Here is a 115343-nt window from a genome sequence, read left to right as displayed (position 1 = left end):
TGAACATGTTGTAGAGCTGGCGCAGGAAACGCTCCTGCACCGCCGGATCGGGCAACAGGTCGATCAGGTCTTTCCACTCGTCAAATGCCCGGTCGATGCCATAGTCCGGACGCTTGTCCAACTCGGCCAGCAGGTTGTTCTTGATGATGTCGATGGCCGAGAGCGGGATGCCCCGGTTGTTGATCGACTCGAACAACATGAAGGCGTCGGAATGGCTGCGCACCTCGATCTTGACCAGCATGGCCGCTTTGAGCTTTTCCAGCAGCGCCAATACGCAGTCCTGGCTCAGCCCTTCCAGTCGCTCGCAGAAATAACGGTAGGCGCGTGCAATGCGGCGGTTGCCGAAATTGCTCAAACCCTTCGGTGCTTTCACCTGCTTGGGGAACAGATCGCTCAGCACCTTTTGGAAATCAGTCTTGTTCTGTGCTTGCTCACTGGGTTCCAGACGCCACTGGCCAGAGGCGCGGACGAAGATGCGACTTTCCAGGTTGTCCAGCTCCACCAGCAGACGGCGATCCGGATTCGGAATGGCATTCAGCTTGTCGTAGAACGCACAGAACAACAGGCTGATCGTAGTGAACCGCTGCTGGCCGTCGATCAGCTCCAGTCGGCCACCGGCCATGCCGTCTTGCTGGGTGTTCACGCAGATGATGGAGCCCAGAAAGTGCCCACTGGGCGACTCCTCCAGGTCATTGAATAGCGCGTCCCAGTTCTTGCCGCCCCACACGTACTCGCGCTGGTACTTGGGAATGAAGAACGACGTGGTCCCGTCGGGGCTGAAGTAGAAGCTGACCGGCAGCGCTTTGACGTCCTGAATCATTCAGTGCCTCCGGCCTTCTTTCTGCCGCGCGTTTTCTTCGGCGCTGCCTCCGGCTCGACGTAGAGATGCTCCAGCCCATGCGCGATAGCCAGCGATTTGTCGGCCTTGCACTTCTCTCGCACGCGTTCTGGCCAATAGTTCATGGCGAGCATCGCCCAGTCGTAGTCACCTTTTTCCAGCTTGGCCCAGGTGTCTTTTAGCACCTTCTGCCAAGGTTTTTGGCGGAACAGCGGCCACAGCGGCGCAGCGCTGATCTGCACGCCGTCGTCGTGGTTGGGCTTGTAGGTGGGCGCGAGCTTGAGCAGGGTGTCTCGCAGCTCGATCAACTCCAGCTCGAAGGCTTGCAGCGCCTCGAACTGCTTCTCATCGTCACGCGTGCGGGCAGCAGCCTTGTTGCGCAGCGCCATCACGTCATCGCCGACCTGCTTGAGTTTGGGTTCGACAAAGTCGTTGATCGCGGTGTAGAGCGTCTGGCTGGTGAGGCTGGGGTAATAGACCCACAGCGTGTAGCTGCCGGAGACGGTCGATAGCGGCCAGTAGATCGGCGCTTTGCGGCGGCTTTTGGAATAGCGCTGCAAGTGGAGGGGGAAAAACTCGCGCTGCAGCCAGCGGCGCACGTCGGGCGGCACGGGAGCCTCGATGCGCACGAGAACCTCCTCCATCAAGCGCGGCAGGTCGTGCGGATGGCCGGGGTCATTGACCAGAATGCCCGCATGAGTGTGGAATGGGGCGTCACCGTCAGGCAACATCCCGGGACTCTTGGTGGATAGAGGGGCGAAAGGATCGAAGTCCCCAGGCAGTGCTCTCTCTCCAGTGACCATGCTAAGGTCAAAACGACCAAAGGCAACACCCAGCGCCCAAGAAAGCACGTGCTCGAAAGACCCTTGGTCAATGTGATCTTCGGATTCCTCCTCTCCTTCTTCGAGCCCTTCCACTATGAGATTTTCTTGAGCACTCCTAAGTGTATTGGCGATCAAATCAGCATCCGACTTGGAGAACCCATACACCAATTCAGCAACTAAATCGATCTCACCCAAAATAGCTTCTAATTCACGATCAGCCTCAGAGCATGCATCCCGTTTCATACCGGGCAGTCTTGGCATGCAGAAGTGATGCGATGTTTCATCGCAGGCGAGCCCTGCGATCTTGATGCTGCATGCCCTATAAAAGCTCTCGGTGAGCTTTCGCTTGTCTTCAATTCCCGGCTCGAGAAAAGGCAGTCGAGAAACTATTCCCACCACGTACTTTGGGTGTTCAAATCGCTCCGAACACATACGCAGCAGGAAAGTTGTCGCCTGTGAGTTAAGTAAAGCTATTGTCCAAGGCAGATCTTCGCTGGCTGTGAATGCTTGATATCGGCTGGCACTAAAAATGCAGCCATCTGGAACGGCAGAGGGAGAAAAACGATTCGATCGAAGTGACCAGCTGAACCCTCGACGATAGTAAAGGTCGGTCGATACAATGTTTCTTGACCAGCCGGAGTTGCCGTAAAGACTCGACACCCATGCTTTCAGCTCTCGCCCGTCCGACTGATAATTCAATACCAGATCGAGTTCTGCGACAAAGGCGGATCTGCCGCCCCCTTTCAAAAACGGGTACCAGCGCGCCGGGCCTAGTTTTCTGTCTACAGGCCTTTCGTCTGGCGAGACAATTGACTGCGCCTGAACCTCCCACCAACAGCGCACAAAACGAAAATCATCTGCAGTAGAAAGTCCCTGCCTCGCGATTCGCCCATCACTTTCGAACGGTTTTAGACTTGTGAACAGTCCACGAATTGAGGATGTTGCCCAGTATGCAAAGGGTGCTCCCGGCACCATTTTGAACTCTTCAGGATCGACGGAAAAAATGTCAGGGTCCGCGGCTCCTTGGTTGAATCTCCTAACCTTTTCGAGAAGGTCAATTGTCTTTTCACTGGACGGCACTGATCTAATGAATACTGTCACTTGAGTTTCTCCAGCGTGTACGCCGCGGCTTCGACCATCGCATCATCCATGATGCCCATTCCTAGGTCACAAACTGCTTCCGGCTTTGATTGCGCAAGCATCACCTCCTCTCTCCATGACTGGAAGCTTGACAAAAAGAAGCAGGTACGCGAGGTGATCGCGCCAATTCGTCCGCCAGAACGTAGCAAGTCCAGTCCGCGCTCAACCATAATGGCCAATAGATCGTTCTTGCTTCGAGGGTAGGCTTTTGTGAGTTGCTCTTTGGTATTCGCGGTCAGCGCACCGAAGGGCGGATTCATAACCACCACATCAAACACTTCACGGCACAGATCGATCAGACGCAGCCCCTGCAAGGCATCCTGCGCAAACAGGCGCCCCTGGTACGTTGACTTCGCAGCCTGGGCAAACTCAGTGAGTGCCGTGCGCAGACGCGCCTCCGCCTGCTGCCAGTTCTCTTGCTCCTGCTCGGCAAACAGGCCCGTGCCTTTGCCCACATAGACCTGGCGGATCAAATGCGGCAGCTCGCGTTCGACCTGGAGCAGTACCCCCAGCTCCGGCAGGCCCTTGAGCAATTGCAGGGTCTTCTCGAATAGCTCGGCGTCGCGTTGGTCGAGGTTGGCGGCAAACTGCTCGCGCAGCTCACGCTCTGCCGGCGGCGCAATCGCGGCGACCACATGGCCGCTCCCGATCAGCGGGCGGTCTTTCGCTTTGACGCCAGCATCATGCCAGGCACGCTGCGCCCGCAGCCACAACGCCAACGAGGCGATCTGTGCGGCACGCGGGTCGATGTCCACGCCGTAGATGTTGTGTTCGATGATCAGGCGTGGCACATCGCGCAGAAATGCCGCCTCTTCCCCGTAGGTCTGGCTCAATGGCTTGAGCGCAGCCTGGGGCTGGGTGGAAACGTCCAGCGAGCCGGGACCGTTCTGTTGCTCCCAGGCCCAGGCTTCACGGTAAATCTCGGCGAAAAGATCGAAGGCATAAAGACCGAAGTGCATGGAGCCACAGGCCGGGTCGAGCAGCTTGAGTGTGCGCGGGTCACGCAGCTTGGTAGCGGCTTGGGGCGTTTCGTCGGGTTTCACCAGCAAGTATTGGCAGCGCTCCCTCAGGCCTGTGGCACCGCCGGTGGCGTTGAACCAGAGACGGCCCAAGGTGTTGTCCACCAAGAACTCGACCACGTAGCGCGGCGTGAAGAACTGGTTGCGCACAGCCAGTTCGCGGCTGTTGCGCGGCGCCTGCGACGCATCGCGCATGGCCTTGCGCTCTTCTTTGGAGTTGAAGTACTGGTAGATCCAGCCGATGGTTTCATCCTCGCGCCACAGCGGGGCGATATCGGCATCGTTGATCAGATTCAGCACTTGCAACAGCGCCGCTTCGCGCGGGAACAGGCGGCCCTGCGGTGAGTAGCGGTCGAACAAGCCCGGCAGGTCTTGGGCGAGCTCATCGAACACGCTGAACAAGTACACGCGGTAGGCATCGCCGGTTTCGCCCAGGCCGGTGCCAGCCAGCCGCGCGTAGAGCTGAAAGCCCTTGGCCTGGAAACCGTTGCCCACCGATTCGACCAGCAGTCCGCGCGCCTCGGCCATGCGCAGTGCCGCCAGGCGGTTGAGCACGGTAAAGGACTGCTCGCGCACGATACGGTCCAGCCCCTGGGTAGCATTCATGTCGCCGCTGGCGGTGTAGTGCGCCAGGGTATCGCGCAGGATGCGGGCGGTTTCGCGCTGGGCGTCGTTGATATGACGCAGGCTAGCCAGCTCCGCTACGGCACCCGAGTTCGGGTCCATACCGTAGTCGTTCTGCAGCTGGCGGGTGAACTCCTCCTCCAGCACACGGCGCGCGTCGTTAACGAAGCGCTGCAGACGGTTTCTGGTTGTTTGGTCGAAAGCCATGTATGCCTATCTCTTAGAAGTCAGCGGAGAGCTGCTGCTCTTTTTTCTCGATGAATTTCACAGCACGCCAGCCGGTCTTACCTTGCTTGTTGGTACGCCGGATGGCCTGGCAGGTGACGTCGTATTGCACCCCAGGAGTGAAGGTCTCAGCCATCTCTGGGGCAACGAAGACGTCATCTCGGCCGGTACGGATGAATGCAAATGTCTTTCCCTCCTGCCTATTCAAGGTGCCGCTAAACATTTCGAACAGGCCAGGAATGGTTTGAGCCTCCGACATTCGCCAATCCAGAGGGTGACCCTCAGACTCGGAGCGACCAATCTCCACCATGGTACCGGGCAACAAGCTTGCCACCGTGGGAAATTTTTTATGCAATAGCCCGAAGCCGGTAGCGGCGCCGGTCGCTATATAGCTGAGTCCCTTTTCTGCATTGATGTGGTCAATGACACCGCGAGTGTAGGTAAGGTTTTCTCGGTCCAGTTGTTTAAGCAATGCAAGTGCACTGGACTCAGCTTTCGGTAGCGGCTGTAGAGAGTTATTGGCGAGTGCGTCTTGATACCAGTCACTGGTAAGCAGTTGATGCAGTTCCTGTGGCACTTTATAGGCATTCTTTTCCCTGTACTGCAGCGCCAAATTCGCCTGGAGTGCTGCCTCATTGAAACGGCCCGTGAGCGCGAGGCGCTGTGCCAAATGAATGCGAACCTTTGCGACTTCCTGCTCCTCCCGAGCCAGCTGGGTTGCATGGGCATAACAGGTCAGCGCATCCTGTGGGTGCTCAATTTCCAGGATTTCGCCTAGTAGCGACCATGGCCAAGCCGCGCGCGACTGGCGGCGCAACACTGGTGTCAATCGCTTGATCGCAAGGGCTGGCTCGCCGTTGGCCAAGTGCAGTTTGCTCTGGTAGTAGTTGAGCCATTGATCGTTTGGCTCATCCTTTAGCGCTTGCTCCAAAACGCCAAGGCCCCACTCGTTTAGCGCCTTATCCGACTGTGGATCGACGGCTTTAGTCGCTGTCTCACGGCAGACTGCGCGTATGAATCGTTTATGCAAACTATCTACAGTCTTTCCTGCCTCATTGACGAAAGGCTTCTTATCCTCTTCTGAAAAACTCTTGTTTCCCACCCAGCGGGCAAAACGCAGGAATTCAGACCAATCCTTGGATGCCTTCCCGGCAAGGCGAAGGAATTGTGAAAAAGCAGTATCGCCACGCAGCGCGTCAGCCATCTGCGAAAACTCGCGCATGTACGGTGATAACTGGACAGATAACGTAGCAGGAGACAGTTGCTTTGCCTCGTAACGATCGACGATTTCTTTTGCATGGTCATACAGTGCCCAGGCGTAGGCCCGAAGAAACCATACGTCAGCCGTGTTTTGGGGATACTCAGACCTAGCCAATTCCAGGGCTTCTGCATGCCTTTTTTGCTTGCGAAGTGCAAATATTTCACCGGAACTCACGGGCTTTCCTCTTTTTGCACTGTCATCAAGCTCTGTACTTCCTCATAGATGCCGTGGCTGCCGCCTGGCCCGCCGACTTCCTGAGCCGCCGTCCAAGTAAAAGCGCCGTCGTAGGTGAAATCGATCTCGCCTTTGCGCAAAGCATCTGAAAAACTTACTCGCAGCCGATACGGCATAGCCCTATGACCGATACGTTGAATCTCCGAGCTGGCAATGGCTGCATCCAGACCATCCAGAAATTCCTGTATGAACTGATTTGGCTGCTCCGTGCCTGATTTAGCAGACAGCGCACCAAGCGATGTCAGCGCGTCTTCTGCCAATTGACTATCGGATAAGGCGCCAGAAACAGATCCAGAACGACCAACCTCCAACTTGCCGTTGTAATAGTACTGAACTATGGCCCGTTTTCCATTGCGCAAGAGTGTGTAGCGCTCGCAATATTGCAAGTGCTGCAGCTGTTCAATTTCGATGCCCTGAGCCGCCCATACGAGGCGTAGCTGCTGATGGATTTTCATCAAGGGGGCAATTGCGGGTGTAAACGAAAGCCTTTGCCAGTCTGGATCAGCAGTGATTTCCTGAAGGTCCGCCTTGACAGGTTTTGTAGATACGCATGATGAACCCCTCCAAGCGATTTCACCGGCTGGTGTGAAGTCAGGCGGATTCACGATGATCAGTTTCTTTGTTGCACGGGTAATGGCCGTGTAGGCCCAACGAAAGAACGATGCATTGCGCGAGCCTGCCTTGGAATCGAAATCAACGATGACCGTATTCCATTCCCCGCCCTGCGCCTTGTGACAGGTCATGGCATAGCCGTACTTAACCTGGAGCGCATTAAAGTACGGGTCGTTGCGGATGGCACGACGGAATTCATCCGACTTTGGGTGCAGGCCAGGGTGGCGCTTTCGAAAATCCACCAGAAGCGCCCGCTGCTCCAATGGGTTCAATTCTCGGCCAGGTGAATCCAGGAGGTTCTCTAATACCAAACAGTTTGTCTGGATGACGCTGCCATCAGCATCACGAAAAGCCACTGTGGCATTGCGGAACCACAGCTCAACATGGTGACCTCCCCTGAGATTTACTGGTATGCATTGCGCGTCTTCTCCCACCTCCATGACCTTAACCAGATCGCCATTGCTGAGTAGGTTCGTTGTTGAGTTTTTGTTGATCAATAGCGTTTCGCCTGCCTGGATAGGCAGGCTGGCATCACCCCAACGACGATCTCTGATACTACGGTTGTAATCCAGCGCAGTGGCGTTGGAGTGCACCACGGCGACGTTGGATGCTTCTGTCTGCAACCCTTGAGCGATCAGATCGACGGCTCTTCGGGAATCGACCTGTTCAATATCTAGTCCGTTGGGCTGAAGTGAAAATTTATTGAATCGCTCAGCCATTATGGCGTCGCGCAACTCCGTGGCGCGGTCGAGAATGGCACTGTCCTGCGTCTGACGCATGACTGTTTTCAGATCGAACGAGTCCACCTTCAACTCGAAATGCTCACTCAGATACGCATCTGACAAGGCCGGTGACGCTTTTTCTCCAACCGGAGGTAGCTGCGCAGGATCGCCGATGAAAAGCAGCTTGGTAAGGTGATCCTTTGTGCGACCTGATCTGCTCATTCGAGCAAAGGTCACGATATCCATGAGTAGTCGACCGGAACCGAACTGCATGAAATCACCGTGATTCTCCTTATCTCCGACCATTGACGATTCGTCGATCACGAACAAGGAAACAACCGATTCCTCCTCCTTCAATGGAAAGATCATCCGCACTCCCGGGTCGTTGGCCGTCTCGGCCCCTTCATTCACCTCCAAATGGGTCAGCGTGTAGATCGCCCGATGGATAGTCGAACCTTCGTATCCATGGTTTCCAGTGATTTGCTTAATCTTGTTGCCAAGAATGCGGGCGGCCCGACCTGTCGGCGCCAGGAGACTACAGGAAAGGTTCATCTCCTCTAGCGTTTCGACCAGTTTGCCTATAAGTGTGGTCTTACCAGTGCCTGCACTGCCACGCAGTACAAATGCATCTCGGGAGTCATCAAGAAGAAAAGTTTTAATGGCGTCAAGCGCGGCGGATTGCTCTCCGGTCAGTTGTACTGCCATGCTACTCAGCCCCCCCGCCATTCATTACAAAGTTGACTTCCGCCTCTGCATAAAGGCCAAGCTGTGCCTTGATTTCCTGTAGCTGTTGGATCAACGCCTCAATGTCTGCAGCCGACGTCATCTTCACTGGAATCGCGATCGACTTGGTCAGCTTGGCTGGGCCTTTTTCTCCGTTCTTGGCGCGCTCTTGCTCTATGCGCTGGCGAAGCCTCTCCTGGCCTTGGCTCTGAATGAACCGCTTCAGGTCGTCGAGGGTGCTGTTGATGTCGTAGTCGCGGGCCAACAGCTTCTTGAGTCCAGCCAGATCCTGCGTTGCTGCCAGGGCGAGTCCGTCCAGCCGGTTCACGGCGTTGCCGCGCTCCTCCTGGGTGAGTTCTTCCCACTCGGGGATGCGCTGCAGATCCTCGACGCCTTCCTTCAAACGCAGCTTTTGCTGGTCGGAGAGCGTGATGACGGCATCGCGTACGCGGCCCTTCAGATGGGTGAGCTGCGAATTGAAGTCGGCGGCGTGCTTGTAGAAGTCTTCTTTGCCAAGGCGCTCTGACAGTGTTCCCAGGTCTTCGGCGAGTTCGCGGCGCAACTCTCCTGGCACGCCAGTGTCCGGCAAGGCCTCGATGTCGCGGCGATGGGCTTGCAAGTCGCGCAAGGTGGCGTCGAGCCCGTTGTCGAGCGCCCGCTTCACTTCGAGGGCCCACTTGAGGTTGTCGTAGATGGCTGAAATTTCGGCACCCAGGCGCTGCGGAGCGTCTGAGGCATCGGTGAACAGGACGTCGGCAATGTCCTGGTTCAAGGTGCGAATGCGGTCACTGCCTGCCAACCCAAGGCCGCTGAGCTTTTCGGCCAAGGAGCCGTAGTCGTGCTGGAAGCGCGGAAAGTGCTTCGCCGCCGCCTTGCTGATCTCTTGCTCCAGCGGGATCACCATGTCTCCCACCAGTTCAGTGAGCCGCTCAGCGGCGCGGCCGAGCGTTTCGATGGACGGGCGTTCGTCGCGCAGTGCGACGCCGATCTGTTTGAAGGAGTTGTTGGTCTTCAGGGCATCGATCGCCTGTTGTCCAGCAGCTGTGACTTCACGGCCCGAGACCTTAAGCTTGATTTCGCCCGCCATGAGCATGGCGGCCACGATGTAGCGCGTGGTATCAGGTGACCAGCCAAACGGGTCGCTGCTGAAGTCGTCGAGCAGGCGCTTGCCATCGACCGTGCCACGCTTGTCGATGTAGTCGCGGATGCTGATCATCGCCTTATGGTCGGTCTTGAACGAGGCACGACCGGCCACGGTTTGCACCAGACCGAGCGGATCCAGCGCACTGCTGATGGCTGCGGGGTTGGCGACCTTGAGAAATTTCTCGGCGGTGTCAGTTCCCGCACGCACCGGAGCTTCTACGTACCGGTCGAACACTTGGTCGGCCACGTCAGAGAGCAGTTTTTTAGCGGCTTCCAGTAGGTCGGCGTCCAGTGCCGATACCGCCGTGGCCTGCCCACGGAACACAAATGAACCTGCCTGCAGGGTTTGCTTGATCTTGCTCTGGAGCTGGGTAGCCAGCTTGGCAGCACGGTCGAGCTGGCCGGTGCAGTAGTCCTTGACCTCTTGGTCAGGCTCGTTGCGATGTAGTTCGGCGATGCGCTGGCAGCGATAGATTTCGTTTGCCAGATCGTCGAGTTCGGAATTGGTGCGAGCCAGGAGCCCGATGACATTTCGACCCGCCCGGCTGCGGGAGTCATCCAGCATCCGGTTCTTGGCGGTGTCGTAGTCGCTGGCGGGCACCAACTCGACAACGGTCTGGATGGTGCTCTGATCACCGGCTAGGCTGGTGATGGCGCTGCCGGACTGGACTTTCAGGCCCGTTGCAACGGCCATCGTGCCATGGAGACTGACACGGGGTAGCGGATCGAAGGACTCGCGCAACGCATCGTTGAAGATGCGCTTCACGTCCACGGTGCGCAGTGCAATGGCACCGCGCTCCTGCTCGATATCTCGCAGCTTCTCGCTGAGGAACACGAGATTACCATCCTTTTCGCCGAGCGGCACATGCACATCGTTCAGCATCTCTTCGACGGCTTTCTTGACCGTGTCGAGCTGCGAAGGTGCCGTGACGGAGGGATGCATCAGGCTGGCGACGTTCTGCACCGAGACTGGCAAGTTGCCGAGGATCTGCAACACGGCGACGGACTTAGCGATGTCCTGATGGAGCTGCGAGTCCGGGAAGCGAATCTGCACCTTGCCGACCGCCTGGTGGATCGACGTGAAGGCACGGCGAATGTCCTTTTCCAGTTCGTCGTACAGCGTCACCGTGGTGGCCAGCCAGCCCACAGGCTGATCGGCCATTGCCTTAGAGCCGCCTTCGCCTTTCAGGACATCCTGGATCACCTTGATCGCGGAGCGCAGGCCAATGCCGCCAGTGGACTTGGCGAGCGCGCCCAACAGGTGCAGCAGGATGTCGAAATGCGCCGGCAGGAACGGGTAGAGATTGGTGAAACTCTCTTTGCTGAAGTCCGCGTCGTAGTACTTGGCGTCTTGCAGCTTGGTGTTGTGTCGCAGTGCCTGGCCGTGGGCGTCGAACAGCTTGCCGAGTTCGGTTTCACCCGCTGGTGATTTGCCGAGCAGACGGCGATAGCAGATCTCTTTGATGTCGCTCGATTCGAGGTCGATCTGGATCGGGAAGCGGTCCTTGAGCTTGTAGAGCTTGTCGGAGTTCAGTGCGGCGCGTGGGTCGTCTTCCGTCAGCGTCTGCTGCGCGGTAGAGATAATCCATGCCTTGCCGTCGCCCAGGCGCTTGAGGTTCTTGGCCAGGCCATCGAGGTTGAGGATCAGGTTGTCGCGAGAGGCCACGTACTGACCGACCTCGTCGACAATGAAAATGATGTTCTGCTTGCCGCTTTTTTCGCGGACGATGTCGATCATCTCCTGCACGCGCTGGTCTTCGAACTGGAAGAAGCCCTCGGTGCTGGAAGAGAAGGACTTGGCCTCGGGGAAGAGTGCTGGGTACATCTCATGGGCGATCTTGGGGATCAGTCCATCGATTGCCAGTGGGTTGTTCTGTACTCGGGCCCAGGTTGCGCCCGGCAGTGCGTTGGAGATCCGTTCATGGAGCTCATGTGTGCGGCCATCCTTTTCGACCATGCGCTCGAAGGCCGCGACCTTGAGGTTGCGCGAGTAGCCGGCCCACTGCAGCACTTTGAAATATAGGACTGTGGAAACATCTTCCATCGTGGCGCCGGCGAGCATTTCGCTGGCGAGGTCGAGCATGACCACAGCGGCAGGGAAGCGCTTCGCCACAGTGCTGAGGAGGGCCTTGGTTTGTGGCTTGTGCAGGCGGTCCTGCAGGTAATTGATGAACGGCGTGCCGTCGATGGTGCGCTGATCGTCAAACGCCAGGCCGAGATATTTGGTGAACGAGCTCTTACCGGAGCCGTAGAAGCCTGAGACCCAGACGCCCACCTCGTTTTCACCACCGGACTCCATCGCGAGCTGTATGCGATCGAGGAGCTTGCGAAACTGCTCCTCAATGCTTTCGGTGACCACGTATTCGGAGATCTCAGCCTTGAGGCGGCCTTCTTGCGAGGCGCCATAGGTGATGACCTTCTCAATGGTCCGGTAGATGTCCTTGCTTGGGTCGAAGAGTGAGCGAATGGTCATAGGTTTATCCCAGGGTTCTTTTGTCTGTTCAGCCGCCGACGTGGACGGAGCGGTAATTGCCGTCTTCCGGGTAGAAGCCGAGAAACTTCAGGCGCGTCTTGCCGGTTCGCACGCCGGGGTACAGAAAAATCGTCGGCACATGAAACTTGCCCTGGAGCTGGCTCTCGATGGCGCCGATGCGCATAAACGGATGCAGTGCCTCAAGGTCCGTTACCAAGAGCAGCGCGTTCTGCTGGCCTTCGAGCGGCTGCAGGGCATCCTCAAGTCGCTTCAGCAGGCCGTTATCCGCCGTCAGAATGTCCGCCAGCGCCTTGTTGGTACGCGGCCAATCCAGCGGAGCGGACTTGTCCTCCATCACGCACAGCGACCAAAACGGGTCGTCTTTGAGCAGGGCCCAGATCTGTTCAGCGATGGAGAACGTGTGCACGTCCCAGCCTTCCTGATGCAGCTTGGCCACCCAAGCGGGCGTTTGCCGCTTCACCTCGAGGATCTGCTCTGGTGGGAAGACTAGGTAGTAAATCGGCTCGAAGCTCGCATGACCGAGCTCACGCCCGTGGCGGATGCGCTCGCGCAATTCGTCGAAATCAGCTTTGAGTGAGGACATCGCAGAGCGCCTCCATGTCTTGTTGTTTCCAGCTGATGCGGATCACGTCGCCAGCAGCCTGGACGATGAGCAACCCCTTCAGCGAGAGTCGTTTGATTTCCTCCAGCACGTCTTCCCGTGCCAGGCCAAACAGCTGCCAGTCTTCGTGGGTCAGCAGCGCGTTATCACCCACGCCGGAAAAGTGCAGCTCATAGGCTAGATATGCAGCCGCAGACGGCGAGATGCGGAACGGCAGGATGCGGCGGCTCGAACGCAAACCGCGCTCAAGCATTCCGTAGTCGGCGCAGCACCCGGTCAGGTAGGCGGAAACGCGCCGCACTGTCGTCTCAGACCAGCGTTTAACTGTCTTGCCATCATCGATGCCTCGCTCGACAAAGGCACGGGCGTCTTCATTGGTGATCTGTGTGTATCCACCGGCGTATCGAGCCCAGTAAACGTGGCGCACGAAGTCACCAAGAATGGGATTGGCGCGGCTCGTGAAAACCAGCATGAGCTGCGTCAGATCAACAGTGGAAATTGTTGTCGACAGGCGCTTGAGGTGAGCAGCCGGTGTACCGCCATTGACCAGATAGCGCGGGGCAAAGCATTCGACGACGATATTGCGGAGTCGGCGCGCGGTAACTGTGGGGAATCGACCAGACTCCAGCGCGACTTGATGCAACTGATTCGCCGACATGCCTGGCGACCACAGCTCGAGCAGCGTCTTGGTCTCGTTGACGAGCCCAAGGCCTGCTTGTAACTGTGTCGTGTAGGGCTTGTTGTCGGCCACGATCAACCCACCAGATACGGATATGTTTTGGCGTCCTGCGTGAACGCCGATAGATAGGCTGCCGCGATGGCCTTCAGGGTGTCGGTGGAATCGATTTCCTTGATGCTTCCGACCGCCGTTGGCCCCACGCTGGACGTGGCGCTCGTCGATGCCAAGCGCTTCAACGCATCCAGCGCAGCCTCTTTACTGGGTGGTACCTGGCTGGCAAGCTCTTCCCCCGCGCTGCTTTGCACGATCGTATGCAGGTCTTGTTCGACTTCTTCAGGCAGCCGGAACAGGTGGTAGCTACCCACGCTCAAATGCTCGTCGTGCAATCGTCTGGCTGCTTCCAGCACACCGTGGTACTGAGCAAGGCGAGGTGTTTTCGAGAAGACCGGCTCCAGGAAGAGCCGGCTTGATGCCTCATAGAACGCCGTTGGCCACCAGGCGCACTGCGCACGCTCGCCAAGGAAGCCAACAAGCATCCTCATTTGCAGCAACGTGGGTAGGTAGGATTCTTTCATCTCAACTCTCGTCATTCGTTTGTTCTGTCGACGCAACTGGCGTAGGCAGTTGTATCCATTGCTCAGTCACATTCCGCTCCCGAGCGAGCCGCATCCAAGGGCGCATACCCCGGCGCCAGCACAGCGTTCTTAACGCCATACAAAGCCAAGTGGTCCTTAAGCCAAAGTCTGTACTCAGGCCCACGAAGGCTATGGTCTGCGGAGCAGTCGACGCTCCATTTGCGCAAGATGTAGCCGGCAGTCGCTGCCCGGAGCTTCATCTTCACCATGCCGCCGGTCATGCCGTAATCCATCTCCGCGATCTCGGGTCGCGGTTGATCGGGGTGTGGCACCAGCTCCAGCTCCACAATCCGTGTCCATTGAATGTCCTGGTCACTTTTTTCATGGGGCAGGACTTCGCTCTCTTTCAGCATCATGGATCGCTGCATGCGCGTGATGACGAAGTCTCGGAAATCTTTGCTGTGACGATCGAAGGCGCGCACATGCCAGCACAGACCGTTGTCGATTAACGCAAACGGTACGATCTCGCGCTCGATGTCGCAGCTCGACAGGGAGTGGTAGGAGACTTTTAGCGGGCGCTCCTGATGGATTGCCCGGGTCACACAAGCGAGTGTGTCGAGTCCTGGCTTCGTGAACCTGGAAGGAATTTCACAAGTGATCCAGGACTTGAGGGCCGAAGGCTCGCCATCACCAAAACCCTGTGAGAGCCACGCCAAGACCCGCTCTGCCGGGAAATCAAAGACAGGCGTGAATCCATCCGCGTAGCAGTACACCTTGCTCTTGGTGTCGTAATCCAGGTTGCCAGGGGCGAGATCCTTGTAGATTCCGATGTCCCGGGTTGCCGCTGCCGCCTGGATGCCAAAGCGTGACACCAGGTCTTGGCGGCGAATATCTCCGATGAAGCGCAGGCGCAACTCAATGAACGCAAGTCGGTCGCGCTGGGGCTGGGTCAAGTCTGCAAGCTGTTCGTTGGACATCCTGGCTGCCGTTTCGGGTTAATGATCGCTAGTTGGTGCTCTTGCGGGTAGTATATGCCTCGCACGATAACATGTCGATGAGTTGATGCTGCGTATCAGTCCATCGCATTTTATTACTGACAAGAGACCAGGATGAGGTAGTCGTTCACCGGGACAGTATTGGCCACCTTGCAATCTCGAAGTTTGAGGTGTGGGATAGGGACACATCGGTAGGGTTAATGTGTGGACCCGTGAGTGGTGGCACCTTGTGACCCCGTTTAGGAATGTGATCAAATCCGAGTCCCCGTCCGGCACTATCTGTGATGGAGGGGTATTAATGAAAAAGCACAACGCTGAGCACGGTTTACCGATCATTCATGCACGCGCCGTTGGCATCGATATCGGCGCGCGGTTCCATGTGGTCGCGGTGCCCACCGCTCTCACCGAAGAGCCAGTCCAAACCTTTCAGGCCTTCACGACTGATCTGGAACGCATGACGGCCTGGCTGGTCGAGCTCTGGATCACCACCGTGGCGATGGAGTCGACAGGCGTGTATTGGATATCCGTTTACGAGATCCTGGAGACCCATGGCTTGCAGGTCGTGTTGGCCAATGCCCGGGATGCTCGGGCAGTCCCTGGGCGCAAAACCGACGTCAATGATGCGCAGTGGATCCAGCGATTGCATGCCTGTGGCTTGCTGCGTGCCAGCTTCCCGGACGAGATTACAGCGCTGATTCTTGAGCTTTAATTCACTCTTGCACTTTCAGTCATCCTTTATCACATTGCCGTCTTGTCCCTGTTGGGGGGATACACGAACGTGATGGTCGATTTCACCTTTTCGCTCCCGCTGTTGGCGCAAGAGTTTTCTTGCCGCACCCCGTCACCGTACTTCTTGGGGGCCAGCTTCGATGCCAGCCATTTACGGGCATCTATCTGCAGGCGGGAGCGTGCAATCGCATCATGGTTAACTTTGACGTTGCCCCTGGCATCGAGGTAGGTGTCATTGCTACCGTCATCGGCAATCTGGAGGATCTCCTCGGCCAATTTATCGGCCTGATCCTCGCGCGCGCACGCGTACTGGTCCCTAAATTCTATGTAGCGCTCATCAGCCAGCCAGCGCATCACCATGGATTTGGACGGCATGCCCGGACGTGCAAGCACTGCACGTAAACTCATCCCATCAGCAATGGCGCTGCATATAGCCTCACCCAACTCGTTCGTGAATGCGCTTCGACGGCCTCTAGGTAGCGGCTTGGAGTCCGACGTATTGGTTTCCATAGTGGAAACCTGAGAAGTGAAAACTGGGATCAAAACCTTAGTTGTTGAATTTACATGTTCGGCTCCAAGTATAGGGGCCTTTGGCATATCTGAAGATGAGGAAACGTTACCTAGTGTTGCGACTCTGAACCAATTGCGCGTCTTGGCCCGCTTGTTGATGGCGGTATGTGAGACGCCGTGCTCTATCGCTATCTGGCGCACACTCTGGCAGCCAGCACAGAACGCCAGTTCGATACTGTGCCAGTTTGGGGAGTCTGTTGTTGATATAGGGGTGTTGGTCATAGGCGACCAGTATTTGCTAGGGGGCAAGTTGGTATCCAGCCCCACAGGGGGAGGCCGGTAACCGCCGCCCGGATGTGCGGCGATAAACCAATTCACCTTTCCCCTATCAGCTTCTCCCTCTTGAGCATATGTGCTGACTCTATGGTGCTATCGCTGTAGTGGAGCCGCGCCCCACCTACAATGGTGTGTCTGGCAATGCCACTTTTTGATGACATGGTCGTCCATCCAGATGGTCTGTGGCCCACTTTGCACCTTCCCTAGCAGGGTCAGCGGATTACGCATCCGGCGCTAAGCTACTCAGGGCAAGGCATTACGGCCAGCAGCGGGAAAAAACGTGTGCAAAAACGAAAAAAGGCCCTGGGGGACCTTTGACCATGATACTTTTAGCGGGCTTTGCCTGCTTCCGGATCTCCTTCTCGAATTTTTCCTAGGACAGCGCCTTGTCGCGAAATAGCTGCCACTTCGCCATCACTAGGTCATCACTTTTACTCGCCATCACTACCACCTGAAAAAATAGACCCAGTGATGGCCGCCTTATCCCAGTAACCGCGCGGTTTTCAGGTCAATTTATCCCCTTCACCATCACTTTATTCGTATAAGCAAGAAAAGTGATGGTGGCTGGTTATTTGCAGTGATGGCCATCATCGGCCATCACCTCACCATCACTTTTAGTCCTCGGCGCTCCCCATTACCCAGACTGTCTTTTTTTGGGAGTCGAAACCGATAACCCCCTCATCTATCAGCTTCTTGAACCAGCGGGAGCCGTTGGCTTTGTGCCAAGTGCCCGCCGCCTTCATCTGCTCGATGATGGTTGCCCGCTTGGCGGGCCCTCCCTGCTTTTCGCAAGCCTCCCGGATGACGTGGAACAGCGCCTTGTGGTTCACGGTCACGTTGCCAGCATCCTCCAGTTCGTCAGGGTCTGCCGGGTCGCGACTATCAGCGATAACCACCAAGCTCGTTACCTCGTCGTTGTCGTCGTCATAACAAACGACACGGGTACGCAGGTCGTATGCGCGGCGGCCGGGCTCGTCGCCGTCCTTCATTTTGGTGCAGAGCAAGGTGAACGCTTGGGCGTCTGTCACTTCACGCTTGAGAAGAAATTCAGCATCCAGGGCAGCACGGAACGCGCTGGAGCCGCGAGCGCCGTTGTCCTCGTTCTTACCGGTGTGGTGAACCAGAAGAATAACGGCCTTGGTCAGCGCCTTGATTGTGTCGCAACCGTTGATGAAGGCCCCCATATCCGCAGCCCTATTCTCATCGGCACCACCAAAGCAGCGAGCCACCGTATCAACCACAATGAGCCGCACGGGCTGACCGGTAGCCTCCTTCACCTGATTAACGGCAGCATTCAGGCGGGCGATCTGGGCACCATCAGCCATGAATACCGGCATATCAATGCGGTAGAAGTTGAACACATCCTGACCACGGTTGTACTGGTCGCACCAAGCGCGGATGCGCCGTGACACACCTGGGCCACCCTCACCAGCGATATAGAGCACAGCGCCCTCCTCCACACGGCGACCATCCCACTCCTTGCCGGTCGCAACATGGCAAGCCAGCGACACGGCAGCAAACGACTTGTACGAGCCGGACGGGCCGTAGATGGAACACATGCTCTCAGCAGGCAGCAGCCCCTTGATCAAATACGCCGATTGCCGATCAAACCCGGCATAACCAGCAACCAACGGGAATGACTCGGGTTGATGGGCCTCATCATTAGCAGCCAGCACGGCATTCACCAAATTGTCCCAGGGTTCGGCTGTGTCACCATTGCGCCCGCGATAGATGGCGGCATTGGGTGCCTGCTTGCGCAGCTCGGAGGCCAGCCGTTGCAGCTTCTGGACTGGGAGGGAACCGCGAACATGAATGATTAACTTGGTCGTCATGTCACCATCAGCCATCTGATACAGCTTGCCGCCTTCCTCCAATTGCTTATTGCTCACGTAGAGGCTCTGGACTGGCTCCTGCTCTCCGGTGATGGGGTCGGCGGATTGGATGGAGACATTGTTGGTACGCTGCCAGATTTCGCGGTTCTCGGCGTTCGGGTCTGCTTGGTGCCCAGTATGGATAACGATGGTGCCCAAACTCTTCAGGTCCGAAAACTTGGTGAAGGGCGCCATTTGCACGACATTCTGCACGTCATTGGCACGGGGGCCGCGCTGTGCTTGAGTTTCAGTGGGTTTGGTCATCCGTCACCTACTGCTGCTCAGGCAATTGACCGGCCAGCCACAGGCCGAACATCGGCACGTTGATATACAGCTTCTTGCCTACCAGGCGAGAGCAACGCTCCAAGCCAGGACGTTCAGCCCGCTTCCAGAACAAGTGTTTCAGCGATGCTTTGGAAAACTGCGGATACGCCTTCGGCAGCTCTACCATGGCAACCCAGTTATTCAGGTCTTGCGACATCGAAATAAGACTCATTTCATTCATTGTATTTTCTCCTGAATAATGTCTCTAAACTGCGGTTGAACCCGGCCTAGTCAGGACCGGCGAGGACATGTTTACCCGAACCTCATGGGCGAAACCGGAAGCAAACAAAAAATAGTTTTCTTCCGAATAGATGATCGCTGTAGGAATAGAGATCTCAGATGAAGGTTGTGAGATGGTAAGGCGCCGAGCCCAGCACCAGAGTGATGTCATGAGTCTGCTTTGTACCCCAAAAGGCGGGACGTTAAATTGCTGCAAGTTGCCGAAACAGGGGGGCTGGGGCTCTTCGTGCCCATCAAGCAGGCCCTGCAGTCTCTCGGCAATAGCAAATGGCTAGGCAGTCTGTCCAGCCGGGGGGAGGGCGCGGGGCGCTGCACGCCCTGAAACTGACCGGGATGGCCGAGGCACTGCAACAACACTAGGAGCAGGCTGGCACCTATGAGGGGCTGGCGTTTAGCAAGCGGCTGAGCCTGCTGGTTGAACATGAGCAACTGAGCCGGGAGCAGCGTAAGCAGATCCGGTTGGTGAAGCAGGCCAGGCTCAAGATCCAGGCCGCGGTGCAGGAGGTGGACGACCATTGTGCGCGTAACCTTGACCGGCCAGCCTGGCACAAAGGGAGTGACTGGTGCGCGGGCAGAACCTGCTGTTCACCGGTCCCTGTGGTAGTGGCAAGACCTATCTCACCTGCGCGCTGGGCGCTCAGGTGTGTCTGCAAGGGTGCAGCACCCGCTACTACCGGCTGTCACTGCTGCTGTTGGAACTGGGTCAGGCCAGGGTGGATGGCAGTGACCCCCGGATGCTGAACCATTTGGCCCGGCTTGAGTTGTTGATCCTGGATGACTGGGGACTGGGGACTGGAGGCGATGGTGAATGCAGAGCAGCGCACGGTCTGCTGGAAGTCATGGATGATCAGTACGGGAAATCGTCGACGGTAGTGGTGAGCCAACTGCCGATGGAAGGGTGGCACTCGAGTCTGACCATGACAGGCTAATCCCGTCCAAATGCCTTCTTGTTCAAATCGTTCAATTTGTCCAAACTTAACTCACCCGTTTCGGCGCAATAGAGCGACCCGACATTGTCCTCGATTTGCTTTATAGCCTCCTTTGCCCTTTTGTCGACCTTGTCAACGTCAGGGAGGTCGCTAAGAAGTAAGTATTCACCGGAACAGTATTGACACAGGAAAAATGAGACGATCGTCTCTTGATCCCACTTTCCTGCTTGCTTGATCCTGCTCCTTAGATACGCTCCCCCCATGAGCAAAAACACCATGCATTCCGCGGGAATGCCCACCACTCTGGAGCAGGCCAACGAGCTGATTTATAAGCTCCTCGACCGCATCGCCGAGCTGGAGGACCGCCTCAATCAGCACAGCGGCAACTCCTCCAAGCCGCCTTCCAGCGACGGCCCCGGTGCACCGCCGCCGGCCCGCAAGCGTCCGGCGTCCGGCAAGCAACGGGGGGCGCAGCCCGGTCACAAGGGACATCGCCGCGAGCGGCATCCGCTTGATGCCCGCCTGACCCTGGTCCCGCATTACCCTGCCGCCGATTGCGCTTGCTGTGGCGGGGACATGGTGGCCCATGCCAAACCCTATCAGGTTCATCAGGTGTTCGAGCTGCCCGAGGTGAGCTATCTCGTCACCGAACACCAACTGTATCGTGCGACCTGCTCACGGTGTATCGGCACGACCCAGGCCGCACTGCCAGACAACGTCAGCAGCAGCCAGATGGGGGCCAATCTGCTCAGCTACATCGCGCTGCAAAGCGGCCAGTTTCACCAGAGCGTCAGCCAGATACAGCAGCAGCTCAAACAGCATTTCGGCCTGAGTTTTAGCCGGGGCGCCATCAGTGAGGCGCAGGGGCGGGTGAGTGCCATGCTCACCCCGACCTACCAGGCCATCAAGCAGCAGGTGCAGACGGCCACCCACGTTCATGCCGATGAGACCCGGCATCAGCGGGGTGGAGAGCGCCGCTGGATGTGGCTGGCGCTGAGCAAGATAGCCGTCTGCTTCATGACGGCCTATGGCCGTGGTCAGGAGGCGGCCAAGCGGCTGCTGGGCGCCGAGTTTGACGGGGTGCTGGTGACCGACCAGTACGCCGGCTACCGGTTTATCGACGCCGACCAGCGGCAACTGTGCTGGGCCCACGTGGCCCGCAATCTCGTGGCCATCGCCGAGAGTAGCGAGCAGTGCAACCAGCCCATCGGTGCCCGGTTGGTCTTGCTGGCGGATGCGGTGTTTCGTACCCGGCACCGTTGGGAAAGCGGTGCGTTGAGCAAGCAGAAATACCTGCGCAGGCTCGCGCGTTACCGGCAAAGCTGGCGAAGCCAGTTGGAGCGCGGCGCCCTGTTGTGCAGCAAACGCTACCGTGGACGATGCCAGTTGCTGCTGCGGGATGACGAGATGCTGTGGCGGTTTATGACTGACGACGAAATAGCGCTGACCAACAACGAGGCGGAGCGGGCGCTGCGTGGCTATGTGCTCTGGCGCAAGGGTAGCTACGGCGTGTGGTCTCACCGGGGCGAGCTGTTTCGCCAGCGCATCCTGTCGTTGGTGGAGACCGGCAAGCGATTGGGCCGCTGCCCACAGGAGTGGTTGAGGGCCGTGGTCAGGGCGTGCATCGAGAAGACAGATTATCCCATCCCGGCAGAACTGATGCCGTCAACCCCGTCCTGGTGAATAGATACGCTAAGAAGACCATCGAGGTCTTTATTTTTCAAGCGGTCCCGGAGTACATTCAGCGCATAGCTGATCCTATCACTTCGAGCGCTAAGGAGTGTGTATACCGTCCGATCCGTAACACCGAGATGCTTTGCGATGTTGCTCTGGTTGCGAGGATATCGCTCATTGATGTATTGGACGAATGCTGGGAGCCCACAACTCTCCCCCCCTCTTGAGACAGTAGACCATAGAGGTTTGTTCTTAAGGTGACGCGCTAGGCCCTCAGCAACAAACTTCATCACCCAGCGCGCTGGGATTCCATCCTGGTTGACGACGCTGTTGTAGTGGGCTACCACCATGTGAACTACGTGCTTGTTTTTGGCATAGACTTTCCAATCAGTCAGATTGGTTCCACCGTGATGTGCTTTGGCAATGTTTTTGGCAAGCAGTTTACAGAAATCCTCGAAGCTATCGACTTCGTCGAAGTAGTTCATCAGAGATGTGTCCCATACGGAATCGGCTGCTCGCTCACCTTGTTGAGCTGCAGCCTTGGTGAATATGCTTGAAGTGTTCATCTTGGAACTCGTCTTCAAGTGTGCTCAATAGCCCTCGAACCACTGGCGCAATTGCGAAGGCTTTTTACATGGCTGACATCTGCTATTTAGAAAAGGCTATCTGTTGTTGCCCCTCCCTTTTCCTCACCCCCTTTCAGGGGATAGCGTGTGCAGATAGTTGACAGCCTATCTATTGCTATGGAACCGAAAACGCGCTCAGTCAGGGCTGCTTTGTGTGCCACACACAGGTGGGCGTACCGCATAACCATCGCAAGGGTCTTGTGCCCCAAGTGGTTGGCGATCTCCAACAGAGTCGCACCATTCATGGCAAGCAAAGAGGCGCAGGTATGGCGCAAATCGTGGAACCGGAAGTCGGTGATTGCGGCCTCGATAAGGCAAACTTTCCAGTGATGATCGAAGTGTTCAAACGGCCCATGCAATGCCGAAGTGTGGGGGAACAGATAGGCATCTCCCACCTGGCGGAACGGCATTAGCTCTTGAATGACGGCTGCTGTCAGCGTCAAAACACGCTGCGAGCCATTCTTAGTGCGCGGCAGGTGCGCAGTCTTACTCTGAAAATCGAGATTTGACCATTTCAGGTTGATCAGCTCACTCCTACGGGCTCCGGTTGCAATAGCCATGTGGATGAGCAGATGCAAACGCTCCCACTTGCTGGTACTTGCAGCTTTCAAGAGGCGGGAGAGCTCATCATCAGATAAGAAGCGGGTGCGGCCATTATCCTCAGCCTTCTGGCGAACTTCGCGGGCAGGATTGTGCTTGGTGTTGTGCTGCTCGTTAAACCACTCGAACAAGCTGGAGATAGCCGCCTTGTAGCGATTAAGGGTGGCCGGGGACTTCTTGCCCTTTGTCAGCACATCCAGGGCAGCCTTGATATGTTGACGCGTGACCTTACCGACAGGCCTCCCCTTGAGGTGCTCAGCCCACCAACCAAGACGCTGGATGATCGAGCGATCACGGCCTTTATACTGGTCGAGAAATGTCGTTATTGCGGAATCAATGAGGATTGTGGAAAGGCTGGAATGCGTCAAAGCATTGGCCATGTCATCGTAAACAATGAGCTGTGCCATAAAGGCTTCAGCGGCTTTTTTGGTGTTGAAGGTTTGACCAATTCGACGGCCATTCTTCATGAACTGAACGCGATAGCTAGTGCCACGCTTTCCGGTGATTTTTTGAATGTTTGCCATGGTTGAAATCCTCTTGCACGAAATTGCACGAAGTTTTGGTTTTCAACCGCAGTACTCAGGAGACATAACGCCGCATCTGCCGCGCTAACCTGTTGACCAAACAGGGTTTGAATGAATGGTGCCCGGGGTCGGACTCGAACCGACACGTATTGCTACGGCGGATTTTGAATCCGCTGCGTCTACCGATTTCGCCACCCGGGCAGCTGCGAGGGATTATACGAATGGCGCTTGGCCATGCAAGGTGTTTTTCTTGCGCCCACCGTTGTTTGCTCATTTATTCAACGCCTTGCCGATGCCAGGCCAGTTACATAGAATGCCCGCATCATATTAATGGAATAATCATCATGGCCAAGCGCAAGACCCCCTCCCCTCTCCAGCCTGCTCCCCGGCATCCGTCCGCCGGTCTGCTGCGCCGTCTCGGCGCCCTGCTCTATGACTATCTGGTGGTGATTGCCCTGCTGATCATCGCCGGCTTCATCGGCATGGGGGTGGCCCACCTGCTGCTGGCCACCGGCATGGCGAGCGTCCCCGAGGGCAAGGATGCCGCCTGGCTGCTCACCAGCCCCCTCTACAGCGCCTGGCTGGCCTTCGTCATCTGCGGTTTCTACACCTGGTTCTGGGTCCGCGCCGGCCAGACCATCGGCATGCGGGCCTGGCGCCTGCGCATCCAGAACCTGGACGGCAGCAATATTCGCGTCACCCAGGCCCTGATCCGGCTCGCCACCTCGGCCTTTGGCCTGGGCAACCTGCTGTGTGTGTTCAATCGCGCCCGCCCCCGCGCCTTCCAGGACATCTGGGCCGAGTGCGAGGTGGTGGTGCTCGGCAAGACGGAAAACCTGGAGCAACTCAATCGCTGATCCCAAGACGGCAACGAAAAAGGGCACCCCGAGGTGCCCTTTTTGTTGACCAGAACTGACTGCTTGCAGCCCAGAACCTTGACGGAAACGGTGCATCGAGAGCAATGGCCGCCTTTTGTCAGCAGCCCTCGCCCTTCAGGCTGCTACTGCTTGCGGCTCAGGATATAGAAGGAGATGCCGCCAAACAGCAGGCTGGGTGCGATGGCCGCGAGGATGGGCGGGACCGCATAGACCAGGCTGACCGGGCCGAACACCCTGTCGCTCACATAGACCGCGAAGCCGGTCATGATCCCCATCAGCATCCGCGCCCCCATGCTCACCGAGCGCAGCGGGCCGAAGATGAAGGAGGAGGCGAGCAGTATCATGGCCACCACGGAGAGCGGTGAGAGCAGCTTGCGCCACATCTCCAGCTTGTAGCGTCCGGCATCCTGCTTGTTGGCATCCAGATAACCGATGTAGTCCCGCAGCCCCGAGATGGGCAGGTTCTCGGGATCGATGCTGACCACCCCGAGCTGCTTGGGGGTCAGCTCGGATTGCCAGGCCATCTGGGCATGCTCTTCGTCCTGGATCCGGGTGGGATCGTCAAACCGGGTGATGTGCACCTGTTTCAGCAGCCAGTGGTGATCCTCGAACCCCCCCTCCTTCGCCTGCACCACGTCGATCAGGTTGCGGGACGGAGTAAAGCGGTAGAGGGTGATGCCGGTCAGGGCGCCATCGTTGCGCACCCCGTTGATGTTGACGAAGTTGTTGCCATCCCGTGCCCAGACCCCGTAGGCCGAGACCGTGAGCCGCCCTTCCGACATGGCCCCCGCCTTGATGTCATCCGCCATCCGCTTGGCGGCCGGTGCGACGTACTCGCCCATCAGCCCCACCAGCAGCATCAGGGGAATGGCGGTCTTGAGCGCCGCCATGACGATGCTGATCTTGGAGCGACCCGCCGCCTGCATCACCACCAGCTCGGAGCTGGTCGCGAGCTGGCCCAGACCGATGAGGCCACCGAGCAGGGCCGCCAGGGGGAAGAAGAGCACCGCCTCCTTGGGCATGGAGAGCAGCACGTAGTAGAGGGCGTTGAGCATGTCGTAGTTGCCTTCCCCGACCGCCTTCAACTGCTCCACGTACTTGATGAGCGCGGCCAGCCCGACCAGGGTCAGCTCGCACAGCAGGATCGACATGAAGATGACCCTGCCTATGTATCTATCGAGAATGCCGAACATCAGCAGAGACTCCCAGGTTGCAGCATCACGCTGACTTTCTCTTGAACAATTGCCCTTTGACCCCGTTCCACCAGCTGGTGCCCTGCAGGTTGAGAGGCAACCCTATCAGCAGCAGATAGACCAGGGGCACCAGGAACATCCCGGGCCAGTGGGGCAGACGCCCGCTGTCGATGGCCGACCGGGCGGCACTGAGCAGCAGGAAATAGGAGAGATAGAGCAGGATGGCCGGCAGCAGCTTGGCGTAACGCCCCTGACGGGGATTGACCCGCGCCATCGGCACCACCAGGAAGGTGAGCACCAGGATGGAGAGGGGCAGCGACAGGCGCCACTGCAATTCGGCCATCAGCTGGTTGTCCTGGGTGCCGAGCAATGCCAGGGTCGGCTTGGCCGCCGCCTTGCGGTTGGATCGCTCCATCTCCTGCTGGCGGATCACCAGGCTGTATTCACGGAACTCCGATACCTGGAACTGCTTGCCGGTGAAATGCCCCTCGTAGCGCGAGCCATCCTTCAGGGTCAGCCACTGCAAGCCGTTGCTGTCGGCGGTCACCTGCCCCTCGTTGGCCACCACCACTGACGGGGGTGAGCCACCCTCGGCCCGTTGCAGCACGAAGATTTTCTGCAACTCCGACCCCTTGTCGTTCAGATCCTGGATGTAGGCCACCAGGCGCCCCTTGTCGAGCTCCATGAAGCGGCCGGCCTGCAGGAAAGAGATACCGGGATCGGCCTTGAACTCGTCGATCACCTGGTACTCCCGCTCCTTGGCCTGGGGGGCGACCCAGCCGGTATTGAACGCCGCGACGGCGGCGGTCAGCAAGGCCAGCACCAGGGCGCTGCCCATGATGAAACGGTGACTGAAACCCACCGCGTGCATCACCGTCATCTCGCTTTCCGCGTACAAACGGCCGTGAGCAAACAGAATGGCTAAAAACAGACTGATAGGCAGCATCAACAACGCCATATTCGGCAGGTTGAGCAGCAGGAGGGTGGATACCAGGCGCGTCGGCACCTCACCATCGGCGGCATCGCCAATGATCTGGATAAATTGCTGGCTGACGAAGATAAGCAGCAGCACGAACAGCACCGCTAGCTGGGTTTTCAGGGTCTCCCTGAACAAATATCGGAAAACGATCACAGTCATTCCCAAGTAAACTTGTGTTTTTAGTCGAATGCCTGAAAAATAGGGCCCTATATTGGATTTTTACCAGTTTGAACTGCGGAGCCTGTGACTGTTCGCTCCGCCTCTGATACCCCAACAAGCACCGCATTATTCAATAAATGGTGCCTTTTGTCTTTAGGATGTAGGAGATTCCATGGAGTTCAGTGTAAAGAGTGGCAGTCCTGAGAAGCAACGCAGTGCCTGCGTCGTGGTCGGCGTTTTTGAGCCCCGCCGCCTCTCTCCGGTTGCCGAACAGCTGGACAAGATCAGCGACGGCTACCTCAGCTCGCTGCTGCGCCGTGGCGACCTGGAAGGGAAACCGGGCCAGATGCTGCTGCTGCATCAAGTTCCGGGCGTGCTTAGCGAGCGCGTACTGCTGGTCGGGTGCGGCAAGGAGCGCGAACTCGACGAGCGCCAGTACAAGCAGATCATCAACAAGACCATCACCACCCTGAACGAAACCGGCTCCATGGAGGCGGTCTGCTTCCTGACCGAGCTGCACGTCAAGGGTCGGGATACCTACTGGAAGGTGCGTCAGGCGGTGGAAACCACCAAGGCGGGCCTCTACAGCTTCGATCAGTTCAAGACCAACAAGGCCGAACCGCGCCGTCCGCTGCGCAAGCTGGTCTTCAACGTGCCGACGCGTCGGGAACTGACCATAGGCGAGCGCGCCATCAACCACGGCCTGGCCGTGGCGAAAGGGGTGCGCATCTGCCGCGACGTGGCGAACATGCCGCCCAACGTCTGCAACCCCGCCTACCTCGCCTCCCAGGCCCGCCGTCTGGCGGATGCCTATGACAACATCACCACCAGGGTGGTGGGGGAGCAGGAGATGGCCGAGCTCGGCATGAACTCCTACCTCGCAGTGGCCCGCGGCTCCGAGAACGAAGCCATGATGGCCATCATCGAGTACAAGGGCAACTCCGACGCCAAGCCCATCGTGCTGGTGGGCAAGGGGCTGACCTTCGACTCCGGCGGCATCTCCATCAAGCCGGCAGACGGCATGGACGAGATGAAGTACGACATGGGTGGCGCCGCCTCCGTGCTCGGCACCATGCACGCCCTGGCCCAGTTGCAGCTGCCCATCAACGTCATCGGTGTGCTGGCGGGCTGCGAGAACATGCCGGGGGGCAACGCCTACCGCCCCGGTGACATCCTCACTACCATGTCCGGCCAGACCGTCGAGGTACTCAACACCGACGCCGAAGGCCGCCTGGTGCTGTGCGATGCCCTCACCTATGTGGACCGCTACGATCCCGAGACCGTGATCGACGTGGCGACCCTGACCGGTGCCTGCATCATCGCCCTTGGCCACCATACCTCTGGCCTCTTGGCGAACCACAACCCCCTGGCCCACGAGCTGCTCAACGCCTCCGAACAGGCCGGCGATCGCGCCTGGCGTCTGCCTCTGTTCGACGAGTATCAGGAGCAGCTGGAAAGCCCGTTCGCGGACATGGCCAACATCGGTGGCCGTCCGGCCGGTACCATCACCGCCGCCGCCTTCCTGTCGCGCTTCACCAAGAAGTACAACTGGGCCCACCTGGATATCGCAGGGACCGCCTGGAAGAGCGGCAAGGAGAAGGGCTCCACCGGCCGTCCTGTGCCCCTGCTGACCCAGTTCCTGCTCAACCGGGCCGGCGTGGCGGACGTCGAAGACAAGGAGTGATTCCCTTATCCATCGACTCGAAGAGCGATGCGAGAAGGCGTTACCCTGTATCACAAGGAAGAGGCCTGCCTCTTCCTTGTTTCATTGAGAGAATCCGGGAAGTCCGTGCCAGACGCGGCTCCCGAAGACGGCCAATCGCAGTCCGTCACAGCCAAACGGGACCGACCTGATGAGCCAAGTGACCTTTTACCTGATGAGCCAGCCCGATGATGCGGATGCCTCCGCCGTCGAGCGCCTCGCCTGCCAGCTTGCGGCCGATGGCTGGAGCGCAGGCCACCTCTATCTGCTGTGCGAGGACGAGGCCCAGGCCCTGCGTCTGGACGAACTGTTGTGGCAGTTGCCGCCCGATCGCTTCGTGCCGCACCAGTTGCAGGGGGAGAGCGGTCAGGCCCCGGTGGAGATAGGCTATCAGCCGCCACGGCGGCGCTATGCCTGCCTCATCAACCTGGCCCGGCAGACACCTTTGTTTGCAGGACACTTCGCTCAAGTGGTAGATTTTGTCCCCACTGACGAAACGCAAAAGCAGCAAGCCCGCGAGCGCTACAAGCACTATCGCCAGGCGGGCCATACCCTCGAGATGAGGGATCAGCCCGTCCTTGCCGCACCGGATCCGGCGCAGCCCTGACTGTGCCACCCTCGATCCACGACGAATCAACACCAGAATCCATCCATCCAGAATACGGCGAGACCATGGAAAAGACTTTTAATCACAACGCCATCGAACAGGCGCTCTACCAGCACTGGGAAGCCCAGGGTTACTTCAAGCCCCACGGCGACACCAGCAAAGACTCCTTCTGCATCATGATCCCGCCGCCGAACGTCACCGGCAGCCTGCACATGGGCCACGCCTTCCAGCAGACCCTGATGGACACCCTGATCCGCTACAACCGCATGCAGGGCAAGAACACCCTGTGGCAGGCGGGTACCGACCACGCTGGTATCGCCACCCAGATGGTGGTTGAGCGCAAGATCGCCGCCGAAGAGGGCAAGACCCGCCACGATTACGGCCGGGAAGCCTTCATCGACAAGATCTGGCAGTGGAAGGAAGAGTCCGGTGGCACCATCACCCGTCAGATGCGCCGTCTGGGTGACTCCGTGGACTGGGAGCGCGAGCGCTTCACCATGGATGAGGGCCTCTCCGCCGCCGTCCAGGAAGTGTTCGTGCGCCTGTACGAAGACGGCCTGATGTATCGCGGCAAGCGTCTGGTGAACTGGGATCCCAAGCTCAACACCGCCATCTCCGACCTGGAAGTGGAAAACCGCGAGATCAAGGGCCACATGTGGCACCTTCGCTACCCGCTGGCCAACGGTGCCAAGACCGCCGAAGGCAAGGATCACCTGATCGTCGCCACCACCCGTCCGGAAACCATGCTGGGCGATACCGCCGTGGCCGTGAACCCGGAAGACCCCCGCTACAAGGCGCTGATCGGCCAGCACATCCTGCTGCCGCTGGTGAACCGTCTGATCCCCATCGTTGCCGACGAACACGCCGACATGGAGAAGGGCACCGGCTGCGTGAAGATCACCCCGGCCCACGACTTCAACGACAACGAAGTGGGCAAGCGCCACAACCTGCCGATGATCAACATCTTCACCCTGGACGCCCACGTGCGTGCCGAGGCCGAAGTGGTCGATACCAATGGCAACCCGAGCACCGCCTATGACGCCGCCCTGCCGACCGAGTTCGCCGGGATGGAGCGCTTCGCCGCCCGCAAGGCCATCGTCGCCAAGCTGGACGAGCTGGGCCTCCTGGCCGAGATCAAGGATCATGTGCTGCAACAGCCTTACGGCGATCGCGGCGGCGTGCCCATCGAGCCCATGCTGACCGACCAGTGGTACGTGCGCGTGGCCCCCATGGCCAAGACCGCCATCGAGGCGGTGGAAGATGGCCGCATCCAGTTCGTGCCGAAGCAGTACGAAAACATGTACTTCTCCTGGATGCGCGACATTCAGGACTGGTGCGTCTCCCGTCAGCTGTGGTGGGGTCACCGCATCCCGGCCTGGTATGACGATGCCGGCAACGTCTACGTGGGCCGCAACGAAGAGGAAGTGCGCGCCAAGCACAGCATCCCGTCCGTGACCGTGCTGCGTCAGGACGAAGACGTGCTCGACACCTGGTTCAGCTCCGCCCTGTGGACCTTCTCCACCCTGGGCTGGCCGAACAACACCGAGGCGCTCAAGACCTTCCACCCGACCGACGTGTTGATGAGCGGCTTCGACATCATCTTCTTCTGGATTGCCCGGATGATCATGATGACCATGCACTTCATCAAAGACGAAAACGGCCAGCCGCAAGTCCCGTTCAAGACCGTCTACATCACTGGTCTTATCCGTGACGAAGAAGGCCAGAAGATGTCCAAGTCCAAGGGCAACGTGCTGGATCCCCTCGACATGATCGACGGCATCTCGCTGGAAGATCTGCTGGAGAAGCGCACCGGCAACATGATGCAGCCGCAGATGGCCGAGAAGATCGCCAAGCGCACCGCCAAGCAGTTCCCGGAAGGGATCAATGCCCACGGCACCGACGCCCTGCGCTTCACCCTGGCGGCGCTCGCCTCCACCGGTCGTGACATCAACTGGGACATGAAGCGCCTGGATGGCTACAACAACTTCTGCAACAAGCTGTGGAACGCCTCCCGCTATGTGCTGATGAACACCGAAGATCAGGATTGCGGCTTTGCCGGTGGCGAGATGCAGTTCAGCCTGGCGGATCGCTGGATCCAGTCCCAGCTGCAAGTGGCCATCCGTGACTTCCGCACCGCCCTCGATACCTACCGCTTCGACATCGCGGCAGGCGTGTTGTACGAATTTATCTGGAACCAGTTCTGTGACTGGTATCTGGAGCTGACCAAGCCGGTACTGACCAAGGGCTCCGAGGCCGAGCAGCGCGCTGCCCGCCACACCCTCGTCAGCGTCCTCGAGAACCTGTTGCGCCTGGCTCACCCGATCATCCCGTTCATCACCGAGACCATCTGGAAATCGGTCGCCCCGCTGGCTGGCGTACACGCCGACACCATCATGATTCAGGCTTTCCCGGAGTTCGACGCCGCCAAGGTGGACGAAGCCGCGATGGCGGATCAGGAGTGGGTGAAGGAGTTCATCGTCAGCATCCGCAACATCCGCGCCGAGATGAACGTGGCCCCGAGCGTGCCCCTCAACGTGCTGCTCCAGTGCGATGCCAAGGATGCCCAGCGCGCCCAGGGCAACGAGGCCTTCCTCAAGTCGCTGGCCCGTCTGGAATCCATCCGCGTACTGGCGGCCGGTGAAACCGCCCCGCTGTCGGTCAAGAAATTGATCGGTGCCACCGAGCTGATGATCCCGATGGCCGGTCTCATCGACAAGGAAGCCGAGCTGGCCCGTCTGGCCAAAGAGGTGGCCCGTCTGGTGGGCGAGTGCGGCCGCATCGAAGGCAAGCTCGGCAACGAAGCCTTCGTCGCCAAGGCGCCGGAAGCGGTCATCATCAAGGAGCGCGAGAAGCTGGAAGATTACCGTCTCCAGCTGACCAAGCTGGAAGCCCAGCAGGCCGAGATCGCCGCGCTCTAAGCGACAGCGCAACATGACAAGCCCCCGTTTATCGGGGGCTTTTTCATGTCAGGGGTTCAGTTCTCCCTCTCCGGCCCCGCAGTTTTATCCCTCCCGCCGGGACGATATTCAAAAATTCACGAGCCAAATCACCTCCTTTCACAAGCGCAGAGCCCGCAAATTCATTACACTGCCAGCGGTCTTTTCTTATCGGGAGTGCTGCTGCAGTATGGAAATATTGATCCTGTTTGGATTGATTTTGCTCAATGGCGTCTTCGCCATGTCGGAAATCGCCATCGTGACGGCACGCAAGGCACGTCTCGCCAAAATGGCGAGCGAAGGGAGCCGCTCCGCCGCCATCGCCCTCAAGCTCGGGGAAGATCCGACCCATTTCCTCTCCGCCGTGCAGATCGGCATCACCAGCATCGGTCTGCTCAACGGTATCTATGGCGAGTCCCTGCTGGCCCAGCCCTTCGCCCTCTGGCTGCAGGAGTGGGGGCTCTCCCCCAAGAGCAGCAGCCTGCTCGCCACCGTCATCGTGGTCGTGCTGGTCACCTATCTCTCCATCGTGGTAGGGGAGCTCGTGCCCAAACGCCTCGGACAGCTCAGCGCCGAGCGCATCGCCTGTCTGGTAGCCCGCCCCATGCTCTGGCTGGCGACCCTGACCCGTCCCTTCGTCTGGTTGCTCTCCGCCTCCACCAACGCCAGCCTGCGGCTGCTGCGGGTCGATCAGCGCAGCAGCAACAACGTCACTCAGGAGGAGATCCACGCCATGCTGGTGGAGGGCTCCGAAGCGGGGGTGATCGAGGACCATGAGCACACTATGTTGCGCAACGTGTTCCGCCTCGACGAACGCAGCCTGGCCTCCCTGATGGTGCCGCGCAGCGACATCCGCTATCTGGACCTGTCACTGCCGCTGGAAGTGAACCTCCAACGTCTGGTGGAGTATCGCCACAGCTTCTTCCCTGTCTGTGACGGCAGCCTGTCGGATCTCGTCGGCATCCTCAACGTCAGCAAGGTGCTGCACGCCTACATCAAGGGAGAGCCCATCGATCTGGCGGCGCTGACCCAGGACGGCAGCCTGCTGCCGGAGACCCTCAATGGCCTGGAGCTGCTCAACCACTTCCGTACCCACTCCGAGCACATGGTGCTGGTGGTGGACGAATATGGCGAGCTGCAGGGGCTGGTCACCCAGCAGGATCTGCTGGAAACCCTGGCCGGCGACTTCCAGCAGGAAGATGGGGAGGACAACTGGGCCTTCCAGCGCGCCGACGGCAGCTGGCTGCTCGACGGCCTCATTCCGCTGCCAGAATTGAAGGACTGTCTGGAGCTGGTTCGTCTGCCGGAAGAAGAAAAACATCACTATCACACCCTTGGAGGGCTTATCATGCTGCTCCTTGGCCGCCTTCCCCAGACCGGAGACCTGGTCACCCTGGAACAGTGGCAACTGGAAATCGTGGATATGGACGGCCTGCGCATCGACAAGGTACTTGCCCTGCCCTTGACCGACCAACCCAGCTAACCTGCGGAGTTTGCATGTATGGAGCAGTTTTACCACCTGGCTCACGCCTTTATGCATCAGGATCTGGCGACACTCTCTGATCCCAAGATGGTCTTCATGGTCTATGTCGTCCTGCTGACCTTCCTGGTGCTCGAGAATGGCTTTATCCCCACCGCCTTCCTGCCAGGGGATACCCTGCTGATCCTGACCGGCGTGCTGATCTATCAGGGGGTGTTGCCGATGGCGGTGGTCCCGCTGCTGATCATGGCGACCTTCGTCGGTACCTGGCTTGGCTACATGCAGGGGCGTTTCCTCGGCCACACCCGGATGTATCACAGGCTGATGTCCCATCTCGATGACAAGCACAAGGAAAAGGTGCACTACCTGCTCAACAAGTACGGCATCATCACCCTGATCACCGCCCGCTACATCGCCTTCGTGCGTACCGCCTACCCCTATATCGTCGGCGCCAACGAGATCCCCCAGGGGCGCTTCCTGGTGGTCAACCTGATCAGCTCCATCATGTGGATCTGCCCCCTGGTCGGGCTGGGTTACTACCTGAGCCACACCAAGCTGGCCGCGCAGTATGAGTCCCAGTTTCTCAGCGTCATTCTCTACCTGCCGGTCGTGCTGCTGGTGGGCGGCCTCATCGCTCTGGTCTGGCGCTGGTGGAGCAGACGCAAGCCCGGCGTCTCCAGAGAGTGAGACAAACCACAGGGTCGCCCACAGGCGGCCCTTTTTTATGGAAAATAGTGGCGAATTCCCCCAGCTCGCTCTTGTAAAGCAGGGGCAAAAATGAGTGAATCTAGCGCCTTTTTTCGCTGTGGATGGAGTTGGTTGTATGGGGTGTTGGATTCGCGCAATCGCGCTGGTAGGTGGATTGATGGGACTGCTGGGTTCGCAGACAGCCCTGGCGACCCCCGACCCGGCCAAGCTGCAGCTCAAGTCGGGCAGTGCCCTGGTGATGGACGTCAACACCGGCAAGACCCTGTATCAGAAAAACCCCACCCGGGTGCGCCCCATCGCCTCCCTCACCAAGCTGATGACGGCGCTGGTGGTGCTGGATGCCCGCCAGAACCTCAATCAGACCCTGACCATCGATCAGAACGACAGGGACAACATCAAGCACACCTATTCACGGGTGCGCATGGGCACCCAGGTCAGCCGCCGCGACGCCCTGCATCTGGCGCTGATGTCCTCCGAGAACCGCATGGCATCGGCGCTTGCCCGCCACTACCCGGGGGGGCGCCAGGCCTTCATCCGCGCCATGAACAACAAGGCCAGACAGCTCGGCATGCGCAACACCCGCTACTATGACTCCACCGGTCTCTCCACCCGCAACGTCTCCACCGCCCAGGATCTGGCCAAGCTCCTCTCTGCGGCCTATCGACAGCCGCTGATCCGTGAATTCACCCAGGACACCAGCAGGGAGATGCGCTTTCGCAAGCCGGCCTACAGCTTGATGTTCAACAATACCAACCCCCTGGTGAAGAACCCGGACTGGGATGTACGCCTCTCCAAAACAGGCTATACCGACGAAGCGGGCCGCTGCCTGCTGATGCGTGCCAAACCGGATCGTCAGGAGCTCGCCATCGTACTGCTCAACTCGGTGGGCAAACGCACCCCTGTCGGGGATGCCAACCGCATCCGCAAGTGGCTGAAAAGCTGATTCTCTCCACGAAGACATGAAAGGATGCCGCGGCATCCTTTTTTATTGCCAGCCAAACGCCTCAGCAGGCCGCCAGAGGGCGCCAGCCCCGTACAGCATAGATGCGCATGGTTCGGGCCCCCAGGTCGCCACAGGCACGGCCACGGGATGCGTCAGCAGCCTGCCAGGCAAGACACGTGGAGAGTGGTGACCCGGGGGCACGTGCAGCAAGGGGGAACCGTCCCCCGTGGGAGCGTCAGGGAGAAGGACACGAGAAAGGCAACCCCATGATGGGGAGGAGGATATCGCCCATAAAAAAACAGCCCCGACTGACGTCGAGGCTGTCTGTATGGTGCGCCCGAGAGGATTCGAACCTCTGACCACCTGGTTCGTAGCCAGGTACTCTATCCAGCTGAGCTACGGGCGCTCACAACTTGTTGCACTGCTTGAAATATGGTGCGCCCGAGAGGATTCGAACCTCTGACCACCTGGTTCGTAGCCAGGTACTCTATCCAGCTGAGCTACGGGCGCTCATAAATTGTTGCACAGCTTTAAACATGGTGCGCCCGAGAGGATTCGAACCTCTGACCACCTGGTTCGTAGCCAGGTACTCTATCCAGCTGAGCTACGGGCGCTCATAAATCATTGTATTGCTTGAAATGGTGCGCCCGAGAGGATTCGAACCTCTGACCACCTGGTTCGTAGCCAGGTACTCTATCCAGCTGAGCTACGGGCGCCCTGTTTTCAAACGATAAAAAAAGCTTACTCAACAGTAAGCCTTCTTTAGTGCCGACTTGCTGATGGTCAACACATGACTCCAAGAGTCAAATATGGTGCGCCCGAGAGGATTCGAACCTCTGACCACCTGGTTCGTAGCCAGGTACTCTATCCAGCTGAGCTACGGGCGCAAAATGGCGGAGAAGGGGGGATTCGAACCCCCGATGCGGGTATAAGCCGCATACTCCCTTAGCAGGGGAGCGCCTTCAGCCTCTCGGCCACCTCTCCGTTTGCGGGGCTGATAATACTTCACAGGGATTTTTAGTCAAACACTTTTTTGGAGAAAACAGAGCGTTCGCTCAGCATTTGGCCAAAGAGTGGAATATTCAAGCAATATCGACACTTACCCAGTAGTTACGCGCTCTGCAGGCCGATTTGCAGGCCCCTGAAAAACAAAAGGCGACATCCGGGATGTCGCCTTCAGGCAGCCATGAAATGGCTTAGAAATTCGGTTGGCCCGGGACTTTCTCGGCCTGTATCCGCATGTAGATCTCTTCGCGGTGTACGGAAACCTCTTTCGGTGCATTCACACCGATACGAACCTGGTTCCCTTTTACGCCCAGTACGGTAACGGTTACTTCGTCACCAATCATCAGGGTTTCCCCTACACGACGAGTCAAAATAAGCATTCGCTTGCTCCTGTATCCTGTTTTGTATTTATATCGATATGCGCCATTATCTTACAAAGATACCGATATGGTAAATGGTTGAAACTAAATCAATCAGGGATTGTTTCCCAAGGGCTGCTCATGAGGCTCTTGATCCAACCCGAACGCCGAGTGCAACGAACGCACGGCCAGCTCCAGGTACTTCTCGTCAATCACCACGGATATCTTGATTTCAGAGGTGGAGATCAGCTGCATGTTGATCCCTTCCTCACCCAATACCTTGAACATGGTGCGCGCTACACCAGGATGATTCCACATGCCGACCCCGACGATGGAGACCTTGGCGATCTCTCCGTTGCCCTGCACGCAGGCGGCCCCCAGCTCGCTGGCGGTCTCCTCCAGCAAGGCGCGGGCCCGGCGATAATCATCACGATTCACCGTGAAGGTGAAATCGGCGGTGCCATCCCCCATGGTGTTCTGCACTATCATGTCGACATCTATGTTGGCGTCGCTGATCGGATTCAGGATCTGCGCGGCCACGGTCGGCCTGTCCGGCACACCCAGAATGGTCAGGCTGGCCTCGTTGCGATTGAACGCAATGCCGGATACCAGGGGTGCTTCCATCCTCTCACCTCCATATGTGATTAAGGTTCCCTCTCCGTCGACGAAACTCGACAGCACCCTTAGCGGCACGCGGTACTTGCCCGCGAACTCGACCGAACGGATCTGCAACACCTTGGCTCCGAGACTCGCCATCTCGAGCATCTCCTCGAAGGTGATGGTATCGAGGCGACGCGCCTTGGGTTCGATGCGCGGATCCGTGGTATACACCCCGTCCACATCGGTAAAGATCTGGCACTCATCGGCCTTGATGGCCGCAGCCACGGCCACCGCGGTGGTATCCGAACCACCTCGGCCCAGGGTAGTGATGGCATTGTGCTCATCGCGCCCCTGGAAACCGGCAATCACTACCACCTTGCCGGCACCGAGTGCGGCTTCCACCTGCTCGGTGTCGATACGGGTGATGCGCGCCTTGCCATAGGCGGAATCGGTGTGGATGCGGACCTGATCACCGGTCATCGAGACTGCGGGGCAACCGCGCTTGTTGAGCGCAATCGCCAGCAGTGCAATGGTGACCTGCTCACCGGTGGAGATCAGCACATCCATCTCGCGCCGGTTGGCATCCTGGTCCAGCTGCTGGGCCATGCCCAGCAACCGGTTGGTTTCGCCCGACATGGCTGAGACCACCACCACCACGTCATGTCCCTGGGCACGGGTCAGTTGAACCCGCTCAGCAACTGCCTCGATCCGCTCCAGCGTGCCGACCGAGGTGCCACCGTACTTCTGTACATAGAGTGCCACAGATCACCTCGCCCGCTTACAGGCGCTCTTCCAGCCAGGAGTGAACGGATTGCAGCGCCGCTGGCACCGCCTCAGGCTGGGTACCACCCGCCTGTGCCATGTCGGGACGACCGCCGCCCTTGCCACCCACCTGCTGGGCCACCAGATTGACCAGCTCACCGGCCTTGACCTTGCCGGTCAGGTCATTGGTCACGCCCGCGATCAGGTTGACCTTGCCATCACTGCTGGTTGCCAACAGCACGACACCGGATTTCATCTGGTTCTTCAGCTCGTCCAGCATGCCGCGCAGGGATTTGGGGTCGACCCCTTCCAGGGCGGCAACCAGCACCTTCTGGCCATTGATGTCGATGACCTGGCTCAGCAGGTCGTTACCCGCCTGTGCCGCCAGCTTGGCCTTGAGCTGTTCCAGCTCGCGCTCCATCATCTTGGCCTTGTCCAGTACCTGGCGAACCTTGTCGGCGATGGAGAACTGATCGCCCTTCACCAGCGCGGCGGCCTCTTCGATCTGTTCACCCAGCTGGTGCATCAGATCGATGGCGCTCTTGCCGGTGACCGCTTCGATACGGCGCACGCCCGCCGCGATGCCGCTCTCGGCAATGATCTTGAAGAAGCCGATATCACCGGTGCGCTTGGCGTGAGTACCGCCGCACAGCTCGGTGGAGTAGTCGCCCATGCGTACCACGCGCACATCGTCTTCATATTTCTCGCCAAACAGCGCCATGGCACCGGCTGACTTGGCCTCTTCCAGCCCCATCAGCTGGGTGGCCACCTCGTGGTTGGCACGGATCTGGGCGTTGACGAGCTCCTCGATCCGGCGAATGGTCGCCATGGTCAGCCCTTCGAAGTGGGAGAAGTCGAAGCGCATGCGCTCGGCGCCCACCAGGGATCCTTTCTGGGTCACGTGCTCACCCAGCGCCTGGCGCAAGGCCGCGTGCAGCAGGTGAGTCACGGAGTGGTTAAGGGCGATGGCTTGGCGACGGTCGCCATCGACCACGGCCTCGACCTCGGCTCCCTTCTCCAGGGTACCCAGTTCCAGATAGCCCTTGTGGATGATCGCCTTGCCCGCTTTCTGGGTGTCGGTGACGGCGAAGATGCCGTCATCCACCTTGAGGATGCCACTGTCACCCACCTGACCGCCGGACTCCGCATAGAAGGGGGTCTCCGCCAGCACGATCACTGCCTCTTCACCGGCGATGAGGCCATTGACCTCGACACCATCCTTGTAGATACCGACCACCTGGGTGTTCTGGCTCAGTTGCTTGTAACCGGTAAAGGGGGTCTCGAAATCGAGCTTCAGCACGTCGTTGTAGTTCACGCCGAAACTGGAAGCCTCTTTCGCGCGGGCGCGCTGCTTCTCCATCTCGGCCTTGAAGCCCTCTTCGTCGATGCCGATCTCGCGCTCGCGCACCACGTCGGCGGTCAGGTCGGCCGGGAAGCCGTATGTGTCATAGAGCTTGAACACCACTTCACCCGGGATCACCTTGGCATCACCGAGGTTGGCCAGGGCGTCTTCCAGCAGCAGCAGACCTCTGTCCAGCGTGCGGACGAACTGCTCCTCCTCGATGCGCAACACTCGCTCGACCAGCGGCAGCTGGGCGATCAGTTCCGCCGCCACATCCTTCATCTGCACGGCCAGCTCGGCAGCCAGCTTGTAGAAGAAGACGTCGGTAGCACCCAGCTTGCGGCCGTGACGCACGGCGCGGCGGATGATGCGGCGCAGCACGTAGCCGCGACCTTCATTGGAGGGCATGACACCGTCAGCCACCAGGAAGGCGCAGGAACGGATGTGGTCCGCGATGACGCGCAGGGACTGGTTGCTCAGATCCGTGGTGCCGACAATCTCGGCCGCCTTCTTGATCAACGCCTGGAAGATGTCGATCTCATAGTTGGAGTGCACCCCCTGCATGATGGCGGAGATACGCTCCAGACCCATGCCGGTATCCACGGACGGACGGGGCAGCGGCTCCATGGTGCCGTCAGCCTGACGGTTGAACTGCATGAAGACCACGTTCCAGATCTCGATGAAGCGGTCGCCATCCTCTTCCGGTGAACCGGGAGGGCCACCCCAGATGTGATCGCCGTGGTCGTAGAAGATCTCGGTACAGGGACCACATGGGCCGGTATCGCCCATGGCCCAGAAGTTGTCGGATGCATAAGGAGCACCCTTGTTGTCACCGATGCGCACGATGCGATCGGCCGGCACGCCGACCTCTTTTTCCCAGATGTCGAAGGCTTCGTCATCAGTCGCGTAGACGGTCACCAGCAGGCGCTCTTTGGGCAGCTTGAGGGTACCGGTCAGGAATTCCCATGCAAACCGGATGGCGTCCTGTTTGAAGTAGTCACCGAAGCTGAAGTTGCCCAGCATCTCGAAGAAGGTATGGTGACGGGCGGTATAGCCGACGTTTTCCAGGTCATTGTGCTTGCCGCCAGCCCGCACGCAACGCTGGGCCGTGGTGGCACGGTGATAGGCACGCTTGTCGGCGCCAAGGAACACGTCCTTGAACTGGTTCATCCCTGCGTTGGTGAACAGCAGGGTCGGATCGTTGTGCGGTACCAGCGAGCTGGAAGAGACAACCTGGTGTCCCTGGGTGCGGAAATACTCGAGAAACGCAGCGCGAATCTCTGACGTGGACATGTACATGGAAAATCCTGCTTGATTCGAATACGGACTTTTAACCGCATTAATGTAAGTTTTCTGCAGGGTAAAGTAAAACGTGGGGACCCTTGACGGGTGAAATAGCCCGCAAGGGGCCAGCGTTTGACAGCAGCACCCACAAGCACGTCGCAACAGGGGGGCTTCGGGATGCCTCGCTCGACCACAGGGCCGCCATCGACAGACCTGGCGAAGGGCTGATATTCCCCACCAACCGCACCGCACACCAAGGGGAATCCTGCCCATAGGTCCAGCCTCGGCGCGCCACTATTGCTCACCTTGCATGGCTGAGAGGGCGTAACGGGCTTGCTCCTGGGTAAAACCACGCCCCATCAGATATTTGAGCCACTTCATGCGCAGTTTGAAGTCGGCAAAGTCGGTCGCCTTTGCCCGACGCGACAACAACGCAAGCGCCAGTTCGAACCAGTCGAGCTCGGGTTGATCCAGGGCCGCCTCGATCTGGGTGTCATCCAGCCCCTTGCGACGCAGGTCGAAGCGGATCCTGAGCGGACCATGGCCTTTGGCCGCACCGGCCCGCACCGCCATGGCACCGTAACGATCGTCATTGACCCAGCCATAGCCACGGCAATGGTCGAGTACAACGGCGACCACCTCCTCCTCGAATCCCTTCTGACGCAGGCGTCTGGCCAGCTCGGACTCCGCACTTTCGCGGCGGGCAAGACTACGCATGGCATAGGCGCGGGCGGCGACGACCAGCTCTTCAAAGGTCAATTCGACGGGCTCGCCCGGCTCGTTCACTGATTCATCCACCATAAACAACAAGGCCGGGTATCAACCCGGCCTTTCCTCATTCCTTATTCGAACTCTTGTTCGTTTTCGGCTTCAAACTCGGCGTATTCGGCAGCCGTGGCCTTCTCCTCCACCGGCGCGGCGCCGGAGAGCAGCAGCTCGCGCAGCTTCACTTCCACCTCGGCAGCCAGTGCCTTGTTTTCGGAGAAGAGCTTCATCACGTTGGCTTTGCCCTGGCCGATCTTTTCGCCGTTGTAGCTGTACCAGGCCCCCGCCTTGTCGATCAGCTTGTGCTTGACGCCGAGATCCACCAGCTCGCCCTCCTTGGAGATACCGGCACCATAGAAGATCTGGAACTCAGCCTGCTTGAAGGGTGGCGCCACCTTGTTCTTGACGACCTTGACGCGGGTTTCGTTGCCGACCACCTCGTCCCCTTCCTTGATGGCGCCGGTACGACGGATGTCCAGGCGCACGGAGGCGTAAAACTTCAGAGCGTTACCACCGGTGGTGGTCTCCGGGCTGCCGAACATGACGCCAATCTTCATCCGGATCTGGTTGATGAAGATGCACAGGCAGTTGGCGTTCTTGATGTTGGCGGTCAATTTACGCAGCGCCTGGGACATCAGTCGGGCCTGCAGGCCGACGTGGGAGTCACCCATTTCGCCTTCGATTTCCGCTTTCGGGGTCAGGGCCGCCACGGAGTCGACGATGATGACGTCGACGGCATTGGAGCGCACCAGCATGTCGCAAATCTCCAGTGCCTGTTCACCGGTATCCGGCTGGGAGATGAGCAGGTCGTCGACGTTGACGCCCAGCTTGGCGGCATAGATAGGATCCAGTGCGTGCTCCGCATCGACGAAGGCACAGGTTTTGCCCTTCTTCTGGGCTTCGGCGATCACCTGCAGAGTCAGCGTAGTTTTACCGGACGATTCCGGACCGTAGATCTCGACGATACGACCGCACGGCAGACCACCGATCCCCAGCGCCACGTCCAGAGAGAGAGAGCCGGTGGAGATGGCTTCGATATCCATGGTCTTGCTGTCGCCCAGACGCATGATGGAGCCTTTGCCAAACTGCTTTTCGATCTGGCCCAGCGCAGCCGCCAGTGCCTTCTGTTTGTTCTGATCCATGCCAATCTCCGCTGGGAATCGTGAGTAAGAAGTGAAGTTGGGCTAAGTATACTGTTTATGCATACAGTATCAAGCCCAATTTATTTGAGCAGTGCCAGGAGTCCGGACAAGGCCTGTCTGACCGCCTGCTGGCGCACCTGATGGCGATCTCCATCGAAACGAGCGAGCAGGGAGTGGTGACGACCGGTACGATCTGCCCAGGCAAACCAGACAGTGCCGACCGGTTTCTCCTCGCTGCCACCACCAGGCCCGGCGATACCGCTGATGGCCACGCAGATACCCGCATCGGAGCGAGCCAGGCAGCCCCGGGTCATCTCCAACACCACGGGTTCGCTGACGGCGCCGTGGCGCAACAGGCTGTCGATGCTGACGCCGAGCATCTGCTGTTTGGCTTCGTTGGTGTAGGTCACGAAACCGCGATCGAACCAGGCAGAGCTGCCGGCAGTATCCGTGATGGCAGTGGCAACCCCGCCGCCGGTGCAGGATTCCGCCGTGGCGGCCAGCCAGCCTCTGGCCAGCAGTGCCTCGCCCAATTCCCGGGATAAGCGGGAGATCTCTGCTTCAAGTCCCATCATCGCCTCCTCTTCCGGCCTCTTCCAGGCGAAATATGGCGCTCATTATGCAGTTGCCCCGCCCCTCGGGCAACCGACCCCGGGGCCACTGCGTCAGCAAGTTGTCGTCGCTTAAGCTCCAGTACATGGCTGCTCATTATCATGTTCCAACACCGCCATGCATGCGGTTTCCATCCCATCAGACCAAGGAGAAAGCCGGATGAAGCATCCGTTCAACGTCGCCATGACAGCCCTCGCAATGTGTATCGCCACCCATGCCTTTGCCACCGAGGGCACCGCCGAGCTGCAGAGCGAGACCACCCTGGCCCAGGAGCTGAACCTCTCCAGCGCCCAGGTGGAGCAGATCAAGGGGCTGCGCGAGCAGGCCACCAGGGAGCTGGGCTCAATCAAGCTCGACGCAATCGGCCAGGACGTCATCGTCAACATGATCAAGTCCGGCAAATGGGATGAAGTGGCGGCGAGAAAGCAGTTGCAGACCATCAGCGACGTACAGGCCGAGGCCCGCTACCATCGCGCCCACTACCTCTTCGAGGTGAGCCGGGTGCTGACGCCCGAGCAGAAAGCCAAACTGCACGAGATGCTGAGCGGCGGCGAGGCCATGTACTGAGGGCGACACTCTCCCCGTCTCTCCCATCCCCGCATCCGTGCGGGGATGCTATTTCTCCTCCCCCATGCCTCTTTTCGGCCAGGCTCCCCCCAGACCACTCTGGTCAGCATCATCCGGATGCACAGATCCGCGACGGGATGCCGGCTTTGCCTCCAAGACGGAGATTCCTCCTCACCATCTTGCCTCGAGCATGTAGAATGGCCCCCAGATTCAGACCCATGACGGCAGACGTTTGCCCGCAAGAGCACCTTCTGGAATAGCACATGACAGCACAATACCAAGCGCCAGGCGCCAACTTGAGCGCCCACACCCCCATGATGCAGCAGTATCTGACTCTCAAGGCCGAAAACCCGGAGATCCTGCTGTTCTATCGCATGGGCGACTTCTACGAGCTCTTCTACGACGACGCCCGCAAGGCCTCCCAGCTGCTCGACATCTCCCTGACCAAGCGCGGCCAGTCGGCCGGCAGCCCCATCCCGATGGCCGGGGTGCCCTATCACGCCATCGAGGGGTATCTCGCCAAGCTGGTACAGCTCGGCGAATCGGCCGCCATCTGCGAGCAGGTGGGGGACCCCGCCACCAGCAAGGGGCCGGTGGAGCGCAAGGTCATTCGCATCATCACCCCGGGTACCGTCTCCGACGAGGCGCTGCTCAGCGAGCGGCAGGACAACCTGATCGCCGCCGTCTACCACGATGGCCGCCGCTTCGGTTACGGCACCATGGACATCGGCTCCGGACGCTTCTTCATCAACCAGTTCGAGAAAGAAGAGACCCTGCTGGCGGAGCTGCAACGCACCAATCCGGCGGAGCTGCTCTACCCCGAATCGTTCGCCTTCCTGCACCATGTCGAGGGTCGCCGCGGTCTGCGCCGCCGCCCGGAGTGGGAGTTCGAGCTCGGCACCGCCCGCAAGCTCTTGTGCCAGCAGTTCGGCACTCAGGATCTGGTGGGCTTTGGGGTCGAGCAGAGCGAGACCGCCCTGTGCGCCGCCGGCTGCCTGATGCAGTACGTGAAAGACACCCAGCGCACCGCCCTGCCCCACATTCGCAGCGTGCGCCTGGAGCAGCCCGATCATGCGGTCATCATGGATGCCGCCACCCGCCGCAATCTGGAGCTGACCCAGAATCTGGCCGGCGGTCACGACAACACCCTCTCCGCCGTGCTCGATTGCACCGCCACGCCGATGGGCAGCCGGCTGCTCAAGCGCTGGATCCACCAGCCGATCCGCGATCGGGTGATCCTCAAAGGTCGCCAGAGCACCATCAAGGAGCTCATCGAGCAGAACCTCTATGACGAGCTGGGGAGCCTTCTGCGCCAGGTCGGCGATGTGGAGCGGGTGCTGGCGCGCCTTGCCTTGCGCTCGGCCCGTCCGCGCGATCTGACCCGGCTGCGGCAGGCTTTTGCTCAGCTGCCCGAGTTGCAGCGTCTGCTGGCGGAGAGCGAGCACGAGGCGGTGCAGCAGCTGCGCGAGCGGGCAAGTACCTTCCCCGAGCTGTTCGATCTGCTGGAGCGTGCCGTGATGGAGGTGCCGCCGGTGCTCATCCGCGATGGCGGCGTCATCCGTGAAGGGTTCAACACTGATCTGGACGAGCTGCGGGATCTGGCCAATGGCGCCACCGCCAGCCTGGCCCGCATCGAGGAACGGGAGAAGGCGCTCACCGGCATCAACACTCTCAAGGTGGGCTACAACAAGGTGCACGGCTTCTATATCGAGGTGAGCCGTGCCAACAGCCACCTGGTGCCGGCTCACTACATCCGCCGCCAGACGCTGAAAAACAACGAGCGCTACATCATCGATGAGCTGAAGAAGTACGAGGACAAAGTGCTCACCGCCCAGGCCCAGGCGCTGGCGCTGGAAAAACGCCTCTACGAAGAGCTGCTCGACGCCCTGCTGCCCCACCTCGGCGATCTGCAGGAGTCTGCTGCCGCACTGGCGGAGCTGGACGTACTGGCCAACCTGGCGGAGCGGGCAGAGACCCTCGACTATCGCTGCCCCACCCTCATCGACGAAGATCAGATCCTCATCGAGGCGGGCCGCCATCCGGTGGTGGAGCAGGTGATGACCGACCCCTTTATCGCCAACCCCATCCGGCTGGAGCGGGAGCGGCGGATGCTGATCATCACCGGCCCCAACATGGGCGGTAAGTCCACCTACATGCGCCAGACTGCGCTGATCGTGCTGCTGGCCCATATCGGCGCCTTCGTGCCCGCCGACAGCGCCCGCATCGGCCCCATCGACCGCATCTTCACCCGCATCGGGGCGTCGGATGATCTCGCCTCCGGCCGCTCCACCTTTATGGTGGAGATGACCGAGACTGCCAATATCCTCAACAACGCCACCGCCCGCAGTCTGGTGCTGATGGACGAGATTGGCCGCGGCACCAGCACCTACGACGGCCTCTCCCTGGCCTGGGCCTGCGCCGAGCAGCTGGCAAGCAAGATTGGCGCCTACACCCTGTTCGCCACTCACTACTTCGAGCTGACCCGCCTGCCCGAGCTGATGAGCGGGCTGGCCAACGTCCACCTGGATGCGGTGGAGCACGGCGACACCATCGCCTTCATGCACGCGGTGCAGGAAGGTGCGGCCAGCCGATCCTACGGCCTGCAGGTAGCGGCGCTGGCCGGGGTGCCGAAATCGGTGATCCACCAGGCCCGCCACAAGCTGCACGAGCTGGAGAGTGCCACTCCGGTGGCCGCCGGCGAAAGCCGTCCGGCTCCGGTCACTCTCGCCCCGCAACCCCATCCTGTGGTGGAGGAGCTGGCAGCAGTACGTCCGGACGAGCTGACCCCGCGACAGGCCCTTGACCTGCTCTATCGACTCAAGCAGATGCTGTAACTACCGACCGCCGAACAGGCATGAAAAAGGGGAACCGCGAGGTTCCCCTTTTGTTTGACCGAACCTGTCATCAGCCCGGACCGATGCGATCCATCAGGCTCAGATTGACCGACCCCGGATGGCGCTTGAGCTTCTGCCTGTATTCGAACTGGTGCTGGCTCTCCTGTTTGAGCCCCTGCATCAGGGAGTAGCACATGGCCAGCATGATGACCGAGAAGGGCAGCGCGGCGATGATGCTGGCGGCCTGCAGGGCGGCCAGCCCGCCGGAGACCAGCAGAATGGCCGCGACCAGCCCCTGCCCCAGTCCCCAGATGGCGCGGTGCAGCACGGGGGGATCCTGGTCGCCAATGGAGAGCAGCGTCGTAATCACGAGCGTGCCCGAGTCACTGGAGGTGATGAAGTAGGTGCAGATAAGCAGGGTCAGCACCCCTTTGGCAATCCAGCCGAAGGTCTCCCAGTGCAGCAGTTCCACCGTCTTGTAGAGCGCCATGGTGACATCCTGATTGACCGCTTCCACTACGCCGCCGCCACCGAACAGCTCCAGGTTCATGGCAGTCCCGCCAAACACGGTGAGCCAGAGCATGCCGAGCAGGGAGGGCACCAGCAGAACACCGAGCACGAATTCACGGATCGTGCGGCCCTTGGAGATGCGCGCGATGAACATGCCGACAAAGGGGGCCCACGCAATCCACCAGCCCCAGTAGAACGCGGTCCAGCTGGACTGCCAGGCCGAGGTGCCGTTGGCTTCCGTATTGGTCCAGAAGCTCAGCTTGACGATGTTCTGCAGGTAATCACCGATGTTCTGCACATAAGCGTTGAGGATGTAGGTGGTTGGCCCCAGCACCAGGAAGAGGCCCAGCACGAACACGCTCAACCAGATATTGAGTTCGGAGAGGATCTTCACCCCGCGCCCGACACCGGAGATGGCCGACAGGGTGGCAATCAGGCTGATGCCACCGATGAGCCAGAGCTGGTTCGCTTGTGACACGCCCATGCCGAACATCTGGTTGAGGCCGGTGTTCATCTGGGAGACGCCCAGCCCAAGGGAGGTCGCCACCCCGAACACGGTACCGAACACCGCCAGCACGTCGGCGGCATGGCCCCAGAAGCCGTAGATGCGATCGCCAAGAATGGGGTAGAGCACGGAGCGGATGGCCAGCGGCAACTTGCGCCGGTAGCTGAAGAAGGCCAGCGACAGGCCGACGATCACATAGATGGCCCAGGGGTGCAGACCCCAGTGGAAGAAGGTGAGGCGCATGGCGATCTGGGCCGCTTCCGGCGTCATGCCTTCGGTGATGAAGGGGTTGCCCTGCAGGTGATACATGGGCTCGGCGATGCTCCAGAACACCAGGCCTATGCCCATGCCTGCGCTGAACAGCATGGAGAACCAGGCAAAGTAGCCAAACTCCGGTACCTGGTCGTCGTCGCCCAGCCGGATGCTGCCAAAGCGGCTGAACATCAGGTAGACGGCGAAGAACAGGAACAGGGCGACCACCAGGATGTAATACCACTTGAAGCCAGCAATGATGGTGTCCTTGGCCCCGGTAAACCAGGTTCCTGCGGTATCCGGATCAAAGACGCCGAACAGCAGGAAGAGGGTCACGACGGTGAGGGCCGTCATGGCCATGGTGGGATTGAGGCCTTTCAAAAGCCCTTTGGTTGCTCGCATCGGGCCTCCTTAGTCGTTGTTGAAAAAGTCTTCACCCACGTGATCGCCGGCACCGCCGATGGCGCGATAGGCCAGACGACCTGCCACCTGCTCACGGTGATCCACCAGGGTCACCGACGGCTGACCGTTCACTGCGTGGCGTTTGCCGAGGAAGATCGCCATGGGCACCCCCAGATTGGAGACACCGCTGGTGATCCAGAGGCGGTTGAAGTCATAGGAGCCACCGATGAACTCCAGCTGTGCCAGTCCATTGTCCAGACCCGCCAGATAGAAGTTCATGGCACTCTCGTCGGGGAAGAGGTGAACCAGCACATAGGCATAGCGCAACTCATTGACCAACTCCTTTAGGCTGAAAGAACCTGTGTTGCTGCAAGAGAGCGGCAGCTCACCATCGTAGTGGTGTACCTTGAGGTTGTTGGGGTCCTCGTCATAGGCAGGTTGATAACGCACAAATGCCGCGGTATCCGGCAGTTCATAGCGAACTCTGACCACACGCAGGTCGGCAACCAGGGACTTGATATCCAGGTCGTCATGCATGATTTCACTCCTCAAATATCGGGTTGGAATGGGGCAATTGTCCGATAACCTAACACAATATTCATTAGAGCTAAAACCATTACATCAAAAACCATATTGACCTTGTTATGGATTAGGCGGAGAATTTCGCGCCTCTCCACAGCCCTGCGATGACCCAGACCCCATGGAAAAACATGATGAAGTGCTGATCGCCCTGCGCCAGATCATCCGTGCCATCGACATGCACTCCAAGCGCTTGATCAAGGAGGCCGGCCTGACCTCGCCTCAGCTCCTGCTGCTCAAGGGGATCGACGAGCTTGGCCAGATCTCCATGCGCCAGCTGGCGGATCACACCAACATGAGCCAGGCCACCGCCACCACCATCATGGACCGACTGGAGAGCCGCCAGCTGGTGCAGCGCATTCGCAGCGAAACCGACAAACGCAAGGTGCATGCGACGCTCACTGACGCGGGACGTGCCCTGCTTGCCCAGGCTCCGACCCCCTTGCAGGAGAGTTTCATTCAACGCTTTCAGGCGCTGGAGAACTGGGAGCAGGGGTTGTTGCTCTCATCCCTGCAACGCATCTCCGCCATGATGAATGCCGACGGTATCGATGCCGCCCCCGTGCTGAGTGTCAGCCCCCTGACCGAAGAGCGGGCCTGAACTGCAGTGCCTAATCCTGAAGTCCGTTTACATGTTTTCAGTTAACTTCTGGCACTCAGAACCCGATGTACCGCATCGGGGATTCTGCATTGCGAGGCCTAATGCGATCATTCTAGGTTATAACTACCCACCACCTTATGCACCATCTTCCTCGTCTACACTAGGCCCTACGGGCTTTGCTACAGCAACTCTCCTTTCAGTATCCCGTTCACCCGCTCTGCCAGCGCATTCTGATAACAGTCATACCCATCAGTCATCGAGTACTGTACTCCGTACCGTTCATACAGCGTCTGATTCAAGCCTGAGCAATACTGCACCCTGCCGTCCGAGTGATGGATAAACTCCCCGCTGCCACACCGTTGCTTCAGTGCTCTCTTGAGCGCCATCACCACCAACTCAGCATGCATCCCTTCGTGCGTGTGATGCCCCGCTATCTTACGCGAGCAGGTATCCGTCACCAGGCTCAGGTAGAGTGGCCCGCTCTTTGCTGGCAGGTAAGTGATGTCGGCAACCGAGACCTGCCCTGGCGCCACCGCAGTGATTTTCACCGGGCCGGGTTTGAGCAAGTTGGGATGGCGATAGAAACGCTGAAAACTGTGGAGCGTCTTGTGATAGGCCCGTTTGGGCTGCACCAACAGACGGTGCTCGGCCAATATCCTAAACAGTCTGTCCCACCAGACCGTCAGCCCAGCATCGTCTTGGCCCTGCAGCAGATAATGCTACTTGTGGATGCCCACCCGTAGTGAACTTTGCGCACAAAGCTCACCACCTGCTGCCCTTGTGCATGACGCAAGTCGGCGACCCGATTGCGATTGTAGTCAGCCTAACGGTTTATTCCGAGGAACCAGCAAGCACTGAAGATGGTCAGCTTTTCGACATACCGCTGCGAGAGAGCTTACCAGGTCGTTTTTTACGATTGAGGCGCTTTCAAAGAACTGAGCCTCCAGGCTCATCAGCGCCAGCTACTCGAGCTCCTTGATACGCTGTTCAGACATTTGGTTGTCGGGATCAGGCATGATGTGATCCTGCCAGCTCTAATCGATGCTCCCTGGCTCCAACCCTGCAGACCATGCTTATGCAACCATACCAGAATGGTCGAATTGCCCTGAATGCCATATTGGAATTGTGTCTACTGGTAGGTGAGTTCACCTTTTTCAATCTGCTCGACCAGGGACAATTTAAACCTCAGTGAGTAATCGCGCTGTGTGCGTTTCACACCTTGTCCCATCGAGATCTCCATCTATTCGGGGAAGAAGGTATAAGCCATATTCAGGACGGGGACAATGGGAAAAGAAAAAGCCCAGCATTGCTGCTGGGCTTTTTAATTGGCTCCTCCTGCTGGGCTCGAACCAGCGACCTGCGGATTAACAGTCCGTCGCTCTACCGACTGAGCTAAGGAGGAATTATTCGTGGTGCCCAGAGACGGAATCGAACCGCCGACACGGGGATTTTCAATCCCCTGCTCTACCGACTGAGCTATCTGGGCAAATGGTGCCGGCTACCGGAATCGAACTGGTGACCTACTGATTACAAGTCAGTTGCTCTACCTACTGAGCTAAGCCGGCACACTTCAAACCATTGTGCATGAACACGTTTTTATTTCATGGCACCAAAATATGGTGCCCAGAGACGGAATCGAACCGCCGACACGGGGATTTTCAATCCCCTGCTCTACCGACTGAGCTATCTGGGCGTGGGCGCTATTAAACGGATTTTAGGGCAGGTGGTCAACGGGAAATTTCACTTTTCGTCTCGTTCGTCTCTTTTTTGCGCAGCATCATCCATTTTCATCACTTCTGCTGGCGGGACCGCTCCCCGGCGCCCCCAGAGGCGGGACTCCTCCCCCTTGAGCAGGCGGGTAATGTTCTCGTGATGACGGATCAGGATGAGACAGGAGAGCAGGGAGACCGGCAACGTGTATTCCGGTTTGAGCAGATAGGTAAATAGCGGGGTCAGCAACACGGTCACGATGGACGCCAGTGACGAATAGCCGCTCACCAGCAGCACCAGCAGCCAGGTGGTGATGACGGCGCCCCCCATGGCAAAGCCGATGGGAAGCATGGTACCGAGGGCGGTGGCGACGCCCTTGCCGCCACGGAAGTGGAAGAAGAGGGGGTACATGTGGCCCAGACAGGCGGCCACCCCGATAAAGCCGAGGTAGACGGGCTTGATCTGCAGATACCAGGCGAGGTAGACGGGGGCCATCCCCTTGAGCACGTCGAGAAGCAGTACGATCAGCGCCGCCATCCGGCCGCCGAGGCGCAACACATTGGTCGCCCCCGGGTTGTGGGAACCATGGTCACGGGGATCCGGCAGACCCGTGATGCGGGAAACCAGCACGGCACTGGACAGCGAGCCGCCCAGATAGGCCAGAATAATCATCAAAATCGTCAGGGCCGTCATCTTGGTCGTTTTTACCACGATATGAATGGGGTATGATGCGGGCCACATTCCCAGGCCCGGGCTTGCCCGAAAGCGTGTCGCCCAAACCGGCCGCCAGCGGCAATCTGCTTGCCGGGCCTGCATCCCTGCGCTGTTTTCACAGCCCATCAAGAGTAAAGAAGAAGTACTGTCATGGACAAGGTGTTTATTCGCGGACTCGAGGTTTTGACCACCATAGGGGTATATGAGTGGGAGAAAGGCATTCGCCAGAAGCTCTGTTTCGACCTCGAGATGGGGTTTGACAACCGCCCAGCCGCCGCAACCGACGATATCAATCTGGCGCTGGATTACGCCACCCTCTCTCGCAAGATCTGTGATCACGCCCAGGGCAAGATAGTGGAGCTGGTCGAGACCATGGCCGAGCAGGTCGCCGCCCTGGTGCTGGAAGACGAGCGGGTACAGTGGGTCAAGGTGACCCTGACCAAACCGGGTGCCGTGCCCAATGCGGCAGGCGTCGGGGTCGAGATCCTGCGCCATCGCACGCCGGCTGCGAGCGCCAACTGATGACCCGCATCTATATCAGTCTGGGATCCAACATCGATCGGGAACGCCATATCCGCGCCGGCCTCGATGCCCTGCACGCCGAATTCGGCGAGTTGCAGGTCTCCCGGGTATTCGAGAGCGAGGCAGTGGGCTTCAACGGCCGCCCCTTCTACAACCTGGTGGTGGGTGCCGATACCGAGCTGCCCCTGGCGACCCTGTGCCGGCGGCTGCGCGCCATGGAGTTCGCTCACGGCCGCGAGCCGGATGCCAAGAAGTTCGCCCCGCGCACCCTGGATCTCGATCTGCTGCTCTACGGCGAGCTGGTCTGCGAGACACCACTGGTGCTGCCGCGCGGCGAGATCCTCACCAACGCCTTCGTGCTCTGGCCGCTGGCGGAGCTGGCTCCCACATTCCGCCATCCCATCGATGGTCGCACCATCGGTGAGCTGTGGGCAGGTTACGACAAAGCCTCCCAGCGCCTTGACCCCATTCCCTTCCACTGGAAAGCGGGCGAATTGCAGCATCACTGAACGACAAGGGCACCCTCGGGTGCCCTTGTTGATGACTCCGCTGATGACGGATAAGAAACGGTGATTGGGCCTGCGCCGGTGCAAGTGGCAGGATGACCGCCATCACAGGAGAACCCCATGCCACTCGATGCCATCCACGACTTCAACCGTCAGTTGCTCACCGACCTGCCCTACCAGCGCTTCGAGCACGAACCCATCCTCGATTACGCCACCGACGAGCAGGTCAAGGCTCGCCTCGGCTGGCAGGCCGAGTTCAGCAAGACCCTTTTCCTCAAATTCAAGGATGGTCGCTTCGCCCTGCTGCTGACCCACAGGGACGGCCGGCTCGACAGCAAGGCGGTCAAGGCGGCGCTCGGTGCCAAACCCTCCATCTGCACCGCCGACGAGATGCAGACCGAGATTGGCTGCCTGCCGGGAGCCGTCTGCCCCTTCCTGCCCCGCGCCGACATCCCCCTGCTGGTGGATCCCGTGCTCATGAATCACCACGCCTTTACCTGGACGCCGGGCCACCCCGAGCAGACTTTCCTGCTGGAGACCACCCACCTGGCCGGACTGCTGGCCCGATTGCCCTGCGACGTGAGCTACCTGCCCGCCCCCTGAGCCTGGGACTCAGCGCTTTTCCCGCGCCAGCTGGGCGAAGATCAGCGCCGCCAGCATGGACATCAGGCCGATGCACAGATAGGTGAGGTGGAACCCCTCCAGCCAGCGGCCACTCTCCTCGGGCTGGCCGATGGAGAAGAGTCCCAGCAGGCTGGCGGCGATGGCCACCCCCAGGCTCATGGAGAGCTGCATCACCACCGACAGCAGACCGTTGCCGCTGCTGGCGTGCTCGCTGCTGAGATCCTGCAGGGTCAGGGTGTTCATGGCGGAAAATTGCAGGGAGTTGATGGCGCCAAAGACCGCCAGCCACACCAGCAGTACGCCGTGGGGCACCTGGTTGTCGATGAAATAGAAGCTCGCGATCATGGCCCCGAGCGCCAGGGTGTTGCCGATCAGGATGCGGCGATAACCGATGCGCGGAATGAGCTTGTTCACCAGCGTCTTGGTCAGCATGGCGCCGATCACCGTGGGGATCATGGTCATCCCCGCCTTGCTCGGGGAGAAGCCGAGCCCCAGTTGCAGGAAGAGCGGGGTGAGAAACGGCATGGCGCCGCTGCCGAGGCGGGCAAACAGATTGCCCCAGATACCGATAGCGAAGGTGGACGTCTTGAACAGCGCCAGACTGAACAGGGGCTGCTCCGCCGTGGCGGCATAGAGCCAGTAGCTCGCCATGGCGGCCAGACCGAACAATACCGCAAACAGGGCCCAGCCGGTTGAGATGCTGTGCTCCCCCAGGCCTTGCAGACCGACGGATACCAGCACCATGCCGACACTGAACAGCACAAACCCCTGCCAGTCAAACCTGGCGGTGTGCTGGCGAAGGTCGGGCATGAAGTGCCAGCTCGCCACGAAGCCGAGCAGGCCCACCGGCAGGTTGATGAGGAAGACCCAGTGCCAGCTCGCCACCTCCACCAGCCAGCCCCCCAGGGCCGGGCCGATGAGGGGGCCGAGCAGACCGGGGATGGTGACGAACGACATCACCCTCAGCAGCTCATGCTTGCTGTAGACCCGCAGCACCGCCAGACGCCCGATGGGCATCAGCAAGGCCCCACCGACCCCTTGCAACACCCGGGCGATCACCAGCATGGGCAGGGTGTTGGCGATGGCACAGGCCAGGGAACCCAGGGTAAACAGCAGGATGGCGACCAGATAGACCCGGCGGGTGCCGAATCTGTCCGCCAGCCAGCCGGAGGCGGGAATGAGCAGGGCCACCGTCAGCATGTAGGCGATGATGACGGACTGCATCTGCAGCGGACTCTCGCCCAGGGCCTCGGCCATGCTGGGCAGGGCGGTGTTGAGAATGGTGCCATCCAGTGTCTGCATGAAAAAACCGACCGCCGTCAGCCAGGGCAGCCATTTGCGCTGGGCGGGCGTCACCATCGGGGAGCTGTCAGGCATGGTTCTGTCTCTCCTCATCACATAAGAAAAGACCCGCACGAGCGCGGGTCATATCAGCATATCAGGCATCCGGCTGGCCGAGCATGGCCTTGAGGTGCTCTTCCAGGCTGGGTTCGGGGGCCTTGAGGGTCGAGAGGAACAACTGCTCTATGCCTACCCTGTCCTGGCTCTTCACGATGAACACCAGCCGGGACTGGGCCTTGCCTTCGGGCCACTCCCCCAGCGCCTGCAACGGATAGAGCTGGCCGTGCACGCCGTGGATCACCACTGGCTGGCTCTCCCCTTCCAGTTGCAATATCCCCTTGAGGCGCAGCAGGGCATCGCCGTATTGCGCCTGCACCGCATCGATGGCGGCCAGCAGGCGGGAAGGTTTGAGCGGCTCGCCGATGCGCAGGGAGAAACTTTCGATATTGCCGTGCTCGAAGCGGGTGGGCGCGGCCGTCCCCACCTTGGCGGCAAACGGCGTCATCTTCGGCTGCATGGGCGAAGCCAGCCCCTGTTTCGGGGATTCGGTACGCAGCCAGGCCAGCAACTGGCGCACGTCGCGCCCCGCTGCCTCGTTGTAGGCGCCGAGTTTCTCCAGCACCGCAGGTGAGAGCACCCCATTGCTGACCCGCTGGATGGGGGCTGCCGGATTGAGGGCCGCCAGTTGGGCTTCCACCCGAGCAAGGGTCTCTTCATCCACCAGATCGCCCTTGCTCACCACCAGCAGATCCGCCAGCGCCACCTGTTTGACCGCCTCATATTGAGCGGCCAGCTGCTGCTCGATATGACCGGCATCCACCACGGTGACGGTGCCGTCGAAGCGGTAGCGCTGGGCGATAAAGCCCTCTTCCCTCAACGTGAACAGCACGGGGGCCGGATCGGCCAGACCCGTGGTTTCGATGATCAGCCGTTTGAAGGGTTTGATTTTGCGCTGGATGGCCTTCATGAAAAGCCCCTGCAGCGCCTCCACCAGGGAGCCCTGCACCGAGCAGCAGATGCAGCCGGAATCGAGCAGCACCACCTGCTCGTCCACCTGCTGTACCAGATGGTGATCCAGCCCCACGGAGCCGAACTCGTTGATGAGCACGGCGCACTCCCCGAGCTCGGGCTGCTTGACCCAGTGATTGAGCAGGGTGGTCTTGCCGCTGCCGAGAAAACCGGTCAGCAGGGTCACGGGGATGCGGGTGTCTTGCATGTCTGTCATCGGGTTGCCCCCCCTCTGATCGGCAGGAGGATGAGTAAGCGAGTGTCTTGCATATCGGTCATGTCAGATCCTTACCGGTTGGCGAACAGGTCGCCGAGCCAGCGGTTTTCGAAACGGCCATGGGGGTCAAGCTCCCGCTTCAGGGCCAGGAAGTCGTGCCAGCGCGGCAACAAGGCAGGGAAGTCGTAGAGGTCCATCGCCAGGTGCTTGCCGAAATGGGGAATGCCGCCGAGCGGCACCAGCAGTTGCTGCAACTCGCGCATCTGCTCCATGGAGCCCCCGACGAAGGTCCCGTCCGCCGCCAGATAGACCAGAAAACCTATCCAGCACACCGACTTGTCATGGGCGGCACTGAGCCAGGCCACGGAGGGACCGGTGCAGCGCAGGATGAAGGGGTAGTGCAGCACGCCGGGGTTCGCCTCCTGCCATGCCTGCAGGATTTCAAGGGCCTCCCCCATGCGTTCGAGGGGCACGGCCACCTCGCAGTTGATCTGGGGCGCCGGGATCCCCTTGCAGAGGATCTGGTAGACGTTGCCCACCAGATCCGAGGCGTCCTTGAAGCGGCGCACCGTCTCGAAGTGCTCGCCTGCCCTGGCCTCGTCCTTGGTGTCTCTGGCCATCTTCTGCAGGGTCGCGTCTATGGTGGCATTGAGCGCCAGGTTCATGCGCTCGTCCATGTCTCCCTCCAGCACCAGCGGCTCGCTGCCCCCGGCCCGGTAGCGGGCCACCTCGTCATCGGAGGCGGGATCCACCAGCCAGATGTGGCTCTCGCCGGTCCAGGCGAACCACCAGCTCTTCACGAAGGCGTGCTCCCGGTTGAGGCGCTCGTTGCGTTCCAGCAGGAAGGGGTAGTCGGTGGTGAACTTGGTGCAGCGCATGATGCGGTTGGGCACGGTGTTGAGGGTCACATCCAGCAGGATGCCGAGCATCCCCATGCCCATCACGAAGGCGCCGAAGCGCGGATCGGTGCGATCCACACGGATGATGTCGCCGCTCGCCAGCATCACGGTCAGGGCAGCCACCGCATCGCACAGGGCGGACTGGTGCAATCCCTGCCCATGGGTGCCGGTGCTGAGCGCACCGCCCAGGGTCTGGATGCCGATGACGCCGGGGGATGCCGGCAGCATGCGATCCATGGCGATGAGGTCGGCATAGACGGTATCAAGCGGCGTCCCCGCCAGGTAGGTCACCGTATCGGCAGTCTTGTCCAGCTGGCCGCGCAGGTGGTGCAGGTCCACCAGCAGCGCCTGGCTGCCTTCCGCGTAGACGCTGTGGATGGGTTCGAAAGAGAGGCCGGAGCCGATGAGCCGCAGCTTGCGCTCGGGGTATTCCCGCAGCAATTGCTGCAGCTCGTCACGGGTCGTCGGGCGCCACACCTGATCAAGGGCGCCGAGGGGGTTGGTTCTGGACCAGTTGAACAGCACCTCCCGATTGCCAATCGCCTTGATGCTGTGAAATGCCTGGAACCTGACCGTCATACTGCGCCTCATCTGACTTCAAAATGAGCGCCAATTCTACCGAAAAGTGGCTGCCAAGGCATGAAAAACAAGACCCTACAGTCGGGGGTGGATAGGGGGAGCGCCCCTCCCCGCCTCAGCGCGTCTGCTGGGTCAATGCCAGCAACATGCCGAATCCCACCAGCAGCCCCCCGAACACCCGATCGATCCAGTGGCGTACCGCCAGCAGTCGGTCCCGCACCGCAGGGGTGGAGAAGAAGAGCGCCACCGCACCAAACCAGAGGGCGTGCGCCAGCGCGATGAAGGCGCCATAGCCGATCTGGACCGCCAGCGGCGTCTGCGGCTGCACCACCTGCATGAAGAGGCTGACGATGAAGATGGTCGTCTTGGGATTGAGTACATTGGTCAGAAATCCGGTGCGCAGCGCACCCAGACTGGAGAGGGCAGGCTGACAGATGCTCTCTTCATCGGCAGCCGGTTTGGCCCGCAGCATCTTGATGCCGAGGAAGATGAGATAGGCGGCCCCTGCCAGCTTGATGAGGTTGAACAGCCAGAGGGATTGCTGGATCAGCAGGCCCACCCCCAGCAGGGTGTAGGTCACGTGCACGCAGACCCCGGCCGCGATGCCGATCGCCGTCAACACGCCGGTGCGGCGCGAGAGCAGCAGGCTGTTGCGCGACACCATGGCAAAGTCGGGCCCGGGGCTGATGACGGCAAAGAGAGTAATGGCGACAACGGCTAACAGTTCGGTCATGAAAAGAGTCCTGATTAGAGGGGATATCGGCTATTTTATTTGCCAATAACACCAATAACGAACGATGATTTCTGACATGAATGGTGAAAAAAAATCACAAAAAGCCCTCTCGCTTCCCTCCCTCACCGCCCTGCGCTGTTTCGAGGTGGCTGCCCGCACCGAGCATTTCGGCCGCGCCGCCGACGAACTGCATCTCACCCATGGCGCCATCAGCCGGGCGGTGCGCCTGCTCGAGGAGGATCTGGGGGTCATGCTGTTCGAGCGGCGCCAGCGCCGGGTCTTTCTGACCGACGCGGGTGAACGGTTCTATCAGGCGGTCAGGGAGGGGCTGGGCAGCATCCGCCAGACGGCGCAGGCCCTGCGCCAGCAGAGCACTCCCCAGTCGCTGGTGCTCTCCTGCGAACCCACCCTCCTGATGCGCTGGCTGATCCCGCGCTGGCCCGCCTTCCAGGCCCTGCACCCGGAGCTGGACGTACACCTGATGGCGGGCGGCGGCGCCCTCAGCTTTGGCAGCGGCATCGATCTCGCCATCCGGCGCAACGACTTTCACTGGCCTGCCGAGCTCTACAACCAGTTGCTGTTCGAGGAGCGGACCGGCCCTGTCTGCCCGCCGGGCAAGGTAGCGCACTTTTTTGAACCCAGGGGGGATGTGCAGGCCCTCAGGCCAACTGCCCCCCGTCTGCACACCAAGACCCGTCCGGGCGCCTGGTTGGAGTGGCAGCAGCACGCAGGCATGTCCGCCGACGAGGAGGTGCCGGGTCAGACCTTCGAGCACTTCTATTTCAGCCTGCAGGCGGCAGTCGCCGGGCTGGGAGTCGCCATCGGCCCCTACCGCCAGGTGTGCGACGATATCGAGGCCGGTCTGCTGGTGGCACCGCTCGGCTTCGTCCCCGACGGCACCGGCTATCACCTGCTCGCCCCCGCCCCTCCCGAACCCGGCAGCCCCCACGACATCCTGGTGAACTGGCTGCACAGCCTGGTGGGCGCGGCCTAGCCCTGGGCGGTGCGCCCGGCGGCGACCTGTATCTCTCCCGCCGTCAGCTCCCGGCAGAACTGGCGTATCGGCATGGGGCGGGCAAACAGGTATCCCTGCAGATACTGGACCCCCTTGCCTCTCAGATAGGCGGCCTGCTGCTCCGTCTCCACCCCTTCGGCCACCAGGGACAACCCCAGCCGTCCCCCGAGGTCGATGACGTTGTCCACGATGTGCTCGGAGAGGGACTCCGTCCCGATACGGCCGATGAAGGAGCGGTCGATCTTGAGATAGTCCACGTGGAATTGCTGCAGATAGATGAGGCTGGAGTGGCCGGTGCCAAAGTCATCGATGGCGAGCTGCACCCCCATCTCGTCGAGCTGGCGAAACAGGGAGAGGGTCTGCGGGCTGGTCACCAGCAGCTCCCGCTCCGTGAGCTCCAGCACCAGCACCACCCGTCCCGGAACGAAATGGCCGAGGAAGTCGCGGCACTCCGCCACCAGGGAGAGGTCCCGGCAGTGGATGGCACTGATGTTGAAGCTGATGTGAAATGCCTCGGGCAGCTGCTCCTGTACCGGGTGGAGTGTCTTGGCCACCGTCTTCATCAGGTTGACCGTCATGGGCACGATCAGGCCAGACTCTTCCGCCTGGGGGATGAAGAGATCGGGGCGGATCAGCCCCTCGGTGGCATGTTGCCAGCGCATCAGTACCTCGGCTCCCACCATCTTGCCGCCCTTGCTGGCGATCAGCGGTTGCAGATAGGGGACAAATTCCCTGGCTCGCAGCCCGCGCCTCAGCTCGTCCGTCAGGGCCCCCGGCCGCCCAAGCAGCCACCACACCAGCAGTGAGAGCACCAGCGAACTGGCTCCCAGCCAGATCAGCTGCAGATGGCGAGCCTCCCACAGGGCACGCCAGTAGATCGGCATGGCATAACCGGCGTGGATGGTGAAGGGGTAACGCTGGGAGGCGAGTATCAGGGCAAACTTGCTGTGCAGTTTCGGCGGATCGCTTTGGAAGTGGCCGGACTCATCGAGCCAGGCGGACCCCACCTGCAAGAACAGCTCGCTGGGATCGCTGCTCAGGGTGAGCATGAAACTGAGCTGGCTGCTGTCAATGGCGCTCAGTGCCGCATCACGCCCCCGCTCCTGACGCACCACCAGCAAGGGGTGATTCTTGCGCACCAGGTTGCCGCTCATCAGCAGCAACTTGCGATCCGTGTAGCGGGATCCGTCATCCACTTCCCTGGCTGGCCCGAACAGCGAGGTGCAGTTGATGATCCCCTGTCGCACCAGATTGATGGAGCGCAGGAACGGCTCCAGCGCCACCCGCTTGCGCAGCAGCAACAGGTTGTCGCTGCAAGGTCGACCGGCCAGCGGCAATACCTCGAGGTTGGCCCGCTCGGCCTGATCCAGCATGCGCTCCAGCAAGGTTCTGGCCTTGCTGGCTGACGCGCTGGCATCGTTCTTCAGCTCCTGCTCGTAGCTGTCGTGCACCATCCACCCTCCCACCACCAGGGGCAGGGCCAACACCAGCAGGGCACAACCAAGGCGCCACTTCATGCGGGCCAGATCAATCCGGAACAGAAACATAGCAACCACGCCGCAATGCGCGGGCCCGCTTCGCAGGTACCGCGGTATAAAAGTGCCCACCAGGAAACGGTGGGGCCATCATGGCCAGACAACGAAAGCGCAACGCGCGTACCAGGCAAATCGACGACGCCGTTGCTGGGCATGGCGGGTCATTATCGCGCAGCCCCCTGAAATGGAAAATGCCGCGTCGAGACGCGGCATTGTTATTTTCAGTGGTCAGACCGGCGAGTCTCAGACCGCTTGCTGCAGGATCACCGCATCGGCCTTCTTGGTGTAGGAGGCGATCTCGTTGAAGTTCAGGTAGCGGTAGGTGTCGGCCGCAGTGGCGTCCAGGGTCTTGGCGTACTGCAGATACTCTTCCACGGTCGGGATCTTGCCGATGATGGCGGCAACCGCAGCCAGCTCGGCAGAAGCCAGATAGACGTTGGCACCCTTGCCCAGACGGTTCGGGAAGTTGCGGGTGGAGGTGGAAACCACGGAGGCTCCTTCCGCCACGCGCGCCTGGTTGCCCATGCAGAGGGAGCAGCCAGGGATTTCGATGCGGGCACCGACGCGACCAAAGATGCCGTAGTAGCCCTCTTCGGTCAGCTGATCCTTGTCCATCTTGGTGGGCGGCGCGATCCACATGCGGGTCGGCAGCTCGCCCTGGTACTTCTCGAGCAGTTTGCCAGCGGCGCGGAAGTGGCCGATGTTGGTCATGCAGGAACCGATGAACACCTCGTCAATCTTGTCACCCGCCACGTCGCTCAGCAGACGGGCGTCGTCCGGATCATTCGGCGCACACAGGATCGGCTCCTTGATGGTGGCCAGATCTATCTCGATGATTTCGGCGTACTCGGCATCCTTGTCCGCTTCCATCAGCACCGGGTTGGCCAGCCACTCTTCCATCCCCTTGATGCGGCGGGTGATGGTGCGCACGTCGCCGTAGCCTTCGGACAGCATCCACTTCAGCATCACGATGTTGGACTTCAGATACTCGATGATCGGCTCTTTATCCAGCTTGATGGTGCAACCGGCGGCGGAACGCTCGGCGCTGGCGTCCGCCAGCTCGAACGCCTGCTCCACCTTGAGGGTCGGCAGACCTTCGATCTCGAGGATGCGGCCGGAGAAGATGTTCTTCTTGCCCGCTTTCTCGACGGTCAGCAGCCCTTTCTGGATGGCGGCGTAGGGGATGGCATGGACCAGGTCACGCAAGGTGATACCCGGCTGCAGCTCGCCCTTGAAGCGCACCAGCACGGATTCCGGCATGTCCAGCGGCATCACGCCGGTGGCGGCGGCGAAGGCCACCAGACCGGAGCCCGCCGGGAAGGAGATACCGATGGGGAAACGGGTATGGGAGTCACCACCGGTACCCACGGTATCCGGCAGCAGCATGCGGTTCAGCCAGGAGTGGATGACGCCGTCACCCGGACGCAAGCTCACACCGCCGCGGTTCATGATGAAGTCCGGCAGAGTGTGGTGGGTCTGCACGTCGATGGGCTTCGGATAAGCGGCGGTGTGGCAGAAGGACTGCATGGTCAGATCGGCGGAGAAGCCGAGGCAGGCCAGATCTTTCAGCTCGTCGCGGGTCATGGGGCCCGTGGTGTCCTGGGAGCCGACCGTGGTCATCTTGGGCTCGCAGTAGGTGCCGGGGCGAATGCCCTTCACGCCACATGCCTTGCCCACCATCTTCTGGGCCAGGGTGAAGCCCTTGCCGGTGTCGGCGACAGGCTGAGGACGACGGAACACGGTGGAGAACGGCAGACCCAGCGCTTCGCGGGCCTTGTCGGTCAGGCCGCGGCCGATGATCAGCGGAATACGGCCACCGGCGCGCACTTCATCGATCAGCACCTCGGTCTTCAGTTCGAACCGGGCCAGCACATCGTCGGTACCGTGGCGGGTGATCTTGCCCTCATAGGGGAAGATGTCGATCACATCGCCCATCTCCAGTTTGGAGACGTCCACTTCGATGGGCAGGGCGCCGGCATCTTCCATGGTGTTGAAGAAGATGGGGGCAATCTTGCCACCGAGGCAGACGCCGCCGGCACGCTTGTTCGGCACGAACGGAATGTCGTCGCCCATGAACCAGAGCACGGAGTTGGTGGCGGATTTACGGGAAGAGCCGGTACCGACCACGTCACCCACGTAAGCCAGCGGGAAGCCCTGCTCTTTCAGCGAATCAATGGTCTTGATGGGACCGATGACGCCATCCTTGTCCGGGGTGATGCCGGGACGGGCGTTCTTCAGCATCGCCAGGGCGTGCAGCGGAATGTCCGGGCGGGACCAGGCGTCCGGCGCCGGCGACAGATCATCGGTGTTGGTTTCGCCGGTCACCTTGAAGACTGTGACGGTGATCTTCTCGGCCAGGGCCGGGCGGTTCAGGAACCACTCGGCGTCAGCCCAGGATTGCAGCACCTGCTTGGCGTGGGCATTGCCCGCCTTGGCCTTCTCTTCCACGTCGTGGAAGGAATCAAACATCAGCAGGGTGTGGGAGAGGCCCTTGGCGGCAAGAGGAGCCAGGGTCGCATCGTCCAGCAGGTCGATCAGCGGCTGAATGTTGTAACCACCCTGCATGGTACCGAGCAGCTCGACGGCTTCGGCGGCAGTCAGGATGGGGGAATGGGCCTCGCCCTTGGCGACGGCGGTGAGGAAGCCGGCTTTCACATAGGCCGCTTCATCAACACCCGGGGGAATGCGGGAGGACAACAGTTCTTTCAGAAAGTCCTGTTCGCCGGCGGGCGGATTCTTGATCAGCTCAACCAGGGCGGCGACCTGCTCTGCGTCCAGAGGTTTGGCAACCACGCCTTCGGCGGCACGTTCTGCGACGTGTTTACGGTATGTTTCAAGCACGACTAATTCCTCTTTGGTCTTTTTTTTGGGGTTCGCCCAAGCTCGCGGCGATCGTCCTTGCGGGACACCCGTAGGGTGCCCCCCACTATATAAGTTTTAACGACTAATTAAAATCCAAACCCTGTGCAGTTATTCATCAAACCAGCATAACCATATAAACCTATTAGGTTTTTTTAGAGTGACAAGCCACCCACCCAAGGTGAGTTAACAAAAAGGCAGCATTTCGCCCTTATTGGAACGTAGTGCCCAATTGCAGATAGAACATGTCGTGTCCCCCCTCAGCCACGCCATAGCCGAGGAAGATGGGACCGAGGAAACTCTCCACCCCCATATAGAGGGAACCCGAGGTATAGGAGGATTCGATGCTGATGTCCTCTCCCTTGTCCCAGACCCCCCCTTGCTCGAGGGAGCCCCCGAGGAACAGGGGCGCCTTGAAGGCACCGAAGTCGTTGTCCGCCACCCGGTAGATGTAGCGCAATCCGCCAAACAGGCTGTAGCGACCGCTCAACTGGTAATGCTGGAAGCCGGACATGCGGAACAGCCCGCCCAGATCCTGCACGAACAGTGGTACCGTCTCCTGGGAGCTTGAGCCGCCCCCTTCCAGCATCAGGTTGAGGCTGTGCCTGTCCCAGGACCAGGGCTTGATCATCACCAGCCGGTAATTCACCCCCTCGGCCTGCTCGGAGGGCGCGTCCGCGGGGTCGAGATCGACGTAGGAGTAGCCCCCCTTGATGTCCCAGTAGACCCCCTGATAGGGGAAGTAGCGGCTGTCGAGGGTGTCGTGCTCGAAGCGGATGTAGGGTCCCCAGGCGGAGGCATCGGCATCCGCGTTGGTAAGGTTCTGGATCTCCACGCTGCCGATCTTGCCCTCCAGCCCAAGGGAGAAGCGACTCCAGGGCTGGCGATTCCAGCCGACGGCAAGATCCACGCTGGTGAAGCTGTATTCGGAGTCCAGATAGCTGACCCCGGACGACGACCTGCTCTCTTCCGGGAAGAAGACCCGTCGCTGGGTCTTGTCGTAGGCCAGGCTCGTCTCGCCGAAGTAGGTCTGGGAGGGCTCCAGCGGGGTGTAGAAGTCGGTCTTGAGGTGCTTGGCGGTCCCGAGGGACGCCTCGGTCAGCCACTCGCCTCCCCAGTCGTTGACGTTGGTCAGGGTGTAGGACATGCCGACGTTGTAGTTGGAGCTGCTCTCGAAGTCATCGGAGAAGCCGAGCTGGAAGTTGAGATAACCCGGCCCCCAGTTCTTCTCGCTGGCGTCCACCACCAGCACGTTCTCCCCGTCCCGCTCCTCCACCTCGTAGGTGATGCGATCGAACGACTCCAGGGCGTAGAGGCGACGGATCCCCGCCTCCAGGCTCTCGTAGGTCTGCACCTTGTCCGGACGCACGTTCAGCATGGCCCGCACCGTGTCGTCGGAGAGGCGCGACTTGTTGATGATCTCCACCTTGTCGATGTAGTAGGCGGGCTGGCCGCTGCGCTCGGCGCGCCGGCTCAGCTTGCCGTTGCGATAGTCGGCGTAGGCGGCGGGCGAGAGAGAGAGTGCATCGAGCCGGGCCGCTGCACTGTTGGCGACCGCCTCCCCGATCTTGATCCCCTCCGGCATCAGGGCGAAGTCGGCGATCCCCATATTGCCGAACTCGGGGGTCAGCAGGATGTCCCTGGGGCCCAGCAGCGCCTTCTGCTTTTCGGTCCCCACCTGGGTCATGTAGGTGGTGAGCTGATCGATCATGGCCAATCCCGACTTGAGGGACTCCCGGGTACGCAGCTTGGCGCTGATGTCCACCGCGATCACCACGTCGGCCCCCATGGCCTTGGCCACGTCCACCGGCATGTTGTTGACCGTGCCACCGTCGGCCAGGATGCGGCCGTCCCAGTCCACCGGCTTGAGGGCACCGGGAATGGACATGGAGGCCTGCATCGCCTTGGCGAGGCTGCCGTGATCCAGCACGAAGGGGGTCACCGTCTCCATGTCGGTCGCCACCGCGCGATAGGGGATAGGCAGGTTGTCGAAGCTCTTTTGCGCCGGCAGGTTGGAGGTGGCGTGGCGCAGCAGGCTGGCCATGGACTGTCCCTGGAAGAAGCCGTCCGGCAGCTGGGTCTGGTCACCGTTGACCCCGATGTCGGTGCGCAGCTGGTACTTCTCGGTCTGCTGCTTCTTGCGCAGGGAGAGCTCGTCGCGCCCCACCTTGTCCTGATAGCCCTTGTTCCAGTCGATGGCCAGCGTCGTGCGCTCCACCTCCTCGGCGCTGAGCCCCATGGCATACATGCCCGCCACATAGGAGCCCATGCTGGTCCCGACGATGATGTCCACCGGGATGTGCTTTGCCTCCAGCACCTTGAGCACCCCGATATGGGCCGACCCCTTGGCCCCGCCGCCGCTCAGTACCAGGGCGATCTTCGGACGATCCATCTTGGTTGCCCCCGGGTTTCTGGCCGAAGGCGCGGGATCATAGGCTCCGGCCGCCGCCATGAACGGCAGGGTCGCCAGCAGGAGCACGAGCAGGTGGGTCCATCCCCGATGAAAGATGCGCATATGAGAGTCCATAAATCCGGTGCGAGTCGAGCGGGCAGGCCGCCAGTCAGGTGCAGCCTACTATAAGTGCAAGCACTTTAACCGCAAGCCGGGGTGCTGGCGAGGGGTCGCCCCGCTTGCGACGATGTCTCGGCAAAATCGGGCGCCAATCCAGTCCAATCCGGGTGTGAGCGCAAACGTTAATCGACAATAAACGCCCCCGCCGCCTCAAGAGCGCGCCAAATCAGCCGCTATTATGAGTTCAACCCTGGTTCACACTTCCGAGTCACCCTTATGTTCGCAAGCCTGACACTGAAACAGAAAATTCTGGCCACCGTCATCCTCGCCGTGGCCCTCTCCTGCCTGCTGGTGGGCTATTTCAGCCAGCGTTCTGCCCAGCAGCTGATCGAGAACCGCATGTTCGAGCAGGAGCTGCCCAACCTGACCCAGCGCATCGGCAAGGAGATCGAAAAGGATCTCACCTCGGTCGCCAATGCCGCCAGACAGCTTGCCAACGACCGCTTCGTGCTGGATTGGGTCGAGCGCGGCATGCCCAAGGAGCAGGAGTCCATCCTCATCAACCAGCTCAAGGACATGACGAGCCAGTATGGCCTGGTCACCGCCTCCTTTGCCGATCGCCAGAGTGCCGCCTACTACAATCAGGACGGTTTTCTGCGCATCCTGAACCACGAGCAGGACAACTGGTTCTATGACTACACCAAGAGCCGTCAGGATCTGATGCTCAGCATCTTTCGGGAGAGCAATGGCGAGGTAAAACTGTTCGTCAACTTCCAGCAGCTCGACGGACGCGGCCTCGCCGGCCTCGCCAAATCCCTCGACAGCATGGTCAGCATGCTCGCCAACTTCCGCATCGGCGACAGCGGCTTCGTCTTCATGACAGACGGCAGCGGCAAGGTGAAGCTGCACCCCGACGCCGCCCGCATCGATCGGGACAACCTGACCCAGCTGGCCAGCGGCAGCAGCACCAACCTGCTCAACAAGCAGCCCTTTGCCGCCACCCGTGCCGAGGTCGACGGCCAGCCCGTGATCCTGGCCAGCAGCTACATCCCCCTGCTCGACTGGTATCTGGTGGCCCAGGTGCCGGAGGCCGAGATTTATGCCGAACTGGACAGAGCACGCCTGCACATGGTGCTGGTCAGCCTGGCCATCGCCGTCGGCATGGGGCTGCTCGGCGTCCTCCTGGCGGGCTCCGTGAGCCGCCCCCTCAACGAACTGGCCCGCCTGTTCCGCGAACTCGGCAGCGGTGATGGCGACCTCACCCATCGCCTCAAGGTCGATGGCCGTGACGAACTGGCCCAGGTGGCGACCGGCTTCAACAACTTTGTCGCCAAGATCCACGGCTCCATCGAACAGGTGGCGAGCAACTCCCGCCAGCTCGCCGCCACCGCCAACGAGGTGGCAGCCAAAGCCCAGCTCACCCAGCACAACTGCACCGCCCAGCGGGATCGCACCGTCCAGGTCGCTACCGCCATCCACGAGATGGGGGCCACCGTCACCGAGATCGCCGGCAATGCGTCTCTCGCCGCCGACGTCGCCAAGCAGGCCAACGAGCAGGCCGATGCGGGGGCCCAGGTCGTCGCCCAGGCCCGTCACGGCATCGTCGGCCTCTCCGGTGAAATCGAACAGGTCGCCGGGGTCATCGAGTCCCTGGCGAGCCAGACCGACTCCATCGGCAGCATCCTCGACACCATCCGCAGCATCTCGGAGCAGACCAACCTGCTGGCCCTCAACGCCGCCATCGAGGCCGCCCGCGCCGGCGAGCAGGGCCGTGGCTTCGCCGTGGTGGCCGACGAGGTGCGCAACCTCGCCAGCCGCTCCGCCGCCTCCACCGCCGAGATCCAGGGCATGATCAACAGCCTCCAGGAGCAGAGCGCCCGCGCCGTCAGCGCCATGGCCCAGGGCCGCAACCAGAGCCTGCGGGTGGTGACCCAGGCCGACGAGGCCAACGGCGCCCTCGACCAGATCACCGGGCACATCACCCAGATCAGCGACATGAACATCCAGGTCGCCACCGCCACCGAAGAGCAGTCCAGCGTGGTCGGGGAGATCAACCGCAACGTGGAGGACATCAACCAGCTCACCATGGAGACCGCTGATATCGCCCACCAGTTGACCGAGTCCAGCCGCAGCCTGCAACAGCTCTCCGGCGAGCTCGACAAGCTGGTCGGCAACTTCCGGTTATAAGATGAAAGGGCGCTGCGGCGCCCTTTTTTCACCGGGTCGACAGGGAATACCGACCCCCATGACGGCGAACCGTCATGACAAGCCGCTACAGTAGCGACACAGCAACACACCAAGGAGTCAACATGCTGGCAGGCAACCTCACCATCAAAACCCAACTGATCCTGGCCGTCACCGTGCCCTGTCTCGCCCTGCTGCTGGTTGGCGCCGCCAGTCTGCGCAGCATGGACAACATCAGGCAGCAGGCCGAAGAGCTGTTCCAGAATACCGCCACCCCCATGCGGGCCATGGCGGAAGTGGCCTCCCGCATCCCGCGCATGCGCGTCGGCATCGACATGATGCTGCTGCAGGACACCTCCCTGCGCGACGAAAAGGGGGTGCTGACCCGGGTCAAGGAGACCCGCGAGGAAGACATTCCCGAGATGCGCCAGGCCATGGAGCAGGCCGTCAAGGCCCAGGTCGATCCCGACGCCCGGGCCAGGGCCCAGACCCTGCTCGATCAATTCACCCGGGTGGAGCGGGAGGAGCTGACCCCCATGTTGCAGGCGCTCTCTGACAACAAGATGGACGAGGCACGCGCCATCTACCGGGATCGCTACAGCCAGAGCTACGGGGTCATGCGCAAGGGCGCCAATGAGCTGCTCGACGGGTTGATAGATCAGGCCCAGCATCGCAACGACCTGAGCGAAAACAGCTATGACAGCGGTCGTACCCAGATGATCGCCATCATCGTCATCGCCATCGCCATCTCGCTGCTCGTCTCGACCCTCATCCTCATCGGGCTGCGCCGCCGGGTCTCTTTCCTGCAATCCCATATTGGCGAAGTGGCCCGCCACCTCGCCCTCGACAGCCGCGCCAGTCTCACCGGCAAGGACGAGCTGGCCGAGATTGCCCACAGCTTCAACCAGTTCGTGACCCGGATCCACGGGGCCATCGTGCAGGTGGCGAGCAACTCCCGCCAGGTGGCCGCCACCGCCAGCGAGGTGGCCGCCAAGGCCCAGCTCACCCAGCACAACTGCACCGCCCAGCGGGATCGCACCGTCCAGGTCGCCACCGCCATCCACGAGATGGGGGCCACCGTCACCGAGATCGCCGGCAATGCATCCCTGGCAGCCGACGTCGCCAAGCAGGCCAACGAGCAGGCCGATGCGGGGGCCCAGGTCGTCGCCCAGGCCCGTCACGGCATCGTCGGCCTCTCCGGTGAAATCGAACAGGTCGCCGGGGTCATCGAGTCCCTGGCGAGCCAGACCGACTCCATCGGCAGCATCCTCGACACCATCCGCAGCATCTCGGAGCAGACCAACCTGCTGGCCCTCAACGCCGCCATCGAGGCCGCCCGCGCCGGCGAGCAGGGCCGTGGCTTCGCCGTGGTGGCCGACGAGGTGCGCAACCTCGCCAGCCGCTCCGCCGCCTCCACCGCCGAGATCCAGGGCATGATCAACAGCCTCCAGGAGCAGAGCGCCCGCGCCGTCAGCGCCATGGCCCAGGGCCGCAACCAGAGCCTGCGGGTGGTGACCCAGGCCGACGAGGCCAACGGCGCCCTCGACCAGATCACCGGGCACATCACCCAGATCAGCGACATGAACATCCAGGTCGCCACCGCCACCGAAGAGCAGTCGAGCGTGGTGGGCGAACTCAACCGCAACGTGGAGGACATCAACCAGCTCACCATGGAGACCGCCGATATCGCCCATCACCTGACCGAGTCGAGCCGCAACCTGCAGCACCTCTCCGGCGAGCTCGACAAGCTGGTCGGCAACTTCCGCCTCTGAGCGTCCGGCACCTCTTCCTGACCCACACCAGGGCGCTTCGGCGCCCTTCTTCATGACCACGGCAAGCTGTGACGTACGGGGGATACACCGTCTCCCACCGCCCTGCCACATGCCTCATAATCAGGAAAACGCGAGGAGGTATGATGGGCAAGCTGGTCGTGATGATAGTGCTGGGGGGGCTGCTCAGTGCCTGCAGCAGCGGGCCCGTGCGGGTGCACGGGGCCGATGTGAGCGTGGACGATACCCGGATCCGGGTCAGCGACGGGGATCGCGGAGGCTACGGTACCTTCTGCCCACCGGGACAGGCCAAGAAGGGGCGCTGCTGACCGCAGGGTGCCGAAAGACAGACAACAAAAAGCCGCTCCATGGAGCGGCTTTTCTTATGAAACGGGCAGAAGATTATTTTTTCTTCTTGGCCTTGGCGTTCGGCAGGTCGGTGATGGAGCCTTCGAACACTTCGGCAGCCAGACCCACGGACTCGTGCAGAGTCGGGTGAGCATGGATGGTCAGCGCGATGTCTTCGGCGTCGGCACCCATCTCGATGGCCAGACCGATTTCGCCCAGCAGTTCACCGCCGTTGGTGCCCACGATGGCACCACCGATGACGCGGCCGCTCTCCTTGTCGAAGATCAGCTTGGTCATGCCGTCGGAGCAGTCGGACGCGATGGCGCGACCGGAAGCAGCCCACGGGAAGGTGGCGACTTCGAAGTTCAGACCCTGTTGCTTGGCTTCCTTCTCGGTCAGACCCACCCAGGCCATCTCAGGCTCGGTATAGGCGATGGACGGGATCACTTTCGGGTCGAAGTAGTGCTTCTTGCCGGCGATGACTTCGGCCGCCACGTGGCCTTCGTGTACACCCTTGTGGGCCAGCATGGGCTGACCGACGATGTCGCCGATGGCGTGGATGTGGGCCACGTTGGTACGCAGCTGCTTGTCGACTTCGATGAAACCGCGCTCGTTGACGGCAACACCGGCCTTCTCGGCATCCAGCATCTTGCCGTTCGGCACACGGCCTACGGCAACCAGCACGTTGTCGTAGCGAACCGGCTCGGCCGGGGCGTGCTTGCCTTCGTAGGAGACGTACAGGCCGTCTTCACGGGCTTCAACGGCGGTGACCTTGGTCTCCAGCATGATGTTGAATTTCTTGGCCACGCGCTTGGTGTAGATCTTGACGATGTCTTTGTCGGCAGCCGGTACCAGCTGGTCGGCAAATTCCACCACGTCGATCTCGGAACCCAGGGAGGAGTACACGGTACCCATCTCCAGACCGATGATGCCGCCACCGATGACCAGCAGCTTGCCAGGAACGGTCGTCAGTTCCAGCGCATCGGTAGAGTCCCATACGCGGGGGTCGTCATGGGGGATGAACGGCAGCTTCACCGGACGGGAACCGGCGGCGATGATGGCGTTGTCGAAGGTGACGGTGGTCTTGCCGTCGGCGCCTTCCACTTCCAGCGTGTTCGGACCGGTGAACTTGCCGAAGCCGTTCACGACCTGGACTTTACGCATCTTGGCCATGCCAGCCAGACCGCCGGTCAGCTGGTTGATGACCTTCTCTTTCCACAGACGCACCTTGTCGATGTCGGTCTGCGGGGCACCGAAGACGATGCCGTGCTCGGCCAGCGCCTTGGCTTCTTCAATGACTTTGGCGACGTGCAGCAGTGCCTTGGACGGGATGCAACCCACGTTCAGGCAGACGCCACCCAGGGTGGAGTAACGCTCGACGATAATGGTATCCAGACCCAAGTCAGCCGCACGGAAGGCAGCGGAATAACCGGCAGGGCCAGCACCCAGTACTACGACCTGGGTTTTGATTTCTTTACTCATCATGACCTCTTTGTCGTTCTTATATCCCCGGACAGCACAGTCTTATGCCAAACAAGGCCGCTGCAGCCGTGAAAAAAACGGGGCAAGTTTACAATCCTGTTAACGAAATGAGAAGCAAAAAGGGCGGGCTCTGGGCCCGCCCTCTCACTTACAGGACCAGTCGACGAATGTCGGACAACACACCACTCAGGGTGGTGATGAAGCGGGCACCGTCGGCGCCATCGATGACGCGGTGGTCGTAGCTCAGAGCCAGCGGCAGCATCAGGCGCGGCACGAACTCTTTACCGTTCCACTTCGGCTTCATCTCGGATTTGGAGACGCCCAGGATGGCCACTTCCGGCGCGTTGACGATCGGGGTAAAGCTGGTACCGCCGATGCCACCCAGGCTGGAGATGGTGAAGCAACCGCCCTGCATGTCGGCAGCGGTCAGCTTGCCGGCACGGGCCTTCTTGGAGATCTCGGCCAGATCGCGGGACAGCTCGTGGATGCCCTTCTTGTTGACGTCGCGAACCACCGGAACCACCAGGCCGTTGGGGGTATCCACCGCCACACCGATGTGGATGTACTTCTTCATGATCAGCTTGCTGCCGTCTTCGGACAGGGCGCTGCAGAAGCGCGGATGGGCTTCCAGGGCCTTGGCGGCCGCCTTCAGGATGAACACCAGCGGGGTGATCTTCACGTCCAGCTTCTGCTTCTCGGCCAGGATGTTCTGCTCTTTGCGGAACGCTTCCAGATCCGTGGTATCGGCTTCGTCGAACTGGGTGACGTGGGGGATCATGGCCCAGTTGCGGTGCAGGGCAGGACCGGAGATCTTCTGGATACGGGTCAGTTCCAGCTCTTCGACAGGGCCGAACTTGCTGAAATCAACCTTCGGCCAGGCCACGACGCTCATGCCGTTGCCAGTGCCGGTGCCGGCAGCCGGAGCGGACTCGGCGCGCTTGACCGCATCCTTCACGTAAGCCTGCACGTCTTCTTTGACGATGCGACCCTTGCGACCGGAGGCTTTCACCTTGGCCAGGTTGACGCCGAACTCGCGCGCCAGACGGCGTACTGCCGGGGAGGCGTGGACATAGGCGTCGTTGGCGACGAAATCGGAGGCAGCAGCAGCCTGGGCAACCGGCGCAGGAGCGGCGGCAGCCGGAGCAGCAGCAACAGGCGCTGCGGCAGGAGCCGGAGCAGCCACGGCGGCCGGAGCGGCACCCGCCACTTCGAATACCATGATCAGGGAACCGGTGGAGACCTTGTCACCCGCCTTCACCTTGATCTCCTTGACCACACCGGCGAACGGTGCAGGCACTTCCATGGAGGCCTTGTCGCCTTCCACGGTGATCAGGGACTGGTCGGCTTCAACCTTGTCACCCACGGCGACCATGATTTCGGTCACTTCCACTTCGTCACCGCCGATGTCCGGCACGTTGACGTCTTTGGCACCGGCGGCAACCGGAGCAGCGGCAGCCACGGGGGCAGCAGCAGGAGCCGGCGCGGCAACAGCGGCCGGGGCAGCGCCCGCCACTTCAAAGACCATCACCAGGGAGCCGGTGGAAACCTTGGCGCCGGCGGCGACCTTGATCTCGACCACGCGGCCGGCGAACGGTGCCGGTACTTCCATGGAGGCCTTGTCACCTTCCACGGCGATGATGGACTGGTCGGCTTCAACCATGTCGCCCACGGCAACCATGATCTCAGTCACTTCGACTTCGTCACCACCGATGTCCGGCACGTTGACGTCCTGGCGAGCGGCAGCAGCAGGAGCGGCGGCCGGTGCGGCAGCAACCGGGGCAGCAGCCTGGACCGGAGCCGGTGCGGCAGCACCCTCGGCTTCGAAGACCATGATCTGGGAACCGGTGGCAACCTTGTCGCCCACCTTGATCAGGATCTCTTTGACGATACCGGCGGCGGGGGCCGGGACTTCCATGGAGGCCTTGTCACCTTCCACGGCGATCAGGGACTGGTCCAGTTCGACCTTGTCACCCACGGCCACCATGATCTCGGTGACTTCAACTTCATCGGCACCGATATCCGGCACCATAATCTGTTTGGACATTGCGCTTTATCCTCTTGCGTGCATCCGCGTGGCTGCCTGAGCATCACCACGCGCATCCCGCGTTATCCGTTTAAACCCAGGCAAGGTCGCGCCGGATACCCGGCGCGACACTCAATCCTCTTACGCGTACAGCGGGTTGACCTTGTCGGCATCGATGCCGTACTTGGCGATGGCTTCGGCCACAACCTGCTTGTCTACCTCGCCGCGCTTGGCCAGTTCGGTCAGGGCAGCAACCACTACGTAGAACTCGTTCACTTCGAAGTGACGACGCAGGTTGGCACGGCTGTCGGAGCGGCCGTAACCGTCGGTACCCAGTACACGGTAGTTCTCGGTCGGAACGAAGGCACGCACCTGATCGGCGAAGGACTTCATGTAGTCGGTCGCGGCGATGGTGGCTTCGGTGCCCAGTACCTGAGCGATGTAGGGCACACGCGCTTCGGCGGTCGGGTGCAGCATGTTCCAGCGATCCGCGTCCTGACCGTCACGAGCCAGTTCGTTGAAGGAGGTGACGCTGAACACGTCGGAACCCACGCCGTACTCGCTGGCCAGGATCTGGGCGGCAGTGCGCACGTGACCCAGGATGGAACCACAACCCAGCAGCTGTACCTTGGCCTTGGTGCCGGCCACGGTTTCCAGCTTGTAGATACCCTTGCGGATGCCTTCCTCGGCGCCTTCCGGCATGGCCGGCATGGCATAGTTCTCGTTCAGGGTAGTGATGTAGTAGAACACGTTCTCCGGGTTCTCACCGTACATGCGGCGCAGGCCGTCCTGTACGATCACCGCCACTTCATAGGCGTAGGACGGGTCGTAGGAGATGCAGTTCGGGATGGTGTTGGCCAGGATGTGGCTGTGACCATCTTCGTGCTGCAAGCCCTCTCCGTTAAGAGTGGTACGACCGGAGGTCGCGCCCAGCAGGAAGCCACGGGCTTGCTGGTCACCGGCTGCCCACGCCATGTCGCCGATCCGCTGGAAGCCGAACATGGAGTAGTAGATGTAGAACGGGATCATCGGGCAGTCGTTGGTGCTGTAAGAGGTCGCAGCAGCCAGCCAGGAGGACATGGCGCCCAGCTCGTTGATACCGTCTTGCAGAACCTGACCCTGCTTGTCTTCCTTGTAGTAGGAGACGATGTCGCGGTCTTGCGGGGTGTACTGCTGACCGTGCGGGCTGTAGATACCGATCTGGCGGAACAGGCCTTCCATACCGAAGGTACGGGCTTCGTCAGCCAGGATCGGGACGATGCGCTTGCCGATGGACTTGTCTTTGAGCATCACGTTCAGGGAACGCACGAACGCCATGGTGGTGGAGATTTCGCGCGCCTGTTCACCCAGCAGCGGACCGAAGGCATCCAGCGCCGGGATTTCCAGCTTGGTGGTGCTCTCGCGCAGACGGGTCGGTACATAGCCCTTCAGTGCGGCACGGCGGGCGTGCAGGTACTTGTGCTCTTCGGTACCCTCTTCGATCTTCAGGTACGGCAGGTTTTCCAGCTGCTCGTCGGTGACCGGCAGGTTGAAACGATCGCGCAGGTGACGCACGGAGCCCAGATCCATCTTCTTGACCTGGTGAGCGATGTTCTTGCCTTCGGCCGCTTCGCCCATGCCATAACCCTTGATGGTCTTGGCCAGGATCACGGTCGGCTTGCCCTTGGTCTGTGCAGCCTTGGAGAAGGCGGCGAACAGTTTGCGGGGGTCGTGACCACCGCGGTTCAGGGCGAAGATCTCCTCGTCGGTCATGTCTTTGACCAGCGCGGCGGTTTCCGGGTAACGGTTGAAGAAGTGCTCGCGCACGTAGGCACCGTCGCGGGACTTCATGGTCTGGTAGTCACCGTCCACGGTCTCGTTCATCAGCTGGATAAGCTTGCCGGAAGTGTCTTTCTTCAGCAGCTCATCCCACTTGCGACCCCAGATGACCTTGGTCACGTCCCAGCCAGCGCCGGCGAACAGGCCTTCCAGCTCGTTGATGACCTTGCCGTTGCCGACAACCGGACCATCCAGACGCTGCAGGTTGCAGTTGACCACGAACACCAGGTTGTCGAGCTTTTCACGCACGGCAACGGTCAGGGCACCCTTGGCTTCCGGCTCGTCCATCTCGCCGTCACCCAGGAAGGCGTAAACGGTCTGCTCGGAGCAATCCTTGATGCCACGGTCGGTCAGGTACTTCAGGAAACGCGCCTGATAGATGGCGGCGATGGGGCCCAGACCCATGGAAACGGTCGGGAACTGCCAGAATTCCGGCATCAGTTTCGGGTGCGGGTAGGAAGGGATACCCTTGCCATCCACTTCCTGACGGAAGTTGTCCAGCTGCTCTTCGGTCAGGCGACCTTCGGCGAATGCACGGGCGTAGATGCCCGGGGAGATGTGACCCTGGAAGTAGACCAGATCGCCACCGTCCTTCTCGTTGCGGGCACGGAAGAAGTGGTTGTAGCAGACTTCGTAGATGGTCGCGGAAGAAGCGAAGGAAGACATGTGACCACCCAGGTCCAGGTCTTTCTTGGAGGCGCGCAGCACGATCATCATGGCGTTCCAGCGGATGATGGCGCGAATGCGGCGTTCCATTTCCAGATCGCCCGGGTAAGCCGGTTCGTCGCTGGACGGGATGGTGTTGATGTAGTCGCGGTTTGCCTTGGCAGCCACGTCCACACCGCTTGCGCGGGCTTTCTCGGCCAACTGTTCAAGGATGAACTGAGCGCGTTGCGGACCCTCTTCACGCAGCAGGGATTCCAGAGAGGCAAGCCACTCCAGCGTTTCTATCGGGTCCACATCGTTCTTCAGGATATCAGACATGGCTGGTTCCTATGTTGTTGTGATTGCACGGCATTGCACGGCGAAGGGCGCAAGCATTCGACAATTAAGAAAGCCTTGTGGGATTAGTTTTCCTGCTGACGGATCCGACGCATGGATCGCTGGATCCGGCTGTCTTCCCTCTGCATATCCAACAAGGTGTCCTCGATAAAGGCCAGGTGCTCATGACAAGCAGCCCTGGCCCGCTCCGGAGCCCCCGACAGGATAGCCTCGATCAGGCTCGCACGATGGCGACGGATCTTGGCGACCACTCCCGGACGGCGATTCAAAATTTCGTTATTGCGTAAAATGTTCTGCTCGAGCATGGGGCCCATGGCCCGCAACAGGTGCAGCAGCACCACGTTGTGGGAGGCCTCGGCCACGGCCAGATAGAACTGGGTCACGGCGGCCGATTCGACCACCAGCGACCCTTGCTGACCGGCTTCTTCGATGGCGGCTTGCGCCAGGCGAATCCGTTCGAAATCAGCCTCGGTGCCCCGCAGCGCCGCATAGTAGGCACAGATGCCTTCCAGCGCGTGACGAAACTCCAGCAGGTCGTACTGGGCTTCCGGGTGAGTGCTGAGCAGTTCGAACAGGGGGTCGGCGATCCCCTTGCTCAGGGCATTTTGTACGTAAGTGCCACCGCCCTGACGACGATACAAGAGTCCTCTCGCTTCCAGGCGCTGGATGGCTTCGCGCAAGGAAGGGCGCGACACCTGAAACTGGATGGCGAGTTCCCGCTCGGGCGGCAACTTCTGGCCCGGCTGCAGGCTGCCTTCCAGAATCATGCTTTCCAGCTCGGCGACAATGGCGTCGGCCAGCTTGGGCTGAGTTATCTTGATATAGGGCATGAGGCTACTTTGTTAAATTGGTATTACCAATTTTATGATTGGGGCGAAAATTAGCAGAGGGCTTGAAAAAAGTCCACCCAAAAGATGATCTGAATCAAGAAGCTCGGTTGCCACTTTGGGGGTAAAAACGCGGAATCATGATATAGCTCATAGAAAATGGTCTGACCAATATTTGTGAGCTTGCTCACCGATAACATTTGGCCAACAGCATGAAAAATGGCTTGCCAGACAAGGCAAGCCATTGATTCTAAAAACACAAAATAATTTTTAGATTTTTCACTCAAAGTGAAGCTTTTCCCGATAGAGAGGCCATTCGAAACTGTCACCCGGATCCGTCTTGCGGCCCGGCGCGATGTCGCAGTGACCGACAATACGGTCCGCCGTGATGGCGGGATAACGGTGCACAATCGCCCGGCTAAGATCCGACAGCACCTCGTATTGCTTGTCGCTGTAGGGAAGCTCGTCGGTCCCTTCCAGTTCGATCCCGATGGAAAAATCGTTGCACGCCTCCCTCCCCTCCCAGCTCGAGACTCCCGCATGCCATGCCCTGGCGCCAAAAGGCACGTACTGTACCAGTTCCCCATCGCGGCGGATCAGGCAGTGGGCCGAGACCCTCAGTTGATGAATACCGGCGAAATAGGGGTGAGCACCGGGATCGAGCCGCCCCAGAAACAGATCGTCGATAAAGGGGCCACCAAACTGCCCGGGGGGCAGGCTGATGCCGTGTATCACCAGCAAGGAGACATCCTCCGGGCTGAGCCTCTCATTGTGATGGGGGGAAGGCACCTTGCGGGCCTGCTCGCACCATCCTTCACGATCGATGGAAAACAGGGTTGTGGGTTGTGTCATCGTCTGCTCGACTCACAAATGGAAGCGATGTGCCTCTGGCGGGATGGGAAAACTGGGAACAAGTCTCTGAATTCATGGATAACGCTATGTTAGGCTGAGCCATTCAATCGCGCGATATGGGACACACTATGCACCCGATGGCACGCCGTCTCTGGCTGCTCGCCTGGCTCTCGCTGCTGGGTCTGCTGACCCTCTACTTTCATGGTCGTGAACAACCGTCGGTGACCGCCAGCGGCGATCTATTGCTCAGGGCCGATGCCAGCGGCCATTATCGTCTGGAGGGTGCCATCAACGACCAACCGGTGCAACTGCTGCTGGACACAGGAGCAACCCGGGTGACCATACCGAGCCAGGTGGCCGCCCGGCTCGGCCTCGTCGCCACGGGCCGCAGCCGGGTCAACACGGCAGCCGGAGAGATCCAGGTCGAAACCGGCCGGATCGAAAGTCTGGCGATGGGTCCGCTGACCCTGTACGATTTGTCCGTCTTTATCAATCCGGCTGCCGACGGGGAGGAGATCCTGGTGGGCATGAATGCCCTGGGCAGGCTGGAATTGCGCCAGAAAGACAGGCAATTGCTTCTCAGACCCTTGCAGGAATAAGGCATGTTACAACAGGACATCCGCCGCGCCGTGCGCGCCGCACTTCTCGAAGACTTGGGCGATGCCCTCACCGCGCTGGATCAACCGGATGCCAGCGCCGACATCACGGCCCAGCTGATCCCGGCCGATCGCATCTCGACCGCGCGAGTCATCACCCGCGAGGCGGGCGTCTTCTGCGGCCAGCCCTGGGTCGACGAGGTGTTTGCCCAGCTCGGTGGCGAAGTGAAGGTCGAGTGGAAAGTGCAAGATGGTGAACGCCTTGCCCCCAATCAGGAGCTGTTCCGCCTCCATGGCCCCGCCCGCGTGCTGCTGACCGGCGAGCGCAATGCGCTGAACTTCGTGCAGACCCTTTCCGGGGTCGCCACCCTGACCGCCCGTTATGTGGCAGAGCTCGAAGGCACTGACTGCCGCCTCCTCGATACCCGCAAGACCCTGCCCGGCCTGCGCAGCGCCCAGAAGTATGCGGTCACCTGCGGGGGCGGCAAAAACCACCGTATCGGTCTGTTTGATGCCTACCTCATCAAGGAGAACCACATTCTCGCCTGCGGTGGCATCCCTGAAGCAATCAGCGAAGCGCGCCGTCTCAATCCGGACAAACCGGTGGAAGTCGAGGTCGAATCCCTGGCCGAGCTGGAGCAGGCCCTGGCCGCACGGGCCGACATCGTGATGCTGGACAACTTCGACATCCCCATGATGCAGGACGCTGTTCGCCTCAATCAGGGCAGAGCCAAGCTGGAAGTCTCCGGCAACGTCACCCTCGATACTCTTGCCGGATACGCCGCGACCGGGATCGACTTTATCTCGGTGGGAGCGCTGACCAAGCATGTGCGGGCACTGGATCTCTCCATGCGCTTTGTCGCGGCTTGAGCAAGCCCCATCCGTTGCTCGTGCCCAAAAATATTACAGGGCTCGAAACTTGCAAAAGGCGCCATCGGCGCCTTTTCTATATGCAGGATCCCACGACATAAGGAGTGTGAAGATGGGCCCTCCCCAATCTTGAGAAGCGTCATTAGAGACCATTTAATCCTTGATTTTGCTATCATTTTCACTAAATGACACAAAAGTGGTTAACAAGGGCCCTGCCTCTGTTGCCAACCCGAAGCGCTCGGATAAGATGCTGGAGTGTGGATAGATTTCCACCAGCACTTTTCAGGAACCATGGACAAAAGGATATTTGACATGAAAAGACAGTCAGGGTTTACGCTAATCGAATTGATGATAGTGGTTGCGATCGTCGCCATTCTGGCCGCCATCGCGTTGCCAGCGTATCAGAACTATACCAATAAGGCTCGCTTCACACAGGCAATCTCATCAGCTGGTGGAATCAAGACTGAGGCGGAAGTTTGCTTCCAGACAACAGGGGCATTTGGCTGCCCTGCTCTGCTTGCCAGTGCTGCTGCGCCAACTGGGGTTGCTCTAACAATCACTGGGGCTTCAAGCAGTGCAACAAGCCTGACGATTCAAAGTAGCATGACAAACCCATCAGGAGCATACCAACTTGTAGCAGCTACTTCTGGTGGTGCAGTTACCTGGACCGCTACCTGCAGTCCAACCACTCTTTGTAATTAATGACCTCCTCACTCAATAGCGGCCTGGCCACCAGCCTGGCCGCTTCCTCCCTCCTCAGTGAGCCGGACTCACAGCGTTATCTGAGCCAGGCCAGGGCGCAGCGCAAGCCCTTTGTCACCTTCCTGATCGAGAACGATATCCTCGACAGCAAGGCGCTGGCGGATTTCTGCGAGCTGGAGTATGGGGTACCTCTGCTGGATCTGGCGGCCTTCGATCTCGCCGAGATCCCGCAGAAATACCTCAATCAAAAGCTGATTGAAAAGCACCATGTCCTGCCCATCTACACCCAGGGGCATACCCTCTATATCGCCATGTCCGATCCGACCAATGTGTCGGCTCTGGAGGATTTTGGCTTCAGTTTTGGCCTGCACACGGAAGCCCTGCTGGTCGAAGAGAGCAAGCTGACCGCCGCCATCGGCAAGCTGATGGAGAGCGAGCAGGATACCCTGGGCATGGATCATATCGACGAGGCCGAGATCTCCGAACTCGAGGTCTCCGACGAGAGTTCCCGCCTCGACGAGAGCGTCAACACCGCGGACGATGACGCCCCCATCGTCAAATACATCCACAAGATCATGATGGATGCCATCAAGCGCGGGGCCTCCGACCTGCATTTCGAACCCTACGAGACCAAGTACCGGATCCGCTTTCGGGTAGACGGCATACTGCACGAAGTCGCCACGCCGCCGGTCAACCTGGCCAACCGCTTCGCGGCTCGCCTCAAGGTGATGGCGCGGCTCGATATTGCCGAACGGCGCCTGCCACAGGATGGCCGGATCAAACTCAAGATCTCACGCAACAGATCCATGGACATGCGGGTCAACACCCTGCCCACCATGTGGGGCGAAAAGATCGTGATCCGGTTGCTGGACTCCTCGGCCGCCCGGCTCAATATCGATCAACTCGGCTTTGACGACCGGCAGAAGACGCAATACCTGCACGCCCTCTCCAAACCTCAGGGCATGATCCTGGTGACCGGCCCGACGGGGTCAGGCAAGACGGTCTCACTCTATACCGGCCTCAACATCCTCAACACCAGCGAGGTCAATATCTCCACCGCCGAAGATCCGGTCGAGATAAACCTGCCCGGCGTCAACCAGGTGCAGATCAATCCCAAGGCGGGGCTCACCTTCGCCAGCGCCCTGCGCTCCTTCCTGCGCCAGGATCCCGACATCGTCATGGTGGGGGAGATACGGGATTTGGAAACCGCCGAGATCGCTATCAAGGCCGCCCAGACCGGTCATCTGGTGCTCTCCACCCTGCACACCAACTCGGCGGCAGAAACGCTCACCCGGATGATGAACATGGGGGTGCCGGCCTTCAACATCGCCTCTTCGGTCACCCTCATCATGGCCCAGCGCCTTGCCCGCAAACTCTGCGATCACTGCAAGGCGCCGGAAGTGGTGCCGGAAGCCGAGTTGCTGGAGCTGGGCTTCACCCAGCAGCAACTGGCCGCCGGGTTGCGGCTGTTCAAGCCCGTGGGATGCAAGGAGTGCTCGGGAGGCTACAGAGGCCGGGTCGGCATCTATGAGATCATGCTGATGTCCGACAACATCGCCAAACTCATCATGCAGGGAGCCAACTCGCTGCAGATTGCCGCGATAGCCCAAAAGGAAGGGATGCGCACCCTGCGCACATCCGGCCTCGAGAAAGCGCGTCTTGGCGTCACCAGCCTGGCCGAAATCAACAGGATCACCACCAACTGAGTTCGCAGTGCCCGAGTCATCTCGCCGGGTGAAGCCGCTGTAATCACCCCGATGACCTTCTTCAAGCCAAGATGAGCCGGACAGGCAGCAGCATCCGGCCACCGTCGCCCAATTGCAGGATGCAGTGATGGCCACATTAGCTCAAAAACGCAACGCACCGAAAAAAGTCTTCTCCTACCGCTGGCACGGCGTCAACCGCAAGGGACAGAAGGTCTCCGGCGAGCTGCAAGCCGACAGCATCACCACCGTCAAGGCCGAGCTGCGCAAGCAGGGCGTCAACGTCACCAGGGTCAGCAAGCAGAGCCAGGGGCTCTTCTCCAAGGGCGGCGCCAAGATCAAGCCGATGGACATCGCCGTCATCTCCCGCCAGATCACTACCATGCTCTCCGCCGGCGTGCCTCTGGTGCAGAGTCTTCAGATCATCGCTCGCGGCCACGAGAAAGCGGCTGTGCGCGAGCTCATCGGCCAGATCGCCGCCGATGTGGAAACAGGCACCCCGCTCTCGGAGGCGTTGCGCCGCCATCCTCGCCACTTCGACGACCTCTATTGCGACCTGGTCGAAGCCGGGGAGCAATCCGGTGCCCTGGAGACCATCTACGACCGTATCGCCATCTACCGCGAGAAGAACGAAGCCCTCAAATCCAAGATCAAGAAGGCCATGTTCTATCCGTCCATGGTCATTCTGGTGGCCATCGTCGTCACCTCCATCCTGCTGCTCTTCGTCATTCCCCAGTTCGAGGATATCTTCAAGAGCTTCGGTGCCGAGCTGCCCGCCTTTACCCGGTTCGTCATCGCCATCTCCCGCTTTATGCAGGAGTGGTGGTACGCCATCTTTGGCGGCGCTGCTCTCGCCGTCTTCCTCTATGTGCGGGCCTGGCGAAAATCCCAGAAGGTCAGGGACAACACGGACAAGTTCATCCTCACCATTCCCGTGGTGGGCAACATACTGCACAAGGCTGCCATGGCCCGTTTTGCCCGCACCCTCTCCACCACCTTCTCCGCCGGTATCCCACTGGTGGATGCCCTGGTCTCAGCGGCCGGAGCATCGGGCAACTATGTCTATCGCACTGCGACCATGGCCATTCGCAACGAGGTGGTGGCCGGCATGCAGATCAACGTCGCCATGCGCACCGTGGATCTTTTCCCCGACATGGTGACCCAGATGGTGATGATCGGTGAGGAATCCGGCGCCATCGACGACATGCTCTCCAAGGTCGCCGCCATTTTCGAACAGGAAGTGGACGACATGGTCGACGGCCTCACCAGCCTGCTCGAACCCATCATCATGGTGGTGCTCGGGGTGCTGGTCGGCGGCATGGTCGTGGCCATGTACCTCCCCATTTTCAAGCTGGGCTCTGTGATACACTGACCCCCTCGACAGAGGGCCGGGCGGTACATTTCCCCCGGCCATCTGTCATCCCCGTTCCCGACACAAGCGATTGATCTATGGTGCCTTTGATCGAACTGGCCCAGGGCTTGCCCTGGCTCTATCTCTCCTTGATTTTCCTTTTCTCCCTGATGGTGGGCAGCTTCCTGAACGTGGTGATCCATCGCCTGCCCATCATGATGGAGCGGGCCTGGCATGCCGAATACAGCGACTATTTCGGTGACGGTGAAGAGACTCCTCCTGCAACCGGACGATACAACCTCATGGTGCCTCGCTCCCGCTGCCCCCACTGCGACCACCCCATAGGGGCGTTGGAGAACATTCCCCTGCTGAGCTGGCTATGGCTCAGGGGGCGCTGCCGCAACTGCCACGCCCCCATTTCGGCTCGCTATCCCCTGGTTGAGCTGCTCACCGCCCTGCTGTCGGTCTCGGTAGCAGCCGCGCTTGCCCCCGGCTGGGGCACCCTTGCCGCTTTGTTGCTCACCTGGACATTGGTCGCACTGACCTTCATCGACCTGGACAAGATGCTCTTGCCGGATCAGCTCACCCTGCCCCTGCTCTGGGGTGGCCTGCTGTTCAATCTGGCGGGCGGTTTCGTGTCCCTGGCCGATGCGGTGGTCGGCGCCATGGCGGGCTATCTGGTGCTCTGGAGCCTCTATTGGGCCTTCAAGCTGCTGACCGGCAAGGAAGGGATGGGCTACGGCGACTTCAAACTGCTGGCGGCGCTGGGCGCCTGGCTGGGATGGCAAGCATTGCCCATCGTGCTGCTGCTCTCTTCGCTGGCGGGCGCCATCATCGGCATCGGTCTCATCCTGCTGCGCAACCACCACCAGGGCAAACCCATTCCCTTTGGCCCTTATCTCGCCATCGCGGGCTGGATAACGCTGCTGTGGGGCGATAGCATCACCCGCTGGTATCTTGATGTCGTGCTCTAGCAAAAGGATCTCTGACCCATGTATGTAGTCGCAATCACAGGGGGAATCGGCAGCGGCAAGACCACGGTTGCCAACCGCTTTGCCGAGCTGGGCATCGAGGTGGTGGATGCGGACATCATCGCCCGCGAGGTAGTGGAGCCCAGCACCCCTGCTCTGGCTGCCATCGCCGCCCATTTTGGCCCGGATGTCGTTGCCCCCGATGGCCAGCTCGATCGCCGCCGGCTGCGAGAGCGGATCTTCACCGATTCGCAGGCCAAGGAGTGGCTCAATGCCCTGCTCCATCCCCTCATCCGCAGCGAGATGCTGCGCCAGTGTGCGGCAACCCGCTCCCCCTACTGCCTGCTGGTCGTCCCCTTGCTGGTGGAAAACAGGCTCACTTCCCTCGCCGATCGGGTACTGGTGATCGATGTGGACGAATCGACACAAATCGAGCGTACCTGCCGCCGCGATGGCGTCAGTCGGGAACAGGCCCAGGCGATACTGGCGTCCCAGGCGAGCCGCAGCGAGCGCCTGGCGATGGCCGACGACGTCCTGGACAACCAGAGTGGTACGAGTGAGACCATCTGGCAGCGAATTTTCGCCCTGCACCAGACATATCTGGCATTTGCCTCTCAACAAGCCCACCAACTGTGAGTACACTAGGCCGGTTTATGGCTGGCCAGGATTAGGCATGATTTACGATTTTCCCCTCAATGAAAAAAGCCGGACCTATCTTCGTCTGGAGTCCCTGTTTTCCCAGATCCGCGACAATCTGGAGAGTGACCAGTCCTGGGCACATATCGCCTTCTTCAAGGGGTTGTTCGATTTGCAGGAGTTGCTGGAGCGTGGTGACCTGCGTGCCGATCTCATCAAGGATCTGGAGCGCCTCGGCCAACGCCTGAGCCACTGGGCCAGTCTGCCTGACGTCGATCTCGAGCAGATCCAGCGGATGCAGCAGGAGAGTACCCAGCTCTCCCGCAACCTGCTGAACTCCCCGCGCCCCGGCGCCCGTCTCAAAGAGGATCGCCTGCTCGGCTCCATTCGTCAGCGCTTCTCCATTCCGGGTGGTCTGTGCGCCTTCGATGTGCCGCAACTGCACCACTGGCTGGCGACCCCGGCCGTTACCCGCCACCAGCAGATGCAGCAATGGCTGAGTGACATCACCCTGCTGATGAACGCCATCTCCCTGTTGCTGCGCCTGTGGCGCGAGTCGGGCAACTTCAGCGACCAGGTGGCCACCAACGGCTTCTTCCAGGATACCGCCGAAGGGGCTGAACTGATCCGCATCCGTCTGGCGGGCACCCAGCCCTGCTATCCGACCCTGAGCGGCCACAAGAACCGCTTCGCCCTGCGCTTCCTGCCGACGACGGAACAGCAGATAGGCGACGTTTCCTTCCAGCTCGCCTGTTGTTGAGGAGCGCCCCATGGTGACCAAGGTAAAGTGTCCGACCTGTCAGAGCGAGATCGAATGGGGTCCGCAGAGCCCGTTTCGCCCCTTCTGCAGCAAGCGCTGCCAGCTGATCGACCTCGGCGAGTGGGCGGATGAACAGAAGCGCATCCCGGGCGAGATCAACCCGGATCTGCTGCCCGACCCGGAACAGGGCGATCCCTGGCAATAAACACTGCACGATCAAAAAAGGGCCCTCAGGCCCTTTTTCGTTGGTATCGATTCCCTTTCAGGCTAGCGAGGCCTGCAACCGCGCGACGATGGGGCCGTTGGCATCCGGGAAGCGGTATTCGTGCAGCGAGGCCAGTGGCACCCAGCGGCACTCCTGCCCCTCCTTGCCAAAGGGCTCGCCGTGGAAGCGGGTCACCTTCCAGATATCCAGCAAGACCTGCTTGTCGGGGTAGTCGTGGTGCAGCTCCATGAAGGGGGCACAATCCTGCACCCGGATCCCGATCTCTTCCCACAATTCCCTGTCCAGCGCGGTGAGCAGATCCTCCCCCGACTCCACCTTGCCACCGGGAAACTCCCAGCGATCCCCCTGATGGCGATCGGCTGAGCGTTTGGCGATGAAGATATCGCCCCGTTCGTTCTCGATGACGCCCACCGCCACCCAGATCCGTTTCTTCTGTTCCATCATTGTCCTCAGCGTAAACACGGCAAACGGGCGATCCAGGGGGCAAGCCGAATGGCCTGCTGATCCCCCCGGGCCCTGAAGAGATCCTGCCCGACATGCTCATTGCCCGGCGGCGCAACCTGCGGCCAGGGCACCGCACCGGGCGGAGTGAAACAACGATCGTGTACCCGCGCGCTCTGGCGCAGATAGCGCCATAAACAGTCTCGCAAGAACCACTGGTCGATGTTCGGTGTTTCCATGGTACTGGGCTGATAGCTCGCCATCAGCGGCGCAAGGGGAGGCAGCACACCGGCCACACCGCCCCACATGCCGGCCAGCACCAGATCGGTGTGGCTCCACCAGTCACGCATGATATGGAACCAGCGCCCCGATGCAAGCCAGTCATCGACCGCCAGCCGCTCCCGCAGATTCAGCACGGAGTCCGCATCGCGCACAAGGAAGCGCCCCACTCCGGGATCATTGGCGACCTGGAAGCGCCAGCAGAGGCGCTGACGCTGGGATTGACTATCGGGCTGCACCTTTATCTCGGCGCCATGTTCCTGCAGGCAGGCCAGAAGCCCCTGAGGGACACTGCCATCCACATAGAAGCGCACCCGCCAGCCCGGATAGAGGTAAGCTGCGGCCAGCACATTGTCGAGTGCTCCCCGCAAATAGCGGGGCTGTGCTCCCCACAAGGAGAAGGCGATGACTGCCTGCTTTTCCCCCTGCTCCGCGAGCCAGACATCCGGCCCCTCTGTCGGCAGCACCCACCCCGCGACAGGCTGCGAGACGGCCTCATCCTTGAGAGTCAGGGCACAGGTTCCCGCTTGTGCCGCTTCTTCATGGCGTCCTAGCTTGGCAAGGGAAGTGCAAAGCCCGTCATGGACCAGATAATCATCCGGCTCGCGCCGCACCAGTTCGACTAGGTGCATCACGGCCCGCTCATGTTGATCGGAGCGCGAGAGGCAGACACAGAGATTGCGCAGCACCTCAGTGTTATCGGGTGCGGATCGGTACGCCAGCGTCAGCACCTGGGCCGCCGAGGCGGGATCGCCGGACAAAAAGAGGTAATAGGCAAACTGCAGTTGCAGGGGAACAGATTTGTTCGTCTCTGCGTTCAGCCTGCTCAGCACACAACGGATCGCCTCCTGGCGTCTCTCCTGCAGCCAGTGCCCATGTGCCTCCCCATCCCATCCCGCCGGCAATCTGCTCATCGTCCCCTCCTTGGTCCGAAAATGAATACACCGCCCGGAGGCGGTGTATTCATCATGGCAGGGTGTCAGGTCAGCTGACCGTGACAGTGCTTGTATTTTTTACCCGAACCACAGGGGCAGGGATCATTGCGCCCGATCTTCTGCTCGTCGCGCACGAAGGTGGTATGGCCCTCGGCCCCACCCGTATCCTCGTCAGCCAGCTGGTTTTCGGCCGTGGCATGGGTGTAGGTACGGGGAGCGGCTTCGGCCTGCTGGCGCTGCTGCTCTTCCATCGCCTCCACATCCCGCTCCTGCACCTGTACCCGGCTCAGGATGCTGACCACGTCGCGCTTGAGGGTTTCCAGCATCTGGGTGAACAGATCGAAGGATTCGCGCTTGTACTCCTGCTTGGGGTTCTTCTGGGCGTAGCCGCGCAGATGGATGCCCTGACGCAGGTGATCCATGGCCGCCAGGTGCTCTTTCCACAGGCCGTCCAGGGTTTGCAGCATCACCGCCTTCTCGAAGTTGCGCAGCACCTCCTTGCCGACCAGCTCTTCCTTGTGGGCATAGAGCTTGGTGGCTTCATCCAGGATGCGTTCGCGCAGCTTCTCTTCATACAGCTTGTCGTCTTCCGCCAGCCACTGCTGCAGCGGCAGATCCAGGGCGAAATCGGACTTCAGACGCGCTTCCAGACCCGGCACGTCCCACATTTCTTCCAGGGACTGGGGCGGGATGTACTCGTCGATGATGGCGCCGTAGACGTCGTCACGGATGACGTGAATGGTCTCGGAGATGTCGTTGGTGTCCAGCAGTTCGTTGCGCTGCTCGTAGACCACCTTGCGCTGATCGTTGGCCACGTCGTCGAACTCGAGCAGGTTTTTACGGATGTCGAAGTTGCGACCTTCCACCTTGCGCTGGGCATTCTCGATGGCCTTGGTTACCCAGGGATGCTCGATGGCCTCGCCCTCTTCCATGCCCAGCTTCTTCATCATGCCGGTCACGCGGTCGGAGGCGAAGATCCGCATCAGGGTATCTTCCATGGAGAGGTAGAAGCGGGAGGAACCCGGATCACCCTGACGACCGGAACGGCCGCGCAGCTGGTTGTCGATACGGCGGGATTCGTGACGCTCGGTACCGATGATGTGCAGGCCACCGGCCGCCAGTACTTCGTCATGACGCACCTGCCAGGCCGCTTTCAGCTCGGCAATCTGCTCGCTTGACGGGTTTTCCAGCTGGGCGATCTCCGCCTGCCAGTTGCCGCCCAGCACGATGTCGGTACCACGACCGGCCATGTTGGTGGCGATGGTGACGGCGCCGGTCTGGCCGGCCTGGGCGACGATCTCCGCTTCCATGGCATGGAACTTGGCGTTCAGTACCTTGTGCGGGATATTTTCCTTGGTCAGGATGCCGGAGAGCAGCTCGGAGTTCTCGATGGAGACGGTACCAACCAGCACGGGCTGGCCGCGCTTCACGCACTCGCGGATGTCCTGCACGATGGCCGCGTATTTCTCCTGGGCGGTCAGGTAGACGAGATCGCCCATGTCCTTGCGCACCATCGGCTTGTTGGTCGGGATGACCACGGTATCCAGGCCATAGATCTGCTGGAATTCAAAGGCTTCGGTATCCGCAGTACCGGTCATGCCCGCCAGCTTGTCGTACAGACGGAAATAGTTCTGGAAGGTGATGGAGGCCAGGGTCTGGTTCTCGTTCTGGATCTTGACCCCTTCCTTCGCCTCGACCGCCTGGTGCAGACCGTCTGACCAGCGACGACCCGGCATGGTACGGCCGGTGTGCTCGTCGACGATGACGATCTCGTCTTTCTGGACGATATAGTCGACGTTGCGCTCGAACAGGGTGTGCGCACGCAGGCCTGCATTGACGTGATGCAGCAGGCTGATGTTGGTGGCGGAGAACAGGGAGTCATCCTCGGCCAGCAGTCCCTCTTTCTTGAGCAGCTCTTCCACGAAGATCTGGCCGTTTTCGGTCAGCAGCGCCTGGCGGTTCTTCTCGTCCACCGTGTAGTGGCCGTCGCCGGTGTACTCCTCGGAGTCTTCCTTGTCCTGCTTGACCAGCAGCGGGATCAACTTGTTGATCTGGGTGTACATGGCTGAGCTGTCTTCCGCCGGACCGGAGATGATGAGCGGGGTGCGGGCTTCATCGATGAGCACCGAGTCCACCTCATCCACCAGCGCGTAGTTGAGCGGACGCTGTACGCGCTGCTCCGGCGAGAATGCCATGTTGTCGCGCAGGTAGTCGAAACCGAATTCGTTGTTGGTACCGTAGGTGATGTCGGCAGCGTAGGCATCGCGCTTCTGGGACGCATCCATGCCGGGCACGTTGCAGTCCACCGTCATGCCGAGGAAGGCGAACAGCGGGCGGTTGGCTTCCGCATCACGCTTGGCCAGATAGTCGTTCACCGTCACGACGTGCACACCGCGGCCGGTCAGGGCGTTCAGGTAGGCCGGCAGGGTGGCCGTCAGGGTTTTACCTTCACCTGTCTTCATTTCGGCAATGCGGTTGGAGTTCAGCACCATGCCGCCGATCAGCTGGACGTCGAAGTGACGCATGCCGAACACACGGCGGGAGGCTTCACGGACGGTGGCGAACGCTTCCGGCAGCAACTGCTCCAGTGTTTCGCCTTGCTCCAGACGCTGACGGTACTCGGCGGTCTTCGCCTGCAGTTCCTGATCGGACAGTGCCTCGAACTGAGGCTCCATCGCATTGATTTGTTTTACAATTTTGCGCAAAGCCTTGAGCGTTCTGTCGTTCCGGCTGCCGATAATCTTGGTGAGCAGTGTGCTAATCATGGGTACCAACTGTTTTGGTTATATAAGCGTTCCGTCACTGGAACCTGAAGAAAAAACCTAACCCCGTCTGGCATTCAGAAAGCGCGCGGGGTTGACCTGACGACCATCTTTCAACACTTCGTAATGCAAATGAACTCCGGTTGCACGACCGGTTCGCCCCATCAGGGCAATCTTCTGGCCCTCATCGACCAGGGTGCCCACATCCACCAGTAACTTGGAATTGTGGGCATAGCGGGTGACCAGACCATTGCCATGGTCAATCTCCACCATGTTGCCAAACTCCGGATGGCGCCCCGCCCAGCTGACAATCCCCTTGCCTGTCGCCAGGATGGGGGTGCCGGGCCTGCCGCGGAAATCCACCCCTTTGTGCATCTTGGCGCGACCGTTGAACGGATCGACCCGCCCACCGAAACCGGAGGAGATCCAGACACGCTCCTGCTTGACCGGTGAGCCGGGGATGAAACCCGCATCGGTGATATGGTGGTTCATGATGAAGGATTCAAGTACCGACAGCTGTTCTTCGCGGCTGCTGAGCTGACGGCTGAGGTGTTCCATGGAATCTTGCAGTTCACCCAGGCTGACTTCCAGGTCTGCATCGTAGGAAGGGCCGCCCATCGGGGGCAGCTCCTTGAAGTTGAACTCCTCGGGATCGAGGTCCGCCTTCTCGGTCAGGCGCTCGCCGAGGGCGTTGAGGCGACCAAGTTGTCCCTGCATGGTGCCCACCTGGGCGGCCAGCATGGCAAGCTGTTCGCGGGCTTCATCGGCCCCTTGCGTGGATTTTTGCTGCTGCGCCAGGGTCAGCGCCACTTCCAGCGCCTCCATTTTCTGCTGCCAGCTCTGCCAGAGCCAGCCGCCCCCCAAGGCCAATACAGTGAAGAGAATACCGCCGACCCAGGCCAGACGTTGTTTGGGTAAGTGCAACCTGCGGCGCTGCTTACCGTGGAGGATCAGGGTAATGCTCATAGAAATCTGTCTTCTCGGTCAGGTGAGGCCAAGGGCCTGCACGGGCAATAAAACCGGGAGATAATCGGTATTAAAGGATGGAATAAACAAATGACAGGACGTCGGTGCGGAGAGATGACCGACGTCCTGTTGCACAGCTATCAGGCCAGAACCAGACCGTTGTCGTAGTAAGCGATAGGCGCTTTGTCGCCCTCACCCTCGAAGGTCACCAGTTCCCAGGCCTCCTGCTGGGCCAGCAGGGCACGCAGCAGCTTGTTGTTCAGGGCATGGCCCGTCTTGTAGGCACGGAATTCACCGATGATACTGCGATTGCACATGTACAGATCGCCGATGGCATCCAGCATCTTGTGCTTCACGAACTCGTCTTCGTAGCGCAGACCATCTTCGTTCAGCACCCGGTAGTCATCCAGCACCACGGCGTTTTCCAGGCTGCCGCCCAGTGCCAGGTTCTGGGAACGCAGGTACTCGATGTCACGCATGAAGCCGAAGGTACGGGCACGGCTGATCTCTTTCACGAAGGAGCTGCCGGAGAAGTCCAGCACGCAACGCTGGTTGCGGCCTTCAAACACCGGATGCTGGAAATCGATCTCGAGATCCATCTTGAAGCCGTTGCGATAGGGGTGGAATTCCGCCCACTTGTCGCCGTCTTCAACCCGGATGCTCTGCTTGATCCGCACGAACTGCTTGGGCGCGTTCTGTTCACGAATACCCACTTCCTGCAGCAGATAGATGAACGGATGCGCACTGCCGTCCATTACCGGGATCTCGGGGGCATCAACCTCGACATAGAGGTTGTCGATCCCCATCCCGGCCAGAGCGGCAGACAGATGTTCGATGGTCGACACGCGAACACCGGCTTCGTTCACCAGAGCGGTACAAAGCACGGTATCACGCACCTGATCGGCGTTGGCTGGCAGCGCGACCACAGGATTCAGATCGGTACGCAAGTAAACGATCCCTGTGTTAACAGGCGCCGGACGGAACGTCATAGTGACTTTCCGGCCCGAATGCAGGCCCACACCGGTGGCCTGGACACTCGTTTTCAAGGTTCTTTGTCTAATCATGGGCGTATCCGCTTTAACAGCTCAAATTCCTGACCAGATGGTCGTTGCCGGGCCATCTTAGCACAATCCTTAAGCAACAAACAAACCAGAGCCATCAGAGGCTTAGTCTGCCTGCTTGCGCAGGAACGCAGGAATATCGAGATAATCCGGTTCGCGACGAGCTTGCGGCTCGGCGTTCACCACCTTGGCCGGGGCCTCTTCCATCACGCGAGACTGCAGAGCTTCGCTGATCAGGGGCTGACGGGCCGGACGCTCTTGAACCATGTTGTTCTTGACCAGAGTGATGTCGGGCTTGCGCTCGGCACCGATACCGGTCGCCACTACGGTAACGCGCAGTTCGTCGTGCATTTCCGGGTCGATTACGGTACCCACCACCACGGTGGCGTTCTCGGACGCGAAGGCCTTGACCGCGTTACCCACGGTCTCGAACTCTTCGATGGTCATGTCCATGCCGGCAGTGATGTTGACCAGGATGCCGCGGGCACCGGCCAGATCCACGTCTTCCAGCAGCGGGCTGGAGATGGCCTTCTCGGCCGCTTCTTCGGCACGGTCGTCACCGGAGGCGGAGCCGGTACCCATCATGGCGGTACCCATCTCGCGCATCACGGTACGCACGTCCGCGAAGTCGACGTTGATGAGGCCCGGGCGGGTGATCAGCTCGGCGATGCCCTGTACTGCACCCAGCAGCACGTCGTTGGCCGCCTTGAAGGCGTCCAGCAGGGAGATGCCGCGACCCAGCACCTTCAGCAACTTGTCGTTGGGGATGGTGATCAGTGAGTCGACGTTCTTGGAGAGCTCTTCGATGCCGTGAGCGGCGAAGCCCATCCGCTTCTTCCCTTCGAAGGAGAACGGTTTGGTCACGACGGCAACGGTCAGGATACCCATCTCGCGGGCCACTTCGGCCACGATCGGGGCAGCACCTGTACCAGTACCACCACCCATGCCGGCAGCGATGAACACCATGTCGGAACCGGTCAGCAGCTCGCGCAGCGCTTCCCTGTCTTCCATGGCGGCGTCACGACCCACTTCCGGGTTGGCCCCGGCACCCAGCCCCTTGGTGATGCCACCGCCGATCTGCAAGGTGGTATTGGCACTGGAGTTGCGCAGTGCCTGGGCGTCGGTGTTCACGGTGATGAACTCGACACCCTCGATGTTTTGACGAACCATGTGCTCGACTGCGTTGCCGCCGCCGCCACCCACACCTATCACCTTGATGACGGCTTCGTCAGTGTGGCTATCCATAAATTCAAACATGTTGTCTCTCCGCTTTATTTGCCTGACTCAGCAAAATCTTTAGAACTCGCCACGCAACCAGTTGCTGACCCGTTTGACCAGCCCACCTACGCTTGCCTTGGCGGCATATTCCTTGTTACTGCCGGTGGATTGGTTGGTGCGGCCGTACTGCAACAACCCGACCGCAGTCGAGTACACCGGTGCCTGTACGTAGTCACTCAATCCCCGGATATTCATGGGCTCGCCCACCCGGACCTGGCTCTGGAAGATCTGCTCTGCGCACTCCACAATGCCTTCGATCTGGGCCGCGCCACCGGTCAAGACCACACCGGCGGCCAGCTGATGCTTGACCCCCTGTGCCTTCAATTCGCTCTGCACCCGCACCAGCTCGTCATTCACCATGGAGAGCAACTCGGTGTAACGGGGTTCAATCACTTCCGCCAGTGTCTGCCGTTGCAGGCTGCGCGCCGGGCGACCGCCGACACTGGGCACTTCGATATTGTCTTCCTTGCTGACCAGGCGGCCGAGGGCGCAGCCGTAGCGCACCTTGATCGCCTCCGCGTCCAGCGGCGGCGTGCCGAAGGCATAGGCGATGTCGCTGGTCACCGTGCTGCCGGCATAGGGAATCACCTTGGTGTGACGCAGGGCGCCGCCGGTAAAGAGCGACATGTCCATGGTGCCGCCACCGATGTCCACCACGCAGACACCCAGCTCCTTCTCGTCTTCGGTCAGCACGGCGTAGCTGGAGGCCAGGGCGGAGAAGATCAGCTGATCCACCCGCAGACCCACCTTCTCCACACACTTCTCGATGTTGCGCGCCATGTCGTTGTGGCAGGTGATGAGATGCACCTTGGCTGCCATCCGCACGCCGGAGAGGCCGACCGGGTTCTTGATCCCTTCCTGATAGTCGATGGCGAACTCCTGGGGCAGCACGTGCAGCACCCGCAGCTCGTCCGACAACCGCACCGACTTGGCGGTGTGGATGACGTTGTCCACATCCTCCTGGGTCACCTCTTCGTCGGAGATGGGCACCATGCCGGTCTCGTTGCGGCAATCGATGTGCTTGCCGGACAGCCCCAGATAGACGGAACTGATCTGGCAGTCTGCCATCATCTCGGCCTCTTCCACCGCGCGGCGCAGGGACTTGACCACGGAGTCGAGGTCATTGACCCCGCCCTTCTCCATACCGCGAGAAGCGTGGCTGCCCATGCCGATGACATTGAGTTCGCCATCAGGCAATACTTCGCCAACCAGTACCGCCACCTTGGTCGTGCCGATATCCAGTCCGACAATCAAATTTCTATCTGCGGTGTTGGTCATTCACTTTCTCTTCGCTTTTCTTCCAGCCAACTGCCATCCCGGTGTCGTATCGAAGATCCACGTAAGCAACCCGCTCACGGGGCTCGATGACCGGAAAGGCATCGATAAACCGCTGCAGACGAAGCGCGATATCCGAGCGCCCCACAAACAGCTGAATGTTGCCATCCAGGGTCAGTTCCCAGGCATGGCGGGGGGTCAGATTCACCCCCAGCAACTTGTATCCCTTGGCCGCCAGCAGCGTTTCGTACTGATGGCTGGCTTCCAGCACCTTGGCGGCCTGATCATCGGGCCCGGACAACTGCATCAGGGGCTTCTTCACCCTGTCCGGGGCACTGAATACCTCACCCTTGGTGTTGACGAAGCGGTTGCCGTTCCAGCGAGCCGCCACATCCTGTTCCGTGAGATAGACCTTGATCTTGTTCGGCCACTTCTTTCGTACCGAGACCTGGGCCACCCAGGGCAGAGCGTTCAGACGCGCCTGCAATTCGTTCACATCCAGCTCGAAGAAGTTGCGAAGTTCGGCACCATCCAGCACGGCAGCACGCAACTCATCGGCCTTCAAATATTCGTGTTGCCCCTGCAGCAACAGCTCGCTCATGGGCAACCGACTGGCATCCGTCAGCCAGTCTTTAACATCCAGCGCAGTCTGGTAGAGCCCCCACATGACCAGGATGAAAAATGCCACCCCGGCGATGAAGCCCCCCTTGGTGCGCCCTTGTGCCCTTGCCTCCACCCGATCGATCCCCGTAAAACGCGCCATGCCGGCCACTTGCAGACCGGTTCGCCATTATATAGGCCTCGGCTTGGCGGTCAAAATACTCATTGGGCCCTCAGGCACCGGATTTCATGCTATCCACGCTCAATTTCATCTCGCCGAGACGACGGGCCAGTGCACCGACGTTACCCGCCCCCTGGGTCAATACCAGATCCCCCTCGCCAATCAGGTCGGCCAGCACCGCGGGCACATCGTCCGGCGTTGCGACAAAGATGGGCTCCAGGGTGCCGCGGGAGCGGATGGAGCGGCACAGGGCACGACCATCGGCACCGGGGATGGGCTCCTCACCGGCGGCATAGACCTCCAGCATCACCAGCACGTCCACCTTGGAAAGCACGTCCGCGAAATCTTCGTAGAGATCCCGGGTCCGGCTGTAGCGGTGCGGCTGGAACACCATCACCAGCCGCTTCTCGGGCCAGCCGGCACGAGCGGCGTTGATGGTTACCTTCACTTCGCTCGGGTGATGACCGTAATCGTCCACCAGCATGGCCTTGCCACGGCCGGTTTCGAACTCGCCATATTGCTGGAAGCGGCGCCCCACCCCTTCAAACTTGGAAAGTGCCTGGATGATGGCCTCGTCGCCGATGCCGTCTTCGGTTGCCACCGCGATGGCGGCGGCGGCGTTGAGGGCGTTGTGGATGCCCGGCAGATTCAGGGTCACCTCCAGCTCACCCGCCCCTGCACGGCGCACCCGGAAGCGGCTGCGATTGCTGGTCTGCACGAAGTCCAGCACCTGCACATCGGCATCATCGCTCAGACCGTAGGTGAGGGTAGGACGGGCGATCTCCGGCAGCATGCCGCGGATCACGGGGTCATCCACGCACACCACGGCCAGGCCGTAGAACGGCAGGTTGTGCAGGAAATCGATGAAGGTGGCCTTCAACCTGGAGAAATCGCCACCATAGGTGTCCATGTGATCCGCTTCGATGTTGGTCACGATGGAAACCATGGGTTGCAGATGCAGGAAGGAGGCGTCGCTCTCGTCCGCCTCGGCAATCAGATAACGGCTGCTGCCCAGGCGGGCATTGGTGCCGGCGCTGTTGAGCAGACCGCCGATGACGAAGGTGGGGTCGCGATCCGCCTCGGCATAGATGCTCGCCACCAGACTGGTGGTGGTGGTCTTGCCGTGGGTCCCGGCGATGGCGATGCCGTGACGGAAGCGCATCAGTTCCGCCAGCATTTCGGCGCGGCGCACCACGGGAATACGCAGCTCGCGGGCAGCCAGCAGCTCGGGGTTGTCCTGCTTGATGGCGGTGGAAACCACCACCACGCTGGCACCGTCCACATGCTCGGCACTGTGACCGACAAAAATGTGTGCGCCCAAAGAGGCCAGGCGTTCGGTCACCCCGTTGCGGGCCAGATCCGAGCCGGTCACCTGATACCCTTCATTGGCAAGCACTTCCGCAATACCGCCCATACCGGCGCCACCGATGCCGATGAAGTGGATGCGACGCACGCGGCGCATTTCGGGGATAACGGTACGCAGTTTTGCCAGTTCAACCTTGGTCATAGTTCTTTCTCAATTCGCGGCCACAGGCCATTTTCATTCGGCGACATTCATCAGTTCGAAGACAGAAGCGGGGCCTTGGCGGCACATCTTGGCCTTCCATCTCGTTTGGCTCAGCCGGTGGCGAGCCGCTTGCACTCATCGGCAACCCGTTCGGCAGCATCGATGATGGCGACCCGGCGCGCGGCCTGGGCCATGTTCAACAGAGTTTCCCTGCGCCCGGCGAGCCAGGAGAGGCGCGACGCCAGCGCCGCCGGCGTCAGCTCGGACTGGGGCAGGAACTCGGCCGCACCGCCGTCGACCAGGGTCAGGGCGTTGCGGGTCTGGTGATCGTCCACCGCATGGGGCAGGGGCACGAAGATGGCGGCCACACCGGCAGCGGCCACTTCGGAGACGGTCAATGCGCCGGCGCGGCACACCACCAGGTCCGCCCAGGCATAGGCATCCGCCATGTCCTTGATAAATTCACTCACCTCGGCCTCGACCCCCAGCCCGGCATAGGAGGCAGCCACGGCCTCCCCGTTGCCCTTGCCGCATTGGTGACGCACCTCGATGGGCACACCGGCAGTTGCAACCGCAGGAGGCACCTGCTCGTTGAGGACCCGGGCTCCCAGGCTGCCACCGACCACAAGCAGGCGCAGAGGATTGCTGCTGCTGCGCAGTTGGGGATCCGGCAGCGCCACCACCTCGGGGCGCACCGGGTTGCCCACCACGGCGGTGCGGGCATTGGGTGCGAAGGCACCGGGGAAGGCCATCAGTACCCGCCTGGCGATACGGGCCAGCAGCTTGTTGGTCAGGCCGGCGGCGGCATTCTGCTCGTGCAGCAGCAGCGGAATGCCGGACAGCCAGGCGGCCACGCCACCCGGGCCGGAGGCGAAGCCCCCCATGCCCAGCACCACATCGGGCTGGATGGTCTTGAGCACCTGGCGGGCCTGCAGCACGGATTTGATGACACGGTAGGGCGCCGCGAGCAGACGCTTGATGCCGTTGCCACGCACCCCTTGGATGTCGATGAAGGAGATGGGATAACCATGGGCAGGCACCAGCTCCGCCTCCATCCGGTCGGCAGTGCCGAGCCAGTGGATGGTCCAGCCCTGGGCCTTGAGGCGATCGGCGACGGCCAGGCCGGGGAACACATGGCCCCCGGTACCACCCGCCATCACCAGTAACGTCTTGCTCATGCAACCTCCCGCACGCGCGCCTGGGCACTTGCCTGGCGCAACTCGAAATCGATACGAATCAACATGCTCACCGCCACCATCATGATGATGAGACTGGAGCCGCCATAGCTGACCAAGGGCAGGGTCAGCCCCTTGGTCGGCATCATGCCGCTGGCGGCACCGACGTTGACGAAAGTCTGGAAGCTGAACCAGATGCCGATGCCGATGGCCAGATAACCTTCATAGAGCCGCTCGGCCACCAGCGCCTGGTGACCCAGCTTGAGCGCCTTCACCGCCAGCGCAAAAATCAGGAAGAGTGCGCCAAGCACCCCCACGTAGCCCAGCTCTTCGCCCAGAATGGCGAACACGAAGTCGGTGTGGGCCTCCGGCAGGTACTCCATCTTCTGGATGGAGTTGCCGAGCCCCTCGCCAAACCAGCTACCCCGACCAAAGGCCATCAGGGACTGGGTCAGCTGATAGCCGCTGCCAAAGGGATCGGCCCAGGGGTCGAGGAAGGAGGTCACCCGCCGCATCCGGTAGGGCTCCGCGATGATCAGGGTCACCACGGCGCTCACCCCCACCAGGATGAGACCGATGAACTGCACCAGCCGGGCACCGGCCAGGAACAGCATCCCGAGGGAGGTGACGAACATCACCACCACTGACCCGAGATCCGGCTGGGCCAGCAGCAGGATGGCCACCACGAACAGCACCGCCATGGGTTTCATGAAACCGATGAAGCGCTCGCGCACCTCGCTCTGGCGGCGCACCAGATAGCCCGCCAGATAGACGAACAGCGCCAGCTTGCCGAACTCAGCCGGCTGCAAGTTGAAGGGGCCCAGCGGCAGCCAGCGTACCGAACCGTTGACGCTGCGGCCCACCAGCAACACCATCACCAGCAGCACGATGGCCAGCAACAACATGGGGCCGTTGTAGTGCTGCCAGCGTGCCATGGGTACCTGCAACACGAACCAGGAGATACCCAGCGCCATCACCAGGAACATGCCGTGGCGCTTCACGAACATGAAGGGATCGTTGTTGATGGCGATCCCCTCAGGAATGGAAGCGGACGCCACTATTACCAGCCCGACGCCCATCAGGGCGAGGGCCAGTACCACCAGTTGCCGATCGTAAAGACCGGCGGGGCGTGCCGGTAGCAACCAGCGCTGCAAGAATCCCGCAACCATGCGCAGGGCGTTCATAAGCCCATCACCAGTTCGGTGAAGCGATCGCCGCGCGCTTCAAAGGATTTGAACTGATCCAGGCTCGCGCAGGCCGGCGCCAGCAGCACCCAGTCACCAGGCCTGGCGTCGGTCGCCGCCTTGGCGACAGCAGCGTCAAGATCGGCAACCCGCTCGGTCTGTTCGCCCAGGGCCAGCAGCACCTCGGCATCCTGACCAAAACAATACATGTGATCGATCTGGCTGCCGAGCAGCGCCTGCACCGGGCCGAAGTCCTGCCCCTTGCCCTGGCCACCGGCCAGCAGCAGCAGGCGGCCCTTGACCGCTTCACGCACCCCGGCCACGGCGGCCAGGGTCGCCCCCACGTTGGTGGCCTTGGAGTCGTTGATCCAGCGCACCCCATTTACCTCCCGCACGAAGCGGGCACGGTGAGGCAGGCCTTCAAAGCGGCGCAGCACGGCAAGTTGTGCCTCGCGGGGAATGCCCACCGCATCGCACAGGGCCATGGCCGCCAGGGCATTGGCCTGGTTGTGGGCACCCACTATCTTCATCTCGTCCACCGCCAGGAGCGGCTCGCCGTGCAAGGTCAGCCAGTGACGGCCCTCCAGCTCGCAGCGACCGTAGCCGTTGCAGTCGAGGCCGAAACTCTGCCACACCTGACCCACATCGGGCAGGGTCTGGGGATCGTCGCGATTGATCAGGATGTGCTGGGAGTGCTGATGGATCTCCATCTTGGCGGCGCGGTAATCCGCCATGCCGGCATAGCGATCCATATGATCTTCACTGAGGTTCAGGACCACGGAGGCGGCGGCCCGCAGGCTGTAGGTGGTCTCGAGCTGGAAGCTGGAGAGCTCCAGCACGCAGAGATCCATGGGCTGCTTGAGGAGCGACAGCGCCGGGGTGCCGATATTGCCCCCCACACCGACCTTGAGCCCCGCCTCGGCGATCATCTCACCCACTAGCGTGGTGACCGTGCTCTTGCCGTTGGAACCGGTGATGGCGATGACGGGCGTCTGGGTTTCACGCACGAACAGTTCGATGTCACCGACGATGCGCACCCCGAACTCGGCGGCGGCCTTCAACTCCGGAGTCGCCAGGGCGATGCCCGGGCTGGCCACTATCATGTGCGCCTGCTTGAGCCGCTCCGCGTCCAGCCCGTGGATGAGCTCCACCTCGGGGGGAAGCTCGTCCTTGCCCGGCGGGTTGGCACGGGTGTCCATCACCAGCGGCGTGACGCCGCGGTCGAGGAAGTAATCGACGCAGGAGAGTCCGGTTTTGCCGAGTCCGATGATGATGACCATGGCTTACCTCACCTTCAGGGTGGCGAGGCCAAGCAGCACCAGCATGAGGGTGATGATCCAGAAGCGCACGATGACGCGCGGCTCCGGCCAGCCCTTCTTCTCATAGTGGTGATGGATGGGGGCCATGCGGAAGATCCGCACGCCGCGCAGTTTGTAGGATCCGACCTGCAGGATCACCGAGACGGTCTCCATCACGAAGACCCCCCCCATGATCACCAGCAGGAACTCCTGGCGCACCAGCACGGCGATGGTACCGAGCGCGCCGCCCAGGGCCAGGGAACCCACATCCCCCATGAAGACCTGGGCCGGGTAGGTGTTGAACCAGAGGAAGCCCAGGCCCGCGCCCACGATGGCGGTACAGACGATCACCAGCTCGGAGGTGTAGGGCACGTAGGGAATGTGCAGGTAGTTCGCGAAGTTGACGTTGCCGGTCGCCCAGGCGATCAGGGCGAAGCCCCCCGCCACCATCACGGTGGGCATGATGGCGAGGCCATCCAGGCCATCGGTCAGGTTGACAGCGTTGGAAGTACCGACGATGACGAAGTAGGTCAGCAGGATGAACATCAGGCCGAGCTGGGGCATCACATCCTTGAGGAAGGGGACCACCAGCTGGGTCTGACCATCGTGGGTGGCCGTGGCGTAGAGGAAGACTGCCACACCCAGCGCGACCGCGGACTGCCAGAAGTACTTCCAGCGGGCGATGAGGCCATCGGTGTTCTTGCGCACCACCTTGAGATAGTCATCGGCAAAGCCGATGGCACCATAGGCCCCCAGCACGAACAGCACCAGCCAGACATAGGGGTTGTCGAGACGGCACCAGAGCAGCACAGAAGTGAAGATGGCGGCAATGATCATCAGGCCGCCCATGGTCGGGGTGCCCTTCTTGCTGAGGTGGGATTCGGGACCGTCGTTGCGGATCACCTGGCCGAACTTCATGATCTGCAGGCGACGGATGAGGCGCGGCCCCATCCAGAGCGCCACCACCAGACCGGTGATGATCGACAGGATGGCGCGAAACGTCAGGTAGGAGAAGACGTTGAAGAAGGTGAAGTGCGGGGTGAGCAGTTCCGCCAGCCAGACTAGCATGTGGCTGACTCCTGATGGCCCTTGACCATCTCGACGATATCTTCCATGCGGGAGCCACGGGCGCCCTTGACCAGAATCGAAATTTCCTGATGTGTCTTTATCATTTGCGCAAGCACTTCAAACAACGACGCCTTGTTATCGAAATGTCGGCCAGCCGCGGCATCTGCGGTGTGGCGACTCTGTTCCCCTACGGTCAGCACGGCATCGAGGCCCTGCTCACGGGCGTGGTGTCCGACCCGGGCATGCTGCGCGGCGGACTCCTCACCCAACTCTTTCATGTCACCGAATACCAGCACCTTGTAGCCGTTCATGGCGGTCAGGGCATCGATACCCGCCAGCACGGACTCCACGCTGGCGTTGTAGGTGTCATCCACCAGGGTGAGGCCACCCCAGCGTTGCACGCAGAAACGGCCCTTGACCGGCGCCATCTGCTCCAGCCCCGCCTTGACGGACGCAAGCGATGCGCCCAGGGCCAGGGTCCCGGCGGTAGCAGCCAGGGCGTTGGCCACGTTGTGGCGACCCGGAATGGCCAGGGTCAGGTTCACCTCTCCCTGGGGCGTCACCATCACGAACCCGGCACAACCCTGCTCGTTGAGCACGATGTCGCGGGCGTGGAACGGCTGACACTGATCCTCAAGGGAGAAGGCGCAGTGGATGCCCTTTTCACGCCACTTCGGCCAGAACTCGTTGTCGGCATTGACGATGGCGGTGCCGCCCTCGCCTAACCCTTCGAAGATTTCGCTCTTGGCATGGAACACCCCTTCCAGGGAGCCAAAGCCTTCCAGGTGCGCGGCAGCGACATTGTTGATGATGGCGGCGTCGGGTCTGGCGAGCGACGTGGTCCAGGCGATCTCGCCCGGGTGGTTGGCTCCCAGCTCCATCACCGCGAACTGGTGTTGCGGCTCGAGGCGCAGCAGGGTCAGCGGCACCCCCACCTCGTTGTTGAAGTTGCCGGCGGTGGCCAGCACCTCCCCTTCACAGCGCAGGATGGCCGTCGCCATCTCCTTCACCGTGGTTTTGCCACAGCTGCCGGTGATGGCGAGCACTTTCGGATTGATGCGCTCGCGCACCAGCCTGCCCAGACGCCCAAGCGCCTTGAGGGTGTCGCCCACCACCAGTTGTGGAATGGCCAGCGGCAATTCGCGCTCCACCAGCAGGGCACTGGCGCCGGCGGCAACCGCCTGGTCGCAGAAATCGTGGGCGTCGAAACGCTCGCCGCGCAGGGCAACGAACAGCGCGCCTGCGCCCAGGGTACGGGTGTCGGTGCTGACCGCCGTGATCTCATGGTCGCCCCCGATCAGACGGGCATCGAGCACCTGCGCCAGGTCGGCAAGCCTGAGGGTCATCATTTGAATGACTCCATTAATGTGTGCAAGGCGGCTGCGACGGTTTCCCGATCGCTGTAGTGCCGCTTGTCGGTTCCAATGATCTGATAATCCTCGTGGCCTTTGCCGGCCACCAGGATGATGTCCTCTTTGCTCGCTTGACTCAGTGCCAGCTGGATTGCCTTGGTCCTGTCGTGCTCGATCTGCACGGCGCCGGGATCGCGAAGACCCGCCACCATGTCGGCCATGATCCGGGCCGGCTCCTCGGTACGGGGATTGTCGTCGGTCAGGATCACGCAGTCCGCATGCAGCTCCGCCATGGCAGCCATCATGGGACGCTTGCCGCGATCCCTGTCGCCGCCGCATCCCACCAGGCACCAGAGCCGGCCGTGACAGTGCACCCGCAGGGCCTGCAATGCCTTCTCCAGCGCATCCGGGGTGTGGGCGTAATCGACCACGGCGAGCGGCGCATCGCCACCGCCGAAGCACTCCATGCGACCGGTCACCGGTTGCAGTCTGGGGGCCGTCGCCAGCAGGTCATCGAAGTCGTAGCCGAGCACCAGCATGGCGCCCATGGCGCCCAGCACGTTGCTGACGTTGAAGCGGCCGAGCAAGGGGGCGGATAATACACCATTCCCCCAGCTGGAGTTAATGCGCGTATCAAAACCTTGTTGGTGGAAATGGGGATCCTGCGCCGTCAGTTGTCGTCCGGCATGGTTTTCAATCGGACCATGAACCCCGAAGGCCACCGCACCGGGATAGGTCGCCAGCCATTGCCGTCCCAGATGGTCATCGGCGTTGATGACGGCGCAAGGCTCATCCACCAGCTTCAGCAACTCCTCCTTGGCGGCGGCATAGGCCTCCATGGTGCCGTGATAGTCCAGATGATCCCGGCTCAGGTTGGTGAAGACTGCCGCGGCAAACGGCAGGGCCGCCACGCGATGCTGCACCAGACCGTGGCTGGAGACCTCCATCGCCACCAGATCAGCCCCCTGCTGCTGCAAGGCGGCCAGATTGGCCTGCACCTGGACCGCGCTGCCCGTGGTGTTCTCTGCTTCGATGAGCTCGCCAAACAGACCGTTGCCTATGGTGCCCATGACCCCGGCCTTGCCCCCCAGCAGGGTGCGCCAGTTGGCCACCAGCAGGGCCGTGGTGCTCTTGCCGTTGGTGCCCGTGATGCCCACCAGTTGCAACTTTTGCGCAGGGTGACCGTAGAAATGACCGGCCAGCTCGGAGAGACGAGCGGGAAGATCCCTCATGCCGATGCAGGGGATCTGGGTCGCCGGAGGGACGAATTCTCCGTCCTCCTCAAACAGCACGGCGGTCGCTCCCTGAGCCACCGCCTGTTCGATGAAGCGCCTGCCATCCACCTGATGGCCACGAATCGCCACGAAGAGCGAGCCGGGACCGACCCGCCGGCTGTCGAGCTGGAGATCGGTGAGGGAAAGCGCCGGTGCATCGATGCCGAAGCGGCTCATCAGTTGATCAAGTGTGCGGGGCGGCATGGGAAGCCTCCGAAAATGCGGGAATGCGGGCGCTCGTACACGCCATGGAAAACGCCCCGACAGCAGCGGGGCCGATGGAAAAAGCCGGATGCCCGTCAAGTACGCGGTGCGCCATTGTTGGCCTCCGTGCGGGCAAGCTTGGCGGGTACCTCGGGCGGGATCGCATCGGGACGGATGTTGAAGAGCTGCAACACGCCTCCCATGGCCTCCGCAAAGGGCGGGGTCGCCACGGCACCGCCGTAGTAGGCATCCCCCTTGGGTTCGTTGATCACCACCACCATGACGAAACGGGGATTGCTGGCTGGCGCGAAACCGGCAAACCAGGCCATGTAGTCCTTGCCATAGCCCCCAGCCACGGCCACCTTGGCGGTACCACTCTTGCCACCGACCCGATAACCGGGGATCTGGGCCTTGGGAATGGCATTGCTGACCACGTACTCCAGCGCCTGCAACATGGCAGCGGCGTTGTTGTGATCGATGACCTGCTCACCCTTGGGCGGCTTGGTCACCTTGATGATGGAGAGCGGTACCCGCTTGCCCTTGTTGGCCAGGGTGGCGTAGGCGGAGGCCAGCTGCAGCGGGGTCACTCGCAGACCATAACCGAACGACAGGGTGGCGCGTTCGATGTCGGACCAGCGGCGACGCTGGGGCAGCATGCCGCTGCTCTCCCCCATCAGGCCGCTGCCGGTGTCCATGCCGAATCCCACCATGCTCAGGGTATTGATCATCTCCTGGGCCGGCATCCGCAGCGCGATGCGCGACATGCCGATGTTGGAGGAGTAGCGCAGGATGTCGTAAAGGTTGGTCGCCTTGTGGATACTCACGTCACGGATCTGCTTGGCCCCGATGAAGAGGGGGCCGCCCGGGATGAAGTCCTTCCAGCTGGTGACACCGGCTTGCAAGGCACTAAGCAAAATCAATGGCTTGACCGTGGAACCCGGCTCATAGGTATCGGTCACCACCCGGTTTCGCACCCGGAAACTCTGGTACTGGCCGCGGTTGTTCGGGTTGTAGGAGGGGGTGTTGACCATGGCGAGTACCTCGCCGGTCTTCACATCCAGCATCACCATGGAGCCGGAGGTGGCCTTGTTCTCGTCGGTAGCCCGTTTGAGGGCGCGATAGGCCAGCGCCTGCACCCGCTGATCGATGCTCAGTTGCAGATCGTTGGCGTGCTTGCCCTCTTTCACCAGGCCCAGGCGCTCGATGACGCGGCCCTGCCTGTCCTTGCGCACCCTCATCTCGCCAGGGGTTGCGGTCAGCCACTCGTTGTAGCTGCGCTCAATCCCCTCGATGCCGCTGCCATCGATGTTGGTCACCCCCACCAGGTGGGAGCTTATCTCGCCGGTCGGGTAGAAACGGCGCGCCTCGGGGCGCAGATAGATGCCCCCCAGCTTCAACCCCTTGATGTACTCGGCCACCGCAGGCGTCACCTGCCGCTGCAGATAGACGAAGCGCTTGCTCGGGTTGGCGATGCGATGCTTGAGGGTGTTGATGTCGAGCTTGAGCACCGCGGAGAGTGCCAGCCAGGCACGCTCGTTGTGGATGGCACCGGACTCATGCACCGTCTTGGGATCAGCCCAGACCGCTTCGACCGGTACGGATACCGCCAACTGTTCGCCATTGCGGTCCGTGATCATGCCGCGCACCGCCTGGGTGGAGGTGGTGCGCAGGGAGCGCATGTCCCCCTCCTGGCGCAGTCTGTCCGGATCGATCACCTGGATCCAGGCCAGCCGCAGGATCAGCCCCGCAAACGCGATGCCGATGAAGAAAACCAGGGTACGAAAGCGCCACGGGTAGAGTGAGGGTGCTTTCGCCTTGGCTTTGTCCTTTGCCGGAGCCTTGGTGGCGGCCTTGCGTGTCATGGTTGTGTAATTACCTTTTCAGTGGTCACCAGGGGACGAGCCATCTGCAACTTGTCCATGGCCAGACTCGCCACCCGGGAGTGCTCAGCCAGTGTGCCCTGTTCCAGCAAGAGGTGGCGCCACTCGATGTTGAGCCTGTCCTCCTCCGCCATCAGATCGTTCTGCTTGGCCGTCAGACCCCGGGTCATGTTGGTCACCAGGATCACCGCAAAGGCGGTGACCAGCACTGCGACGGTCAACAGGACCTGCAACTTGTGGCGCCAGAGATCCGCAACGATCTCCCTGGCGAGGTGAACGCGCACGTCGCTCATCGCTTACTCCGCAAGACGCTCTGCGACCCGCAGCACCGAGCTGCGGGACCGGGTGTTTTCATTGACCTCGTGCTCGGAAGGCTTGAGTGCCTTGCCGATCGACTTCAGCTTGCGACCACCGGCCAGCTGGGCTTCGGTCAGAGGGATCCCGTGGGGTACTTCCGGACCTTTCTCATGCTTGCGAATAAAATGCTTCACCAGCCGATCTTCCAGAGAGTGGAAGCTGATGACGGAGAGACGACCGTGAGGAGCCAGCACGTCCAGCGCGCCGTTGAGGGCGGTTTCAATTTCGTCCAGCTCGCTGTTGATATAGATGCGGATGGCCTGGAAGCTGCGGGTCGCCGCGTGCTTGCCCTTCTCCTTGCTCGGGTTGACCCGGGCAATCATCTCCGCCAGCTGGCGGGTGCGCACATAGGGCTCTGTCACCCGATCGTGCACGATGGCGCGAGCAATCTTCTTGGCGAAGCGCTCCTCACCGAAGGTTTTCAGCACCCAGGCGATGTCGTCCACATCGGCACGGGCCAGCCACTCGGCGGCGCTCTGACCGGAGGTGGGATCCATCCTCATGTCGAGCGGGCCGTCCTTCATGAAGCTGAAGCCACGTTCGGCATCGTCAAGCTGGGGGGAGGAGACACCGAGATCCAGCAGGAAGCCATCGACCTTGCCCAGCAGGCCGCGCTCGGTCAGATAGCGGGTGATGCCGGAGAAGGGACCGTGCACGATCTCGAAACGGGGATCCTGGATCTTGGCCGCCTCGGCAATGGCCTGGGGATCCCGGTCGATGGCGATCAGACGGCCATTGGGGCCCAGATGCTGGAGAATGAGACGAGAGTGACCACCCCGGCCAAAGGTACCGTCGACGTAGATACCGTCCGGCTTGATGGCCAGCCCTTCGACGGCTTCGTGCAACAGCACTGTGATGTGTTCAGCGGCTTGGGTCATTTATAAAGAAAAATCCTGTAGTCGTGGTGAACTTGCCCAGTCGTCCTCGGGCAGGCCCAGGATGTCGTCGTTGATCTGTTGTTGCCAGCGGGCTTCATCCCACAGCTCGAATTTGTTGAGCTGGCCCACCAGCATGACTTTCTTGTCCAGCCCGGCATGGCTGCGCAGCGGCTGGCTGAGCAGCAGACGGCCATTGCCATCCAGTTCGCATTCGGCCGCGTGGCCGAGCAGCAGACGCTGCAGGCGGCGTTCCGCCGGGTTGGTGCTGGAAAGGGTCTTCAGCTTGCGCTCCACCTCTTCCCATTCATTCAGGGGATAAAGCAGCAGACAGGGATGGGCGATGTCGATGGTGCAGACCAGCTGGCCGTCGCATTCGTCGCGCAGCCAATCACGAAATTTGGTCGGAATCGCCAACCGCCCCTTGCTGTCCAGGCTGATGGCGTGAGCGCCACGCAACAAATTGCAGTCCCCGAAGGTGAGTTATGGGGGCTAGATGCCCAATAAAACCACTTTGATCCACTTTTCTCCACCATGAAGTTTAAGGACGAGCAGGGGGCTTTTCAAGCAAGGATCTCGAGCATGGGGAACATATTGACGCAGCGTGATGGGACTACCGATTAAATGAATTGATTTTCCACAAGTTATTTGTGTTACCCGCAACTCGATTAATTTTCAGCAATTAAAAAACTGACAAATTGCACGAATAAACATCAGCCATGCAGGCCGCGCTTCTCCAGCGCCATCACGATATTCAGAACATGGAAAAATTCCACATAACAGATTGATATAAAATACATTTGTTAAACATAGCTAGCCCAACAGTAAATATCACGAGTCAACCGAGGCAGTACTTTATGGTTAATAAAAAGAGCCTTGCGATAAATCGCAAGGCTCTTCAGGAAAGAGGTCGGAGTCGGCCTGTAAGCCGGGTTCTGTACCGGGTTGCCCCGGGTAGCAATCATTCCTCTAGGCCAGCAATCGCTCGCTGGCTCAAGCAACCTACCCGCCCCCAACGCGGGCCGCGCCAATAGGGGCCTATTTGGTCTTGCTTCGGGTGGAGTTTACCGTGCCACGAACTGTTGCCAGTCGCGCGGTGCGCTCTTACCGCACCCTTTCACCCTTACCTGATCCCTTGCGGGCCATCGGCGGTCTGCTCTCTGTTGCACTGGTCGTAGGCTCGCGCCCCCCAGGCGTTACCTGGCACCCTGCCCTGTGAAGCCCGGACTTTCCTCCCCTCCGCCCGTCTGTCCCGAGGGACACAACGACGAAGCAGCGATTGCCCAGCCAACTCCGAGGCGCGGATTATAGCCTCGCGAGACGGACGGGGTAAACCGTCAATTCCGGTTTACGGCAATTAATAGTGCTCGAGGCCGTATTTGTAGAGGGCGTTCTTCTTCACCCCGTGGATCTCGGCGGTGAGGGCTGCAGCCTTCTTGAGGGGCAGCTCGCCGACCAGCAGGCCCAGGGTGCGGATCGCCTCCGCAGGCAACTCGTCATCCACCTTGCTGGCACCGGCGACCACCAGCACGATCTCCCCGCGGCAACGGTTATCGTCCTCTCCGAGCCAGGCCAACATCTCGGAGGCGGGCAGACCGTGGATGGACTCGAAGGTCTTGGTCAGCTCGCGGCACACCACCACCTGGCGCTCGCCAAGGATGCGAGCAATGGCTTCCACGGTATCCTGCACCCGGCGCGGCGATTCGTAGAACACCAGAGAGCGGGTGTCTTCGATGACGGCTTGCAGGCGATCATCCCGCCCCTTGGCCTTGGCCGGCAGGAAACCCTCGAAGGCGAAGCGGTCGGTGGGCAGCCCGGCGGCGGACAGCGCCGTGATGGCGGCGCAGGGACCGGGCAGCGGCACCACCTTGACCCCGGCTTCGCGACAACGGGTGACCAGGTGATAACCGGGGTCGCTGATGAGCGGCGTCCCCGCATCGGAGACCAGGGCCACGCTCTTGCCCTCCTTGATGCGGGCGATCAGCACATCCGCCTTTTGCTGCTCGTTGTGATCGTGCAGGGCAAAGGTCGATACCGAGATCTGGTAGTGGCTGAGCAGGATCCCGGTATGCCGGGTATCCTCGGCGGCCACCAGATCGACGCTGCGCAGCACGTCCAGTGCTCGCTGGGTGATGTCGGCCAGATTGCCGATCGGAGTGGGGACTATATACAGGGTTGGGATGTCACTCATGGGAGCTCCGAGTGTCCCGACAATTGTGTCGCCATATTGGCCCGTTTACACTATGGAGAATTTCAACACTGGTCGGGGAATGAACTTGAACCGGGTTATAAAGCAGCTAAGTGTATCACGACTCTTCGGCATCCTACTCGCGGCAGTCCTGCTCGCCGCCTGTGCGTCGGAGCCCAATCAATCTTCCGGACAACCCGGCATGCCGTCAGCCTTCTCGGATCTGACCAAGAATGCCCAGTGGTATCTGGAGCAGGTGGATCCCGCCAAACCGGCAGAGGCCTTCGTGTGGCAGATGATGGCGGCGCGCAGCTATCTGGCGCTCGGCCAGGCCAAACCGGCTGCCGCCCTGTATCAGCAGTTGCAGAAGCAGGCGAAGAGCCCGGAGCAGCAGGCGCAGTTGCAACTGCTGCAGGCACACCTGCTGCTAGCCCAGGGCAACGCCAACCAGGCGCTGATCCTGCTGGAAGGCAAGCCGGATGTGGTGCTGGATGCCGATACCCAGAAGGACTGGTACCGCCAGCGCGTGGTGCTGCAGCTCGACATCAACAACAAGTTTGGTGCGGCCAAGTCGCTGATCCTGCTGGAACCTTATCTGGCCAAGAATGAGCTGGCCACCAATCACCAGCAGATCTGGTCACTGCTGAAAAGCATGACCCCCTCCACCCTGCAGGCGCTCGAAGAGGAGCCAGCTCCCGATGTCACCACCGGCTGGCTGCGACTGGCGGCGCTGGTGAACGAGTTCGGGGCACAGCCGAGCCAGCTGGCCCGCCAGCTTGCCGGCTGGAAGCAGAGCTTCCCTAACCACCCTGCCCAGAGCGACATGCCGGCCGGCCTTGGGGATCTCGCTATCACGGACAACGGTTCGCTGCAGCAGATCGCCGTCTTCCTGCCGCTCTCCGGCAACCTGGAAGCCCAGGGCGCCGCCATCCGCAACGGCATGCTGATGTCCTACAAGGAAAATCAGAGCCAGTTCACCCTGAACTTCTACGATACCCAGGGCAAGGCGATGGGGGATCTCTACAAGCAGGCGATTCAGGAAGGGGCCAACATGATCATCGGCCCCCTGCTCAAGGATCAGGTGGAGGAGCTGCTCAAGTCGAATCCGACCGTGCCGGTGCTGGCGCTCAACGAGCTGGACAAGCCGATCGTCAACGACAACACCTTCTATTTCTCGCTCTCCGCCGCTGCCGATGCGAGCCAGGCGGCCCAGTACCTCTATGGTCAGGGCTATCGCAAGCCGCTGCTGATCGCGGCACAAGGCCGGATTGGCTACAGCAGTATCAAGGCGTTTGAGCAGGCCTGGGCCGGCGTCAGCCAGGAGAAGCCCGTGGTTGCCACCTTCGGGGCGCGCAACGAAGTGCAGGGCATGGTCAAGAACGCTCTGAGCGGCCGTTCCACCGCACGAGCCGGGGAGATTGTCCAGCTGTCCGATGCCGCGCCGCGCAGCATCGACGCCGTCTATGTGGTGGCCAACAGCCTGGAGACCCGGATGATCAAGCCCTATGTGGACATCTCGGTCAATCCCATGGGCAGCCTGCCCATCTACAGCAGCTCGCGGGGCTACGACGGCGGGACGACCGAGGTGGCATCCGAGCTCAACGGCATGCATATCTCCGACATGCCACTGCTGCTGGGTGGCTTCGAGACGCAGCGTGAACAGATTGCCCTGCTCTGGCCCCAGACCCAGGGCGACCTGCTGCGCCTGTTCGCCCTCGGTTACGATGCCGTCAGCCTGGCAGGCAACCTGCCGCAAATGCGCAAGGTCAATGCCATGCAGCAACCCGGCATGAGCGGCCAGCTGAGCGTGGATCCCCAGGGCAACATAGTGCGCATGCTGGACTGGGCCACCTACCAGAATGGCAAGCTGGTCAGCGACAGCGCCGCCCCCCAGTTGGAGGATGCGACTCATGAAGAGGCTACTGACACAACTTCACCAGCAGTGGTTGAACCTGTTGCCGTCGGCAGCGACGAGCAAGGGACAACACTTTGAGCAAATAGCGGAACGCTGGTTGCAGGCCCGCGGCCTGCAACCCGTGACCCGCAACTACCGCTGCCGTGGCGGCGAGATCGATCTCATCATGCGCCAGGGGGAGACCCTGGTGTTCGTTGAAGTGAGATATCGTGCCCACGCCACCCATGGCGGTGCCGCCAGCTCGGTCACCCGGCGCAAGCAGCACAAGATCGTGCTGGCCGCGCGCCACTATTTCAAGCAACATGCCATCAATGAGGCCAACCAGGCCTGTCGATTCGATGTGATCGCGTTCGAGGGCGACCAGCCGGACTGGATCCCGAACGCGTTTTAAGAGGACCCCATGACTGATCCCATCAAAGAGAATTACACCGAGAGCATCCAGACCAAGATAGCTGCCGCCGAAGCACTGCCGGATGCCATCCATACGGCAGCCCAGATGCTGACCATCTGCCTGCTCAATGGCCACAAGGTGATGGCATGTGGCAATGGTCCTTCCTCGGCATTGGCACAGCTGTTCATTTCCGAACTGGTGAACTGCTATGAAACGCCTCGCCCTTCCCTGCCCGGTCTCGCCCTGACGCCCGACATGGCGACCATCAGCGCCATCGCCACGGATCACGGTTTCGAAGAGGTCTATGCCAAACAGATACGTGCTCTGGGACAACCAGGCGACATCCTGGTGGTCATCACCACGACAGGCAACAGCCGCAGCCTCATCAAGGCTGCGGAGGCCGCCCTCTCCCGCGACATGACCATCATTGTTCTCGGTGGCGGAGACGGGGGAGAGATCGCCGGTCTGCTGGGCCCCAATGACGTGGAGATCCGCGTTCCTTCCGCTCGCCGTCCTCGTATTCTGGAAGTGAACCTGTTGACCCTGCACTGTCTCTGTGATCTCATCGACCAGACACTTTTCCCGCAACAGGAAGACTGAAACCATGAAGAAGCCTATTCTCGCTCTTGCCCTGCTGACCAGCGTCCTGCTGCTGCAAGGCTGTGCTGCCGTGGTGGTCGGTGGCGCGGCTGGCACCGCCAAAGCGAGCGGTGATCGCCGCACCCTGGGTGCCCAGTGGGACGATCAGACCATAGAGCTGAAAGCCGCCAACCTGTTGGCCGACAACAAGCCCCTGAGCGCCGCCAGCAAGATCAGTGTCTACAGCAACAACGGCCGTGTGCTGCTGGTGGGTCAGACACCCTCTGACGCTTACAAACAGGAAGCGGGCAGAATCGTGAGCCGGATTGAAGGGGTTCGCCATGTCTACAACGAGCTGCGCCTTGGCAAACCAGTCAGCATCGGCGTGCGCAGCAATGACACCTGGATCACCTCCAAGGTGCGGGCCGACATGCTAGGCACCAAGAACTTCGACAGCGCCAAGGTGAAGGTTGTCACCGAGAATGGCGAGGTATTCCTCATTGGGCTGGTCACCCGCCAGGAAGGGGATCAGGCCGTAGAAATCGCCCGCCACGTCAGCGGCGTTAAGCAGGTGATCAAAGCCTTCGAGTTTGCCCAGAATTGACCATCTGGCAGGATGAAAAAACGCAGCCTTCAGGCTGCGTTTTTTATTTGATGACTTTCAGGGTCGGACGACCGCTCGGGCGCGGTGGTTCCGGCTCGGGGTCAACCGACGTGGGTGACTGTGCCTGTTCCAGCCAGAGGTCATACCCGGGCTCCGGCGGGAACAGGGTCCCCACTCCGTTCTCCCTGGCATGGATGGCCAGTACGGCCGCCATGGGGATATAGACCTGCTGCGATACGCCACCGAAACGGGCGCTGAAGCTGACAGCGTCATTGTCCATGTGGAACTGGCCCACGGCCCGGGGGGCTATGTTCAGAACAATCTGGCCATCCTGCACGAACTGCATCGGTACCATCACATGGGGAATGTTGGCATTGACCACCAGATGGGGAGTCAGATCGTTATCCAGCAACCAGTCAAAAAACGCCCGCAGCAGATACGGGCGACTGGGTGTCATTGTCGGTTCCATGCTCATACGCCGGCACGGATCTCGCGCTCGGCCTCGGTCAGGGAAGCCTGGAAGGATTCACGCTCGAACAGGCGAACCATGTAAGCCTTCAGCTCTTTGGCGCCACGGCCGGTGAAATCGATGCCCAGGCTCGGCAGACGCCACAGCAATGGCGCCATGTAGCAGTCGACCAGACCGAACTCTTCGCTCATGAAATAGGGCATCTCGCCGAAGATGGGGGCGATGGCCAGCAGGTTGTCACGCAGCTCGGCACGGGCGGCTTCGGTATCGGTGCCCGCCATGATCTTGTCGGCCAGAGAGTACCAGTCCAGCTCGATGCGGTGCATCATCAAACGGCTGTTGCCGCGCGCGACCGGATAAACCGGCATCAGGGGCGGATGCGGGAAACGCTCGTCCAGATACTCCATGATGATGCGCGAGGTGTACAACGCCAGCTCGCGATCCACCAGAGTCGGTACAGTGTTGTACGGGTTCAGCTCGGCCAGCTCATCCGGCAGGTTGGCAGGATCAACCTGGCAGATATCCACGCTAACACCCTTCTCCGCCAGGACAATACGCACCTGATGGCTGAACATATCGTTGGCACCGGAAAACAGCGTCATTACCGAACGCTTATTGGCAGCTACAGCCATTGAACCCTCCCGTCATTAAAAAGCAGAAACGGCAATGAAGCATGTCTGTCTTCATTGCCGTGCGTCATATTACTCCGATCTGGTCGCTTAGTGAACGTCGCGCCAGAATTCCTTCTTCAACAGCACAGTGAAGATGAAGAAGACAGCGATGAATCCGAGTACCCAGAAGCCCATGCGTTCGCGCTCCTGCTGCACCGGTTCAGCCGAGTAGACCAAGAAGTTTACCAGATCCAGTACCGTCTGATCATATTCTTCGTTGTTCATTTCACCGTTGCCGTCAGATTTGATGCTGACGACTTGCTGCATCTCCACGCCATCCAGGGTGTGCGTCTCGAACTCGGCGCGGGGCGTCCCCTGCAACGGCTCCAGCACATGGGGCATACCCACGGACGGGAAGACGGCGTTGTTCACCCCGAATGGACGGGTCTCGTCCACGTAGAAGGAACGCAGATAGGTGTAGATCCAGTCTGCACCACGCACCCGGGCAACCAGGGTCAGGTCGGGGGGCGGCGCGCCGAACCAGCGCGCAGCATCCTTCTCGGACATGGCGCTCTTCATCAGATCGCCGATCTTGGCGCCGGTGAAGACCAGGTTCTCCTTCATCAGATCGTCCGGAATGCCGATGTCGGCCGCCACCCGGTTATAACGCTGGTACTGGGTGGAGTGACAGCCGGCACAGTAGTTCATGAAGGTGGCGGCCCCCCGTTGCAGGGATGCCTTGTCACTCAGATCGTACTCCGCCTTGTCGAGGGGGAAGCCACCGCCAGAGGCCAACACCAGACCAGGCAGCAGGGCAAGCACTGCAAAAATTATTCTTTTCATTTGAATGTCACCCTCTCCGGCAGCGGCTTGGTGTTTTCATTCTTGCTGTAGAAGAACAACAGGACGAAGAATCCGAAATAACCCAGAGTACAGAGCTGTGCAATCAGCGTCAGGGTCGG

General features: G+C 60.6%; 95 protein-coding genes, 11 tRNA genes, 1 other RNA gene and 2 pseudogenes (2 of these 109 only partly in view). 34 read left to right on the top strand and 75 right to left on the bottom strand.

The genetic code is table 11. The features are described 5' to 3' along the window. From C2U30_RS17340 to C2U30_RS17295, 10 genes are all read right to left on the bottom strand, one after another. Positions 1 to 820, bottom strand: partial view of a DUF262 domain-containing protein gene (locus C2U30_RS17340; RefSeq protein ID WP_103244182.1) — the 5' portion only. Its footprint begins 989 nt before the window's first position; 820 of the gene's 1809 nt are visible here — the first part of the coding sequence; the start codon lies at positions 818 to 820; its stop codon lies beyond the left edge, outside the window. Then, positions 817 to 2763, bottom strand: coding sequence for a hypothetical protein (locus C2U30_RS17335; protein ID WP_199767291.1), 1947 nt, complete (start codon positions 2761 to 2763; stop codon positions 817 to 819). Before C2U30_RS17335 ends, C2U30_RS17340 begins: the two co-directional genes overlap by 4 nt. Next, positions 2760 to 4652 (bottom strand): Eco57I restriction-modification methylase domain-containing protein, encoded by a 1893-nt coding sequence (locus tag C2U30_RS17330; RefSeq protein WP_103244181.1) that lies wholly within the window; start codon positions 4650 to 4652, stop codon positions 2760 to 2762. The genes C2U30_RS17335 and C2U30_RS17330 overlap by 4 nt, the downstream gene beginning before the upstream one ends. Before the next feature lie 13 nt (positions 4653 to 4665). Continuing rightward, positions 4666 to 6105: a DUF7017 domain-containing protein gene (locus C2U30_RS17325; RefSeq protein ID WP_103244180.1), complete on the bottom strand. Its 1440-nt coding sequence runs from the start codon at positions 6103 to 6105 to the stop codon at positions 4666 to 4668. Beyond that, the gene (locus C2U30_RS17320) at positions 6102 to 8204 is read right to left on the bottom strand and encodes an ATP-dependent DNA helicase (RefSeq protein ID WP_158654922.1); all 2103 of its coding nucleotides are present in this window, start codon (positions 8202 to 8204) and stop codon (positions 6102 to 6104) included. The genes C2U30_RS17325 and C2U30_RS17320 overlap by 4 nt, the downstream gene beginning before the upstream one ends. 1 nt (position 8205) lies before the next feature. Further along, positions 8206 to 11838 (bottom strand): BREX system P-loop protein BrxC, encoded by a 3633-nt coding sequence (gene brxC / locus C2U30_RS17315; protein ID WP_103244178.1) that lies wholly within the window; start codon positions 11836 to 11838, stop codon positions 8206 to 8208. A 28-nt stretch (positions 11839 to 11866) separates the two neighbouring features. Beyond that, positions 11867 to 12442: a BREX protein BrxB domain-containing protein gene (locus C2U30_RS17310; protein ID WP_004146420.1), complete on the bottom strand. Its 576-nt coding sequence runs from the start codon at positions 12440 to 12442 to the stop codon at positions 11867 to 11869. Beyond that, positions 12423 to 13211 (bottom strand): DUF1819 family protein, encoded by a 789-nt coding sequence (locus C2U30_RS17305; protein WP_103244723.1) that lies wholly within the window; start codon positions 13209 to 13211, stop codon positions 12423 to 12425. The genes C2U30_RS17310 and C2U30_RS17305 overlap by 20 nt, the downstream gene beginning before the upstream one ends. 2 nt (positions 13212 to 13213) lie before the next feature. Continuing rightward, positions 13214 to 13714 (bottom strand): BrxE family protein, encoded by a 501-nt coding sequence (locus C2U30_RS17300; protein ID WP_199767290.1) that lies wholly within the window; start codon positions 13712 to 13714, stop codon positions 13214 to 13216. 62 nt (positions 13715 to 13776) lie between these two features. Further along, on the bottom strand, positions 13777 to 14691 hold the full coding sequence (locus tag C2U30_RS17295) for a WYL domain-containing protein (RefSeq protein ID WP_103244176.1): 915 nt from the start codon (positions 14689 to 14691) through the stop codon (positions 13777 to 13779). Positions 14692 to 15007: 316 nt separating this feature from the next. On the opposite strand from C2U30_RS17295, the gene C2U30_RS17290 reads away from it, so the two are divergent. Continuing rightward, positions 15008 to 15418 (top strand): IS110 family transposase, encoded by a 411-nt coding sequence (locus C2U30_RS17290; RefSeq protein WP_199767289.1) that lies wholly within the window; start codon positions 15008 to 15010, stop codon positions 15416 to 15418. Positions 15419 to 15447: 29 nt separating this feature from the next. Here the strand turns inward: C2U30_RS17290 and C2U30_RS17285 are convergent, their stop codons facing one another. The 3 genes from C2U30_RS17285 to C2U30_RS17275 form a co-directional block, all read right to left on the bottom strand. Continuing rightward, positions 15448 to 15948 carry a terminase gene (locus C2U30_RS17285; protein ID WP_199767288.1) on the bottom strand — a complete coding sequence of 167 codons (501 nt, stop codon included), beginning with the start codon at positions 15946 to 15948 and terminating at the stop codon, positions 15448 to 15450. Between the two features lie 950 nt (positions 15949 to 16898). Then, positions 16899 to 18419 (bottom strand): helicase RepA family protein, encoded by a 1521-nt coding sequence (locus tag C2U30_RS17280; RefSeq protein WP_103244175.1) that lies wholly within the window; start codon positions 18417 to 18419, stop codon positions 16899 to 16901. A gap of 7 nt (positions 18420 to 18426) precedes the next feature. Further along, on the bottom strand, positions 18427 to 18660 hold the full coding sequence (locus C2U30_RS17275) for a hypothetical protein (protein ID WP_186301945.1): 234 nt from the start codon (positions 18658 to 18660) through the stop codon (positions 18427 to 18429). A gap of 443 nt (positions 18661 to 19103) precedes the next feature. Between C2U30_RS17275 and C2U30_RS23120 the strand changes: the two are divergent. The 3 genes and pseudogenes from C2U30_RS23120 to C2U30_RS17260 form a co-directional block, all read left to right on the top strand. Then, a pseudogene (locus C2U30_RS23120) lies at positions 19104 to 19196 on the top strand (ATP-binding protein); the annotation flags it as partial. A gap of 86 nt (positions 19197 to 19282) precedes the next feature. Continuing rightward, entirely contained in the window at positions 19283 to 19648 is a 366-nt protein-coding gene (locus C2U30_RS23115) for an ATP-binding protein (RefSeq protein WP_324761739.1), read from the top strand. A 261-nt stretch (positions 19649 to 19909) separates the two neighbouring features. Beyond that, complete coding sequence (locus tag C2U30_RS17260) at positions 19910 to 21331, top strand: IS66-like element ISKpn15 family transposase (protein WP_032495448.1); 1422 nt, start codon at positions 19910 to 19912, stop codon at positions 21329 to 21331. Here the strand turns inward: C2U30_RS17260 and C2U30_RS17255 are convergent. From C2U30_RS17255 to C2U30_RS17245, 3 genes are all read right to left on the bottom strand, one after another. Beyond that, positions 21286 to 21888, bottom strand: coding sequence for a hypothetical protein (locus C2U30_RS17255; RefSeq protein ID WP_158654921.1), 603 nt, complete (start codon positions 21886 to 21888; stop codon positions 21286 to 21288). The two genes, C2U30_RS17260 and C2U30_RS17255, sit on opposite strands and share 46 nt — an antisense overlap. Positions 21889 to 21974: 86 nt before the next feature. Next, a complete protein-coding gene (locus C2U30_RS17250) occupies positions 21975 to 23072 on the bottom strand; it encodes a tyrosine-type recombinase/integrase (RefSeq protein ID WP_103244172.1) in 1098 nt (365 codons plus the stop codon). Between the two features lie 116 nt (positions 23073 to 23188). After that, positions 23189 to 23273 (bottom strand) — tRNA-Leu (locus C2U30_RS17245). Between the two features lie 143 nt (positions 23274 to 23416). Here C2U30_RS17245 and C2U30_RS17240 point away from each other — a divergent pair. Next, positions 23417 to 23929, top strand: coding sequence for an RDD family protein (locus tag C2U30_RS17240; protein WP_199767287.1), 513 nt, complete (start codon positions 23417 to 23419; stop codon positions 23927 to 23929). A 143-nt stretch (positions 23930 to 24072) separates the two neighbouring features. On the opposite strand, the gene lptG is transcribed toward C2U30_RS17240, so the two are convergent. Continuing rightward, on the bottom strand, positions 24073 to 25143 hold the full coding sequence (gene lptG, locus C2U30_RS17235; protein ID WP_103244170.1) for an LPS export ABC transporter permease LptG: 1071 nt from the start codon (positions 25141 to 25143) through the stop codon (positions 24073 to 24075). Between the two features lie 25 nt (positions 25144 to 25168). Next, positions 25169 to 26281: an LPS export ABC transporter permease LptF gene (lptF, locus tag C2U30_RS17230; RefSeq protein ID WP_029313726.1), complete on the bottom strand. Its 1113-nt coding sequence runs from the start codon at positions 26279 to 26281 to the stop codon at positions 25169 to 25171. Between the two features lie 172 nt (positions 26282 to 26453). Between lptF and pepA the strand changes: the two genes are divergently transcribed. From pepA to pbpG, 6 genes are all read left to right on the top strand, one after another. Further along, positions 26454 to 27965 (top strand): leucyl aminopeptidase, encoded by a 1512-nt coding sequence (gene pepA, locus C2U30_RS17225; protein WP_043154144.1) that lies wholly within the window; start codon positions 26454 to 26456, stop codon positions 27963 to 27965. A 169-nt stretch (positions 27966 to 28134) separates the two neighbouring features. Continuing rightward, complete coding sequence (locus C2U30_RS17220) at positions 28135 to 28590, top strand: DNA polymerase III subunit chi (protein WP_043154142.1); 456 nt, start codon at positions 28135 to 28137, stop codon at positions 28588 to 28590. 65 nt (positions 28591 to 28655) lie between these two features. After that, positions 28656 to 31508, top strand: a complete 2853-nt coding sequence (locus C2U30_RS17215; RefSeq protein WP_158654920.1) for a valine--tRNA ligase — start codon at positions 28656 to 28658, stop codon at positions 31506 to 31508. A gap of 208 nt (positions 31509 to 31716) precedes the next feature. Further along, entirely contained in the window at positions 31717 to 33009 is a 1293-nt protein-coding gene (locus C2U30_RS17210; RefSeq protein ID WP_043154138.1) for a hemolysin family protein, read from the top strand. Between the two features lie 18 nt (positions 33010 to 33027). Beyond that, positions 33028 to 33693, top strand: a complete 666-nt coding sequence (locus tag C2U30_RS17205) for a DedA family protein (RefSeq protein ID WP_010672956.1) — start codon at positions 33028 to 33030, stop codon at positions 33691 to 33693. A 178-nt stretch (positions 33694 to 33871) separates the two neighbouring features. Next, complete coding sequence (gene pbpG / locus C2U30_RS17200; protein WP_372587724.1) at positions 33872 to 34657, top strand: D-alanyl-D-alanine endopeptidase; 786 nt, start codon at positions 33872 to 33874, stop codon at positions 34655 to 34657. A gap of 329 nt (positions 34658 to 34986) precedes the next feature. On the opposite strand, the gene C2U30_RS17195 is transcribed toward pbpG, so the two are convergent. The 12 genes from C2U30_RS17195 to pncC all read right to left on the bottom strand — a co-directional run bounded on the left by C2U30_RS17195 (position 34987) and on the right by pncC (position 42488). Beyond that, positions 34987 to 35063: transfer RNA gene (locus tag C2U30_RS17195), tRNA-Arg, on the bottom strand. 27 nt (positions 35064 to 35090) lie between these two features. Continuing rightward, positions 35091 to 35167 (bottom strand) — tRNA-Arg (locus C2U30_RS17190). A gap of 27 nt (positions 35168 to 35194) precedes the next feature. After that, a tRNA-Arg gene (locus C2U30_RS17185) sits at positions 35195 to 35271 on the bottom strand. Positions 35272 to 35296: 25 nt separating this feature from the next. Then, positions 35297 to 35373 (bottom strand) — tRNA-Arg (locus tag C2U30_RS17180). 94 nt (positions 35374 to 35467) lie between these two features. Beyond that, positions 35468 to 35544, bottom strand: a tRNA-Arg gene (locus tag C2U30_RS17175). 4 nt (positions 35545 to 35548) lie between these two features. Next, positions 35549 to 35641: transfer RNA gene (locus C2U30_RS17170), tRNA-Ser, on the bottom strand. A 212-nt stretch (positions 35642 to 35853) separates the two neighbouring features. Then, the gene (csrA, locus tag C2U30_RS17165) at positions 35854 to 36042 is read right to left on the bottom strand and encodes a carbon storage regulator CsrA (protein ID WP_005315760.1); all 189 of its coding nucleotides are present in this window, start codon (positions 36040 to 36042) and stop codon (positions 35854 to 35856) included. Between the two features lie 93 nt (positions 36043 to 36135). After that, entirely contained in the window at positions 36136 to 37383 is a 1248-nt protein-coding gene (locus tag C2U30_RS17160) for an aspartate kinase (protein ID WP_010672822.1), read from the bottom strand. 16 nt (positions 37384 to 37399) lie between these two features. After that, positions 37400 to 40024, bottom strand: coding sequence for an alanine--tRNA ligase (gene alaS, locus C2U30_RS17155; RefSeq protein ID WP_041212325.1), 2625 nt, complete (start codon positions 40022 to 40024; stop codon positions 37400 to 37402). A 279-nt stretch (positions 40025 to 40303) separates the two neighbouring features. After that, positions 40304 to 40810, bottom strand: a complete 507-nt coding sequence (locus tag C2U30_RS17150; protein WP_103244168.1) for a regulatory protein RecX — start codon at positions 40808 to 40810, stop codon at positions 40304 to 40306. A 41-nt stretch (positions 40811 to 40851) separates the two neighbouring features. Next, entirely contained in the window at positions 40852 to 41916 is a 1065-nt protein-coding gene (gene recA / locus C2U30_RS17145; RefSeq protein ID WP_043154135.1) for a recombinase RecA, read from the bottom strand. 80 nt (positions 41917 to 41996) lie between these two features. Beyond that, positions 41997 to 42488 carry a nicotinamide-nucleotide amidase gene (gene pncC / locus C2U30_RS17140; protein ID WP_029313644.1) on the bottom strand — a complete coding sequence of 164 codons (492 nt, stop codon included), beginning with the start codon at positions 42486 to 42488 and terminating at the stop codon, positions 41997 to 41999. A gap of 199 nt (positions 42489 to 42687) precedes the next feature. Between pncC and C2U30_RS17135 the strand changes: the two genes are divergently transcribed. Together C2U30_RS17135 and mutS are read left to right on the top strand one after the other, a co-directional pair. Next, a complete protein-coding gene (locus C2U30_RS17135; RefSeq protein ID WP_103244167.1) occupies positions 42688 to 43095 on the top strand; it encodes a Spy/CpxP family protein refolding chaperone in 408 nt (135 codons plus the stop codon). A 263-nt stretch (positions 43096 to 43358) separates the two neighbouring features. Next, a complete protein-coding gene (mutS, locus tag C2U30_RS17130; RefSeq protein ID WP_048209017.1) occupies positions 43359 to 45929 on the top strand; it encodes a DNA mismatch repair protein MutS in 2571 nt (856 codons plus the stop codon). Positions 45930 to 45999: 70 nt separating this feature from the next. Here the strand turns inward: mutS and C2U30_RS17125 are convergent, their stop codons facing one another. Both C2U30_RS17125 and C2U30_RS17120 read right to left on the bottom strand, forming a co-directional pair. Further along, positions 46000 to 47598: a BCCT family transporter gene (locus C2U30_RS17125; protein WP_010672815.1), complete on the bottom strand. Its 1599-nt coding sequence runs from the start codon at positions 47596 to 47598 to the stop codon at positions 46000 to 46002. Positions 47599 to 47607: 9 nt separating this feature from the next. Then, complete coding sequence (locus C2U30_RS17120; protein ID WP_010672814.1) at positions 47608 to 48135, bottom strand: hypothetical protein; 528 nt, start codon at positions 48133 to 48135, stop codon at positions 47608 to 47610. 163 nt (positions 48136 to 48298) lie between these two features. Between C2U30_RS17120 and C2U30_RS17115 the strand changes: the two genes are divergently transcribed. Beyond that, positions 48299 to 48778 (top strand): MarR family winged helix-turn-helix transcriptional regulator, encoded by a 480-nt coding sequence (locus tag C2U30_RS17115; protein ID WP_010672813.1) that lies wholly within the window; start codon positions 48299 to 48301, stop codon positions 48776 to 48778. Between the two features lie 182 nt (positions 48779 to 48960). Here the strand turns inward: C2U30_RS17115 and C2U30_RS17110 are convergent. The 6 genes and pseudogenes from C2U30_RS17110 to plsY all read right to left on the bottom strand — a co-directional run. Continuing rightward, positions 48961 to 50006 (bottom strand): annotated as a pseudogene (locus C2U30_RS17110) (IS3 family transposase); the annotation flags it as partial. Between the two features lie 98 nt (positions 50007 to 50104). Next, positions 50105 to 50180: transfer RNA gene (locus tag C2U30_RS17105), tRNA-Asn, on the bottom strand. 8 nt (positions 50181 to 50188) lie between these two features. After that, positions 50189 to 50264, bottom strand: a tRNA-Phe gene (locus C2U30_RS17100). A gap of 3 nt (positions 50265 to 50267) precedes the next feature. After that, positions 50268 to 50343 (bottom strand) — tRNA-Thr (locus C2U30_RS17095). 52 nt (positions 50344 to 50395) lie between these two features. After that, positions 50396 to 50471 (bottom strand) — tRNA-Phe (locus C2U30_RS17090). Positions 50472 to 50518: 47 nt separating this feature from the next. After that, on the bottom strand, positions 50519 to 51181 hold the full coding sequence (gene plsY / locus C2U30_RS17085; RefSeq protein ID WP_029314836.1) for a glycerol-3-phosphate 1-O-acyltransferase PlsY: 663 nt from the start codon (positions 51179 to 51181) through the stop codon (positions 50519 to 50521). Positions 51182 to 51352: 171 nt separating this feature from the next. On the opposite strand from plsY, the gene folB reads away from it, so the two are divergent. From folB to C2U30_RS17070, 3 genes are all read left to right on the top strand, one after another. After that, a complete protein-coding gene (gene folB, locus C2U30_RS17080; RefSeq protein WP_010675798.1) occupies positions 51353 to 51724 on the top strand; it encodes a dihydroneopterin aldolase in 372 nt (123 codons plus the stop codon). Beyond that, positions 51724 to 52233 (top strand): 2-amino-4-hydroxy-6-hydroxymethyldihydropteridine diphosphokinase, encoded by a 510-nt coding sequence (folK, locus tag C2U30_RS17075; RefSeq protein ID WP_043154130.1) that lies wholly within the window; start codon positions 51724 to 51726, stop codon positions 52231 to 52233. Before folB ends, folK begins: the two co-directional genes overlap by 1 nt. Before the next feature lie 117 nt (positions 52234 to 52350). Beyond that, positions 52351 to 52833 carry a YbaK/EbsC family protein gene (locus C2U30_RS17070; RefSeq protein ID WP_043154128.1) on the top strand — a complete coding sequence of 161 codons (483 nt, stop codon included), beginning with the start codon at positions 52351 to 52353 and terminating at the stop codon, positions 52831 to 52833. A gap of 9 nt (positions 52834 to 52842) precedes the next feature. Here the strand turns inward: C2U30_RS17070 and mdtD are convergent, their stop codons facing one another. From mdtD to C2U30_RS17050, 4 genes are all read right to left on the bottom strand, one after another. Beyond that, positions 52843 to 54231 carry a multidrug transporter subunit MdtD gene (gene mdtD / locus C2U30_RS17065; RefSeq protein WP_010675801.1) on the bottom strand — a complete coding sequence of 463 codons (1389 nt, stop codon included), beginning with the start codon at positions 54229 to 54231 and terminating at the stop codon, positions 52843 to 52845. A gap of 61 nt (positions 54232 to 54292) precedes the next feature. Further along, positions 54293 to 55420, bottom strand: coding sequence for a CobW family GTP-binding protein (locus tag C2U30_RS17060; protein ID WP_029314837.1), 1128 nt, complete (start codon positions 55418 to 55420; stop codon positions 54293 to 54295). Positions 55421 to 55491: 71 nt separating this feature from the next. Next, positions 55492 to 56898, bottom strand: coding sequence for a D-arabinono-1,4-lactone oxidase (locus tag C2U30_RS17055; protein ID WP_103244166.1), 1407 nt, complete (start codon positions 56896 to 56898; stop codon positions 55492 to 55494). A gap of 115 nt (positions 56899 to 57013) precedes the next feature. Further along, the gene (locus tag C2U30_RS17050; RefSeq protein WP_103244165.1) at positions 57014 to 57631 is read right to left on the bottom strand and encodes a LysE family transporter; all 618 of its coding nucleotides are present in this window, start codon (positions 57629 to 57631) and stop codon (positions 57014 to 57016) included. 76 nt (positions 57632 to 57707) lie between these two features. Here C2U30_RS17050 and C2U30_RS17045 point away from each other — a divergent pair, with 76 nt between their 5' ends. Beyond that, on the top strand, positions 57708 to 58625 hold the full coding sequence (locus tag C2U30_RS17045; protein ID WP_103244164.1) for a LysR family transcriptional regulator: 918 nt from the start codon (positions 57708 to 57710) through the stop codon (positions 58623 to 58625). Here the strand turns inward: C2U30_RS17045 and C2U30_RS17040 are convergent. The 3 genes from C2U30_RS17040 to C2U30_RS17030 form a co-directional block, all read right to left on the bottom strand. Continuing rightward, on the bottom strand, positions 58622 to 60193 hold the full coding sequence (locus C2U30_RS17040; RefSeq protein WP_041213989.1) for an EAL domain-containing protein: 1572 nt from the start codon (positions 60191 to 60193) through the stop codon (positions 58622 to 58624). The genes C2U30_RS17045 and C2U30_RS17040 overlap by 4 nt on opposite strands. A gap of 231 nt (positions 60194 to 60424) precedes the next feature. After that, positions 60425 to 63022, bottom strand: coding sequence for a bifunctional aconitate hydratase 2/2-methylisocitrate dehydratase (gene acnB, locus C2U30_RS17035; RefSeq protein WP_103244163.1), 2598 nt, complete (start codon positions 63020 to 63022; stop codon positions 60425 to 60427). A 229-nt stretch (positions 63023 to 63251) separates the two neighbouring features. Further along, a complete protein-coding gene (locus C2U30_RS17030; RefSeq protein ID WP_103244162.1) occupies positions 63252 to 65555 on the bottom strand; it encodes a patatin-like phospholipase family protein in 2304 nt (767 codons plus the stop codon). 273 nt (positions 65556 to 65828) lie between these two features. On the opposite strand from C2U30_RS17030, the gene C2U30_RS17025 reads away from it, so the two are divergent. From C2U30_RS17025 to C2U30_RS17015, 3 genes are all read left to right on the top strand, one after another. Then, entirely contained in the window at positions 65829 to 67739 is a 1911-nt protein-coding gene (locus tag C2U30_RS17025) for a methyl-accepting chemotaxis protein (RefSeq protein ID WP_069785556.1), read from the top strand. A gap of 122 nt (positions 67740 to 67861) precedes the next feature. After that, positions 67862 to 69508 carry a methyl-accepting chemotaxis protein gene (locus C2U30_RS17020; RefSeq protein WP_103244161.1) on the top strand — a complete coding sequence of 549 codons (1647 nt, stop codon included), beginning with the start codon at positions 67862 to 67864 and terminating at the stop codon, positions 69506 to 69508. Between the two features lie 143 nt (positions 69509 to 69651). Further along, positions 69652 to 69834, top strand: a complete 183-nt coding sequence (locus C2U30_RS17015) for a hypothetical protein (RefSeq protein WP_017779057.1) — start codon at positions 69652 to 69654, stop codon at positions 69832 to 69834. Positions 69835 to 69907: 73 nt separating this feature from the next. On the opposite strand, the gene lpdA is transcribed toward C2U30_RS17015, so the two are convergent. The 5 genes from lpdA to ampD all read right to left on the bottom strand — a co-directional run bounded on the left by lpdA (position 69908) and on the right by ampD (position 77857). Further along, a complete protein-coding gene (lpdA, locus tag C2U30_RS17010; RefSeq protein ID WP_010675812.1) occupies positions 69908 to 71335 on the bottom strand; it encodes a dihydrolipoyl dehydrogenase in 1428 nt (475 codons plus the stop codon). A 148-nt stretch (positions 71336 to 71483) separates the two neighbouring features. Next, positions 71484 to 73379 carry a pyruvate dehydrogenase complex dihydrolipoyllysine-residue acetyltransferase gene (gene aceF, locus C2U30_RS17005; protein ID WP_042015108.1) on the bottom strand — a complete coding sequence of 632 codons (1896 nt, stop codon included), beginning with the start codon at positions 73377 to 73379 and terminating at the stop codon, positions 71484 to 71486. A gap of 120 nt (positions 73380 to 73499) precedes the next feature. Continuing rightward, positions 73500 to 76160, bottom strand: coding sequence for a pyruvate dehydrogenase (acetyl-transferring), homodimeric type (aceE, locus tag C2U30_RS17000; RefSeq protein WP_103244160.1), 2661 nt, complete (start codon positions 76158 to 76160; stop codon positions 73500 to 73502). A gap of 83 nt (positions 76161 to 76243) precedes the next feature. After that, positions 76244 to 77008: a pyruvate dehydrogenase complex transcriptional repressor PdhR gene (gene pdhR, locus C2U30_RS16995; protein WP_010675815.1), complete on the bottom strand. Its 765-nt coding sequence runs from the start codon at positions 77006 to 77008 to the stop codon at positions 76244 to 76246. Between the two features lie 276 nt (positions 77009 to 77284). Continuing rightward, positions 77285 to 77857, bottom strand: coding sequence for a 1,6-anhydro-N-acetylmuramyl-L-alanine amidase AmpD (ampD, locus tag C2U30_RS16985; RefSeq protein ID WP_103244159.1), 573 nt, complete (start codon positions 77855 to 77857; stop codon positions 77285 to 77287). Between the two features lie 128 nt (positions 77858 to 77985). Here ampD and C2U30_RS16980 point away from each other — a divergent pair, with 128 nt between their 5' ends. From C2U30_RS16980 to yacG, 9 genes are all read left to right on the top strand, one after another. Further along, positions 77986 to 78456, top strand: a complete 471-nt coding sequence (locus C2U30_RS16980) for a retropepsin-like aspartic protease family protein (RefSeq protein ID WP_042015101.1) — start codon at positions 77986 to 77988, stop codon at positions 78454 to 78456. 3 nt (positions 78457 to 78459) lie between these two features. After that, entirely contained in the window at positions 78460 to 79323 is an 864-nt protein-coding gene (gene nadC, locus C2U30_RS16975) for a carboxylating nicotinate-nucleotide diphosphorylase (RefSeq protein WP_103244158.1), read from the top strand. A gap of 312 nt (positions 79324 to 79635) precedes the next feature. Next, the gene (locus C2U30_RS23110) at positions 79636 to 80025 is read left to right on the top strand and encodes a pilin (RefSeq protein WP_080989820.1); all 390 of its coding nucleotides are present in this window, start codon (positions 79636 to 79638) and stop codon (positions 80023 to 80025) included. Continuing rightward, a complete protein-coding gene (gene tapB, locus C2U30_RS16960) occupies positions 80025 to 81731 on the top strand; it encodes a PilB family type IVa pilus assembly ATPase TapB (RefSeq protein WP_041211787.1) in 1707 nt (568 codons plus the stop codon). Before C2U30_RS23110 ends, tapB begins: the two co-directional genes overlap by 1 nt. 127 nt (positions 81732 to 81858) lie before the next feature. Beyond that, a complete protein-coding gene (locus C2U30_RS16955; protein WP_010675822.1) occupies positions 81859 to 83100 on the top strand; it encodes a type II secretion system F family protein in 1242 nt (413 codons plus the stop codon). Between the two features lie 77 nt (positions 83101 to 83177). Next, positions 83178 to 84053, top strand: coding sequence for a prepilin peptidase (locus C2U30_RS16950; protein WP_103244157.1), 876 nt, complete (start codon positions 83178 to 83180; stop codon positions 84051 to 84053). A gap of 18 nt (positions 84054 to 84071) precedes the next feature. After that, a complete protein-coding gene (coaE, locus tag C2U30_RS16945; protein WP_103244156.1) occupies positions 84072 to 84686 on the top strand; it encodes a dephospho-CoA kinase in 615 nt (204 codons plus the stop codon). A gap of 37 nt (positions 84687 to 84723) precedes the next feature. Next, positions 84724 to 85446: a cell division protein ZapD gene (gene zapD, locus C2U30_RS16940; protein ID WP_010675825.1), complete on the top strand. Its 723-nt coding sequence runs from the start codon at positions 84724 to 84726 to the stop codon at positions 85444 to 85446. A gap of 10 nt (positions 85447 to 85456) precedes the next feature. Next, complete coding sequence (gene yacG / locus C2U30_RS16935; RefSeq protein ID WP_039040499.1) at positions 85457 to 85651, top strand: DNA gyrase inhibitor YacG; 195 nt, start codon at positions 85457 to 85459, stop codon at positions 85649 to 85651. A 57-nt stretch (positions 85652 to 85708) separates the two neighbouring features. Here yacG and mutT read toward each other — a convergent pair whose 3' ends face one another. The 21 genes from mutT to rsmI all read right to left on the bottom strand — a co-directional run bounded on the left by mutT (position 85709) and on the right by rsmI (position 109815). Next, positions 85709 to 86113, bottom strand: a complete 405-nt coding sequence (gene mutT, locus C2U30_RS16930) for an 8-oxo-dGTP diphosphatase MutT (RefSeq protein WP_171864957.1) — start codon at positions 86111 to 86113, stop codon at positions 85709 to 85711. An 8-nt stretch (positions 86114 to 86121) separates the two neighbouring features. Beyond that, positions 86122 to 87306, bottom strand: a complete 1185-nt coding sequence (locus C2U30_RS16925; RefSeq protein ID WP_103244155.1) for a tetratricopeptide repeat protein — start codon at positions 87304 to 87306, stop codon at positions 86122 to 86124. 65 nt (positions 87307 to 87371) lie between these two features. Beyond that, positions 87372 to 90092: a preprotein translocase subunit SecA gene (gene secA / locus C2U30_RS16920; protein WP_041211791.1), complete on the bottom strand. Its 2721-nt coding sequence runs from the start codon at positions 90090 to 90092 to the stop codon at positions 87372 to 87374. 57 nt (positions 90093 to 90149) lie between these two features. Then, on the bottom strand, positions 90150 to 91055 hold the full coding sequence (locus tag C2U30_RS16915; protein ID WP_039040495.1) for a M23 family metallopeptidase: 906 nt from the start codon (positions 91053 to 91055) through the stop codon (positions 90150 to 90152). Positions 91056 to 91195: 140 nt separating this feature from the next. Further along, the gene (lpxC, locus tag C2U30_RS16910) at positions 91196 to 92119 is read right to left on the bottom strand and encodes a UDP-3-O-acyl-N-acetylglucosamine deacetylase (protein ID WP_010675831.1); all 924 of its coding nucleotides are present in this window, start codon (positions 92117 to 92119) and stop codon (positions 91196 to 91198) included. A gap of 102 nt (positions 92120 to 92221) precedes the next feature. Continuing rightward, the gene (ftsZ, locus tag C2U30_RS16905; protein ID WP_005305686.1) at positions 92222 to 93373 is read right to left on the bottom strand and encodes a cell division protein FtsZ; all 1152 of its coding nucleotides are present in this window, start codon (positions 93371 to 93373) and stop codon (positions 92222 to 92224) included. A gap of 39 nt (positions 93374 to 93412) precedes the next feature. Next, a complete protein-coding gene (gene ftsA / locus C2U30_RS16900) occupies positions 93413 to 94672 on the bottom strand; it encodes a cell division protein FtsA (RefSeq protein WP_010675832.1) in 1260 nt (419 codons plus the stop codon). Beyond that, complete coding sequence (locus tag C2U30_RS16895; protein WP_029314839.1) at positions 94653 to 95405, bottom strand: cell division protein FtsQ/DivIB; 753 nt, start codon at positions 95403 to 95405, stop codon at positions 94653 to 94655. Before C2U30_RS16895 ends, ftsA begins: the two co-directional genes overlap by 20 nt. 97 nt (positions 95406 to 95502) lie before the next feature. Further along, complete coding sequence (gene murC / locus C2U30_RS16890; RefSeq protein WP_041211792.1) at positions 95503 to 96957, bottom strand: UDP-N-acetylmuramate--L-alanine ligase; 1455 nt, start codon at positions 96955 to 96957, stop codon at positions 95503 to 95505. A 110-nt stretch (positions 96958 to 97067) separates the two neighbouring features. Continuing rightward, the gene (gene murG / locus C2U30_RS16885; protein ID WP_103244154.1) at positions 97068 to 98135 is read right to left on the bottom strand and encodes an undecaprenyldiphospho-muramoylpentapeptide beta-N-acetylglucosaminyltransferase; all 1068 of its coding nucleotides are present in this window, start codon (positions 98133 to 98135) and stop codon (positions 97068 to 97070) included. Beyond that, positions 98132 to 99316 (bottom strand): cell division protein FtsW, encoded by a 1185-nt coding sequence (gene ftsW, locus C2U30_RS16880; RefSeq protein WP_052814462.1) that lies wholly within the window; start codon positions 99314 to 99316, stop codon positions 98132 to 98134. The genes murG and ftsW overlap by 4 nt, the downstream gene beginning before the upstream one ends. Further along, on the bottom strand, positions 99313 to 100596 hold the full coding sequence (murD, locus tag C2U30_RS16875; RefSeq protein WP_045522163.1) for a UDP-N-acetylmuramoyl-L-alanine--D-glutamate ligase: 1284 nt from the start codon (positions 100594 to 100596) through the stop codon (positions 99313 to 99315). The genes ftsW and murD overlap by 4 nt, the downstream gene beginning before the upstream one ends. Positions 100597 to 100599: 3 nt before the next feature. Beyond that, positions 100600 to 101682, bottom strand: a complete 1083-nt coding sequence (gene mraY / locus C2U30_RS16870; RefSeq protein WP_010675838.1) for a phospho-N-acetylmuramoyl-pentapeptide-transferase — start codon at positions 101680 to 101682, stop codon at positions 100600 to 100602. After that, the gene (gene murF / locus C2U30_RS16865; protein ID WP_103244153.1) at positions 101676 to 103031 is read right to left on the bottom strand and encodes a UDP-N-acetylmuramoyl-tripeptide--D-alanyl-D-alanine ligase; all 1356 of its coding nucleotides are present in this window, start codon (positions 103029 to 103031) and stop codon (positions 101676 to 101678) included. The genes mraY and murF overlap by 7 nt, the downstream gene beginning before the upstream one ends. Further along, entirely contained in the window at positions 103028 to 104512 is a 1485-nt protein-coding gene (gene murE / locus C2U30_RS16860) for a UDP-N-acetylmuramoyl-L-alanyl-D-glutamate--2,6-diaminopimelate ligase (protein ID WP_045522167.1), read from the bottom strand. Before murE ends, murF begins: the two co-directional genes overlap by 4 nt. A 95-nt stretch (positions 104513 to 104607) precedes the next feature. Further along, positions 104608 to 106374 carry a peptidoglycan glycosyltransferase FtsI gene (locus tag C2U30_RS16855; RefSeq protein WP_010675841.1) on the bottom strand — a complete coding sequence of 589 codons (1767 nt, stop codon included), beginning with the start codon at positions 106372 to 106374 and terminating at the stop codon, positions 104608 to 104610. Beyond that, a complete protein-coding gene (gene ftsL / locus C2U30_RS16850; RefSeq protein ID WP_010675842.1) occupies positions 106371 to 106685 on the bottom strand; it encodes a cell division protein FtsL in 315 nt (104 codons plus the stop codon). The genes C2U30_RS16855 and ftsL overlap by 4 nt, the downstream gene beginning before the upstream one ends. 3 nt (positions 106686 to 106688) lie before the next feature. Continuing rightward, positions 106689 to 107627, bottom strand: coding sequence for a 16S rRNA (cytosine(1402)-N(4))-methyltransferase RsmH (gene rsmH, locus C2U30_RS16845; protein WP_010675843.1), 939 nt, complete (start codon positions 107625 to 107627; stop codon positions 106689 to 106691). Beyond that, the gene (gene mraZ / locus C2U30_RS16840) at positions 107628 to 108086 is read right to left on the bottom strand and encodes a division/cell wall cluster transcriptional repressor MraZ (RefSeq protein WP_039040489.1); all 459 of its coding nucleotides are present in this window, start codon (positions 108084 to 108086) and stop codon (positions 107628 to 107630) included. It abuts the gene before it with no gap. Between the two features lie 446 nt (positions 108087 to 108532). After that, positions 108533 to 108919, bottom strand: an RNA gene (gene rnpB / locus C2U30_RS16835) — RNase P RNA component class A. Between the two features lie 62 nt (positions 108920 to 108981). Further along, positions 108982 to 109815, bottom strand: coding sequence for a 16S rRNA (cytidine(1402)-2'-O)-methyltransferase (gene rsmI, locus C2U30_RS16830; RefSeq protein WP_103244152.1), 834 nt, complete (start codon positions 109813 to 109815; stop codon positions 108982 to 108984). 199 nt (positions 109816 to 110014) lie between these two features. Between rsmI and C2U30_RS16825 the strand changes: the two genes are divergently transcribed. From C2U30_RS16825 to dolP, 4 genes are read left to right on the top strand one after another with little or no spacing between them, the layout of a single operon-like run. After that, on the top strand, positions 110015 to 111805 hold the full coding sequence (locus C2U30_RS16825; RefSeq protein ID WP_223952598.1) for a penicillin-binding protein activator: 1791 nt from the start codon (positions 110015 to 110017) through the stop codon (positions 111803 to 111805). Continuing rightward, a complete protein-coding gene (locus C2U30_RS16820; protein WP_103244150.1) occupies positions 111723 to 112118 on the top strand; it encodes a YraN family protein in 396 nt (131 codons plus the stop codon). Before C2U30_RS16825 ends, C2U30_RS16820 begins: the two co-directional genes overlap by 83 nt. Before the next feature lie 9 nt (positions 112119 to 112127). Then, complete coding sequence (locus tag C2U30_RS16815; RefSeq protein ID WP_010675848.1) at positions 112128 to 112718, top strand: D-sedoheptulose-7-phosphate isomerase; 591 nt, start codon at positions 112128 to 112130, stop codon at positions 112716 to 112718. A 4-nt stretch (positions 112719 to 112722) separates the two neighbouring features. Continuing rightward, positions 112723 to 113301 carry a division/outer membrane stress-associated lipid-binding lipoprotein gene (gene dolP / locus C2U30_RS16810; protein ID WP_103244149.1) on the top strand — a complete coding sequence of 193 codons (579 nt, stop codon included), beginning with the start codon at positions 112723 to 112725 and terminating at the stop codon, positions 113299 to 113301. A 43-nt stretch (positions 113302 to 113344) separates the two neighbouring features. Here the strand turns inward: dolP and C2U30_RS16805 are convergent, their stop codons facing one another. From C2U30_RS16805 to C2U30_RS16790, 4 genes are all read right to left on the bottom strand, one after another. Further along, entirely contained in the window at positions 113345 to 113776 is a 432-nt protein-coding gene (locus C2U30_RS16805) for a ClpXP protease specificity-enhancing factor (RefSeq protein WP_185367287.1), read from the bottom strand. Continuing rightward, entirely contained in the window at positions 113773 to 114402 is a 630-nt protein-coding gene (gene sspA, locus C2U30_RS16800; protein WP_039040485.1) for a stringent starvation protein SspA, read from the bottom strand. The genes C2U30_RS16805 and sspA overlap by 4 nt, the downstream gene beginning before the upstream one ends. A gap of 87 nt (positions 114403 to 114489) precedes the next feature. Then, positions 114490 to 115224 carry a cytochrome c1 gene (locus C2U30_RS16795; RefSeq protein ID WP_103244147.1) on the bottom strand — a complete coding sequence of 245 codons (735 nt, stop codon included), beginning with the start codon at positions 115222 to 115224 and terminating at the stop codon, positions 114490 to 114492. Next, on the bottom strand, positions 115221 to 115343 hold the final stretch of the coding sequence (locus C2U30_RS16790) for a cytochrome b (protein WP_010675853.1). Its footprint extends 1095 nt past the window's final position; only the last 123 of its 1218 coding nucleotides appear in the window; its start codon lies beyond the right edge, outside the window — the gene reads right to left on this strand; it ends in the stop codon at positions 115221 to 115223. Before C2U30_RS16790 ends, C2U30_RS16795 begins: the two co-directional genes overlap by 4 nt.

This window comes from Aeromonas sp. ASNIH5, from assembly GCF_002902865.1.
Classification (GTDB): domain Bacteria; phylum Pseudomonadota; class Gammaproteobacteria; order Enterobacterales; family Aeromonadaceae; genus Aeromonas; species Aeromonas caviae.
The sequence above is the reverse complement of the archived record's forward strand: the minus strand, read 5'-3'. Positions and strand labels throughout refer to the sequence as shown.

Excerpts from the sequence above, each read along its gene's own strand:
- C2U30_RS17280 (WP_103244175.1), bottom strand. The coding sequence starts at position 18,419 with ATGACCAAACCCACTGAAACTCAAGCACAGCGCGGCCCCCGTGCCAAT.
- pncC (WP_029313644.1), bottom strand. The coding sequence starts at position 42,488 with ATGGGACTTGAAGCAGAGATCTCCCGCTTATCCCGGGAATTGGGCGAG.
- mutS (WP_048209017.1), top strand. The coding sequence starts at position 43,359 with ATGACAGCACAATACCAAGCGCCAGGCGCCAACTTGAGCGCCCACACC.
- folB (WP_010675798.1), top strand. The coding sequence starts at position 51,353 with ATGGACAAGGTGTTTATTCGCGGACTCGAGGTTTTGACCACCATAGGG.
- C2U30_RS17285 (WP_199767288.1), bottom strand. The coding sequence starts at position 15,948 with ATGGAAACCAATACGTCGGACTCCAAGCCGCTACCTAGAGGCCGTCGA.
- C2U30_RS17250 (WP_103244172.1), bottom strand. The coding sequence starts at position 23,072 with ATGGCAAACATTCAAAAAATCACCGGAAAGCGTGGCACTAGCTATCGC.
- C2U30_RS17295 (WP_103244176.1), bottom strand. The coding sequence starts at position 14,691 with ATGTCCAACGAACAGCTTGCAGACTTGACCCAGCCCCAGCGCGACCGA.
- murC (WP_041211792.1), bottom strand. The coding sequence starts at position 96,957 with ATGACCAAGGTTGAACTGGCAAAACTGCGTACCGTTATCCCCGAAATG.
- ampD (WP_103244159.1), bottom strand. The coding sequence starts at position 77,857 with ATGACACAACCCACAACCCTGTTTTCCATCGATCGTGAAGGATGGTGC.
- lpxC (WP_010675831.1), bottom strand. The coding sequence starts at position 92,119 with ATGATTAGACAAAGAACCTTGAAAACGAGTGTCCAGGCCACCGGTGTG.
- murE (WP_045522167.1), bottom strand. The coding sequence starts at position 104,512 with ATGCCGCCCCGCACACTTGATCAACTGATGAGCCGCTTCGGCATCGAT.
- C2U30_RS17135 (WP_103244167.1), top strand. The coding sequence starts at position 42,688 with ATGAAGCATCCGTTCAACGTCGCCATGACAGCCCTCGCAATGTGTATC.
- C2U30_RS17020 (WP_103244161.1), top strand. The coding sequence starts at position 67,862 with ATGCTGGCAGGCAACCTCACCATCAAAACCCAACTGATCCTGGCCGTC.
- C2U30_RS17220 (WP_043154142.1), top strand. The coding sequence starts at position 28,135 with ATGAGCCAAGTGACCTTTTACCTGATGAGCCAGCCCGATGATGCGGAT.
- C2U30_RS16815 (WP_010675848.1), top strand. The coding sequence starts at position 112,128 with ATGACTGATCCCATCAAAGAGAATTACACCGAGAGCATCCAGACCAAG.
- C2U30_RS17275 (WP_186301945.1), bottom strand. The coding sequence starts at position 18,660 with ATGAATGAAATGAGTCTTATTTCGATGTCGCAAGACCTGAATAACTGG.
- murG (WP_103244154.1), bottom strand. The coding sequence starts at position 98,135 with ATGAGCAAGACGTTACTGGTGATGGCGGGTGGTACCGGGGGCCATGTG.
- C2U30_RS17150 (WP_103244168.1), bottom strand. The coding sequence starts at position 40,810 with ATGGTGGATGAATCAGTGAACGAGCCGGGCGAGCCCGTCGAATTGACC.
- C2U30_RS17050 (WP_103244165.1), bottom strand. The coding sequence starts at position 57,631 with ATGACCGAACTGTTAGCCGTTGTCGCCATTACTCTCTTTGCCGTCATC.
- lptF (WP_029313726.1), bottom strand. The coding sequence starts at position 26,281 with ATGACTGTGATCGTTTTCCGATATTTGTTCAGGGAGACCCTGAAAACC.
- C2U30_RS17015 (WP_017779057.1), top strand. The coding sequence starts at position 69,652 with ATGGGCAAGCTGGTCGTGATGATAGTGCTGGGGGGGCTGCTCAGTGCC.
- recA (WP_043154135.1), bottom strand. The coding sequence starts at position 41,916 with ATGGATCAGAACAAACAGAAGGCACTGGCGGCTGCGCTGGGCCAGATC.
- ftsW (WP_052814462.1), bottom strand. The coding sequence starts at position 99,316 with ATGAACGCCCTGCGCATGGTTGCGGGATTCTTGCAGCGCTGGTTGCTA.
- C2U30_RS16950 (WP_103244157.1), top strand. The coding sequence starts at position 83,178 with ATGGTGCCTTTGATCGAACTGGCCCAGGGCTTGCCCTGGCTCTATCTC.
- rsmI (WP_103244152.1), bottom strand. The coding sequence starts at position 109,815 with ATGAGTGACATCCCAACCCTGTATATAGTCCCCACTCCGATCGGCAAT.
- coaE (WP_103244156.1), top strand. The coding sequence starts at position 84,072 with ATGTATGTAGTCGCAATCACAGGGGGAATCGGCAGCGGCAAGACCACG.
- C2U30_RS16820 (WP_103244150.1), top strand. The coding sequence starts at position 111,723 with ATGAAGAGGCTACTGACACAACTTCACCAGCAGTGGTTGAACCTGTTG.
- plsY (WP_029314836.1), bottom strand. The coding sequence starts at position 51,181 with ATGACGGCCCTGACGATTTTGATGATTATTCTGGCCTATCTGGGCGGC.
- mdtD (WP_010675801.1), bottom strand. The coding sequence starts at position 54,231 with ATGCCTGACAGCTCCCCGATGGTGACGCCCGCCCAGCGCAAATGGCTG.
- C2U30_RS17030 (WP_103244162.1), bottom strand. The coding sequence starts at position 65,555 with ATGCGCATCTTTCATCGGGGATGGACCCACCTGCTCGTGCTCCTGCTG.
- pbpG (WP_372587724.1), top strand. The coding sequence starts at position 33,872 with ATGGGACTGCTGGGTTCGCAGACAGCCCTGGCGACCCCCGACCCGGCC.
- C2U30_RS17310 (WP_004146420.1), bottom strand. The coding sequence starts at position 12,442 with ATGTCCTCACTCAAAGCTGATTTCGACGAATTGCGCGAGCGCATCCGC.
- C2U30_RS17320 (WP_158654922.1), bottom strand. The coding sequence starts at position 8,204 with ATGGCAGTACAACTGACCGGAGAGCAATCCGCCGCGCTTGACGCCATT.
- C2U30_RS17260 (WP_032495448.1), top strand. The coding sequence starts at position 19,910 with ATGAGCAAAAACACCATGCATTCCGCGGGAATGCCCACCACTCTGGAG.
- murF (WP_103244153.1), bottom strand. The coding sequence starts at position 103,031 with ATGATGACCCTCAGGCTTGCCGACCTGGCGCAGGTGCTCGATGCCCGT.
- C2U30_RS16795 (WP_103244147.1), bottom strand. The coding sequence starts at position 115,224 with ATGAAAAGAATAATTTTTGCAGTGCTTGCCCTGCTGCCTGGTCTGGTG.
- C2U30_RS17115 (WP_010672813.1), top strand. The coding sequence starts at position 48,299 with ATGGAAAAACATGATGAAGTGCTGATCGCCCTGCGCCAGATCATCCGT.
- C2U30_RS17025 (WP_069785556.1), top strand. The coding sequence starts at position 65,829 with ATGTTCGCAAGCCTGACACTGAAACAGAAAATTCTGGCCACCGTCATC.
- C2U30_RS17125 (WP_010672815.1), bottom strand. The coding sequence starts at position 47,598 with ATGCGAGCAACCAAAGGGCTTTTGAAAGGCCTCAATCCCACCATGGCC.
- C2U30_RS16805 (WP_185367287.1), bottom strand. The coding sequence starts at position 113,776 with ATGAGCATGGAACCGACAATGACACCCAGTCGCCCGTATCTGCTGCGG.
- ftsZ (WP_005305686.1), bottom strand. The coding sequence starts at position 93,373 with ATGTTTGAATTTATGGATAGCCACACTGACGAAGCCGTCATCAAGGTG.
- C2U30_RS17045 (WP_103244164.1), top strand. The coding sequence starts at position 57,708 with ATGAATGGTGAAAAAAAATCACAAAAAGCCCTCTCGCTTCCCTCCCTC.
- dolP (WP_103244149.1), top strand. The coding sequence starts at position 112,723 with ATGAAGAAGCCTATTCTCGCTCTTGCCCTGCTGACCAGCGTCCTGCTG.
- C2U30_RS17055 (WP_103244166.1), bottom strand. The coding sequence starts at position 56,898 with ATGACGGTCAGGTTCCAGGCATTTCACAGCATCAAGGCGATTGGCAAT.
- yacG (WP_039040499.1), top strand. The coding sequence starts at position 85,457 with ATGGTGACCAAGGTAAAGTGTCCGACCTGTCAGAGCGAGATCGAATGG.
- ftsL (WP_010675842.1), bottom strand. The coding sequence starts at position 106,685 with ATGAGCGACGTGCGCGTTCACCTCGCCAGGGAGATCGTTGCGGATCTC.
- lptG (WP_103244170.1), bottom strand. The coding sequence starts at position 25,143 with ATGTTCGGCATTCTCGATAGATACATAGGCAGGGTCATCTTCATGTCG.
- lpdA (WP_010675812.1), bottom strand. The coding sequence starts at position 71,335 with ATGAGTAAAGAAATCAAAACCCAGGTCGTAGTACTGGGTGCTGGCCCT.
- aceE (WP_103244160.1), bottom strand. The coding sequence starts at position 76,160 with ATGTCTGATATCCTGAAGAACGATGTGGACCCGATAGAAACGCTGGAG.
- csrA (WP_005315760.1), bottom strand. The coding sequence starts at position 36,042 with ATGCTTATTTTGACTCGTCGTGTAGGGGAAACCCTGATGATTGGTGAC.
- folK (WP_043154130.1), top strand. The coding sequence starts at position 51,724 with ATGACCCGCATCTATATCAGTCTGGGATCCAACATCGATCGGGAACGC.
- nadC (WP_103244158.1), top strand. The coding sequence starts at position 78,460 with ATGTTACAACAGGACATCCGCCGCGCCGTGCGCGCCGCACTTCTCGAA.
- C2U30_RS16955 (WP_010675822.1), top strand. The coding sequence starts at position 81,859 with ATGGCCACATTAGCTCAAAAACGCAACGCACCGAAAAAAGTCTTCTCC.
- C2U30_RS17330 (WP_103244181.1), bottom strand. The coding sequence starts at position 4,652 with ATGGCTTTCGACCAAACAACCAGAAACCGTCTGCAGCGCTTCGTTAAC.
- C2U30_RS17300 (WP_199767290.1), bottom strand. The coding sequence starts at position 13,714 with ATGAAAGAATCCTACCTACCCACGTTGCTGCAAATGAGGATGCTTGTT.
- sspA (WP_039040485.1), bottom strand. The coding sequence starts at position 114,402 with ATGGCTGTAGCTGCCAATAAGCGTTCGGTAATGACGCTGTTTTCCGGT.
- pepA (WP_043154144.1), top strand. The coding sequence starts at position 26,454 with ATGGAGTTCAGTGTAAAGAGTGGCAGTCCTGAGAAGCAACGCAGTGCC.
- C2U30_RS23110 (WP_080989820.1), top strand. The coding sequence starts at position 79,636 with ATGAAAAGACAGTCAGGGTTTACGCTAATCGAATTGATGATAGTGGTT.
- C2U30_RS17255 (WP_158654921.1), bottom strand. The coding sequence starts at position 21,888 with ATGAACACTTCAAGCATATTCACCAAGGCTGCAGCTCAACAAGGTGAG.
- brxC (WP_103244178.1), bottom strand. The coding sequence starts at position 11,838 with ATGACCATTCGCTCACTCTTCGACCCAAGCAAGGACATCTACCGGACC.
- C2U30_RS16925 (WP_103244155.1), bottom strand. The coding sequence starts at position 87,306 with ATGAGCAGATTGCCGGCGGGATGGGATGGGGAGGCACATGGGCACTGG.
- C2U30_RS16825 (WP_223952598.1), top strand. The coding sequence starts at position 110,015 with ATGCCGTCAGCCTTCTCGGATCTGACCAAGAATGCCCAGTGGTATCTG.
- C2U30_RS17240 (WP_199767287.1), top strand. The coding sequence starts at position 23,417 with ATGGCCAAGCGCAAGACCCCCTCCCCTCTCCAGCCTGCTCCCCGGCAT.
- murD (WP_045522163.1), bottom strand. The coding sequence starts at position 100,596 with ATGGTCATCATCATCGGACTCGGCAAAACCGGACTCTCCTGCGTCGAT.
- C2U30_RS17070 (WP_043154128.1), top strand. The coding sequence starts at position 52,351 with ATGCCACTCGATGCCATCCACGACTTCAACCGTCAGTTGCTCACCGAC.
- C2U30_RS17040 (WP_041213989.1), bottom strand. The coding sequence starts at position 60,193 with ATGTTTCTGTTCCGGATTGATCTGGCCCGCATGAAGTGGCGCCTTGGT.
- C2U30_RS17120 (WP_010672814.1), bottom strand. The coding sequence starts at position 48,135 with ATGCATGACGACCTGGATATCAAGTCCCTGGTTGCCGACCTGCGTGTG.
- tapB (WP_041211787.1), top strand. The coding sequence starts at position 80,025 with ATGACCTCCTCACTCAATAGCGGCCTGGCCACCAGCCTGGCCGCTTCC.
- C2U30_RS17210 (WP_043154138.1), top strand. The coding sequence starts at position 31,717 with ATGGAAATATTGATCCTGTTTGGATTGATTTTGCTCAATGGCGTCTTC.
- ftsA (WP_010675832.1), bottom strand. The coding sequence starts at position 94,672 with ATGACCAACACCGCAGATAGAAATTTGATTGTCGGACTGGATATCGGC.
- mraY (WP_010675838.1), bottom strand. The coding sequence starts at position 101,682 with ATGCTAGTCTGGCTGGCGGAACTGCTCACCCCGCACTTCACCTTCTTC.
- C2U30_RS16855 (WP_010675841.1), bottom strand. The coding sequence starts at position 106,374 with ATGACACGCAAGGCCGCCACCAAGGCTCCGGCAAAGGACAAAGCCAAG.
- mutT (WP_171864957.1), bottom strand. The coding sequence starts at position 86,113 with ATGGAACAGAAGAAACGGATCTGGGTGGCGGTGGGCGTCATCGAGAAC.
- aceF (WP_042015108.1), bottom strand. The coding sequence starts at position 73,379 with ATGTCCAAACAGATTATGGTGCCGGATATCGGTGCCGATGAAGTTGAA.
- C2U30_RS16980 (WP_042015101.1), top strand. The coding sequence starts at position 77,986 with ATGCACCCGATGGCACGCCGTCTCTGGCTGCTCGCCTGGCTCTCGCTG.
- C2U30_RS17215 (WP_158654920.1), top strand. The coding sequence starts at position 28,656 with ATGGAAAAGACTTTTAATCACAACGCCATCGAACAGGCGCTCTACCAG.
- rsmH (WP_010675843.1), bottom strand. The coding sequence starts at position 107,627 with ATGACCCAAGCCGCTGAACACATCACAGTGCTGTTGCACGAAGCCGTC.
- C2U30_RS16915 (WP_039040495.1), bottom strand. The coding sequence starts at position 91,055 with ATGAGCATTACCCTGATCCTCCACGGTAAGCAGCGCCGCAGGTTGCAC.
- pdhR (WP_010675815.1), bottom strand. The coding sequence starts at position 77,008 with ATGCCCTATATCAAGATAACTCAGCCCAAGCTGGCCGACGCCATTGTC.
- C2U30_RS17290 (WP_199767289.1), top strand. The coding sequence starts at position 15,008 with ATGAAAAAGCACAACGCTGAGCACGGTTTACCGATCATTCATGCACGC.
- secA (WP_041211791.1), bottom strand. The coding sequence starts at position 90,092 with ATGATTAGCACACTGCTCACCAAGATTATCGGCAGCCGGAACGACAGA.
- C2U30_RS17060 (WP_029314837.1), bottom strand. The coding sequence starts at position 55,420 with ATGACAGACATGCAAGACACCCGCATCCCCGTGACCCTGCTGACCGGT.
- alaS (WP_041212325.1), bottom strand. The coding sequence starts at position 40,024 with ATGTACATGTCCACGTCAGAGATTCGCGCTGCGTTTCTCGAGTATTTC.
- zapD (WP_010675825.1), top strand. The coding sequence starts at position 84,724 with ATGATTTACGATTTTCCCCTCAATGAAAAAAGCCGGACCTATCTTCGT.
- C2U30_RS17205 (WP_010672956.1), top strand. The coding sequence starts at position 33,028 with ATGGAGCAGTTTTACCACCTGGCTCACGCCTTTATGCATCAGGATCTG.